The 113,687-nt window shown below is 46.0% G+C and carries 118 protein-coding genes, 4 pseudogenes and 1 other annotated feature (1 of these 123 only partly in view); of the genes and pseudogenes, 68 read left to right on the forward strand and 54 right to left on the reverse strand.

What is annotated here, in order from left to right:
• Window positions 1-55 precede the first annotated feature (55 nt).
• Together BW952_RS00310 and BW952_RS00315 are read left to right on the forward strand one after the other, a co-directional pair.
• Window positions 56-763, forward strand: a complete 708-nt coding sequence (locus BW952_RS00310; protein ID WP_045851791.1) for a cytochrome c biogenesis CcdA family protein — start codon at window positions 56-58, stop codon at window positions 761-763.
• A 32-nt stretch (window positions 764-795) separates the two neighbouring features.
• Window positions 796-1,290: a CcdC family protein gene (locus tag BW952_RS00315; protein ID WP_414735825.1), complete on the forward strand. Its 495-nt coding sequence runs from the start codon at window positions 796-798 to the stop codon at window positions 1,288-1,290.
• Window positions 1,291-1,304: 14 nt separating this feature from the next.
• On the opposite strand, the gene BW952_RS00320 is transcribed toward BW952_RS00315, so the two are convergent.
• A complete protein-coding gene (locus BW952_RS00320) occupies window positions 1,305-1,730 on the reverse strand; it encodes a DUF2621 domain-containing protein (RefSeq protein ID WP_045851790.1) in 426 nt (141 codons plus the stop codon).
• 127 nt (window positions 1,731-1,857) lie between these two features.
• Between BW952_RS00320 and BW952_RS00325 the strand changes: the two genes are divergently transcribed.
• The 5 genes from BW952_RS00325 to BW952_RS00350 all read left to right on the forward strand — a co-directional run bounded on the left by BW952_RS00325 (window position 1,858) and on the right by BW952_RS00350 (window position 8,920).
• Window positions 1,858-2,976, forward strand: a complete 1,119-nt coding sequence (locus BW952_RS00325) for an exonuclease SbcCD subunit D (protein ID WP_045851789.1) — start codon at window positions 1,858-1,860, stop codon at window positions 2,974-2,976.
• The gene (locus BW952_RS00330) at window positions 2,973-6,080 is read left to right on the forward strand and encodes an AAA family ATPase (RefSeq protein WP_045851788.1); all 3,108 of its coding nucleotides are present in this window, start codon (window positions 2,973-2,975) and stop codon (window positions 6,078-6,080) included. Before BW952_RS00325 ends, BW952_RS00330 begins: the two co-directional genes overlap by 4 nt.
• Window positions 6,081-6,184: 104 nt before the next feature.
• Window positions 6,185-6,769 carry an SCO family protein gene (locus BW952_RS00335; RefSeq protein ID WP_045851787.1) on the forward strand — a complete coding sequence of 195 codons (585 nt, stop codon included), beginning with the start codon at window positions 6,185-6,187 and terminating at the stop codon, window positions 6,767-6,769.
• A gap of 554 nt (window positions 6,770-7,323) precedes the next feature.
• Window positions 7,324-7,503: a hypothetical protein gene (locus tag BW952_RS00345; protein WP_045852432.1), complete on the forward strand. Its 180-nt coding sequence runs from the start codon at window positions 7,324-7,326 to the stop codon at window positions 7,501-7,503.
• A gap of 184 nt (window positions 7,504-7,687) precedes the next feature.
• Window positions 7,688-8,920: a PucR family transcriptional regulator gene (locus BW952_RS00350; protein ID WP_045852431.1), complete on the forward strand. Its 1,233-nt coding sequence runs from the start codon at window positions 7,688-7,690 to the stop codon at window positions 8,918-8,920.
• A 1-nt stretch (window position 8,921) separates the two neighbouring features.
• Here the strand turns inward: BW952_RS00350 and BW952_RS00355 are convergent, their stop codons facing one another.
• The 3 genes from BW952_RS00355 to BW952_RS00365 all read right to left on the reverse strand — a co-directional run bounded on the left by BW952_RS00355 (window position 8,922) and on the right by BW952_RS00365 (window position 11,561).
• Window positions 8,922-9,620 (reverse strand): L,D-transpeptidase family protein, encoded by a 699-nt coding sequence (locus BW952_RS00355; RefSeq protein WP_231581522.1) that lies wholly within the window; start codon window positions 9,618-9,620, stop codon window positions 8,922-8,924.
• A gap of 70 nt (window positions 9,621-9,690) precedes the next feature.
• Complete coding sequence (locus BW952_RS00360) at window positions 9,691-11,214, reverse strand: solute symporter family protein (protein ID WP_045852430.1); 1,524 nt, start codon at window positions 11,212-11,214, stop codon at window positions 9,691-9,693.
• Complete coding sequence (locus BW952_RS00365; RefSeq protein ID WP_045852429.1) at window positions 11,211-11,561, reverse strand: DUF485 domain-containing protein; 351 nt, start codon at window positions 11,559-11,561, stop codon at window positions 11,211-11,213. Before BW952_RS00365 ends, BW952_RS00360 begins: the two co-directional genes overlap by 4 nt.
• Window positions 11,562-11,776: 215 nt before the next feature.
• On the opposite strand from BW952_RS00365, the gene BW952_RS00370 reads away from it, so the two are divergent.
• From BW952_RS00370 to BW952_RS00385, 4 genes are all read left to right on the forward strand, one after another.
• Window positions 11,777-13,279 (forward strand): hypothetical protein, encoded by a 1,503-nt coding sequence (locus BW952_RS00370; protein WP_045852428.1) that lies wholly within the window; start codon window positions 11,777-11,779, stop codon window positions 13,277-13,279.
• Window positions 13,280-13,385: 106 nt separating this feature from the next.
• Window positions 13,386-14,897 carry a glycine betaine uptake BCCT transporter gene (locus BW952_RS00375; RefSeq protein ID WP_045852427.1) on the forward strand — a complete coding sequence of 504 codons (1,512 nt, stop codon included), beginning with the start codon at window positions 13,386-13,388 and terminating at the stop codon, window positions 14,895-14,897.
• A 110-nt stretch (window positions 14,898-15,007) separates the two neighbouring features.
• Complete coding sequence (locus BW952_RS00380) at window positions 15,008-15,607, forward strand: lytic transglycosylase domain-containing protein (protein WP_052698554.1); 600 nt, start codon at window positions 15,008-15,010, stop codon at window positions 15,605-15,607.
• Window positions 15,608-15,762: 155 nt separating this feature from the next.
• A complete protein-coding gene (locus tag BW952_RS00385; RefSeq protein WP_045852426.1) occupies window positions 15,763-16,008 on the forward strand; it encodes a WGxxGxxG family protein in 246 nt (81 codons plus the stop codon).
• Between the two features lie 291 nt (window positions 16,009-16,299).
• Here the strand turns inward: BW952_RS00385 and BW952_RS00390 are convergent, their stop codons facing one another.
• The 6 genes from BW952_RS00390 to BW952_RS00415 all read right to left on the reverse strand — a co-directional run bounded on the left by BW952_RS00390 (window position 16,300) and on the right by BW952_RS00415 (window position 18,487).
• Complete coding sequence (locus BW952_RS00390) at window positions 16,300-16,650, reverse strand: stalk domain-containing protein (protein ID WP_045852425.1); 351 nt, start codon at window positions 16,648-16,650, stop codon at window positions 16,300-16,302.
• Window positions 16,651-16,697: 47 nt separating this feature from the next.
• On the reverse strand, window positions 16,698-16,913 hold the full coding sequence (locus BW952_RS19595) for a hypothetical protein (protein WP_045852424.1): 216 nt from the start codon (window positions 16,911-16,913) through the stop codon (window positions 16,698-16,700).
• 74 nt (window positions 16,914-16,987) lie between these two features.
• Window positions 16,988-17,323: a L,D-transpeptidase gene (locus tag BW952_RS00400; protein ID WP_045852423.1), complete on the reverse strand. Its 336-nt coding sequence runs from the start codon at window positions 17,321-17,323 to the stop codon at window positions 16,988-16,990.
• Between the two features lie 15 nt (window positions 17,324-17,338).
• Window positions 17,339-17,608, reverse strand: a complete 270-nt coding sequence (locus BW952_RS00405; RefSeq protein ID WP_045852422.1) for a hypothetical protein — start codon at window positions 17,606-17,608, stop codon at window positions 17,339-17,341.
• Between the two features lie 183 nt (window positions 17,609-17,791).
• Complete coding sequence (locus BW952_RS19845) at window positions 17,792-17,947, reverse strand: YhcN/YlaJ family sporulation lipoprotein (protein WP_082084684.1); 156 nt, start codon at window positions 17,945-17,947, stop codon at window positions 17,792-17,794.
• Window positions 17,948-18,199: 252 nt separating this feature from the next.
• On the reverse strand, window positions 18,200-18,487 hold the full coding sequence (locus BW952_RS00415; protein ID WP_045852421.1) for a hypothetical protein: 288 nt from the start codon (window positions 18,485-18,487) through the stop codon (window positions 18,200-18,202).
• Window positions 18,488-18,658: 171 nt separating this feature from the next.
• On the opposite strand from BW952_RS00415, the gene BW952_RS00420 reads away from it, so the two are divergent.
• A complete protein-coding gene (locus BW952_RS00420) occupies window positions 18,659-19,600 on the forward strand; it encodes a magnesium transporter CorA family protein (RefSeq protein WP_045852420.1) in 942 nt (313 codons plus the stop codon).
• Between the two features lie 151 nt (window positions 19,601-19,751).
• The gene (acnA, locus tag BW952_RS00425) at window positions 19,752-22,478 is read left to right on the forward strand and encodes an aconitate hydratase AcnA (RefSeq protein WP_045852419.1); all 2,727 of its coding nucleotides are present in this window, start codon (window positions 19,752-19,754) and stop codon (window positions 22,476-22,478) included.
• Window positions 22,479-22,608: 130 nt separating this feature from the next.
• Here the strand turns inward: acnA and BW952_RS00430 are convergent, their stop codons facing one another.
• From BW952_RS00430 to BW952_RS00440, 3 genes are all read right to left on the reverse strand, one after another.
• Window positions 22,609-22,902 (reverse strand): hypothetical protein, encoded by a 294-nt coding sequence (locus tag BW952_RS00430; RefSeq protein ID WP_076496153.1) that lies wholly within the window; start codon window positions 22,900-22,902, stop codon window positions 22,609-22,611.
• A gap of 303 nt (window positions 22,903-23,205) precedes the next feature.
• The gene (gene ggt, locus BW952_RS00435) at window positions 23,206-24,885 is read right to left on the reverse strand and encodes a gamma-glutamyltransferase (RefSeq protein ID WP_045851133.1); all 1,680 of its coding nucleotides are present in this window, start codon (window positions 24,883-24,885) and stop codon (window positions 23,206-23,208) included.
• A 3-nt stretch (window positions 24,886-24,888) separates the two neighbouring features.
• Complete coding sequence (locus BW952_RS00440) at window positions 24,889-26,040, reverse strand: M20 family metallopeptidase (RefSeq protein WP_082084625.1); 1,152 nt, start codon at window positions 26,038-26,040, stop codon at window positions 24,889-24,891.
• A gap of 119 nt (window positions 26,041-26,159) precedes the next feature.
• Between BW952_RS00440 and BW952_RS00445 the strand changes: the two genes are divergently transcribed.
• Together BW952_RS00445 and BW952_RS00450 are read left to right on the forward strand one after the other, a co-directional pair.
• Window positions 26,160-26,582 carry an acyl-CoA thioesterase gene (locus BW952_RS00445; RefSeq protein WP_045851132.1) on the forward strand — a complete coding sequence of 141 codons (423 nt, stop codon included), beginning with the start codon at window positions 26,160-26,162 and terminating at the stop codon, window positions 26,580-26,582.
• Window positions 26,582-26,887, forward strand: coding sequence for a hypothetical protein (locus BW952_RS00450; RefSeq protein ID WP_045851131.1), 306 nt, complete (start codon window positions 26,582-26,584; stop codon window positions 26,885-26,887). Before BW952_RS00445 ends, BW952_RS00450 begins: the two co-directional genes overlap by 1 nt.
• Before the next feature lie 6 nt (window positions 26,888-26,893).
• On the opposite strand, the gene BW952_RS00455 is transcribed toward BW952_RS00450, so the two are convergent.
• On the reverse strand, window positions 26,894-27,184 hold the full coding sequence (locus BW952_RS00455; RefSeq protein ID WP_045851130.1) for a HesB/YadR/YfhF family protein: 291 nt from the start codon (window positions 27,182-27,184) through the stop codon (window positions 26,894-26,896).
• A gap of 88 nt (window positions 27,185-27,272) precedes the next feature.
• On the opposite strand from BW952_RS00455, the gene BW952_RS00460 reads away from it, so the two are divergent.
• Window positions 27,273-29,267 (forward strand): flagellar assembly protein A, encoded by a 1,995-nt coding sequence (locus BW952_RS00460; RefSeq protein WP_045851129.1) that lies wholly within the window; start codon window positions 27,273-27,275, stop codon window positions 29,265-29,267.
• Between the two features lie 18 nt (window positions 29,268-29,285).
• Window positions 29,286-30,812, forward strand: a complete 1,527-nt coding sequence (locus BW952_RS00465) for a flagellar assembly protein A (RefSeq protein ID WP_052698464.1) — start codon at window positions 29,286-29,288, stop codon at window positions 30,810-30,812.
• A gap of 13 nt (window positions 30,813-30,825) precedes the next feature.
• Here the strand turns inward: BW952_RS00465 and plsY are convergent, their stop codons facing one another.
• Entirely contained in the window at window positions 30,826-31,428 is a 603-nt protein-coding gene (gene plsY, locus BW952_RS00470) for a glycerol-3-phosphate 1-O-acyltransferase PlsY (RefSeq protein ID WP_076496184.1), read from the reverse strand.
• A 233-nt stretch (window positions 31,429-31,661) separates the two neighbouring features.
• On the opposite strand from plsY, the gene parE reads away from it, so the two are divergent.
• From parE to BW952_RS00500, 7 genes are all read left to right on the forward strand, one after another.
• Entirely contained in the window at window positions 31,662-33,638 is a 1,977-nt protein-coding gene (gene parE, locus BW952_RS00475; protein ID WP_045851127.1) for a DNA topoisomerase IV subunit B, read from the forward strand.
• Window positions 33,639-33,641: 3 nt separating this feature from the next.
• Entirely contained in the window at window positions 33,642-36,065 is a 2,424-nt protein-coding gene (gene parC / locus BW952_RS00480; RefSeq protein ID WP_045851126.1) for a DNA topoisomerase IV subunit A, read from the forward strand.
• A 128-nt stretch (window positions 36,066-36,193) separates the two neighbouring features.
• Window positions 36,194-37,606, forward strand: a complete 1,413-nt coding sequence (locus BW952_RS00485; protein WP_045851125.1) for an alanine/glycine:cation symporter family protein — start codon at window positions 36,194-36,196, stop codon at window positions 37,604-37,606.
• A gap of 292 nt (window positions 37,607-37,898) precedes the next feature.
• The gene (locus BW952_RS19740; protein WP_269430735.1) at window positions 37,899-38,030 is read left to right on the forward strand and encodes a hypothetical protein; all 132 of its coding nucleotides are present in this window, start codon (window positions 37,899-37,901) and stop codon (window positions 38,028-38,030) included.
• Between the two features lie 76 nt (window positions 38,031-38,106).
• Window positions 38,107-38,487 (forward strand): large conductance mechanosensitive channel protein MscL, encoded by a 381-nt coding sequence (gene mscL, locus BW952_RS00490; RefSeq protein WP_045851124.1) that lies wholly within the window; start codon window positions 38,107-38,109, stop codon window positions 38,485-38,487.
• 140 nt (window positions 38,488-38,627) lie between these two features.
• On the forward strand, window positions 38,628-39,500 hold the full coding sequence (locus BW952_RS00495) for a TetR/AcrR family transcriptional regulator (RefSeq protein ID WP_045851123.1): 873 nt from the start codon (window positions 38,628-38,630) through the stop codon (window positions 39,498-39,500).
• 18 nt (window positions 39,501-39,518) lie between these two features.
• Window positions 39,519-40,715 (forward strand): MFS transporter, encoded by a 1,197-nt coding sequence (locus BW952_RS00500; protein WP_045851122.1) that lies wholly within the window; start codon window positions 39,519-39,521, stop codon window positions 40,713-40,715.
• Between the two features lie 24 nt (window positions 40,716-40,739).
• Here the strand turns inward: BW952_RS00500 and BW952_RS00505 are convergent, their stop codons facing one another.
• Window positions 40,740-41,363, reverse strand: coding sequence for an HAD hydrolase-like protein (locus tag BW952_RS00505; RefSeq protein WP_045851121.1), 624 nt, complete (start codon window positions 41,361-41,363; stop codon window positions 40,740-40,742).
• Between the two features lie 156 nt (window positions 41,364-41,519).
• On the opposite strand from BW952_RS00505, the gene map reads away from it, so the two are divergent.
• The gene (map, locus tag BW952_RS00510) at window positions 41,520-42,263 is read left to right on the forward strand and encodes a type I methionyl aminopeptidase (RefSeq protein ID WP_045851120.1); all 744 of its coding nucleotides are present in this window, start codon (window positions 41,520-41,522) and stop codon (window positions 42,261-42,263) included.
• A gap of 135 nt (window positions 42,264-42,398) precedes the next feature.
• Window positions 42,399-43,436 (forward strand): metal ABC transporter solute-binding protein, Zn/Mn family, encoded by a 1,038-nt coding sequence (locus tag BW952_RS00515; protein ID WP_045851119.1) that lies wholly within the window; start codon window positions 42,399-42,401, stop codon window positions 43,434-43,436.
• Window positions 43,437-43,454: 18 nt separating this feature from the next.
• On the opposite strand, the gene BW952_RS00520 is transcribed toward BW952_RS00515, so the two are convergent.
• On the reverse strand, window positions 43,455-44,051 hold the full coding sequence (locus BW952_RS00520; protein ID WP_231581399.1) for a YitT family protein: 597 nt from the start codon (window positions 44,049-44,051) through the stop codon (window positions 43,455-43,457).
• Between the two features lie 115 nt (window positions 44,052-44,166).
• On the opposite strand from BW952_RS00520, the gene BW952_RS00525 reads away from it, so the two are divergent.
• The 4 genes from BW952_RS00525 (at window position 44,167) to BW952_RS00540 (ending at window position 46,988) form a co-directional block, all read left to right on the forward strand.
• Window positions 44,167-45,537: an aldehyde dehydrogenase gene (locus BW952_RS00525; RefSeq protein WP_045851118.1), complete on the forward strand. Its 1,371-nt coding sequence runs from the start codon at window positions 44,167-44,169 to the stop codon at window positions 45,535-45,537.
• Between the two features lie 60 nt (window positions 45,538-45,597).
• Entirely contained in the window at window positions 45,598-46,080 is a 483-nt protein-coding gene (locus BW952_RS00530; protein ID WP_045851117.1) for a hypothetical protein, read from the forward strand.
• A gap of 147 nt (window positions 46,081-46,227) precedes the next feature.
• Complete coding sequence (cspD, locus tag BW952_RS00535; RefSeq protein WP_045851116.1) at window positions 46,228-46,428, forward strand: cold-shock protein CspD; 201 nt, start codon at window positions 46,228-46,230, stop codon at window positions 46,426-46,428.
• A gap of 209 nt (window positions 46,429-46,637) precedes the next feature.
• Window positions 46,638-46,988: a hypothetical protein gene (locus BW952_RS00540; RefSeq protein ID WP_045851115.1), complete on the forward strand. Its 351-nt coding sequence runs from the start codon at window positions 46,638-46,640 to the stop codon at window positions 46,986-46,988.
• 45 nt (window positions 46,989-47,033) lie between these two features.
• Here the strand turns inward: BW952_RS00540 and sdaAB are convergent, their stop codons facing one another.
• Genes sdaAB through BW952_RS00550 form a run of 3 tightly spaced genes read right to left on the reverse strand, consistent with a single transcriptional unit; the run spans window position 47,034 to window position 49,082 of the window.
• Entirely contained in the window at window positions 47,034-47,702 is a 669-nt protein-coding gene (gene sdaAB, locus BW952_RS19270; RefSeq protein ID WP_045851114.1) for an L-serine ammonia-lyase, iron-sulfur-dependent subunit beta, read from the reverse strand.
• A gap of 6 nt (window positions 47,703-47,708) precedes the next feature.
• Window positions 47,709-48,593, reverse strand: coding sequence for an L-serine ammonia-lyase, iron-sulfur-dependent, subunit alpha (gene sdaAA / locus BW952_RS19275; protein ID WP_045851113.1), 885 nt, complete (start codon window positions 48,591-48,593; stop codon window positions 47,709-47,711).
• Between the two features lie 30 nt (window positions 48,594-48,623).
• A complete protein-coding gene (locus BW952_RS00550) occupies window positions 48,624-49,082 on the reverse strand; it encodes an Lrp/AsnC family transcriptional regulator (RefSeq protein ID WP_045851112.1) in 459 nt (152 codons plus the stop codon).
• 205 nt (window positions 49,083-49,287) lie between these two features.
• Between BW952_RS00550 and BW952_RS00555 the strand changes: the two genes are divergently transcribed.
• The 6 genes from BW952_RS00555 to BW952_RS19180 all read left to right on the forward strand — a co-directional run bounded on the left by BW952_RS00555 (window position 49,288) and on the right by BW952_RS19180 (window position 52,946).
• Window positions 49,288-49,617: an ArsR/SmtB family transcription factor gene (locus BW952_RS00555; RefSeq protein WP_045851147.1), complete on the forward strand. Its 330-nt coding sequence runs from the start codon at window positions 49,288-49,290 to the stop codon at window positions 49,615-49,617.
• Between the two features lie 15 nt (window positions 49,618-49,632).
• Window positions 49,633-50,931 carry an arsenic transporter gene (locus BW952_RS00560; protein ID WP_045851111.1) on the forward strand — a complete coding sequence of 433 codons (1,299 nt, stop codon included), beginning with the start codon at window positions 49,633-49,635 and terminating at the stop codon, window positions 50,929-50,931.
• 15 nt (window positions 50,932-50,946) lie between these two features.
• Window positions 50,947-51,366, forward strand: a complete 420-nt coding sequence (gene arsC / locus BW952_RS00565; RefSeq protein WP_045851110.1) for an arsenate reductase (thioredoxin) — start codon at window positions 50,947-50,949, stop codon at window positions 51,364-51,366.
• Window positions 51,367-51,649: 283 nt separating this feature from the next.
• Complete coding sequence (locus BW952_RS00570) at window positions 51,650-51,949, forward strand: hypothetical protein (RefSeq protein WP_052698463.1); 300 nt, start codon at window positions 51,650-51,652, stop codon at window positions 51,947-51,949.
• 62 nt (window positions 51,950-52,011) lie between these two features.
• Window positions 52,012-52,641 (forward strand): metal-dependent hydrolase, encoded by a 630-nt coding sequence (locus BW952_RS00575; RefSeq protein WP_045851109.1) that lies wholly within the window; start codon window positions 52,012-52,014, stop codon window positions 52,639-52,641.
• Between the two features lie 110 nt (window positions 52,642-52,751).
• Entirely contained in the window at window positions 52,752-52,946 is a 195-nt protein-coding gene (locus tag BW952_RS19180) for a hypothetical protein (protein WP_139325401.1), read from the forward strand.
• Here the strand turns inward: BW952_RS19180 and istB are convergent.
• Both istB and istA read right to left on the reverse strand, forming a co-directional pair.
• Window positions 52,910-53,644, reverse strand: a complete 735-nt coding sequence (gene istB / locus BW952_RS00580) for an IS21-like element helper ATPase IstB (protein WP_045851108.1) — start codon at window positions 53,642-53,644, stop codon at window positions 52,910-52,912. The genes BW952_RS19180 and istB overlap by 37 nt on opposite strands.
• A complete protein-coding gene (istA, locus tag BW952_RS00585; RefSeq protein ID WP_045851107.1) occupies window positions 53,645-55,072 on the reverse strand; it encodes an IS21 family transposase in 1,428 nt (475 codons plus the stop codon).
• A gap of 117 nt (window positions 55,073-55,189) precedes the next feature.
• Between istA and BW952_RS00590 the strand changes: the two genes are divergently transcribed.
• Window positions 55,190-55,555, forward strand: coding sequence for a sporulation protein (locus tag BW952_RS00590; RefSeq protein WP_076496155.1), 366 nt, complete (start codon window positions 55,190-55,192; stop codon window positions 55,553-55,555).
• Between the two features lie 418 nt (window positions 55,556-55,973).
• Entirely contained in the window at window positions 55,974-56,111 is a 138-nt protein-coding gene (locus BW952_RS19280) for a hypothetical protein (protein WP_169714072.1), read from the forward strand.
• Between the two features lie 89 nt (window positions 56,112-56,200).
• Here BW952_RS19280 and BW952_RS00595 read toward each other — a convergent pair whose 3' ends face one another.
• Genes BW952_RS00595 through yfkAB form a run of 3 tightly spaced genes read right to left on the reverse strand, consistent with a single transcriptional unit; the run spans window position 56,201 to window position 59,053 of the window.
• A complete protein-coding gene (locus BW952_RS00595) occupies window positions 56,201-56,482 on the reverse strand; it encodes a DUF6509 family protein (RefSeq protein WP_045851105.1) in 282 nt (93 codons plus the stop codon).
• A gap of 18 nt (window positions 56,483-56,500) precedes the next feature.
• Window positions 56,501-57,868 (reverse strand): aminotransferase-like domain-containing protein, encoded by a 1,368-nt coding sequence (locus BW952_RS00600; protein WP_231581397.1) that lies wholly within the window; start codon window positions 57,866-57,868, stop codon window positions 56,501-56,503.
• Window positions 57,869-57,928: 60 nt separating this feature from the next.
• Window positions 57,929-59,053, reverse strand: a complete 1,125-nt coding sequence (gene yfkAB / locus BW952_RS00605; protein ID WP_045851103.1) for a radical SAM/CxCxxxxC motif protein YfkAB — start codon at window positions 59,051-59,053, stop codon at window positions 57,929-57,931.
• Between the two features lie 456 nt (window positions 59,054-59,509).
• Between yfkAB and BW952_RS00610 the strand changes: the two genes are divergently transcribed.
• Window positions 59,510-60,103, forward strand: coding sequence for a hypothetical protein (locus tag BW952_RS00610; protein WP_045851102.1), 594 nt, complete (start codon window positions 59,510-59,512; stop codon window positions 60,101-60,103).
• 102 nt (window positions 60,104-60,205) lie between these two features.
• On the forward strand, window positions 60,206-60,535 hold the full coding sequence (locus BW952_RS00615; RefSeq protein ID WP_045851101.1) for a hypothetical protein: 330 nt from the start codon (window positions 60,206-60,208) through the stop codon (window positions 60,533-60,535).
• A 32-nt stretch (window positions 60,536-60,567) separates the two neighbouring features.
• Here the strand turns inward: BW952_RS00615 and BW952_RS00620 are convergent, their stop codons facing one another.
• The 3 genes from BW952_RS00620 to BW952_RS00630 form a co-directional block, all read right to left on the reverse strand.
• Window positions 60,568-61,809, reverse strand: a complete 1,242-nt coding sequence (locus tag BW952_RS00620) for a glutamate-5-semialdehyde dehydrogenase (protein ID WP_045851100.1) — start codon at window positions 61,807-61,809, stop codon at window positions 60,568-60,570.
• A complete protein-coding gene (gene proB, locus BW952_RS00625; protein WP_045851099.1) occupies window positions 61,802-62,935 on the reverse strand; it encodes a glutamate 5-kinase in 1,134 nt (377 codons plus the stop codon). The genes BW952_RS00620 and proB overlap by 8 nt, the downstream gene beginning before the upstream one ends.
• Window positions 62,936-62,980: 45 nt before the next feature.
• Window positions 62,981-63,190: a binding site (T-box leader), on the reverse strand.
• A gap of 27 nt (window positions 63,191-63,217) precedes the next feature.
• Window positions 63,218-63,853, reverse strand: a complete 636-nt coding sequence (locus BW952_RS00630; RefSeq protein WP_045851098.1) for an NUDIX hydrolase — start codon at window positions 63,851-63,853, stop codon at window positions 63,218-63,220.
• A 196-nt stretch (window positions 63,854-64,049) separates the two neighbouring features.
• On the opposite strand from BW952_RS00630, the gene BW952_RS00635 reads away from it, so the two are divergent.
• Window positions 64,050-65,129 (forward strand): branched-chain amino acid aminotransferase, encoded by a 1,080-nt coding sequence (locus tag BW952_RS00635; RefSeq protein WP_045851097.1) that lies wholly within the window; start codon window positions 64,050-64,052, stop codon window positions 65,127-65,129.
• Between the two features lie 65 nt (window positions 65,130-65,194).
• On the forward strand, window positions 65,195-66,121 hold the full coding sequence (locus BW952_RS00640) for an MBL fold metallo-hydrolase (protein ID WP_045851096.1): 927 nt from the start codon (window positions 65,195-65,197) through the stop codon (window positions 66,119-66,121).
• Window positions 66,122-66,203: 82 nt separating this feature from the next.
• Here the strand turns inward: BW952_RS00640 and BW952_RS00645 are convergent, their stop codons facing one another.
• A complete protein-coding gene (locus BW952_RS00645) occupies window positions 66,204-67,283 on the reverse strand; it encodes a tyrosine-type recombinase/integrase (RefSeq protein WP_045851095.1) in 1,080 nt (359 codons plus the stop codon).
• Window positions 67,284-67,441: 158 nt separating this feature from the next.
• Between BW952_RS00645 and uvsE the strand changes: the two genes are divergently transcribed.
• Complete coding sequence (uvsE, locus tag BW952_RS00650; protein ID WP_045851094.1) at window positions 67,442-68,320, forward strand: UV DNA damage repair endonuclease UvsE; 879 nt, start codon at window positions 67,442-67,444, stop codon at window positions 68,318-68,320.
• 65 nt (window positions 68,321-68,385) lie between these two features.
• Here uvsE and BW952_RS00655 read toward each other — a convergent pair whose 3' ends face one another.
• From BW952_RS00655 to nagA, 4 genes are read right to left on the reverse strand one after another with little or no spacing between them, the layout of a single operon-like run.
• On the reverse strand, window positions 68,386-69,129 hold the full coding sequence (locus BW952_RS00655; protein ID WP_045851093.1) for an SIS domain-containing protein: 744 nt from the start codon (window positions 69,127-69,129) through the stop codon (window positions 68,386-68,388).
• A 12-nt stretch (window positions 69,130-69,141) separates the two neighbouring features.
• Window positions 69,142-69,864 (reverse strand): GntR family transcriptional regulator, encoded by a 723-nt coding sequence (locus tag BW952_RS00660; RefSeq protein ID WP_045851092.1) that lies wholly within the window; start codon window positions 69,862-69,864, stop codon window positions 69,142-69,144.
• 14 nt (window positions 69,865-69,878) lie between these two features.
• Window positions 69,879-70,604 (reverse strand): glucosamine-6-phosphate deaminase, encoded by a 726-nt coding sequence (gene nagB, locus BW952_RS00665; RefSeq protein WP_045851091.1) that lies wholly within the window; start codon window positions 70,602-70,604, stop codon window positions 69,879-69,881.
• Window positions 70,605-71,777 (reverse strand): N-acetylglucosamine-6-phosphate deacetylase, encoded by a 1,173-nt coding sequence (gene nagA, locus BW952_RS00670; protein ID WP_045851090.1) that lies wholly within the window; start codon window positions 71,775-71,777, stop codon window positions 70,605-70,607.
• 214 nt (window positions 71,778-71,991) lie between these two features.
• Here nagA and BW952_RS00675 point away from each other — a divergent pair.
• The 5 genes and pseudogenes from BW952_RS00675 to opuFB all read left to right on the forward strand — a co-directional run.
• Window positions 71,992-72,498: pseudogene (locus BW952_RS00675) on the forward strand (PTS transporter subunit EIIC); the annotation flags it as partial.
• Between the two features lie 240 nt (window positions 72,499-72,738).
• Window positions 72,739-73,899 (forward strand): IS200/IS605 family element RNA-guided endonuclease TnpB, encoded by a 1,161-nt coding sequence (gene tnpB / locus BW952_RS00680; RefSeq protein WP_414735809.1) that lies wholly within the window; start codon window positions 72,739-72,741, stop codon window positions 73,897-73,899.
• A 68-nt stretch (window positions 73,900-73,967) separates the two neighbouring features.
• Window positions 73,968-74,327: pseudogene (locus BW952_RS00685) on the forward strand (glucose PTS transporter subunit EIIB); the annotation flags it as partial.
• A 131-nt stretch (window positions 74,328-74,458) separates the two neighbouring features.
• Window positions 74,459-75,394 carry an ABC transporter ATP-binding protein gene (locus BW952_RS00690; RefSeq protein ID WP_045851144.1) on the forward strand — a complete coding sequence of 312 codons (936 nt, stop codon included), beginning with the start codon at window positions 74,459-74,461 and terminating at the stop codon, window positions 75,392-75,394.
• Complete coding sequence (opuFB, locus tag BW952_RS00695; protein ID WP_045851087.1) at window positions 75,391-76,908, forward strand: osmoprotectant update ABC transporter permease/substrate-binding subunit OpuFB; 1,518 nt, start codon at window positions 75,391-75,393, stop codon at window positions 76,906-76,908. The genes BW952_RS00690 and opuFB overlap by 4 nt, the downstream gene beginning before the upstream one ends.
• A gap of 262 nt (window positions 76,909-77,170) precedes the next feature.
• On the opposite strand, the gene BW952_RS00700 is transcribed toward opuFB, so the two are convergent.
• Window positions 77,171-78,103 (reverse strand): CHAD domain-containing protein, encoded by a 933-nt coding sequence (locus BW952_RS00700; protein ID WP_045851086.1) that lies wholly within the window; start codon window positions 78,101-78,103, stop codon window positions 77,171-77,173.
• Window positions 78,104-78,286: 183 nt separating this feature from the next.
• Here BW952_RS00700 and purT point away from each other — a divergent pair, with 183 nt between their 5' ends.
• Window positions 78,287-79,456 (forward strand): formate-dependent phosphoribosylglycinamide formyltransferase, encoded by a 1,170-nt coding sequence (gene purT, locus BW952_RS00705; protein ID WP_045851085.1) that lies wholly within the window; start codon window positions 78,287-78,289, stop codon window positions 79,454-79,456.
• A gap of 31 nt (window positions 79,457-79,487) precedes the next feature.
• Here the strand turns inward: purT and BW952_RS00710 are convergent, their stop codons facing one another.
• On the reverse strand, window positions 79,488-79,910 hold the full coding sequence (locus BW952_RS00710) for a hypothetical protein (RefSeq protein WP_045851084.1): 423 nt from the start codon (window positions 79,908-79,910) through the stop codon (window positions 79,488-79,490).
• Between the two features lie 85 nt (window positions 79,911-79,995).
• Window positions 79,996-80,562 carry an SLOG family protein gene (locus BW952_RS00715; RefSeq protein ID WP_045851083.1) on the reverse strand — a complete coding sequence of 189 codons (567 nt, stop codon included), beginning with the start codon at window positions 80,560-80,562 and terminating at the stop codon, window positions 79,996-79,998.
• 74 nt (window positions 80,563-80,636) lie between these two features.
• Here BW952_RS00715 and BW952_RS00720 point away from each other — a divergent pair, with 74 nt between their 5' ends.
• Window positions 80,637-82,511 carry an ABC-F family ATP-binding cassette domain-containing protein gene (locus tag BW952_RS00720; protein ID WP_045851082.1) on the forward strand — a complete coding sequence of 625 codons (1,875 nt, stop codon included), beginning with the start codon at window positions 80,637-80,639 and terminating at the stop codon, window positions 82,509-82,511.
• Between the two features lie 129 nt (window positions 82,512-82,640).
• Window positions 82,641-82,853 carry a hypothetical protein gene (locus BW952_RS00725; RefSeq protein ID WP_045851081.1) on the forward strand — a complete coding sequence of 71 codons (213 nt, stop codon included), beginning with the start codon at window positions 82,641-82,643 and terminating at the stop codon, window positions 82,851-82,853.
• A 96-nt stretch (window positions 82,854-82,949) separates the two neighbouring features.
• Here BW952_RS00725 and BW952_RS00730 read toward each other — a convergent pair whose 3' ends face one another.
• Window positions 82,950-83,801 (reverse strand): STAS domain-containing protein, encoded by an 852-nt coding sequence (locus tag BW952_RS00730; RefSeq protein WP_045851143.1) that lies wholly within the window; start codon window positions 83,799-83,801, stop codon window positions 82,950-82,952.
• Between the two features lie 133 nt (window positions 83,802-83,934).
• Between BW952_RS00730 and BW952_RS00735 the strand changes: the two genes are divergently transcribed.
• The 10 genes and pseudogenes from BW952_RS00735 (at window position 83,935) to BW952_RS00775 (ending at window position 92,429) form a co-directional block, all read left to right on the forward strand.
• The gene (locus BW952_RS00735) at window positions 83,935-85,611 is read left to right on the forward strand and encodes a LytS/YhcK type 5TM receptor domain-containing protein (protein ID WP_045851080.1); all 1,677 of its coding nucleotides are present in this window, start codon (window positions 83,935-83,937) and stop codon (window positions 85,609-85,611) included.
• Entirely contained in the window at window positions 85,608-86,336 is a 729-nt protein-coding gene (locus BW952_RS00740) for a LytR/AlgR family response regulator transcription factor (protein ID WP_045851079.1), read from the forward strand. Before BW952_RS00735 ends, BW952_RS00740 begins: the two co-directional genes overlap by 4 nt.
• A gap of 129 nt (window positions 86,337-86,465) precedes the next feature.
• Window positions 86,466-87,914 (forward strand): carbon starvation CstA family protein, encoded by a 1,449-nt coding sequence (locus tag BW952_RS00745; protein ID WP_045851078.1) that lies wholly within the window; start codon window positions 86,466-86,468, stop codon window positions 87,912-87,914.
• A gap of 109 nt (window positions 87,915-88,023) precedes the next feature.
• Window positions 88,024-88,975 (forward strand): annotated as a pseudogene (locus tag BW952_RS00750) (cation diffusion facilitator family transporter).
• 118 nt (window positions 88,976-89,093) lie between these two features.
• Window positions 89,094-90,236 (forward strand): diguanylate cyclase, encoded by a 1,143-nt coding sequence (locus BW952_RS00755; RefSeq protein WP_052698462.1) that lies wholly within the window; start codon window positions 89,094-89,096, stop codon window positions 90,234-90,236.
• Between the two features lie 70 nt (window positions 90,237-90,306).
• The gene (locus tag BW952_RS00760; protein ID WP_414735808.1) at window positions 90,307-90,879 is read left to right on the forward strand and encodes a spore coat protein; all 573 of its coding nucleotides are present in this window, start codon (window positions 90,307-90,309) and stop codon (window positions 90,877-90,879) included.
• Between the two features lie 61 nt (window positions 90,880-90,940).
• Complete coding sequence (locus BW952_RS00765; RefSeq protein WP_052698461.1) at window positions 90,941-91,411, forward strand: GNAT family N-acetyltransferase; 471 nt, start codon at window positions 90,941-90,943, stop codon at window positions 91,409-91,411.
• 12 nt (window positions 91,412-91,423) lie between these two features.
• The gene (locus BW952_RS19850) at window positions 91,424-91,645 is read left to right on the forward strand and encodes an MOSC domain-containing protein (RefSeq protein ID WP_414735807.1); all 222 of its coding nucleotides are present in this window, start codon (window positions 91,424-91,426) and stop codon (window positions 91,643-91,645) included.
• The gene (locus BW952_RS00770; protein ID WP_414735806.1) at window positions 91,600-92,061 is read left to right on the forward strand and encodes an MOSC domain-containing protein; all 462 of its coding nucleotides are present in this window, start codon (window positions 91,600-91,602) and stop codon (window positions 92,059-92,061) included. Before BW952_RS19850 ends, BW952_RS00770 begins: the two co-directional genes overlap by 46 nt.
• Before the next feature lie 140 nt (window positions 92,062-92,201).
• Window positions 92,202-92,429 (forward strand): hypothetical protein, encoded by a 228-nt coding sequence (locus BW952_RS00775; protein ID WP_045851076.1) that lies wholly within the window; start codon window positions 92,202-92,204, stop codon window positions 92,427-92,429.
• 42 nt (window positions 92,430-92,471) lie between these two features.
• Here BW952_RS00775 and qoxD read toward each other — a convergent pair whose 3' ends face one another.
• Genes qoxD through BW952_RS00795 form a run of 4 tightly spaced genes read right to left on the reverse strand, consistent with a single transcriptional unit; the run spans window position 92,472 to window position 95,604 of the window.
• Window positions 92,472-92,762, reverse strand: coding sequence for a cytochrome aa3 quinol oxidase subunit IV (gene qoxD / locus BW952_RS00780; protein ID WP_045851075.1), 291 nt, complete (start codon window positions 92,760-92,762; stop codon window positions 92,472-92,474).
• Window positions 92,762-93,364 (reverse strand): cytochrome aa3 quinol oxidase subunit III, encoded by a 603-nt coding sequence (gene qoxC, locus BW952_RS00785; RefSeq protein ID WP_045851074.1) that lies wholly within the window; start codon window positions 93,362-93,364, stop codon window positions 92,762-92,764. Before qoxC ends, qoxD begins: the two co-directional genes overlap by 1 nt.
• On the reverse strand, window positions 93,361-95,313 hold the full coding sequence (gene qoxB / locus BW952_RS00790; protein ID WP_045851073.1) for a cytochrome aa3 quinol oxidase subunit I: 1,953 nt from the start codon (window positions 95,311-95,313) through the stop codon (window positions 93,361-93,363). The genes qoxC and qoxB overlap by 4 nt, the downstream gene beginning before the upstream one ends.
• A gap of 18 nt (window positions 95,314-95,331) precedes the next feature.
• Complete coding sequence (locus BW952_RS00795; RefSeq protein WP_052698460.1) at window positions 95,332-95,604, reverse strand: hypothetical protein; 273 nt, start codon at window positions 95,602-95,604, stop codon at window positions 95,332-95,334.
• A gap of 238 nt (window positions 95,605-95,842) precedes the next feature.
• Between BW952_RS00795 and BW952_RS00800 the strand changes: the two genes are divergently transcribed.
• From BW952_RS00800 to BW952_RS00810, 3 genes are read left to right on the forward strand one after another with little or no spacing between them, the layout of a single operon-like run.
• The gene (locus BW952_RS00800) at window positions 95,843-96,973 is read left to right on the forward strand and encodes a tyrosine-type recombinase/integrase (protein ID WP_045851072.1); all 1,131 of its coding nucleotides are present in this window, start codon (window positions 95,843-95,845) and stop codon (window positions 96,971-96,973) included.
• A gap of 7 nt (window positions 96,974-96,980) precedes the next feature.
• Window positions 96,981-99,080, forward strand: coding sequence for a tyrosine-type recombinase/integrase (locus BW952_RS00805; RefSeq protein WP_045851071.1), 2,100 nt, complete (start codon window positions 96,981-96,983; stop codon window positions 99,078-99,080).
• Window positions 99,067-99,447, forward strand: a complete 381-nt coding sequence (locus BW952_RS00810) for a DUF6262 family protein (RefSeq protein ID WP_045851070.1) — start codon at window positions 99,067-99,069, stop codon at window positions 99,445-99,447. Before BW952_RS00805 ends, BW952_RS00810 begins: the two co-directional genes overlap by 14 nt.
• Before the next feature lie 128 nt (window positions 99,448-99,575).
• On the opposite strand, the pseudogene BW952_RS00815 reads toward BW952_RS00810, so the two are convergent.
• A pseudogene (locus BW952_RS00815) lies at window positions 99,576-100,145 on the reverse strand (cytochrome c oxidase subunit II transmembrane domain-containing protein); the annotation flags it as partial.
• A gap of 308 nt (window positions 100,146-100,453) precedes the next feature.
• Between BW952_RS00815 and BW952_RS00820 the strand changes: the two are divergent.
• From BW952_RS00820 to BW952_RS00830, 3 genes are all read left to right on the forward strand, one after another.
• Entirely contained in the window at window positions 100,454-101,131 is a 678-nt protein-coding gene (locus BW952_RS00820; protein ID WP_045851069.1) for a type 1 glutamine amidotransferase domain-containing protein, read from the forward strand.
• Between the two features lie 98 nt (window positions 101,132-101,229).
• Complete coding sequence (locus BW952_RS00825) at window positions 101,230-102,183, forward strand: calcium/sodium antiporter (protein ID WP_045851068.1); 954 nt, start codon at window positions 101,230-101,232, stop codon at window positions 102,181-102,183.
• Between the two features lie 22 nt (window positions 102,184-102,205).
• Entirely contained in the window at window positions 102,206-102,715 is a 510-nt protein-coding gene (locus tag BW952_RS00830; RefSeq protein ID WP_052698459.1) for an SRPBCC family protein, read from the forward strand.
• A gap of 195 nt (window positions 102,716-102,910) precedes the next feature.
• Here BW952_RS00830 and BW952_RS00835 read toward each other — a convergent pair whose 3' ends face one another.
• The 12 genes from BW952_RS00835 to BW952_RS00885 all read right to left on the reverse strand — a co-directional run bounded on the left by BW952_RS00835 (window position 102,911) and on the right by BW952_RS00885 (window position 113,112).
• Entirely contained in the window at window positions 102,911-105,223 is a 2,313-nt protein-coding gene (locus tag BW952_RS00835) for a TOTE conflict system archaeo-eukaryotic primase domain-containing protein (protein ID WP_045851067.1), read from the reverse strand.
• Between the two features lie 207 nt (window positions 105,224-105,430).
• On the reverse strand, window positions 105,431-105,586 hold the full coding sequence (locus BW952_RS19745; RefSeq protein WP_269430734.1) for a putative holin-like toxin: 156 nt from the start codon (window positions 105,584-105,586) through the stop codon (window positions 105,431-105,433).
• A gap of 270 nt (window positions 105,587-105,856) precedes the next feature.
• Entirely contained in the window at window positions 105,857-106,288 is a 432-nt protein-coding gene (locus BW952_RS00840) for a hypothetical protein (RefSeq protein WP_045851066.1), read from the reverse strand.
• Between the two features lie 205 nt (window positions 106,289-106,493).
• Window positions 106,494-107,078 carry a hypothetical protein gene (locus BW952_RS00845; protein ID WP_052698458.1) on the reverse strand — a complete coding sequence of 195 codons (585 nt, stop codon included), beginning with the start codon at window positions 107,076-107,078 and terminating at the stop codon, window positions 106,494-106,496.
• A complete protein-coding gene (locus BW952_RS00850) occupies window positions 107,065-107,298 on the reverse strand; it encodes a hypothetical protein (RefSeq protein ID WP_045851065.1) in 234 nt (77 codons plus the stop codon). The genes BW952_RS00845 and BW952_RS00850 overlap by 14 nt, the downstream gene beginning before the upstream one ends.
• Window positions 107,299-107,466: 168 nt before the next feature.
• Window positions 107,467-108,369 carry a sulfite exporter TauE/SafE family protein gene (locus tag BW952_RS00855; RefSeq protein ID WP_045851064.1) on the reverse strand — a complete coding sequence of 301 codons (903 nt, stop codon included), beginning with the start codon at window positions 108,367-108,369 and terminating at the stop codon, window positions 107,467-107,469.
• Between the two features lie 18 nt (window positions 108,370-108,387).
• Window positions 108,388-109,008: a precorrin-2 dehydrogenase/sirohydrochlorin ferrochelatase family protein gene (locus BW952_RS00860; RefSeq protein ID WP_045851063.1), complete on the reverse strand. Its 621-nt coding sequence runs from the start codon at window positions 109,006-109,008 to the stop codon at window positions 108,388-108,390.
• On the reverse strand, window positions 108,989-109,744 hold the full coding sequence (locus BW952_RS00865; RefSeq protein ID WP_045851062.1) for a sirohydrochlorin chelatase: 756 nt from the start codon (window positions 109,742-109,744) through the stop codon (window positions 108,989-108,991). Before BW952_RS00865 ends, BW952_RS00860 begins: the two co-directional genes overlap by 20 nt.
• Window positions 109,741-110,505: a uroporphyrinogen-III C-methyltransferase gene (gene cobA, locus BW952_RS00870; protein ID WP_045851061.1), complete on the reverse strand. Its 765-nt coding sequence runs from the start codon at window positions 110,503-110,505 to the stop codon at window positions 109,741-109,743. Before cobA ends, BW952_RS00865 begins: the two co-directional genes overlap by 4 nt.
• Before the next feature lie 72 nt (window positions 110,506-110,577).
• The gene (gene cysC, locus BW952_RS00875) at window positions 110,578-111,174 is read right to left on the reverse strand and encodes an adenylyl-sulfate kinase (protein ID WP_045851060.1); all 597 of its coding nucleotides are present in this window, start codon (window positions 111,172-111,174) and stop codon (window positions 110,578-110,580) included.
• A gap of 14 nt (window positions 111,175-111,188) precedes the next feature.
• A complete protein-coding gene (sat, locus tag BW952_RS00880; protein ID WP_045851059.1) occupies window positions 111,189-112,328 on the reverse strand; it encodes a sulfate adenylyltransferase in 1,140 nt (379 codons plus the stop codon).
• Between the two features lie 64 nt (window positions 112,329-112,392).
• Complete coding sequence (locus tag BW952_RS00885) at window positions 112,393-113,112, reverse strand: phosphoadenylyl-sulfate reductase (RefSeq protein WP_045851058.1); 720 nt, start codon at window positions 113,110-113,112, stop codon at window positions 112,393-112,395.
• 194 nt (window positions 113,113-113,306) lie between these two features.
• Here BW952_RS00885 and BW952_RS00890 point away from each other — a divergent pair, with 194 nt between their 5' ends.
• A protein-coding gene (locus tag BW952_RS00890; RefSeq protein ID WP_045851057.1) for an ABC-F family ATP-binding cassette domain-containing protein crosses the window boundary here: on the forward strand, window positions 113,307-113,687 show its beginning. 1,242 nt of this gene lie beyond the right edge of the window; the window shows 381 of its 1,623 coding nt (coding positions 1-381); its start codon is at window positions 113,307-113,309; the stop codon falls past the right edge of the window.

Genomic DNA, 113,687 nt, shown 5'->3' on the forward strand with positions numbered 1-113,687 from the left:
AAAAAGAAAGAAGTGTTCTTTCTGTTACAATGTAAATGGAAAGGATGTTGACTTCATGAGCGATGTAAACGTATTTTTAGCATTTGGTGCGGGATTTTTAAGCTTTATCTCACCGTGCTGCCTGCCGTTATATCCGGCCTTTTTATCTTATATAACCGGAATGAGTGTAAATGAAATAAAAAATGATAAAGCGATGCTGCAAAAACGAAGCATGCTGCATACGCTTTTTTTCCTGGTTGGCTTTTCGCTTGTGTTCGTGCTGCTCGGATTCGGCACGTCCTTTATAGGTGAATTTCTAAAAGAGTGGGATGACTTGATCCGGCAGCTGGGTGCTATTTTCATGATTTTTTTCGGGCTGGTCGTGACTGGTATTTTGCAGCCGAAATTTATGATGTCGGAGAAAAAGGTTGCCTTTAAAAACCGTCCCGTCGGCTATACAGGCTCGGCTTTAATCGGGCTTGCTTTCGGTGCTGGCTGGACGCCTTGCACGGGACCTATATTGCTGGCGGTGATTTCCATGGCCGGTACTAATCCAGATTCGGCGATGCTTTATATGGTTGCGTATATTCTCGGCTTCGCTATTCCTTTTTTTGTCATGTCCTTTTTCATCGGGCGAATGAAGTGGATCCGCACCCACAGTGCAAGGATTGTAAAAATCGGGGGCTATGTTATGATGGTAATGGGAATTGTCCTGTTTTTTGACTGGATGACAAAGATTATTATGATCCTGACTCCGCTTTTCGGAGGATTTACCGGTTTTTAATTTGCATTAAAGGAATGATCAATATGGATTGGATGGTTGCGGCATCATCTGTGGCAGCTGTTTTTATGGGCATTGGCGCTCTGGTTGTCCGCATGAAGGCGGCTAAAAAACCTGCTTCTGCTAAAAAAATTATTATGCCGCCGCTTTTCATGAGCACGGGTGCACTTATGTTTTTGTTTCCCATGTTTCGCGTGACCGGAATGGAATTTCTTGAAGCCACAGCGGTAGGGCTTGTTTTTTCTATTTTGCTGATCAAAACGTCCGATTTTGAAATACGCGGCAATGACATTTTTTTAAAGCGTTCAAAAGCTTTTCCAATTATTTTACTGACCTTGTTAATTGTTCGAATCGTTGGGAAGCTGGTCCTCTCCACGTCCATTGATGTGGGAGAGCTGGGCGGTATGTTTTTCATTTTGGCTTTTGCAATGATCCTGCCATGGCGAATTGCGATGTTCAAAAAGTACAACCGGCTCAAACGAAAAATGCCCGCTCAATCAGGCATCATGACAGAAAAAACAGCCTTTTAGCGAAGGCTGTTTTTTTAAAATAAATGGCTATATGGTGAGTGATCGATGTGCATGTCATCTAATTTTTTCCGGAGAAACTTATGGTCCCGCTTTGGCGTTGCCATAATGTATCCTCGGATAATTAAGTCGATGGAGATGCGCCGTGCTTTTTCCTGCAGCGCAAGCTCGCCGATTTTTCCGGCGATTTTGTGACGGGCTACATCGCGGAACAACTCCGGGACCGGGCTGACTAATTCCTCGAGCATCAGCTTTTCTTCTTTTCCCCATAGCTTGCGTGTTTTATCCACGTAATATTCTTCCCAGTCCATATCGGACCGCCCATCCTGCTTTGGCATTTTCTTTAAAAACTTTCGGAACATAAAAAATCCGCCAATTCCAAAAAGCCCAACCAAAACAAATGTCCATAAAACGATAAAATATGAAAACCAGCCTTCAAGCATGCTGCACCCTCCTGAACTCTTCTGTTCCTCTATTATATCAAACAAGTCTCATTCTGTTGATTCTTTTCAATTGTCCCTTCATCTGCTATGATCGGAACATACATACGTATTTAAGGGAGCTGATCAAATGAAATTCATCCATACAGCAGACTGGCATTTAGGCAAAGTCGTCAATGGCGCTTCTATGGTCGAGGACCAGCGCTTTATTTTACAAAAGCTGATCACCCTGATTGAGAAGGAACAGCCGGACGCGCTTGTGATTGCGGGCGATCTGTACGACCGTTCTGTTCCACCGGCAACCGCCGTGAACCTTTTAAATGAAACGCTGTTTACGGTCAATGTTGAAATGAATATCCCCATTGTCGCCATTTCAGGTAATCACGACAGCGCAGACCGTCTGGCGTTCGGCTCCACCTGGTTTCGGCAAAACCGCCTTTTTCTGGCCGGGAAATTGGAAAAAGATATGTTTTGTCCGACCGTTGAAGGCGTTTCTTTTCATTGTCTGCCTTACACAGAGCCAGGTGTTGTCCGCCATTTATATGATGATCCGTCTGTTCATACCCACCACGATGCGATGAAGGTGTTAACAGGCCGTCTGTCGGAGCGACTGGACCCGGATCACCTGCACGTTGCTGTCGGCCACGCCTTTGTGACGGGTGGAGAAACGAGTGATTCTGAACGGATTTTATCAGTTGGCGGAACGGGTAACGTGGGGGCGGAGCTTTTTGAGCCTTTTCATTACACAGCACTCGGTCATCTTCATAACCCAAATGCTATACACCATTCAACCGTCCAATATGCAGGGTCTCCGTTGAAATATTCCTTTTCCGAAGTGAATCACCTGAAAAGTGTGGCAGTAGTAGAACTGGATTCATCTGGATTGACGTCCGTTCGCCGGGAACCGCTTGAGCCGAAAAGAGAGATGCGCATCTTAACGGGCTTTTTCGATGAACTGCTGGACCACGATCCCTCTGAGGATTACATCAAGATTCTCTTAAAGGATGAAGGAACGATTTTAGACCCAATGGCCAAGCTGAAGCATACATTCCCAAATATTCTTCATCTTGAAAAGTCGGTAGCTGCTCCGTCCCACTTTACGCCTCCGGCTGAACCGAAAAAAAAGCGGAGTGATATGGAGATGTACGAAGAGTTTTACACAGCGATCACGGGTCTCCCATTTTCAGACGAGAAACGGTCTTATATGATTTCAGTCATTGAGGAAGCGAGAAAGGAGGAAGACGAATGAAGCCCATTAAACTGACGATGACCGCATTCGGTCCTTATGCGAAAAAGCAGGAGATTGATTTTTCAAAGCTCGAAAACCGGAAAATGTTCGTGATATCCGGGAAAACAGGGGCCGGGAAAACGACTATTTTCGATGCGATCAGCTTTGCGATGTACGGAAAGCCGAGTGGTGACAACCGCAGTGCAGCCGATATGAGAAGCCAGTTTGCTGATCCGAAGCAGCCGACGGAAGTAGAGCTTTTGTTTGAACTGAAGGGCCAGTCTTATTTCATCCGCCGTGCCCCCCAGCAGCAAAAGCCGAAAGCAAGAGGCGACGGCATGACGTCAATGTCTGCATCAGCAGAATTATACGAACTGAAAGAAGATGGAAGCCAGCTGCTTTTAGCTTCGAATGTGCGGGATACAGATGAAAAGATGAACGAATTGATCGGCCTGGAAGCCAATCAATTCCGCCAGATTTTAATGATTCCTCAAGGAGACTTTCAAAAGCTGTTAACTGCCGGAAGCCAGGAAAAAGAAAAACTGCTGCAAAAATTGTTTCAAACGCACTTTTACAAACGGGTGGAGGATGTCCTCAAAGAAAAGTCCGATGCGCTCAAAAAAGAAGCAGGCAAAGCGCTGGAGCAGCAATCACTTCTGCTAAAAGGACTGCCGGCGTTTTCAAGCAGCATGAAAGACTTGCTTGAGCAGGAGGATGTTGATAAACGAGCTGTTTTTGGTCAAATGGAAACGGATTTGACAGAGATGAACAGCCAGCAGCGCGAGTGCCAGAATAAAGGAAACGAACTGGCCCTAAAGCGGGATCAGCTTGTAGCAGAAAAAGAACGGGGCATTGCAATTCATGCACAATTTGACCGGCTGGAGGCCGCCAAGCAGGAAATGGATCGTGTTCTCAAGCAGGAGCCAATCGTAAGGGAATGGCAGAAGCAAATGGACGATGCAGAGAGGGCCGAAAAATTGCTGGCTTATGACCTGCTTGAGCAGCAGGCTGTCCAGGCAGCGAATAAAGCAGAGCAGCGGTTCAAGGAAGCCGACCAGCAAAAAAAAGCGGCTGAGCAGCGAAATAATCAAGCGAGCGAGCGGCTGCTGCAGGAAAAAGAAAAACAGACGGTGCGAGATCAAGCAGCGGCATATCTTCAACAGCTGGAAGCTATGAAAGCCTCTGTTCTGGATTACCAGTCGGCCAGAGAGGAAGCAGTACGAACAAAAGAGAAAGCGGATCAAGCCGAAAAAAGGGGCAAGGAGCTGGCCGGTCAGGAAAAAAAGCTGTCTGAAGTGCTTCATCAAACGAACCAACAGCTTCAGTCTGTGCAAACAGCAAAAGAAACGTTCATGGAAGCCGCCCATCACATTGAAAAAAGCAAAGGGTTGATCGACCTTTATCGGGAATGGCAAACAGTGCAGCAAACCATCCTCACTCATGAACGAATCACCGAAGAAATAAAGGAACAGTACAAGCGAAAAGAACAAGAAGCAGAAGAAGCCCGTCAATTGGGACAAAAACGGAGAATAAACTGGTCAAGGGGGCACGCGGCCATCCTGGCTGGCCAATTACAAGACGGGCAGCCCTGTTCTGTATGCGGGTCGGCTCATCATCCAAACCCCGCCGCATCTGCGTCTGACCATGTGACGGACCAAATGCTTGAAGAAGCCGAATCCCGAGTAAACGCATTGAACCTAGAAAGCCGAAAAGTGGAGCAGAAGTGGGTAGAAGCCAAATCGTCCCTTGCACACGCGCGCGAAAATGGTGACAAGCTGCTGATGAAGCTGCCGATAGGGTTTCAAATGGATCAAGCTATGGCGGAGCTTAAGGAGCAGGAGGATCGAAAAAGCTGTGCTGCCGAAGAGATCGAATTAAAAGAAAAAACCGAAAAGACGCTGCTGGATCTGAAGGGGAAAAAAGAAATACTCATGCAGCAAATCGAGCAAAACCAGCAGCGGGAAAAAATCGAATTGGCTGCATCCTTTGAAGCCAGCAGCGTGCTGAAACAGCTTGAAAGGGCCGTTCCGGAATCGATGAGAGACACATCCTTCTTTTTGGCGCAGTGGAAGCAGGCAAAAGAAGAGGTGCAATTCCTTCAACATAACTATGAACAGGCTGCATCGGAGGCGCACGCTGCCCACACGGCTCTGCAGTCAGCTGCATCTGTCTGGCAGGAACGAATGGAAGCGCTCGAGGCAGCGGGGCAATCAAAAAAAGCTGCTGCTGATCAGTTTCAACAAAGAATACAGGAATGGGGCTTCGCCTCCATCGATGAATACCAATCGGCTAAACAGCACCTGGAACAGCTTCCTCTTTTAAAAGAAAAGGTAACAGCCTTCGAACAAAAAAAGAGAGATGCCGCTCATTTGATAAAAGAGCTTCAAGCTGCACTTCATGGGCGCAGCCGGGTTGATGTGGAAGAGCTGGATCAAAGGATTAAAGGCATAAATGAAGAGTGGGCTGCCCTTGGCGATCAGGCGGCAGCGCTTCAATCGCAAATAAATGAAACGATCCGGATTCGAAACAAGGTTGAGGAAATCAGCATCCAGATGAAAAAAGCGGAGGAGGCCTACCGGATGGCCGGTCATTTATACGATATTACACACGGGAAAAACGAACTGAAGATCACGTTTGAGCGGTACGTGCTTGCTTCTTTTTTAGAAGAAATTTTAGTAGCGGCCAACATCCGGCTTGCTGCTATGACGAACGGCAGGTTTTTACTCGAACGGCTTGCAGAACGGTCAAAAGGAAATGCGCAAAGCGGTCTGGATTTGCTTGTTTTCGATCAATATACCGGGACGAGCCGCCATGTTAAAACATTGTCCGGGGGTGAAAGCTTTAAAGCAGCACTTGCTCTGGCGCTTGGCCTGGCAGAGGTCGTTCAAAATTACGCAGGTGGTGTATCGCTTGAAACAATGTTTGTCGATGAAGGATTTGGCACGCTTGATCCGGAGTCGCTCGATCAGGCGATTGAAACGCTGATGGATATTCAAGCGGACGGACGGCTCGTCGGCGTGATTTCTCACGTGCCAGAGCTGAAGGAGCGAATTGATGCCAGACTTGAAATTCACCAGTCGGAGGAAGGAAGCACAGCCGCTTTTGTTTTTGCTGGTGAAAGCTGATCATTTGTTCATGAATAATTCATTCAAAAATGACAAAGTGCGTTGAGAAATCCGCTCGTTTCCTCTACCATATAAAGAGACTATGCCACTTGGAGGGGGATTTTTTGAAAGCATTGCGTTCTTTTTTACTAGCAGCAGCGGCTGTTTGGGTGCTGTCGGCCTGCAGCAATAGTGATTTTCAAGGGAATATGGATGTGGAAGTGCAGGCGTTTGAACATACAAATCAAGATGGAGAAAAAGTAAGCTTGTCTGATCTAGAAGGAAAGGTATGGCTGGCGAACTTTATTTTCACCAACTGTACGACGGTTTGTCCGCCGATGACAAGAAACATGAGTGAGGTGCAGGATCTGTTAAATGAAGAGGGAGTCGAAAATTACGAAATCGTCTCCTTCAGTGTCGATCCTGAGCGTGATACGCCGGATGCGTTAAAAGAATACATCTCTCATTATGAAGCAGATGAATCCAATTGGAATCTCCTAACGGGCTACTCACCTGACGACATTCAGACCTTTGCCGAAGAAAGCTTTCAGGCACTGGCTGTACCCGATCCGAATTCAGACCAGTTTATCCATGGAACAAGCTTTTATTTAATTAATAAAGAAGGCACCGTTGTAAAAAGCTACGATGGCAACATGGAAGTGCCGTTCGACGAAATTGTTTTAGATGTGAAACAGTTGTCGGAAGGATAAAGACTGTTACATTATTAATTGAATAGCGATTATTTTAAAGAATAAAACAGGGTGCCGAGAAGCAGCACCCTGTTTTATTGTGTTGAATACAAATGCGTCAAGAGAATCTTCATGCTTTTCGAGATTTTTTCCTTCTTTCATAGCATGGAATAGGCTATTTTTCTAGAAAAGAACATTCAAGGGCTCCAGGCTGCCGGCTCCGCTTTCCGGTGGGGCGAACGCTGAACCAGCCCAAAAAGCGCGGCTGTTTCAGCCTGTCCGCTCGTCCCACTGGAGCTTCACCGCCCGCCCCTCCGAACGCGCAGTCCTGCAGAAGCCGCCCGAACTGTGTTCGCGCAAGCACATTAGCTTTGAAAAGAGGAGTGGTCACCGGGTTTTGATTGACAAAGTAATTTTTCAATAGAATGAAACAGGGTGACACTTTGTGTCATCCTGTTTTACTTTCTCAGCAATTTACAATTTTTTAATAAAAATATTATTGCAAAAAAATGGCTGCTTGAGTAAAATATATTTACAGAATATATTCTGAATAATCAGTTAAGGGGTGAATGGATATGAACTACGGGATGAACAAATTCGGGTCAGCAAACCGTGTGACATGTGAATGCGGATGGGAAGGACAGCGGGCGGAACTCCGAAGCGCTTTGATTGTTCTGGAGCAGACAAAATGCGGCTCTATATTTGATGCGGAAGACGTGTATATTTGCCCGAAATGCGGTTCAAGAAAGTATTAATCCCTCCACTTACAGTACTCCACTCTCCTGACGCCACAAACTCTTATCTAAAAGATGCTCCTTCAGCCAAATGGCTATTGAATGAAAAAAAGCGGATTCCATTATGGAGTCCGCTTTTTAATGTTTGTACATCTATCCGGTCCGCCTTTATAATAAGAGGAGCTTATTTTAGCGGAGGAACGATATGTCAAACGAATATACACATTATTTTGCCCATGAATATGATTCAATCGAAATGCTTGCGGATAAAATCAGTGAAGCTCTCTCTTGTCCTATTACGATAGAAGATGCGCACCACCAAATTATTGCTTACAGCCGTCATGAGGGAGAAATCGACCCGGTCCGGATTGCGACAATCATGAGAAGAAAAGTGCCAGAGCATGTTATTAACAGCTTGTGGAAAAGTGGCGCCATCCCGACTCTTTTTGAAACAGAGGAGCCGGTGGTGATTCCAGCCATTGGACAGGTGCTGCTGGGAGAACGCGTCGCTATTTCTGTGCGCAAACAGGACAAGGTGATCGGCTTTATATGGGCGCAATCCGGTGCCCATTTTTCCGAGGAACAAAAACAGATTTTAAAAGAAGCTGCCAAAGCAGTGAAAAACCAGCTGCTTCAGCATGAAAAAAGAAAAAGAGCTGCGGAAGAAAGCCATCAGGAGTTTTTCTGGAAGCTGCTGACGGGTCATTTTACGACAAAAAGTGAAGTGGATCAGTCGAATAAAACATACGGGATCAACTTGTCAGGCAGCTTGCTTGTCGTTGTGTTTGACTTCGGGAAATCGATCAATCATGTACTGGAGCGCCAAATCGATTATTTAGTTGAAACGCTTCAGCAAATTTCACCGCTTGCCAAAACGGTTGATGGAGAACAGCTGGTTATGCTGATCCGATCTCAAAAGGACGATGAATTGGATGCGGTCAGCCGGTACATGGAGGACTTTTGCAAAAAATCTGCTGAACGTCTTAGTGTCCATCCGTCCGGAGGTGCCGGAACGCCGGTTGAAAATCCGCTTTTTGTTCAAAATAGCTATCAGGAAGCACTTCAGGTTTTGCGGATGAAGCAGCTTTTCCCTACAGTCCGTTTACCTGACCGCTTTGATAAATTAGGCATTTTCCAATCAATTGAGCAGCTTCGGACCATTCGGCAGGGGAAGCGCAATCCTGTTATTGAAGCACTTCAGGGATATGACCAATCGCACAATGCGAACATGACTGAAACGCTGTATACCTTCTTAGCACAGGACGGCAACATGAATGAAGCCGCCCGCATTATGCATGTTCATCCAAATACGCTTGCCTACCGGCTGAAGCGGATCAGTGAAATGACCGGCTTTAACAGCAAGGATATGAATGAAAAAACCATTCTTTACATCGATTTGCTGATTCGCCAAATGGATCATTCTCTTTATTCATCCTAGGCTACTGTCTGGCGGACTTTACTAAATCGGCGCGGATCGAATCCGGTGTGCCGATGACGATTTTAGGTGTTTTAGCGGGATCGAGCCATTTCATTAAAACGAGGAGATGCGATTCGCTTAAGGCAATACAGCCCGCTGTTGGTGTTGATCCGGTCCGCCACCGGTGAAGAAAAATGGCACTTCCTGCTCCTTTGACCACCGGATTTTCGTTGTACCGGACGACGACCGCGTATTTATACAATTCATGATTCAATCGTTCAAACGACTGCCATTTAAACGATGGGTTTCCCCGGTCATACATCCATTTGTTATAATCAGCAGACGCCGGATCATCTACCCAGTAGTGAAAACGATTCGTCACGGTATAACTTGTCCGAACACCGTCAGGCTTTGGCGCGTAGCCAAACATGCGCCCTATGGAATACAAGCCGGTAGGTGTCGCGCCATCGCCTTCTTTTTTTGTGAAAGACAGGCCGCTTCTTCCTGTAACTGCGGGTGAAATTCGTTTCAGCTGCCATTTGCTGCCCGTTTTTTCATATAGACGGACAGAGGCTTTTGTCGTTTTCGTTCCCCCTTCCACTACGACGACCTGACGGCTGTCCTTCACGTACGAAAGCCCGGAAACATACGGATCGGCTGCTTCAGAGGATGACGGAAGCATAGTAGTGAAAAGGATCATACATAAACCGGATATCAACATGTTACGCAATGAAAACCCTCCTCAATTGTCAAGTGAAAAAGCAGACGGGCCGTCCCGTCTGCTCCTGTTTTTATTTTAACCCGGTATTGGCTTTTACGGCTACCTCTGCATATTTGCGTTCATCTGCTTTAGCAGAAAGGACCGATCCAACATATCCTGCGATAAATCCTGCTGGCACTGAGACGATGGCTGGATTTGTCAGCGGGAATAATGCCGTTCCTGTTAAAATAGCGGTACCTTCCGGGCTCCAAATATTTGGGCTGAGGGCAACGAGAATCAAGGCGGTAAAAAGACCTGTCAGCATCGCTGCAAGAGCCCCGGTTGTGTTAAAGCGCTTCCAGTAAATCGTGTAGATAATGACCGGCAAGTTCGCACTGGCCGCGATACAAAATGCAAGGGAAACGAGAAAAGCAACGTTCATGGATTGAGCTCCAAGTGCCAAAATAATGGAAATAAGAGAAACGCCGATAGAAGCAAAACGGGCCGCTTTCATCTGCTCTTTTTCTGTTACATTTCCTTTTTTAATAATCTGTCCGTAAATATCATGCGCGAAGGCAGACGCACCGGATAGGACAAGACCTGCTACAACGGCTAAAATCGTCGCAAACGCAACAGCTGAAACGAATGACATGAGCAGGTCGCCGCCGAGTGCCTGAGCAAGAAGCGGTGCTGCCATGTTGCCGGCTGCATTAGCGGCAATAATATCACTTGACCCGACAAAGGCAGCTGCGCCAAAGCCGAGGAAAATCGTTAAAATGTAAAAGATACCGACGATCCAGGTCGCATACACAACCGAGCTACGGGCTGTTTTTGCATCCTTTACCGTAAAGAAACGCATGAGGATGTGCGGCAAGCCTGCTGTCCCGAAGACGAGCGCGATCATCATCGACATCGTATCAATGCCGTTCGTGTATTTAACGCCGGGGCTTAAAAAAGCATCTCCAGCAGGTGTCGCCGTCTTCACGTCACTAAACATTTTTAAAATATTAAAATCAAATTTCATTAAAACGAGGAAGGAGATAATAATCGTTCCGATCATGAGAAGAACGGCTTTAATGATCTGAACCCAGCTGGTTGCCGCCATGCCGCCCCATAGAACGTAGGTGGTCATCATGATGCCAACGAGCAGGACCGCAATCCAGTAGTCAATGCCAAGCAAAAGCTGTATGAGAGCACCTGCTCCAACCAGCTGGGCAATCATATAAAACAAAACAATTGTTAACGTGCTCACCGCTGCTGCTCCGCGGATTTTCTGCTGATTAAAGCGGGCGGTAATCATATCTGCAAGAGTATACTTTCCAAGATTACGCAGCGGTTCAGCGACGATGTACAGCACGACCAGATAAGCGACCAAATAGCCGATGCTGTAGAAAAAGCCATCGAAGCCATTTAACGCGATAGCGCCGGCAATACCGAGAAACGACGCGGCAGAAAGGTAGTCACCTGCAATCGCAATACCGTTCTGCCAGCCAGTCAAACCGCCGCCGGCTGTGTAAAATTCACTCGCTGAGTTGGTTCGTTTTGAAGCAAGATATGTAACAAACAAAGTTAATCCGACGATAGCAACGAAAAACAACAGACCTACAGCACTCATAAACGATCACCTTCTGACTTATGATGTTTGGTCAATACTTGATCCGCTTCTGAATCAAACTGATTGGCTTTTTTTACATACAGCATACATAAGGTCCAGGTCATCACAAATTGCGCCAGTGCAAAAATCCATACGAGCGTGATATCACCAATAACCGGCTTGTTTAGCACTGTCGAAAAGGAGGTTAAAAGCGGCAATGTAAAATAAAACAATAAGAAAAAAATAACGACTGGCAGCAAAAATCTGTTTTTCTTTCTGACTAACGATTTAAACTCGGGACTGGCAGCAATTGATTCATAATCGTGTACCGGCTGTGATCGTTCGACTCGTTCCACTTTCTGTTCCATAGAGACCTCCCCTAGGCCGTAATCAATTCTGTAATCGCTTTCAATTCAGAATTGTATCTTTATTCTAAAAAAATAAAGTCATTTTCGCAACTGTTTTTGACAAAAAAATGAATTTTTCCTTCAAAAGACCGACTAGTCAGATTAGGAGTCTATCATTTCCATTCCTTCTTTTTTCGTGTACAATCAACAAAAAGACATAAATGGAGCGGATAGACATGACAGACTTACGATCGGTTGGAAGCGCCGTCTCAAACGCACCAGAGATGAAGCTCCGCATTATTCACTCAATCTTATATTCCATTCAATCAAAAGAATTGCTGGCGCTAAAAGCAAAAAGCCGGTTTTCAAAAGAAGAAGCGGCACCTTATTTCCAGGCAATTGCAGAGGAAGCGAAAAAAAGAATAGATATGCCGGAGCAAGTGTTAAAGCTTGATGTTTTTTTAGCGCTTTCAAAGCTATTAAAGCTTCCGGCTGCCAGGCTGAATGAAAAAGGCAAGGTAGTGGCAAGAAGCGCAGAAATAGAACGGAAGTGGTTTGAGAAAGCGGCTAAAAAAGACAAAACGCTGTCTGGACGATTTGAAAAATCTCACGTAACGAGCAAATTGGAATTTATGCTTCATTATGAGTACGTGCAGCTGCTGGAACGATTTCTGAAAAATGAAAAAGTACATGCAGATAAAGAACCTTTTCAAAAATCTCTCCAGCGCTATTGGGAGCAGCTTCCGGAGTATAAAAAAGTCCAGATCCTTGAGCATCTGAAGGCTCCGCGTGAGTCCTCCTTTGACGAACTGGCAGCGGAATTCGGCACCGCGACGCTTTTATTTGAAATGGGCATCCGGACAGGCCTTCATATGTACGGAGAAATCCTGCCGCCTATCCACGAGGACGTCCCGAACCAGCTTCCGGACGAGCTATGGGTGTTGCATCCAGAGGCCCTTTTTACCGCCGACGCGGCTCTTAAAACGCTGCTGACAGGAAGCTGGTCCTTTTCTGCTGCGATGCTGCTTTTATATATGGAAGACGGCAGTGAAGCCACCGCTGATGAATCCGTTCTTTCAACGGAATGGTCAACGAGAGAATCGGCTTATTTGCTTCTTTTGCGCCAAATTAATGAATTGAAAATGGATCAGCAAAAAACAGAAGAACAAATTGCGGAAGTCCAGAAAGAGCGTGCGGGAGCTGACAGTGCACAGGCAAGAGCGCAGGCTGTGTATGAAAATTTGCGTGAACGGCTGATTGTGCTGTTAAAAACGGATGCCGCCCGGCCGTATCTTGGGGATATTAGTGTATCCAATACACGCATTCGTGAAAAACTAACCCGAATTACCACAACCATCGAGTCTAACAAAGTGAAAAGTGGTGTTTTTCGGATAGCGGGTGCCTGGCTGTCCAATGTGTATCTTCAAAATGAGAAAAACAGTCTGGAAAAAAAGCTGCAAACGTCATTTGAAAAAATGGCTGATGAAGTGATGGATAAATATCCGTATTACGAGGCAGATTTAATCGAGGAGCTGGCAGCGGCAAGAACGAATAAAAACAACTGGCAGTTTGAAAGTGAGCGTTTACGGAAAAAAGAAGCAGCACTGACAAAATTTTTATCGGACATGAGAAGTGAAGAGCTTAAACTGCGTGAGAAAGCGGCAGAATCCGCTTCCAAAACGCAAGGATTGAAGCAGCTTGGGACTGAGGATGTGCCGGATGGGAAGCCTATTACTTGATAGGCTTCTTTTCTTTTGTTACGGTATTAAAGGTGTCTAAAATGGGTATAAGACATTATAACTATTTTTATTTTGCATGATATGCATAATATGGAAGGGGAAATGTATGAAGAAAATATCATCAGTTTTTTGGTGGACTGCGGCATTAGTCCTGGCTGCCACCATATTTGGTGCGGCCGCTCCTGACTCATTTGGTGCGATGACGGCCAATGTGCAAGGATTCATTACCTCCGCGTTTGGATGGTACTACTTGATTTTAGTGTCAATCGTTGTCCTTTTTTGTCTTGTGCTTGTATTTAGTCCGATCGGCCAGATTCGTCTCGGACAGCCTGGAGAAAAACCGGAGTATTCCACCGCAACGTGGTTTGCGATGCTGTTTAGTGCCGGAATGGGAATTGGTCTTGTCTTCTGGGGAGCGGCAGAACCGCTTAGCCATTATGCGATTTCAAGCCCATTGTCTGAACCAGGAACCGATGCAGCACTTCGTGAATCAATGAGATACTCCTTTTTCCACTGGGGTCTCCATGCATGGGCCATTTATGCGGTTGTCGCGTTGTCTCTTGCTTACTCGCAATTTAGAAAAGGGGAGCCGGGCCTGATCAGCCGAACGCTGAAGCCGGTACTCGGAAAGTATGCAGAAGGATGGCTTGGTACAGTCATTGATGTTATCGCTGTTTTCGCCACAGTTGTCGGCGTTGCTACCACATTGGGCTTTGGCGCAGCGCAAATTAATGGCGGTCTTTCGTATTTGTTCGGGGTACCTGTTTCATTTTCCGTCCAACTCGTTATCATTGCAGTCGTGACGGTCTTGTTTATTATGTCTGCTTTATCCGGACTTGGAAAAGGAATTAAAATTTTAAGTAACACAAATATGGTTCTGGCTATTGCTCTTTTAGTGCTTATGCTCATTTTAGGGCCAACGATGTTTATCTTAAATATGTTTACTGATACAATTGGCTCTTACCTGCAGAACATTTTCCGGATGAGTTTTCAGGTCGCGCCGCTGGATGCGGATCATAACAGCTGGATTAACGGCTGGACGATTTTCTACTGGGCCTGGTGGATTTCCTGGGCGCCGTTCGTCGGTGTCTTTATCGCACGGGTATCACGTGGACGGACCGTAAGAGAATTTTTAATCGGCGTTTTGTTAATGCCGTCTGTTGTGAGCTTTTTCTGGTTCGCTGTGTTTGGCGCTTCCGCGATGAACCTTCAAATGGAAGGTGCGGCTGATTTAACGCAGTTTGCAACGGAAGAAGTGCTGTTTGCGGTATTTAATGAGCTTCCATGGTCACAGCTCCTGTCGGTTGTCGCGATCTTGCTTGTCTCGACGTTCTTTATTACGTCAGCTGACTCCGCTACGTTCGTGCTTGGCATGCAGACGACGCATGGATCATTAACACCGCCGAACAATGTCAAAGTAGCATGGGGTATTTTCCAGTCCCTGATTGCAGTTGTTCTTTTATACAGCGGCGGACTGCAGGCGTTGCAGAACGCAGCGATTGCTGCCGCTTTTCCATTCTCGATCATTATGATTTTAATGATGGTGTCGCTGTACAAAGCATTTTCACTTGAACGAAAAGAAATGCGGAAAAAAGACGGCCGGCGCCCGCTCACATAATCGACAAAATCCCCCCGTCAATTCTTGGCGGGGGATTTATTTTGCTTGAACTTTAAGGCGGTCTTTTCTATGATGGGTAGAGCACGTGCGATAAAGGAGTTCACATCATCATGCGAAAAAAAAGAAGAAAGCTGAAAAAGCGGGCGTACGGCTGTCTTGCGCTGCCTTTTCTAGCGGCGGCTGCATTTATATTAATCGTTTTTTCAATGACAGATCAAACGCCAAAATTTCTGCAGTCCAAGACGATTCCGGATGAATTCATTCCGATTTACAAAGCAGCCGCTGAGGAGTACGGCATCCAGTGGGAATTGCTGGCTGCCCATCATAGAGTGGAAACAAAGTTCTCCACAATGGACCCGATGATTTCACCGGTTGGCGCAGAGGGACCGATGCAGTTTATGCCGTGTACGTTCGTTGGCTGGGAGCATCCGACCTGCGGCGGGCTTGGTGAAGGAAATATACCGGATGATGAAAAAACCGACCCGGCTGTCATTGAGTATTATGGCGGCTACGGTGTAGACGGTAATGGAGACGGGAAAGCAGATCCATTCAACATAGAAGATGCCATATACAGCGCAGCCCATTATTTAAGCGAGAATGGGGCAGCAGACGGCGACGTTGAACGAGCTATTTTTGCTTATAACAAAAGTGATCAATATGTAGCAGATATTCTTTATTATGTAGATGAATTTTCAAAGCAGGAAAACTAAAAATCCGCCTGCTTCCCGGCTGATCCAGACTGTAGACAAACTCAAGACATTTGGGTTTGCCTGCAGTCTTTTTGTTTTTTACATTAAAATAATCGGAATAATACTTTTTTCTTTTGGACAAATTAGAACATGAACTTACAAAGGAGGTGTATGTTGTGTTGAAAAGAATGTTTTCCTTAGTTGCCGTTTTAACTCTTACTGTCATGCTATCCAACTTGAGCGTGAGCGCTGAAAGTATTTATGAAGATAATCATTCCGTCACCGAGATGGCTAATAATAACGTGAATGATAATACTGCCAATATGGATGACGATGATGACGACATGGAATGGGGCTGGCTTGGTCTTTTAGGTTTACTCGGACTTGCTGGCTTAAAGAGAAGAGATGACAGGAAAGATTGATCAGAAGGCACCCACCATGGTGCTTTTTTCCTTGCTCCAAAATGAAACGTTGAATTTCGGTTCCATTGATAATAAAGGGGGCTCTGGAAGACCTATGGCAAATGGGTCCGCAAATGGCTTTGGAACCAACACAACAGGGAAAATGTATCGTATACTGAAACCGATCTTGTGACCATTGCGGCCGGTACAAATGATTTTAAATTAAATGTTTTTCTCGGCTCACAAGGGCTCGCATTTGTTACGAGTTTAAATCGAAGCGCAAGTTAAATCTTTCGTCGTGATAGTTGTTGCTTACGAAAGCTGACTTTTTTTGATGACTTGTTGCTCATTATGTAATGGCATTTTTGTGATTTTTGCGCCCATTGTTTTGGAGTCATATAAAACTTCTGCGCCCAACATTTCGGCAGCATCGCGTAACGGAACATAAGTTGTTCCATCTACGTACCAAGTTGGTTTTTTTACTTGTTTTCCGTCTACTTCAAGAGAGATTCGATTTTTGTGTATTTCTTCTTTTTCTACTGTAGCAAAATCTCCACGAGGTGTTTTGTATGTCTTTACGACAGTTCCTGCGTATACCCCTGATCCAAATACGGATAAGGCTAACGTGGATATAGCTACTTTTTTCTTCATTGACTTCTTCAAAAAATCTACCCCTTTATAAATAGTAAATAGACCACGTTTCTATTTTCCTAGTATCCATAAAACCATCCCATTAATAAGCCAGCTACTAATTGGCCTCTGTGACTGATATAAACAGAAATAAGAACCCCAATGACTAGAGCAATAAATGAGACAAGCGGTTTTGGTGGTTTTAATAGCATTTTGAGTATTTGGGTCAGAACAAGGACAGAGGGAACAGCTATGACCGCGTCCCAGACGTTTGTATGTATGGTTGGAAAGTCCATAACGACTCCTTTTTTGTAAGTATTATTCCATGATTTTATTCTTTTATTCAGTGGGCCTCGTGTTAGTAGACAAATTACGGATGAATGACAACCCTCGTTCCAATGGGTACGTAGGAAGACAGATCTAAAACATCAGTGTTAAACATTCTAATGCACCCATGAGAAACATTCTGACCGATTGAGGAGGGATCATTAGTGCCGTGGATTCCATAATGAGGTTTTGATAATCCCATCCACAATACACCAAACGGTCCTCCGGGATTAATTTGTTTGTTAATGATCCTGTAGGTGCCAGCAGGTGTAGGAGTCAGCATTTTACCGACAGCAATAGGATAAGATTTGATTAAGGTACTTTCATCAAAAAGCTTTAGTTGCCGCTTTGATGTTGAGATATCAATCCATCTTGCCATAAACCTCCCCCCCCCCTAATCCCCGATTGTGTACAGCGTGTTTTTTGTTAAATCATCAATCTGCCTCTGCATATCCATTAATTGCTGCTGTAAGTCATCTGAACGGGAAGAATTCTGTGGTTCGCTAGCGGTTATAGAATCCAGTGCAATTAAAGCGGAAAGAGTAGCAATAGCATCCGCAAAGGTTGTAAGAGCAGAAGCAATAACAGCGAGTCGGGCTGCCGTTAACTCAGCAGATGGTGACGAATAATTTCCTTGCTCAACATTGTTTTGAGGCTGCTTCATCTGTATCTCCTTCCTTCTATTCAAAGAGAATGAAATCCTTTTATAGGATATGCACAAGGAAGGATCTGTCTTAATGCAGAGGACCATTTTCGGGGCATTTTAGAAGAAGAGCTGTATTTCCATGATGTTCTGAAAAAAAGAAAAAGCCCCGATCTAAGAAGGGGACTCACCATTTTTATATCATCAAGAGTTTGGAAATACTTTCCGAATGACATCGCTAAATTCATCAAAAATACCTTCCACAGGTTCCCCAGCCCTCACTCGATCCGCATAATCCTTCATTTGAGTGGTGAATTCAGGATCTTCAGAAATATATACTTTTTCAATGGAACAAGCTATTTTTTTGTTCTTTCATGAATGAATAAGTAATACAAGATACTAACTAAAGCTAAAATTACGCCGATAATTCCAATTGTGTACATTTCCGGAAAGCCCCTCACTTTTTAACACCTCCATTAAATATCTTTCCCAAAAAAATATCCCCCACTCAAGTGGGGGATATGACTGAAGCAAACAGAGCAGAAATTGACCTTAATTTATGAAACCTTGATTTAATAAGGATTTATTAACAGATCAAATATGTGTTACAAATCACTGTTCCTTCTTATTATAATAGTCAACAGCGAACTGAGCGCCTTCTTCGACCATTTTGTTATCATCAATATCATCCGGATCAGGATTTCCGGCTTTATGAACCGGGAATTTCTCGTTGGATGGGGAGGATTCGCTGTTCAGCTTTTTTTTCGCCTGGGACATCCATCCATCAAATTTTGTCCGGTTTTCTTCTTTGGAAAGCCACCATGCAGCTGCGCCGGCTCCTGCTAAAAGATAACCAAGTCCGCCGCTTTTTTGCTTTTTATTTCTCGTGTTATTATACATGAAAAAATCCTCCTTCGATTGTCGCCACAGAGGGCTCGTGCTTGAAAATAGTTTACCCGCAGGCAGAAAATTCAAAACATCGTTTTCATAAATAACGTTGTGTTTAACAAAAGGCGCTTTAGGGTAACAATGATATGCTGAGACACGAATAGCAGAGAGGAAGTGGTCATTTTGGAACATTCATTCCACTCTTCCCAATGGATATGGAAAGAATTCGATCTAAAAAGCGATGAGCAGGCAAAAGAACTCGCAAAAAAGCACCATACGTGTAAAAAATGGATAGAAGATGTGAAAACAAATAAAACCAATTCCCTTGAAATGTATACTGGGACGCCGAATGAAGAAGTAATGTGGGGCTCGCTCGTTTATCTTCAAAATGCAGAGGAAAAAAACAATCGGCACGTGTTTCATTTTTATTTAACGAGAAATGAACTGGTAACGGCCAATCTGGATTTATCCAAGCTCGATTTCGCCAATGTAAAAGCAATGAAGGAAAAAATGCACCATTCAGAGACGCCGATTGAAGGATTTCTCGTATTAATTGGAGAAATCATGGCGCATTTTTTAATGGAAATTGATAAATTTGAAGAGCGGCTTCGTGACCTGCTGTGGGAAATTAAAGAACGGAATAACACCCAGATACTGGATCAAACAGCCCGTACGGACCACGAATTGCTTATATGGAAAAACCTCATCATTCCGATGATGGAAATCCGTATGGCTGTCGAAGAAGCATTTGGCGATGATGTAATGGAAGGGAAGCAATTCAAGCGGACGAAGCGCCGAATTGAACGGGCCCGATCGATCATTCGGGAATACGAAGAAGAAATTGATGCGCTGCTCGACCTTGAGAATGTCGTTTCCACACACCGCGGAAACGAAATTATGAAAACATTGACGGTTATAACCACACTTTTTACACCGGTGATGGCTTTAGGCGCAATCTGGGGGATGAATTTCAAGCACATGCCGGAGCTGGAATGGAAATACGGCTATCTATTCTCGGGAATCGTAATTGGTTCAGCAACCTTTGCCTTATACGTATTCTTGAAGAAAAAAGGGTGGATGGGTGATATCTTAGCCGTCGGCAGCAAAAAATCCTTTTTTAAGTGATTCGTTTTTCTTATGAATAGTGATAAATTTCTTGTTATTTACTTATATAGAGGAATGTAATAAGATAAAAGGTGTGGAAAATTAGAACACTAAATAAAACTAATTTTTCAATTTATCACATTACATACTCAACTTAAGAGGGGGAACCGAAATGGCGACTAACGATGTTTTTAACGCTCGCGCAAGTTTTGACCTGAATGGTAAGCGCTATAATTATTACCGTCTGGCGGCACTTGAAGAAGCGGGTACGGCGAATGTATCACGCCTGCCATATTCGATTAAAGTTTTGCTTGAATCTGTACTCCGTCAGTTCGACGGCTATGTTATTAACAAGGATCACGTTGAAAATTTAGCAAAATGGGGCGAAGGCGCTAACGTAGAGGCGGAAGTTCCTTTTAAGCCGTCACGTGTTATTTTGCAAGACTTTACAGGGGTGCCGGTTGTCGTTGACCTGGCCTCTCTTCGTAAAGCAATGGCCGATATCGGTGGCGATCCACAGGTCATCAATCCGGAAATTCCGGTTGATCTTGTCATTGACCACTCCGTGCAGGTCGATGCATACGGGACGCCTGAAGCACTTGAGCGCAACATGGAGCTTGAGTTCGACCGTAATGCAGAACGTTATGAGTTCTTGAGCTGGGCTCAAAAAGCATTTGACAACTATCGTGCTGTACCACCGGCAACGGGAATTGTTCACCAGGTAAACCTAGAGTATTTAGCGAATGTCGTTCATGCAGTTGAAACAGAAAATGGAGAATTTAACGCATATCCAGATACATTAGTTGGAACAGACTCGCATACAACGATGATTAACGGAATCGGTGTTCTTGGCTGGGGCGTTGGCGGTATTGAAGCGGAAGCCGGCATGCTTGGTCAGCCATCCTACTTCCCAATTCCTGAAGTAGTGGGTGTTAAATTAACGGGCGAACTGCCAAACGGAGCAACAGCAACGGATTTAGCGCTTAAAGTCACACAAGTTCTACGTCAGCAAGGCGTTGTAGGCAAATTCGTCGAGTTCTTCGGAGCAGGCGTTGCGTCACTTCCGCTTGCAGACCGCGCGACAATTGCCAACATGGCACCTGAATACGGCGCAACATGCGGGTTCTTCCCGGTTGATGCTGAAGCGCTTGATTACATGCGCTTAACAGGCCGTGATGAAGCTCATATTCAAGTAGTCGAGCAGTACTTAAAAGAAAATGGCATGTTCTTCACACCGGCGAACGAAGATCCGGTTTACACAGAAGTGGTTGAATTAAACCTGGCGGATATCGAGCCGAACTTATCAGGCCCGAAACGCCCGCAGGATTTAATTCCACTTTCACAAATGCAAAAATCATTCCAGGAAGCTGTTAGCGCGCCTCAGGGCAACCATGGCTTCGGCTTAACTGCGGATGAGCTTGACCGGACAACAACGGTTGCATTTGATGATGGAACGAAAGCTGAAATGAAAACAGGGGCAATCGGCATTGCGGCGATTACGTCTTGTACAAATACATCTAATCCATACGTTCTTCTGGCAGCCGGCTTAGTGGCGAAAAAAGCCGTTGAACTTGGCCTTGAAGTGCCTGCTTACGTGAAAACCTCACTGGCACCGGGTTCAAAAGTCGTAACAGGCTACCTGCGTGATTCCGGCCTTCTTCCGTACATGGAGAAAATCGGCTTTAACGTGGTCGGCTACGGCTGTACGACATGTATCGGAAACTCCGGTCCAATGAAAGAAGAAATTGAAAAAGCAATCATCGATTCTGATCTGCTTGTCACGTCTGTTCTTTCAGGAAACCGTAACTTTGAAGGGCGTATTCACCCGCTTGTAAAAGGCAACTATTTGGCTTCACCGCCGCTTGTTGTCGCTTATGCACTAGCAGGCAATGTAAACATTGACCTTCAAAACGAGCCGATTGGCAAAGGAAAAGATGGACAGGATGTGTTCTTTAAAGACATCTGGCCGGAAACAGAAGAAGTGAAAGAAGCGGTTAAACGCACCGTAACACCTGAATTGTTCCGTAAAGAGTATGACCAGGTATTTAACAGCAACGCAAAATGGAATCAAATTCAAACGAGCAACGACGCGCTGTACAGCTGGGATGCAGATTCCACGTACATTGCAAATCCGACATTCTTTGAAAACCTGTCAACGAATCCAGAACCGATCCAGGCACTGTCTGGCCTTCGTGTAATGGGTAAATTCGGGGATTCAGTGACGACGGATCACATTTCTCCAGCAGGTGCGATCGGCAAAGATACACCGGCCGGCAAATACCTTCGTGAAAAAGGCGTTGAGCCGCGTGACTTTAACTCGTACGGTTCACGACGCGGCAACCATGAAGTAATGATGCGCGGAACGTTTGCGAACATTCGTATCCGCAATCAAATCGCACCGGGAACAGAAGGTGGATTTACGACATTCTGGCCAACGGGCGAAGTGATGCCGATTTATGATGCGTGCATGAAGTATCAGGAGCAGGGTACGGGTCTTGTCGTTCTAGCGGGCAAAGATTACGGAATGGGCTCATCGCGTGACTGGGCGGCAAAAGGCACAAACCTATTAGGCGTCAAAACTGTTATTGCAGAAAGCTATGAGCGTATTCACCGTTCAAACCTTGTGATGATGGGTGTTCTTCCGCTTCAGTTTAAACTGGGCGATAACGCTTCGACGCTTGGATTAACGGGCGAAGAAACGTTTGAAGTAGCGATTACTGACAGCGTGAAGCCACGTGAAGTCGTAAACGTGACTGCAACAAATAAAGAAGGCAAGAAAACAGAATTCCAGGCGCTCGTTCGCTTTGATTCTGAAGTAGACGTTGACTACTACCGTCACGGCGGTATTTTGCAAATGGTCCTTCGCGGCAAACTGCAAAACGTGAATGCCAACAAATAAGCATCAAAAAAGGACTCTTTCGCCACGAAAGAGTCTTTTTTCATATTGTTGAAAAACAGATGTGTTAAGAGAATCGTAACTGTTTTTTTAAGATTATTCCATTTTTCTTGGCAAGGAATAGGCTATTTTTCTAGAAAAGAACATTCAGGGGCTCCGGGCTGCCGGCTCCGCTTTTCTGCGAAGCAGGCGGTGAGCTAGTCTTTGTCGCTGACGCGCCAAAGCCGGATCTCACCTGCCCGCCAGTTTCGCGGAAGTCTGCGCCGGCAGCCCTCCGCCCGTAGCGGTTCTGATAAAACAGCAAGTTTGTAAGACAGTTGTTCCTTGAAGATGCTCTTTCAATTTCGGTATGCGTGTTCCATCCAGATTGAATCATTATTTTTTCAATATCGTGAAAAACCAAAAAGCTTTTCTTTGTCGTTTCCATTAAGAGCGATTCCTTTTTGGATGTTACAATCTGATCTTCCTCCTGACTAAGGGCGGCTGGCGCAGGACGAAGACTCCTTGGGGATAGCGGGTCAGGTGAGATCCACTTTTGACGCGGCAGCGGCAAAAGTTAGCTCACCGCCCGCCCCCAGGAACGCGAAGTCCTGCAGAAGCCGCCCGGACTGTGTTCGCGCAAGCACATTAGCATTGAAAAAGAGAAGGAGTCACAGGGCTTTCATTGAACACTCTTTTTTTAAACAGCATCAAAAAAGGACTCTTTCGCCATGAAAGAGTCCTTTTTGTATTAATTTTCTTCTTCAGAAACAGGAATGCCAGGGCGGGAGGAGTCGCTGCCGCCCATTTTTTCGTTTGTTTCGGGATTCAGTAAAATGGCTTGCACATTGCCGATAGAAAGAGCGATAGAATCGAATTGAAAGTTCATGCTTTCAAGCTTTTGCTTGGCTGCATCCGGAATGCCTTCCTCGTGCCATATGAGCGGCCCGGTTCCGTTGTAAATGCGCGGTTCCTCAATCGCATCCTTTACGTCCATTCCGTATTCCAAAATGTGGATCATCGTTTGCATAACAGACGGTGGAATCGTTGGGCCACCGGGAGATCCGAGTGTTAAAACCGGTTCGCCGTTTTTAAACACAATCGTTGGTGTTTTCATGCTGACCGGGTATTTGCCGGGTTCAACAGAGTTAATGCCAGCCGGATCCGGATCAAAATCCGTCATATCATTGTTTAATAAGAAACCATAGCCGGGTACCATAATGCCTGAACCGAAAAAATGCTCCAGCGAAGAGGTACAGGCTGCAATATTTCCCGACATATCAATGGCAATAAAGTGAGTAGTATCAGGACCGGGATCCGTCGTGCCAGCGTTTTTATGATGTGGCTGCTTGTCATCGTACTGCCACGGGTTTCCTTCTGTAATGTCTTCATTTCTAAAATCAAAATTAATCAGTTTTGCCCGCTCTTCGATGTATTGCTCGGTTAATAGACCGTCCAAAGGAATATCATAAAAAGCCGGGTCGCCCATGTAAGCCAGCTTATCAGCTGTCATGATCCGCATCACTTCGGCAAACAAATAATACTTTTCCCACGAGTGAAGATCGTACTGGCCAATGTCCGCTTTTTCCAGCAGCTTCAGCATGTAAAGAAGGGAGAAGCCGCCGCCGTTCGGTGGAGCAGGAACTGCTACAGTATAGTCTTTATATGTTCCGCTGATTGCTTCTGAAACGGTTGCTTCGTACGATGCCAGGTCCTCTTTTACCATAAAGCCGTCAAAGGACTGGACCGTTTTAATGATTTCCTCAGCAATTTCGCCTTTATAAAAAGCATCTGCGCCTTTTTCCTGCAGCAATTGGAGAGTTTTTGTCAAATTCTCATTTACGACGACTTCGCCTTCTGTTAGAGGAACACCATCCGGGTAAAAGAATTTTTTTGCTTCCTCGCCCAGCCGGTCACTAAAGCGCTCAAGACCTGTATTCCATGTGATATTCACGCGAACCCCTTGCTCGGAAAGCTTGACGGCCGGCTCCATTACTTCTTTCCACTTCATCGTGCCGAATTCATTCAAGGCTGTTTCCATTCCTTTTAAAATGCCGGGTACCGCAACGGCAGTTCCTGGAGTTGAACGCTCTAAAAAAGGAATGACATCTTGGTGTTCATCAACAAACACGTTTTTATGGGCTTTTTGAGGTGCGATGGAATGACCGTTAACTACAAATGTTTTCTTCTTTTTCGCATCGTAATAAAGGATGAATCCACTCGCAGCCAGACCTGTGTTAAAAGGTTCGGACACGGCCAGCCCAAATTGCATGGCGACAAGCGCATCCATTGCATTTCCGCCCTGCGCTAAGATCTCCTTGCCGATGCTGGATGATTCCTCTGTAGCACTTGCTGTCATGCCTTTAAAGCCGCGTGCCCGCTGGCTGTGTGAATCATCCTGTTGGTTGTTCCAAATTTCGTCCATTGTCATCGTTTATTCCTCCGTCTGTTTATGTGATAACCGTTCAATTGTTTTGGCAAGTAGGGCTGTACGCTCAACAAGTGAATCGATGACCGTATACTCATCGGTCTCACTGTGAGAAAATTCACCGATAGGGCCCATGCCATCAATGGTCGGAATACCTTCCGCTGCTGTAAAGGAGGCGTCTGAGGCACCACCCGTTGATTCCCCGTGAATGTCCAGTCCCACCTGTTTTCCTGTTTCTTTTACTTCCTTTAAAAGCGCTTTGGATTCCTCGGTTTCTTCCATAGGAGGGCGGGCGATGCGTCCATTTACTTCCGTATCCGTCCCATGGACGTCATCCTCTTCCGCAATATGATAAATATCCTTAACGACGTCATCCGCCTGCTCCTTGCTTTTCACACGCACATCAATGACTGCTTTCGCTTCTGGTGAAACCGTATTGGCAGAGGTGCCGCCTTCGATTAAGCCCACATTTACGGAAAGGCCATTTTTATGATCATTCAGCTGCTGCAGCTTAATAATTTTATGGGCAATTTCTTCAATAGCACTGCGGCCGATCTCCGGCTCTACACCTGCATGAGCACTTTTCCCCGACACACTCATCGTAAAGCGCCCGACTCCTTTGCGCGACGTGACAACTCCTTCGTTCGGACGTCCGCATTCAACGACCAGGCTGTATTTTTTCCCTTCAGCGGCTTCTTTAATAATGGACTTGGAAGAAGGAGAACCGATTTCTTCGTCACTGTTAAATAAAATCTGCACGTTGTGAAAAGCGGATGAGCCACTTTCCTTTAAGGCTTTCATCGCATAGAAAACCTGTACATGGCTTGCTTTTTCATCATTTACACCGGGACCATACATTTTATCGCCGATAATTTCAAACGGGCGGTTCTCCGATTCGCCATCGGGAAACACGGTATCCATGTGGGCAATAATTAAGATTTCCGGATGTTTGGCGTGAGCGGATGTGATACTTAAATGGTTGCCGTATTCTTTTTCTCGATGCAGCGACACATTCATTCCAAGCTCTTCAAATTTGCTTTGAAGGATGGCGCCGATTTTGTCCACGCCTTTCTTGTCGTAAGAGTTGCTGTCTGTATTCACCAGCAGCTCCAAAAGCTCGATCATATCGTTTTTTTCTTTTTTTAAATAGGTAATCAAGCGTATTCCCCCTTTTAATCATCCACTTACTGTACCCTTAAAATCGAAATTCATAAACGTGCGAAGAAAACATGGTAAAATAGAAATAGAAATTGGATAAAGTAAAAGGAGTTTTGATTTTGTTTATTTCCGAAACGCAAGTAGAGATCCGCTATGCCGAAACAGATGCGATGCAGGTTGTGTATCACGGCCAGTACGTCGTCTGGTTTGAAATTGGCCGGACAGGCTTAATTAAAGATTTAGGCTTTCATTATGCAGATATGGAAAAAGCGGGGTTTGTGTCGCCCGTGACAGATATTCAGCTGTCGTATAAGCGTCCCTTCCGCTATGGGGAAATAGCGGTCATCCGCACCTGGATTCAAGCACATACCGGCATTCGGACAACGTACGCCTATGAAATTGTGAATGAAGCAGGCGATGTTTGTGTGACTGGGTCCAGCGTTCATACAGTCGTTGACAAGGAAACGTTCCGGCTCGTCAAGTTTAAAAAGGAGTTTCCGGAATGGCATGCGGTGTATGAAAAAGAAAAGCAGGCGCTGTAATGGCGTTTGGACTGAAACGGGAGGATCTGGAAAAGTGGAAGCGTGAAATGGAACAGGGTGAAATCGCGTTTTTAACTCATTATTGGCTGGATGACCGGTTTCCGCAATGCCGTACGGTCACAAAAGCAGGCTGTATCGATTTGGAGAAGCTGGCAGAGTGGGGAGCGCAATACGGATTAAAGCCGGAATGGATTGATTTACGCAATCCATCCCGGCCGCATTTTGATTTACTGGGAGAAAAACAGCTTTTTATTTTAAAAAAAGAGCAGCTCCTTCACCATTTGGATCGATTCCGCCTTGAATAGAATAATTTATTTTATGTAATCATAGTGTGGTTCCTGCAAAGACTCATTGTAGTTTACTTGAAGATCATGTCCATCAAAGTACCAGATATCTTTTTCTTCTACAAAAAACGTAATGCCGTCCTCAACAATGGATACAGCCGGTTCTGCTGGTTCGTCTTTTGCCACACCGAGTGAAAAGCCGTCATGAAGAGGACTTGATCCGCCATAACGGACATAAAAACGGACTGCTTCTCCGCTTTTCACTTGCATTTCTTCTTTAAACCATTTCTTCGCATCTGTCGTCACAGTTATATTCATGTTTAGTCCTCCATTCTTTTTCATAAGTGTAGCATGGAAAATGTACGGACTCAAAGTAAAGGCTTTTTTATGAAAGGGGGGAATTCGAATGGAGCAGACCATTGTAATGAAGGGCGAGACTGTTCAAGAAGCGATACATAAGGCACTGACACTCATGAAAGCAGAACCTGATGAAGTGAGCATTGTCATTGTTGAAAATGGAGGAAGCCGTTTTTGGGGCCTTCGCAAGGTGGAAGCCGTTGTCCAGGTGACGAAAAAAGAACTAGTCCCTCTTCCAGACTCCAACCAATCAAACACCCCGATTAAAACCGATTCTCCTGTTCAGGAAACGGAAGCTTGTATTTGGATCAAAAGCGGTCAGGCAGTCGTTTCGTCTACAGAACAGAACAAACCATGGATTGCGCCTCACCCAAAGGCGTCCATTTACGTGAATGGGGTGCTTTTAACCGGCAAAAAGCAAGTGAAAAAAGAAGACTCGATTGCCATTAAACCGCATGAGACGATTCGGCCCTTTACGTGGAGGCTGACAGAAGCAGAAGATGGAATGTCAGCTTCTCTGTACGTACAGCCAGAGAAAAAAGTGACCATGCAGCTGCTGGATACGTCCCCGCAGCGGCATTTAAAGCTGGAGATAAAGGAAACAGCCACAGTGAATAATTCACTGACCGAACAAGCTGTGAGGGAAGCATTAACCGAAAAAATGATAACAGCCGGCATACGGGAAAGTGACATAAAAAAAGCGGTTCAAACGCTTGAACCGGGTACCTTTACCGTTGCAGAAGGGCAGCGGGCTGTTGAAGGAGTAGATGGCGCGATTGAATTTTTCGTCGAGGTAAATCGATCCTTTCAATCGCAGCTGAAGGAGCAGCCGGATGGAAAAGTGGATTATCGTGAGTCAGGCTTTATTCCTTCAGTTGAAGAAGGCACGGTTATTGCTAAAACGAGCCCGCCTTTACCCGGCACACCCGGGAAAACGATTAAAGGCGAGCCGATTCTTCCAAAGCCTGTGAAAAAAGTAATCGTTCGGATCGGCAAAGGTGTGGAAATGGTAGGCGAAAATGAAATCACTGCGTTAATGGCAGGAAGGCCATATGTAGAAAGGCGTGGCCATACAGTGAAAATTCATTTGCTCAAACAATACGAGCATCACGGGAATGTGGATTTGAAAAGCGGAAATATGTATTTTGACGGTGACCTTGTGGTTCAAGGGTCTGTAGAAGAGCTGATGAAGGTTGAGTGTAAAGGAAGCGCGCTCGTAGGCGGAACTGTTTCGGGAGCAGTGGTTCAAGCTGGGCGCTCCATTCAACTAAAAGGAAATGTTTTTTCCTCGACGATTTCTTCTGGGAAAATGAACATGATGGTCCAAGAGTTTTCACAAAACTTGCTTGAAATAACCGAGTATTTAATGCAGCTTGAAAAGTCACTTGTTTTTTTGCTGAATGAAAAAAAAGTGAAAGAATTGAGTGTTTCGCAGACGTGGGCGGTATTCCGACTCGTTGCCGGAAGAAAAAATGCCCCGATGATGGAGGAAACCAAGCAGTTTATTCAAAAAACAGCACGTTATCACACGCTGCTTGATGAAGAGTGGGAAAAGCTCGCGATGCGCTTGTATAAATTGTTTCTAACCTTGCCGCCTCAAACCAAAAACGTGGTGGATTATTTGAGAGAAACGATCAAAGCCGCGCAGCAGCTGCTCGAAGCCCATCAGGCTGAAGAAGAGGAAGAAGTTATTTTGCAGCTGCCCTACGCGTTAAAAGCGCGTCTTTTTTCCGCTGGAAGCGTAGAAGTAACAGGCTCTGGACTGTATAATTGTTTTGTCAGGTCAGGTCATACGATCACAGCTGCAGATGGCTGTATTAGAGGCGGAGAAATCTATGCGAAGCAGCGGATTCAAGTGAAATCCGTAGGTTCCGAAACAGGCGTTAAGACAGTACTTAAAACGGATGAAACGGGCGTTATTGAAATAGACGAAGCATTTGAAGGAACGGTCATCGCGATTGGGCGTCGCCGCCATTCCTTTTTTCACCGAGAATATAAGGTTAGAGCGCTACTAAATAAAGAGGGACACCTCATTATACGATAACAGGGAGCAGAGGAAGCGATGGAGCAGATGGAAAATGCAGTACAAAATGAAAACTGTATAATCGACCTTTCCGCCGATTGCATGAGTGTTGAGATGAGCTATCAGCCGGGTGGTCGTTCGCTAACAGGCGCAGACGTAGAGCAAATGCTTGAAAACATCAATGTGATATTCGGCATAGATCAAAATGCGATCGAAGAGGGGCTTTGTTCTCAAGAGGACGTAACGATTCAAATTGCAAAAGGCCAGGAGCCGAAGCCCGGAAAAAACGGTTCTCTTACGTTTTTCGTCGACTACACAGCGGGGCTAATTCCGCCAAAAATAGACTGGAGCGGCGCGGCCGATTACAGAGAAATACAAGTGATTCCTGAGATTAAAGAAGGCACACTTATTGCCCGGAAAAACAGCCCCTTGCCGGGAATCGAGGGCCGGACTGTAACAGGAAAGGCCATCGCCGTTGCGCCGGTGAAAGAAGCAGTCGTCCAGTGCGGAACGGGTGTGTATGAAAAAGGGAATCAATACTTCGCTTCGTTTTCAGGACGGCTTTCAGTGGAGAAAAGAGGCCATCAGTACGTATTGGATGTGTCAAAGCGGTTTATTCATCCAGGCAATGTCGATCTTTCGTCCGGGAATGTCCGGTTTCAGGGCGATATTGAAGTGCAGGGCAGTGTCGAAAACACAATGCGGGTCGAAGCGGCGGGTGACATTGATGTTCTCGGTCAGTTAACAGGGGCCATCATTATAGCGGGTCGTTCCGCTTCTGTTGGACAAAATGTGTTTTCCTCGACCATTTCGTCGGGAAAAGTAGTGGAATCCACGAAAGCTTTAACAGACAATCTATCAGGCTGTCTGCCGTCGATTATTGAATTTTCGCAAAAGCTTGATTCGCTGCTGTCAGAATTAAAAAACCGCGGACAGGCGGTTGACGAATACGCAGCAGCCCAGACATTAATGGAGAAAACGTGCCCGGAGCTGCCGGCAGCGATCAAGCGATTTGCTTATGAAACGTCTAAAACAGGCCAGTCTGTTCGAAAAGAATGGTCGGACCTTGCAAATAAACTATACCGCCTTTTTATTATGAAATCATCTTTCGGTATGCAAAAAGAGCTGTTAAAGGAAGCGGTTGACCAGGCGGCGCTCCTTCATTCCTTTTACCAGGCGGAGGAAGAAGACGGTGACTTGTTTGTATCAATTCCATACGCGGTCAACAGCCAGATTGTTTCGAATAAGCATATTTACATAACGGGGCAGGGAATATTTAATTCGACTATTAAAGCAGGAGGTCACGTGGAAGTGTCGGGCTGTGTAAAAGGCGGATCCGTTCAAGCAAAAACGATGATCAAAGTGAAAGAGGCGGGTTCGGAAAGCGGTGTGAAAACCACTTTTTGCATTGATGAAGAAGGCCGGGTGGAATTTTTAAAGGTTTATCCGGAGGTGACGGTGCAATTTGGACAGAAACAATACACCTTTTTTCGCGAAGAAGGACCTGTCTGTTTGTTTGTTAATGAAAACGGCTCCATTCAAAAAGAAGCAGGCTTATCGACATGATAAGCCTGCTTCGCTATTTTTTGGCAGAGCCGATTTTAGGCTCGGTTCCGTTGCGCAGCCTGGTAATGTTTGCACGATGGCGGTAGATGACAAAAAAGGCCAGTGCGGTCACAACAGCAAAAAACGGATAGTCACTTGTATAGATCGTATGAATAACCGCATAAGTAAACGCAACGACTGCGGCTGTGACAGAGGCAAGGGATACATATTTCGTCAGCAAAATCATCGAAACGAAGACCGCTGCCAGCAGGAGAAAAAACCACGGGCTATAGGCTAACAGCACACCGGCAGAGGTTGCGACAGCTTTGCCGCCTCTGAAATTGGCGAACACAGGAAACATATGTCCGATAACGGCAAAAAGTCCGGCTAAAAGCTGATGGACATGGACCTCCGGCAAAAACAGGAGGGGAATCAAAGCGGCGGCGGTTCCTTTTAAAATATCGGCAGCTGTGACAAAAGCGCCTGCTTTTTTGCCAAGCACGCGAAACGAGTTCGTCGCGCCTAAATTGCCGCTGCCATGCTCGCGGATATCGATGCCGAAAAACACCTTTCCTGCAATGAGACCGGACGGGATTGAGCCTAGAAGATAGGCGATGATTAAAATAAATGCTGGAATCAAGTTCTCATACTCCCTTTTTTTAATGTATAATCTTGTGCATGACGTTCTCATTCATTTTACCATGAGGATGAAACCCTTAGGGAAATAATTTCGATTGATTCTTTTAGAAAAGTAACGTACGCTTTAAAGCGGAATTCGTAAACGTATTGGAGTGCAAGGGCTTTTTGTGATATGATAGTTAGGAACATACGTTTTATGTACGGGTGTTGGAAAGAGAGGGGACTAAGTTCATGGCGGGTAGTGTGAAAAAGCCAGAGTACAATGATGACTCCATTCAGGTGCTTGAGGGTCTAGAAGCCGTTCGAAAGCGCCCTGGAATGTATATAGGATCAACGGATGGCCGCGGGCTGCATCATTTAGTGTATGAAATCGTTGACAATTCAGTTGATGAAGCACTAGGCGGCCACGGAAGCGAGATCCGTGTGGTGATCCATGAGGACAATTCAATTAGTGTTCGGGACTTCGGGCGTGGCATGCCGACGGGAATGCACCGGACCGGAAAGCCGACAACGGAAGTGATTTTAACCGTCCTTCATGCTGGCGGGAAATTTGGCCAGGGAGGCTATAAAACAAGCGGCGGCTTGCACGGTGTAGGGGCTTCGGTCGTGAACGCGCTGTCCGAATCGTTAACTGTGACCATTTGGCGCGACGGTTTTCAATATGAGCAGCGCTTTGAAAAAGGCGGTCTGCCGGTGACGACGCTTGAGAAAAAAGGCAAAGCCAAAACAACCGGTACCGAGATTCATTTCAAGCCGGATGAAACGATTTTTTCAACGACTGTTTTTCAATTTGATACGTTAAGCGAAAGGCTTCGGGAATCCGCTTTTTTGCTGAAAGGGCTGAAAATTACGCTTGAAGACAAGCGGAAAGACCGCGAGCAAAAAGAAGAGTACTTTTTTGAAAACGGTATTGAAGAGTTTGTGAAATATTTAAATGAAGAAAAGGACGCTCTTCATCCGGTCGCTTCATTTGAAGGCATTCAAAATGACATTGAAGCTGAGTTTGCGTTTCAGTTTAACGATGGTTTTTCGGAAAACGTCCTGTCCTTTGTAAACAACGTCCGGACGAAAGACGGCGGCACACACGAAGCCGGTGCACGGGCAGCCATGACGCGGACATTCAATGAATATGCCCGGAAAAGCGGCATAATTAAAGAAAAAGATAAGAATTTAGAAGGAACGGATATCCGTGAAGGGTTGACCGCGATCGTTTCAGTTCGTGTGCCGGAGCATTTGCTTCAGTTCGAAGGCCAGACAAAGGGAAAGCTTGGAACAGGCGAGGCTCGTTCCGCTGTCGATCAGGTGATTTCCGAAAAGCTTCTTTATTTTCTGGAAGAGAATCCGGATGTAAGTGCGCTGCTGATCAAAAAAGCGGTGAAAGCAGCCCAGGCACGGGAAGCAGCACGGAGAGCACGGGAGGACGCACGGAACGGCAAAAAACGAAAAAAAGGCGAATCGATTCTTTCAGGCAAGCTGACGCCTGCGCAGTCGCGCAATCCGGAGCGGAATGAATTATACCTGGTGGAGGGTGACTCAGCCGGCGGCTCAGCGAAACAAGGCCGTGACCGGAAGTTTCAGGCAGTGCTGCCGCTTCGGGGGAAGGTCATCAATACGGAAAAAGCGAAGCTTGCGGATATTTTTAAAAACGAAGAAATCAACACGATTATTCATGCAATTGGCGCAGGTGTAGGGCCTGATTTTGCTGTGGATGATGCCAATTACGACAAGGTCATTATCATGACAGACGCGGATACAGATGGCGCTCATATTCAAGTTCTTCTATTGACGTTCTTTTACCGTTACATGAAGCCGCTTATTGACAGTGGCAAAGTATATATCGCGATGCCGCCCCTGTTTAAAGTCTCAAAAGGAACAGGAAAAAAAGAAATAGCGGAGTATGTCTGGACAGAGCGGGAGCTGGATGCATTGTTGAAAAAAATGGGCAAAGGCTCGGTTATTCAGCGCTACAAAGGTCTTGGAGAGATGAATGCAGACCAGTTATGGGAAACGACCATGAACCCGGAAACAAGAACGCTGATTCGTGTTACGATTGACGATGCCGCTCGTGCAGAACGCCGCGTGACGGTGTTAATGGGTGATAAGGTTGAGCCGCGCCGAAAATGGATTGAATCCAATGTGGCGTTTGGTCTTGAAGAAGAAGCGGCGCTTTTAGAGAACGAGCAGTTGGCTGGCAGCAGGGAGGAATAATCAGTGGTAAAAGAACATATTCAGGATTTGCCGCTTGAGGACGTCATTGGCGACCGATTCGGCCGATACAGTAAATACATTATTCAAGAGCGAGCGCTTCCGGACGCACGAGATGGACTCAAGCCGGTTCAGCGCCGCATTTTATTTTCTATGCATACAGAAGGAAACACACATCAAAAACCGTTTCGTAAAGCGGCGAAAACGGTCGGGAATGTTATCGGTAACTATCATCCGCACGGGGATTCCTCTGTGTATGATGCGATGGTACGTTTAAGCCAGGATTGGAAAATGCGGACGCCGCTTATTGAAATGCACGGCAACAATGGCTCAGTGGACGGTGATCCGCCTGCCGCTATGCGTTACACAGAAACAAGGCTGTCTGCGATTGCGGGAGAGCTGTTAACCGATATTGAAAAAAGAACCGTCGATTTTATTCCAAACTTTGATGAAACAACAAATGAGCCTGTTGTCCTGCCAGCAAGGTTTCCAAACTTGCTCGTGAATGGGTCAACAGGTATTTCAGCTGGTTATGCGACGGAAATTCCGCCTCACCGTCTTGATGAAGTGATTGACGCCGTGATTATGAGAATGGAAAAGCCGGAGTGCACGGTCGAGGAATTAATGACAGTGCTGCCCGGTCCTGATTTTCCAACAGGCGGCATCATTCAAGGGGTAGACGGAATTGAAAAAGCCTATAAAACCGGCAAAGGGAAAATTGTGATCCGCGGCCAGGCGGATATTGAAGACGTGCGTGGAGGCCGCCAGCGCATCGTCATTACAGAAATTCCATACGAAATTAATAAAGCATCTCTTGTGAAAAAAATGGACGAGCTACGGATCGACCGCAAGCTCGATGGCATTGCAGAAGTACGGGATGAAACGGACCGCACAGGGCTGCGGATCGTTATTGACTTGAAAAAGGATGCCGATGCTGCTCTTCTATTGAATTACTTGTATAAAGCGACTGATTTGCAGGTAGCCTATAACTTTAACATGGTCGCCATTTATAATAAGCGTCCTGTTCTTATGGGGCTTCACCGCTTGCTTGATGCGTATATTGAGCATCGAAAGGAAGTCGTGACAAACCGGTCTGTTTATGACCTGGAGCGGGCAAAAGCGCGCCATCATATTGTTGCGGGTCTGATGAAAGCCTTGTCGATTCTCGATGAAGTTATTGCCTGCATTCGCGCCTCGAAAGACAAGCAAGATGCGAAAAACCGGCTTATTGAGCAGTTTCAATTTACAGAGGCGCAGGCGGAAGCGATTGTCACTTTGCAGCTTTACCGCCTGACGAACACAGATATTACAGCGCTTGAAAAAGAATCAGCGGAGCTTGAAAAGCTGATTGGGCAGCTGCAGGCTATTTTGGACAGTGCTAAAAAGCTCGAATCTGTGATTAAGCGTGAGCTGAAGGACATGAAGAAAACATACGCCACCGAACGCCGGACAGTCATTGAAGCAGAAATACAGGAAATAAAAATCGACCAAAAGGCGATGATTCCGAGCGAGGATGTTATCGTTTCGGTTACGCGTGAAGGTTACATTAAACGGACAGGGCTCAGATCGTATTCAGCTTCCGGCGGCCTGCCTGCCATGAAGGAATCGGACGGCTTGCTGTTCAAGCAGGAAATGAATACAACCGATGTTCTGCTTGTGTTCACAAACAAAGGAAGCTACTTGTACTTGCCTGTACATGAGCTGCCGGACATCCGCTGGAAGGATGCCGGACAGCATGCTTCCGGTGTGGTCAACGGCTTCAAGGAAGAGTCCATCGTCGCTGCTTTTTCAGTTCGGGACTTTGCCGCGCCTCAGTTCGTTCTGTTGGCCACAAAAAGCGGGATGATCAAGCGGACAGAGCTTGCGCAATTCAACGTGCAGCGATATTCAAGGCCATTAATGGCCATGAATGTAAAAGGGGACGACGAAGTGATATCCGCCGCTGTAACAGAAGGGAACAGCACAATCCTGATGGTGACTCACTTCGGCTACGGCCTTCGTTTTCCAGAGGAGGAGGTCCCCGTTGTCGGACCGCGTGCCGCCGGGGTGAAGGGAAACAGCTTAAAAGACGGCGACCATACAGTGGCGGTTATTGCTTCCTCTCAAGGGGAAAAAGCGCAGTTTATCGCTGTAACGAGCCGTGGTTCCGCCAAGCGCGGTTCATTCGACCAGTTTGAAGAAACGACGCGTGCAAAGCGTGGGGTTGTCATGCTGCGTGAATTAAAAGCGAATCCGCATCGAATAGCAGGTGCTGCTCTAGCAGCGGACGACCGTGACTATTACATTCGAATGAAAAAAGGCGCAGATCTTAAGCTGGACATTACGATGTTGAAAAAAGTGGACCGGTATTCCAACGGCTCATTCGTAGTAGATGAAAAAGAGCAGGGAGCGGTTCAAGGGCTACTCCTCACTGAAAAAGCGAGTGAATAAGAAAAAAAGCTTCGCGTTCTATATGACGCGGAGCTTTTTTTATGATAAATTGGGTTTTGTGCTGTTTTCTGACAGGGTAAGAGCCTTGTAAGCGGCAACATTCAAAATAGAAAAAGGAGAGTGAACAAATGGCTGCATTAGACGGATTCATTTCAATGCTGAATAACTGGATGTATTCCTACATTATGATTGCGATGCTCATTGTTTTAGGCTTATTTTTTACATTTAGGACCGGTTTCGTTCAGTTTAAAATGATCCCGGAAATGTTTCGGGTCATTTTCGAAAAATCAACTATTTCTGCTGATGGCAAAAAGGGGATCTCCTCTTTTCAGGCTTTTACCATTAGTGCGGCATCAAGAATTGGAACAGGGAACCTTGCAGGTGTTGCGACCGCAATCGCACTTGGCGGTCCGGGAGCTGTTTTTTGGATGTGGATTATTGCACTCATCGGGGCGGGCTCGTCTTTTGTCGAAAGTACACTTGCGCAAGTGTATAAAGTAAAGGACGGGGACGTATTCCGTGGCGGACCCGCTTATTACATGGAAAAAGGATTGAACAAGCGGTGGATGGGCATTGTGTTTGCCGTTGCCATTACGCTTTCATTCGGCTTAGTGTTTAACGCGGTGCAGTCGAATACGATTGCCATCGCCATGAATGAAGGCTTTGGTGTTTCTCGTTACGTAACAGCGGTTGTATTGGCGATCTTAACGGGCTTTATCGTATTTGGTGGATTAAAGAGAATCGTACACGTCACTCAAATTCTCGTTCCGGTTATGGCGGTTGTATATGTTCTTCTTGCGGTTGTCGTGCTCGCGATGAACATAACGGAAATTCCAGCCATGTTTATGCTGATCGTGAATTCAGCTTTTGGCTTGCAGGAAGCAGCAGGCGGGGCGCTTGGAGCGGCGTTAATGAACGGAATTAAACGCGGCCTGTTCTCGAATGAAGCCGGAATGGGGTCGGCGCCGAATGCAGCTGCTACAGCAGCCGTCAGCCATCCTGTAAAGCAGGGGCTTATTCAAACACTCGGTGTGTTTATTGATACGATTGTCATTTGTTCAGCCACAGCGTTTATTATCCTGCTGAGCGGTGAGTACCTGCGTGCAGATGCACAATCGATTAACCTGACGCAGTCGGCGCTATCTGTTCATATCGGGGATTGGGCGGTTATTTTCCTCGCTGTTGCTATTTTTATGTTTGCGTTCAGCTCGGTCGTAGGAAACTACTATTATGGGGAAACAAACATTGAATTCATTAAAGAATCCAAGCCGGCTTTGCTTGTTTATCGCCTGGCGGTGATGGGCATGGTCTTCTTCGGATCAATCGCGAAAATCAGCCTCGTCTGGAACATGGCCGATTTGTTTATGGCGATCATGGCCTTCATCAACCTGATTGCCATTGCGATGCTGTCGAAAATCGCTGTGAAAGTATTGGCTGATTATAGTCAGCAGCGAAAAGAAGGCAAAGAGCCCGTGTTTTATTCCGATTCGATTGATGGAATCGGAGAAGTAGAATGCTGGGAACGAAATCGAGAAGAGTAAAAGAGACCAGGACCTAACAATGAGGGCAGCCGTTGAATCTGAACAATCAAGTTGCTCGTTCATCTTTACATTTCTCAGAAGAGCCCAACGATTGTATACAATCGTTGGGCTCTGTCTACTATATAAACCGTTTTTGTCACCAGTTCTTCGTATTTTTAAGTAAGAATTCATCAATATCTAGTCCATATTCTATTCGTATGAAGATATTTATAACAAAAACACAATGTGCAAAATTCAAATTACTTTAATTTATTCAAAGAATTCATTATAATGGAAAAAAGGAGGCGAAAGCATGCAGTGGGTGGTCGGGTTGTTGTATTTGTTTATTTGCGCCGTTCCCTTGTTTTTCATTACGCTGTTCATTCGTTTGTTTAAATCTGAGCAAAACTGGCACCGCCGTATGAAAGGACGCAACAAATCGTAATCCAATCCAAAAATGGATGTTTTCGGCTGTTTAATTAGTGATATAGTGAAAGTAACGAATGAAAAGAGGTGAAAGCATGTTAAAGGAATTTAAAGAGTTTGCGATGCGCGGCAATGTCATTGATTTAGCTGTCGGGGTCATTCTAGGCGCCGCATTTGGCAAGATTGTTTCTTCATTAGTGGCGGATATCATTACGCCATTGATCGGGTTGCTGGTTGGCGGCGTTGATTTCAGCGGCTTATCGTTTACATTCGGAGAAGCCAAGCTCATGTACGGAAACTTTATTCAAACGGTGATTGATTTCGTTATTATCGCTTTTTCTATTTTCTTATTTATTAAGCTGTTCAACAAAGTGTATAACCGTGAGAAAAAGGTCGAAGAAGCACCGCCATCCTTAACGAAGGAAGAAGAGCTGCTGACAGAAATCCGTGACTTGTTGAAATCGAACAAATTGTAAAAACGAAAGACCGGCCATTGAGCCGGCTTTTTTTACTTCTTATATTTCGCCTAACGAAACATTTTTCGTGCGTTTCGTTTTTGTTTATGTTAGTATTGACTCTGTAGTCAAAATGAGAACTGTTTGGTTGGTGTATTGAAATGAATGAAAAGAAACGAACAATATTGCTGGCGGCGATGAAGCTGTTTTCCAAGACGAGCTTTCATCAAACATCGATGCAGCAAATTGCGGAAGTGTGCGGCATTTCAAAAGGCTCTCTTTACACACACTTTAAATCAAAGGAAGAGCTGCTGGCCGACATCTTCACGTACTATTATCAAATGCTGCACGACCAGATTGCGGCTGCAACAGAGGGCGCAAACAATCCAAAAGATGATTTTATTCAAGAAGTCGCCATTCGCACGCGTCATTATTGCGCATTTCAAGAGTTTTTTATGATGCAGCTAAAGGAAATTAGAGGGCTTGAAGATCCTTCTCTAAACACGTTCGTTCGGCAGGAAAATCAGTATTTAATGCAGCGGACGGAAAAAGGCATTATCGCCATTTACGGTGATCAGATCGCCCCGTATGCGGCCGACTTAACCGCGTCATTAAAAGGGTTTATGATTTCTTATTTGAGGGAGATTACAGAAAAAGAAGCCCGTCAGGATTTCGATCAGCTGGCCCGTTATTTGTTCAGCCAGATGGATGCGGCGGCGAACTGGATGCTGGCTTCCAGGCCTGCTCCCTTTTTTCAGTCTTACTTATCGGAAGAAAACGCTCAACAGCAGGACCGGGCCGTTCATCCGCTGCATCTCATCAAAAAAGTAAAAGAAGCCGCTGCTGAAGAACAGGCGTCTGATATGATTTTGGATTCCATTGTGATTTTAGAAAAAGAATTGCTGGAGGTAAAACCGAGACAAGCGGTTTTGCACGGAATGATGGCCAATTTAGCGACACAATCGGCGCTTCAGCCGCTGATAGAGGAATTAAAGCAGGCTGTAATGAAAATGCCTGAAACGCTCCACTTATAAATTGAAAGAAGGATTTACATGACAAGAAAAAACATACAACAGTTTCCGCTTCTTATCTTAATGCTTAATATGTTTATCGTAATGACTGGCATCGGATTGGTGATTCCGATTATGCCAACTATTATTCATGACTTTGGCGCCGGTGGAAAAACATTCGGCTTTTTGATCGCAACATTTGCATTTGCTCAATTTTTATTTTCACCGCTGGCAGGGGATTTATCAGACCGGTACGGCCGGAAAAAGTCGATTGTCTTCGGCTTAATTTTGTTTTCGTCAGCCCAGTTTTTATTCGCGTTTTCAAATCACCTGGCGCTTTTATACGTGTCACGGCTGATTGGCGGCATTGGCGGCGCTTTTTTAATCCCGTCGATTATGGCATTTGTGGCAGATATTACGACAGTTGAAACACGGGCAAAGGGAATGGGTCGACTCGGTGCAGCGATGTCATTCGGCTTTGTCGTCGGACCGGGAGCAGGCGGTTTTCTGGCCGCATTCGGGCTGCGTGCTCCTTTTATCATTGCCGGAACCGTTGCGGCATTGGCGGCGCTGCTGTCGATCTTCTTCCTGAAGGAGCCAGTGAAGGAAGCGGTACAGTCTGCAACGAAACAGCGCGAGTCCTTGCTGAAGCAGCTGACGCTGTCTATTAAAAAGCCTTACTTTATTTTGCTCGTGATGATGTTTACGCTGTCGTTCGGTTTATCCAATTATCAGTCGACGATCAGCTTGTTTACCGATGAGAAATTCGGCTTCAGCCCATCAGATATATCCATTTTGATGGTGACGGGAGGACTAGTTGGTGTTATTGTGCAGGCGTTTGTGCTAAACCGGGTGCTTGAGCGGTTTGGTGAAGTGCGCATTATGAATACGATGCTCGTTGTGGCAGCCATTTCGATGGTCGGCATTTTGTTTGCGACCGGCTTCGTTTCGGTTCTCGCTATTTCAGCGGTCTTTTTCACAGCCGCTTCCTTGCTTCGTCCGTCCATTAACACAACCATTTCGAAAATGGCTGGCAATGAACAAGGCTTTGCGGCCGGGATGAACAATGCGTATATGAGCATTGGGAACATGATTGGCCCGGCGCTTGCTGGAACACTGTTTGATATTAACATGGGGCTTCCTTACGTGTTCGGTGCGGTGATTATCGGCGTGACGCTTTTCATTTGCATCCGCTGGGCACGCGGCAAAAGACATCAAGTAGCAAGCTCTGTCCATTAAAAAAAAGCGCCGGGGCGCTTTTTTTTATGCTTTCAGAGCAAAATCAACGATATCGTCTGGAACGGCTGCTTTTGTCGTTTCACCAGAGATAAGCGATTCATGGTCATATCCCCACGACGCCCAGACAGCACGCAAGCCTGTTTTGTTGCACGCATCAATGTCGCGCTGCTCGTCCCCAACATAAAACACATCGGATGGACCGTAATTGTATTGCTTCAGCAGCTTTTTAATCATTTTATCCTTGCTGAAAATGTACTTGGACGATAGAATGTCGTGAACATAATCGACACCGTTTGACTTCAGGCAATGCTCGATAATATCTGAAGCGTTTGAAGAGATAATAGCTACCTGAATGCCACGGCTGTTTAATTCGTCCAGCATTTGTTTAATGCCGGGGAAAAGCGGAAGGTCGGCTTTGGATTCACGCACAAAACGGTAAAGCTTCGGAGCAGCAAACGGAATGCTGCGCATGGGGAAGTTTAAATGGCGGCATCGTTCCGGGATGCTCATTTTCTTCAAGTCTTCGAGGTCCTCGAGGGCAACCTGGTTATAGCCTTCCTTTTCAGCAAGAAGATTGTAGGCCTTGATAAATATTTGAATGGAATCTGAAATGGTGCCGTCAAAATCAAATATGACACATTTAGTCATATACATCACTCCTTCAATCGGGACAGCATTGTCCGCATATACTATTAGTTTATCACCCCGAAGCCCGCTCAAACATGGAAAATACTTAATTTCAACATAAACTTAACATTCTGCTATAATGAATAATGGAAAATTTAAAGCGAAGGAATGGATTTTATGATCGTAAAAACAGATGAAGAGTTAACCGCGTTAAAAAAAATAGGCAAAATTGTTGCTGTCATTCGGGATGAAATGCGTGCCTTTACGAAGCCGGGCGTGACAACGAAAGAAATCGATGAGCTGGGCGGCCGGCTATTCGAAGAGCACGGAGCGGTATCGGGACCAAAAGGGGAATATGACTTTCCTGGCTATACATGCATTAGTGTAAATGACGAGGTTGCACATGGAATTCCAGGCAGCCGTGTGATTCAAGAAGGAGATCTTGTCAATATCGACGTTTCCGGCTCATGCGGAGGGTACTTTGCCGATACGGGCATTTCGTTTGTTGTAGGAGAAGGGGAGCCGGTTCTATCCAAGCTGTGTGAAGCAGCGGAGCAGGCATTTGAGCGCGGTCTCTTAAAAATAAAAGCAGGAACAAAGCAAAACCAGATTGGCAAAGCGGTTGCCAATGAAGCGCGCCGCCACGGCTTTTCCGTGATCAAAAATTTAACCGGCCATGGCGTGGGCAAGTCGCTTCATGAAGCGCCGGATCATATTTTAAACTATTTTGATCCGTGGGATAACGCCTTGTTGAAGGACGGAATGGTCATTGCCTTTGAACCGTTTGTGTCTGAAAAAGCGGATATGATCAAGGAATCAGGCGACGGGTGGACATTTAAAACACCGGATGGCAGCCGTGTTGCCCAGATTGAGCATACGATTGTTGTCACAAGAGACGAGCCGATTATTTTAACAAAGTAAGCTGTTCGATTCATTATGGATTCGGAAAACGTTCGCCGTATGGCGGGCGTTTTTTCAAATCGGAACTATTACTGTTTACAAATCGGAATGATTACTATATTATAATAGACACAATCAATTTTGGGGGACGAAAACGTGAAAAAATGGACAATCGCATTGGCAAGTCTGTCACTGGCACTTGCGGCATGCGGCAATGAAGAAGCAGAAACGGCAAATGAAACAACAGGATCAGGTGATGAAACGGTAACGGTTTACACAACCATTTATCCACTTCAATATTTTGCCGAGCAAATTGGCGGAGAAACGGTGGAAGTGGAAAGCATGCTGCCTGCTGGTGCGGATGAGCATACGTATGAGCCGACTTCACAGACGATGCTTGATCTGGCCGGAGCCGACTTGTTTTTGTATAACGGTTTAGGACTTGAGCCGTTTGCGGAAAAAGTGACCGAGACGCTTTCAGCAGAAGATGTCAAATCGGTGAATATCGGCGAACAGGTATCAATTGAAGATGCCCACAACCATGAGGAAGAACATGGAGAAAGTGAGCATGCCGAAGAAGAAGAGCGCGCTGAAGAAGAAGTGCATACGGAAGACGAGCATTCTGAAGAAGCACATGCCGAAGAAGAAGAAGGCGGACATGATCACGGAGGAGTAGATCCGCACATTTGGATTGATCCGCTGCTGGCCGCACAAATGGCAGAAGCAGTGAAAGAAGAGCTAACAGCACTTAATCCAGAAGAGGAAGCTCTTTACAATGAGAATTTCGAGCGTCTTCAAACAGAGCTAGAAGCGCTGGATGAAGAATTTCACACGATGGCAGAACAAGCTGCCCAAAAAGAGATTCTCGTTTCTCATGCGGCATACGGCTACTGGGAATCATCCTATGGAATTGAGCAGCTAAGCGTGGCCGGATTGTCGCCAACGGATGAGCCGTCTCAAAAGGAATTAAAGGAATTGGCTGATACAGCAACGGAGCATGGTATTCGATACGTTTTGTTTGAACAGAACGTTACACCGAAAATTGCAGAAGTCGTTCAAAAGGAAATTGGCGCTGAGGCCCTCCGCCTGCATAACCTGGCCACGTTAACGGAAGAGGATATAGAAGCGGATGCCGATTATATGTCGATCATGCGTGAAAACATTCAAACACTTCAAACAGCAATGAACGAATAAGAAAAGCCGCTTCCAGCATTACTGCTTTGGAAGCGGCTTTTTGCGTATGGCATCGAACGAAACGGTTTGCACAAAGTCAATCACCTGAGAAGCGATCCATTGGCAGATGATGGCATATAAAATGGTTTTCACATCTACAACAAGCCCTGTTGCAATTAAAATGGCGGTATTAATGTAGAAAAGCGAACGCCCCGGCGGCCAATTGCGCCACTTCGACAAAATAAGCGCGGCGATATCCATTCCGCCTGAAGACGCACCATATTTAAACAAAAGGCCAAGACCGATGCCGAACAGCGCTGCTCCGACTGGAAGGTCTGTCCAGATCGTACCAGGAGGCTCCTCGAAGTAGGGAGTGAGCCAGTGAATCACTGCTGCAGCGATTGAGACACAATACAGCGTTCCGACGGCTGTTCTAAAGCCGAGCCAGCGAACCGCCAGCACAATCATGATGGCGTTCACGCCCCAGATAGATGCCGCGTAAGGCGTATGAAACAAGTGGTTCATCATAATGCTGATGCCGGCCGCACCACCGGATGAAATCGCATGCGGGAATAAAAAAATTGACATCGCCGCTGCCTGAATGCCGGCACCGGCCGTCCAAAACAATCCTTTCACGAACGTCACCTCTGTCTGCCATCATATCGTATTTCACGTGGAAATTAAAGGGGACATTTTTGACGGTCTACAGAGGGGCTGTTAAACTGAAGGAAAGAGAGTGGAGCTGATACGAATGAACGTGAAGGATATGATGGATGCACAAAAGGCCTTTTTTGATTCCGGAAAAACACGAAACGTTGAATGGCGTATGGAGCAGCTAGCAAAATTAAAGCAAGCCATAAAAGGCGCTGAGGATCAAATCATTGAAGCGCTGTATAAGGATTTAAGAAAAAGCAAATTTGAAGCGTATACAACCGAGATCGGCTTTATTTATGAAAGCATCCGGTTTATGACACGGCATTTGCCTGATTGGGCGGCGGCTGAAAAAGTGCCGACGCCGATTCACCAGCAGCCGGCCCAAAGCTTTATTGTTCCGGAGCCATACGGAAGCGTTCTTATTATCGGTCCGTTTAACTACCCATTTCAGCTTGTGATCGAACCGCTTATCGGCGCCATCGCAGCGGGCAATACGGCTGTTGTCAAGCCGTCCGAAAGTACTCCCCAAACGTCTTCTTTAGTAAAAAAGCTGATTGAACAAACCTTTGACCCTGCTTTTATCGGTGTCCAGGAAGGCGGAAAAGAAGTAGTCAGTGACTTGCTCGCCGCACCATTTAATTACATTTTCTTCACAGGAAGCGCTCCGACAGCAAAAGTGGTCATGGGAGAAGCGGCCAAGCAGTTAATTCCAGTGACACTTGAACTCGGTGGAAAAAGTCCTGCGTTTGTCGACTATGCCGCAGACGTTAAACAAGCCGCCCGGCGAATTGCCTGGGGTAAATTAACAAATGCTGGACAAACGTGCATTGCGCCTGATTACGTGCTCGTTCATCAAAATGTGAAAGAGTTGTTTATAAAGGAGTTAACTTTGGCTGCGTTTGATTTTTACGGGAGCGAGCCGCAAAAAAGCCCTGACTTTGGGCGGATCGTGAATGAGCGCCAGTTTGACCGTCTACAGGATATGCTAGACCGGACAAAAGGATCTATATTGTATGGAGGCAAAACGGATCGGTCTGATTTGTTTGTCGCTCCGACGATCGTAGAGGCAGAATGGGATGACGCCTTAATGGAAGAAGAAATCTTCGGGCCTATTTTGCCTGTTTTAACGTATAATGAACTGGATGAGGCGATTAAAAAAGTGAAAAAGCAGCCAACACCGCTTGCTTTATACGTCTTTACAAAAGAGCTGTCCGTTGAAGAAAAAGTGATTTCGTCCATTCCGTTTGGAGGAGCGAGCATTAACGACACACTCGTTCATGTTTCCAGTCCCCACCTTCCCTTTGGCGGGGTCGGCACATCCGGAATGAACGCCTATCACGGAAAAGCAAGCTTCGATTTGTTTTCTCATAAAAAAAGCATTATGCGAAAACAGGCGTCGCTTCCTGCTGATTTTTTGTATCCTCCTTATAAAGAGCGAGTCGATATTGTCCGTAAAGTATTAAAATAGGCAGGGATATTGCCTGATGAAGTGGAATGTATAGAAAAAGAAGAACGGGAGGGAACCAGTGTGCCAATCAGTCTTGACCGGTTGAAAATACCAGATGAATTTGTGTTAACACAGGAAGATGTAATGGAGGAGGTCGAGCGATACTTTATCCAAAACGGCTGGTCGGTCCAGCTGGAAGCAGCAGCCGGAGGCCACGACCTTGTCGCTGAAAAAGAAGTGTGGACGGCGTATATAAAGTGCAAAGGCTCCCGCGGAAAAAGGCAGCAGGAAGGCATGGTATATGATAATACACAACTGCGCGGCAATGCAGGAGACCAGATTGAAAAGCTGATTCGTGTACAAGGCGAAGCGGAAAATCCAAGCTTTTTTATTATGGCGAATCCCGGTCTTGACCGGATGAAATGGGTCGTTTCAAAGCTTGAAACGGGACTGGATAAACTGGATATTATCCGCATGTGGATCTACCCGGATCACACGATTAAATGGGATATTCCAGCGCATCTCGTCCACCTGGCAAGGACGCTTCAAATGGAGAAAAATTGAAAGATTGCGGTTGCACCGCAAAAAAAAAGATGATATAGTAAAAGCAGTTGTTCGCTCGTTTCAATCGGAATCACACGACGTGCTTCATCTTGAAATAGCAGCAAACAGCAAGAAATGATTTGCGCATTAGCGCGAGGAGGACATAACATGCTAGAAGGTAAAGTAAAATGGTTTAATGCAGAAAAAGGCTTCGGTTTCATCGAAGTTGAAGGACAGGACGATGTATTCGTTCATTTCTCAGCTATTCAAGGTGAAGGCTACAAATCACTTGAAGAAGGCCAAAGCGTAACATTTGAAGTGGTTGAAGGACCACGTGGCCCACAAGCTGCTAACGTTGAAAAACACTAATTCTGATTAAAACCATAACAGGTGGAGCTGACGCTTCACCTGTTTTCATTTGCTTCTTTTTTGAAAACCCATACTTTGCAACCGCTGTCAATAGAAAAAACTCATCTTGTCACAAAAATGTTTTATTTTACACCGAAAATCGGGTGTTTTTTTCTTTAAAACGAGTAAAATAAGTGAAGGTTGAATGAAGAACGATCAGGAGGATGAGAATGTTTTATATTGCAGCTGCATTGATTGCCGTTGTTGTCGGTTTGTTCGTAGGGGTTCGTGTATTATCCAGCTATAAAGTAGAAGAAGGCGTGCTCGTTGTGAAAGCGGGTGACTCTGAAACCGCCATCCCGATGAATGACATTGTAGAAGTATTCGAGATGGATCAAAAAAAGGAAGATGCATCTTTTTTTCAAAAATATATTATCAGACCGTACGTGAAAAAAGAGCGGGTTGCGGTTTACACACGTTCAAACGTATCGTATTTCTTTATTTTGCGAAACCCGGGCCGGCTGGTTAAGTCTGTCAAGGCGCAAAATCCAAGTGTGTTTATAAAAGCGAAAGTTATTTAACGGTAAAAAAGTGCATCTGCCCAGGATGCACTTTTTTTGTATTGGTTAAACAGTTTGAACAAAGCGGATTTCTTGTAAGCCGGGCATGGTGTGTTTGAGTTCCTGGACGACTTCTTGCCGAACGATTTCATCGACTTCACAAATCGTCATCGCGGAACCGCCTTTTTTCTTCCGTTCAAGAGCCAGGCGCGCAATGTTGTACCCGTTTTGGTTGAGGATGCGGGAGACCGCTGCTAAAAAGCCTTTTTCGTCGGTGTGAGAAAAAATAAGCGTTGGTTTCTCTCCTGTAAAGGTGACAGGAAAATCATCGAGCTCCTGTACCTCTGCTTTGCCCCCTCCGAGGGAACTGGCTAAAAGCTTGACAGAGCGAGTGGCTCCCTCTGCCAGAATGAGTACCGTATTCGGGTGATGGGTGCCGGCGCTGCCTTTTGTGAAGGTGTAGGCAACGCCTTGATCCATCGCTGCTTTATCCGCGTTGGGAACGTCAGAACTGTCTGTTGTCATGCCCAGTATGCCGGCAAGCAGCGCCAGGTCTGTTCCGTGCCCCTGATACGTCTCCGCAAACGAGCCTATCAGCTGAAATGTCACTTGTATCGGCTGTTCACCTAAAAGCTGACGCGCCATCGAGCCAATGCGAACGGCACCGGCTGTGTGAGAGCTTGAAGGGCCTACCATAATCGGACCAATAATTTCAAAAGCACTCGTGTACTTCATCGCCGTTCACCCCTTGCCTTTATTGAAAATCTGCTCCCGCAGCGCTTTTCCGGTTGGTGTTCCCGCCAGTCCGCCGATCCCTGTTTCGCGGAGGGAAGCAGGCATTTCGGTTCCTACTTCATGCATCACACGGACAACTTCATCGGGTGGGATGACACTTTTTACACCGGCAAGCGCCATGTCAGCGGCTGCTAGTGCCGTCATCGAGTGAAGTCCATTCCGAATAATACAAGGAATCTCCACAAGGCCTCCAACCGGATCACAGACAAGCCCCAGCGAATTTTTTAATGCAAGTCCAACGGCATGGCCGACCTGTTCAGGTGTGCCCCCGCCAATTTCCACAAGGGTGCCGGCCGCCATCGCCGTAGCCGAGCCGATCTCAGCCTGGCAGCCTCCAGCGGCGCCGGAAATAGATGCGGAGTTTGCGATGACCAGTCCAAGCGCTGCTGCGGTCATCATCGATAAAATGATCGCATCGCGGCTGTAGCGGCCGCTTTCCAATGCATAAACGAGCACGCTCGGAAGAATGCCGGCGGAGCCCGCTGTCGGTGTCGCAACAATTCGGCCCATTCCCGCATTCACTTCTGAAACAGAAAGAGCATAGGCCATCGTCTGAAGGGTGCCCGGATGGATAAACGATTGTCCGTTTTTAATGTATTCATTCAGCCGAAACGCATCGCCGCCTGTTAATCCGCTCCGGGACATAATAGGTTGCTCGGTTCCTTTGCGCACCGCTTCCTCCATTACCTTGAACTGTGCTTCCATTTGAGCTAATATTTCTTCTTCGGACCGTCCTGTCTGCTCCTGCTCGATCTTCAGCATCACTTGTCCAATCGATATATGCTGGTTTTCAGCAAGTGCTATTAATTCATGTAAATGAGTAAAAGCCATAGCGATGACTTCCTTTCTTCAAAAAATAAATTAGTCTGACTCTGTCAATGGAATGTTGTGCGTTTCTTTAACAGTGCTGAGTATGATGGTCGTTCGCGTTTTAAACACGCCGGGCAGCTGTCTTAATTCCTCACTGATGATCCGGTCTAAATCCTTTGTTCCGCGGCAGCGTACCTTTAGGAGATAATCGTCTTCTCCAGCGGCATGATGGCATTCCTGCACTTCTGCCAGCTCGGCCACTTTCGCTAAAAACAGCGCGCGGTGCTCCATGCGGTCGATTGAGATGGAAATAAATGCGGTCATGCCGTAGCCGAGCGTTTCAGAATCAAGCAAAGCGGAGTAGCCTTTTATGATCCCTTGCTCTTCTAATCTTCGAACCCGGTCAGCGATAGCTGGAGCTGACATTTGAAGGTTCGAAGCCAGCTCAGACCAGGTGGAACGGCCGTTGTCCACCAAAGAACTTATTATTTTGTAATCCAATGAATCCATTCGTTATCACCTAATTTAAATAGTTTATTTTATTATATAATTTTGTTTTATAAAGTCAATTAAGTTTATTTATTAATAAAAAAATCTTATTCATTCATTATATAAGAAAGAAAAGCTCAAGCAGAAATTAGAGTTGCGTATATAATCATATCGTTATATAATCATTTTCGAACAGGAGGGATTAAGTTTGGAGACTAAACCGGCAATGGATATTCAAAAATCAGCATTGCTCTTGAAGCTGCTCGGTGATAAAACCCGTTTAACGATGATGAAGCTGCTTCAGTCACATGAATGCTGTGTATGTGAGTTTACGGCTATATTTGAGGCGAGCCAGCCAGCCATCAGCCAGCATTTACGAAAGCTGAAGGATGCGGGGCTTGTGCAGGAAACACGGCGCGGGCAGTGGATCTTTTATTCCATCAGACGGGATCATGAGTACGCGCCGTTTGTCGAAGACGTATTGAATCACTTCCCGGATCAAAACGAACGGTTAACGAATTTAGAAAAGCAAGGCTTGCGCATTTCGTGTGAGTAGGAGAGGGGTCATCCATTGTTTTCAGTTGTAGCAGCAGCACTTATTTTTTTCGTGACACTTTTTTTCGTTATCTGGCAGCCGAGAGGGTTGTCGATTGGCTGGTCGGCCTGCGCCGGGGCTGCCGTTGCACTGCTTGTTGGAGTCGTTGATTTTGGTGATGTAATCGACGTGACTTCAATTGTTTGGAATGCGACACTGACGTTTGTCGCCCTTATTTTAATTTCGCTTATTTTAGATGAAATTGGCTTTTTTGAATGGGCAGCCTTACATATGGCCAGAGCAGCCGGTGGAAATGGCGTGAGAATGTTTGTGTATGTCATTTTGCTCGGGGCGGTTGTGGCGGCGCTTTTTGCAAATGACGGGGCAGCTCTTATTTTAACGCCGATTGTACTGGCAATGGTTCGTCATTTGAAGTTTGAAGAAAAAATGATTTTTCCGTTTATTATGGCGAGCGGTTTTATCGCCGATACAACATCGCTGCCACTCGTTGTCAGCAACCTCGTCAATATTGTCTCAGCGGACTTTTTCGGGATCGGGTTTATCGAATATGCCTCACGTATGATTGTCCCGAACTTTTTCGCATTAGGCGCAAGCATCCTCGTGCTGTACTTGTTTTTCCGGAAGAGCATTCCGAAAAATTACAGCGTATCTGCTTTAAAGGAGCCTGCGGAAGCAATTAAGGACTTGAAGATGTTTTATTTGTCCTGGTATGTTCTAGCGGTTCTCTTGATCGGCTATTTTACGAGCGAGCCACTCGGCATTCCGGTATCTATTATCGCCGGTATAGTTGCTCTGTTCTTTTTGGCCATGGCGCGTAAAAGCCCGGCTGTACGGACGAAAGCGGTCGTCAAAGGCGCACCTTGGGCGATTGTGTTTTTCTCGATTGGCATGTACGTTGTCGTATATGGGCTGCGAAATGCCGGATTGACAGCTGTTTTAACTGATGTGATCCAAGCTGTATCCGATCAAGGCTTATTTGCTGCGACGATCGGCATGGGCTTTATCGCAGCGATCCTGTCCTCGGTCATGAACAATATGCCGACTGTGATGATCGATGCGCTGGCCATTGCTGATACAAATACAACGGGCACCATTCGGGAAGCCCTTATTTATGCGAACGTCATTGGATCGGATTTAGGACCGAAAATCACACCAATCGGTTCACTGGCTACGCTCCTGTGGCTCCACGTGTTACGCTTAAAAGGCGTGACCATTTCGTGGGGGACATATTTTAAAACAGGCATTATTTTGACCATTCCGACGCTGTTTATTACATTGCTCGGCTTGTATATATGGCTGCTTATTATCTCATAAAAGGAGTTTGACATAATGACGAAAAAAACCATTTATTTTTTATGCACAGGAAACTCATGCCGGAGCCAGATGGCGGAAGGCTGGGCGAAAAAACATTTAGGTGATGAGTGGATCGTAAAAAGCGCGGGCATTGAAGCACACGGCCTAAATCCAAACGCGGTTAAAGCAATGAAGGAAATAGGTATCGATATTTCCGGACAAACATCGGATATGATTGACCCGGCCATTTTAAACAGCGCTGCGCTGGCTGTGACGTTATGCGGAGATGCAGCAGATAAATGCCCGATGACGCCGCCAGCTGTCCGTCGAGAGCATTGGGGCTTTGATGATCCGGCAAAAGCGCAAGGAACAGACGAAGAAAAGTGGTCGGTTTTCCAGCGTGTTCGTGACGAAATCGGTGAACGGATTGAACGATTTGCGAAAACAGGCGAATAAGCACTGTAGAAAATACAAAAGGTTCTAGATAGAAGCGAAAGCCGGACGATCATTGTATCGTTCGGCTGTATGTGCTTTTCCAAGAAAAAAGAAAAATCTAGGCTTTCAACTGCTGGATCATTCGGATTCAAGTGCCAATCACATTGTTAAGTCCCACCCTCTTTTGGTTTTTAAGAGAACGATAAAAATATTATGTTAACTTATAATGATTTCGTTGTTTACAAATGACAGAGAAGCTGTTATTTTGTAGTAGGTACGTCGAACAAAAAAGGGGTTATCAACTATGATGACAATATTTACAGATGGACAAGCAGAAGCTGAAATTACAGAATCTTCCTACTGCTGGAAAAAAAACAGCGTGAAGGTTGAGGATGGGTACTTGAAAAGCACGGGAATGGTGACCCATACGCGAATTCCACTTAAGCACATTGATACCGTCGTGTATTCATACAATCCTAAAAAGCCAGCGATTGTTCCGGTGTTAAAGATCATTGGCAAAGGAACCGTTTTATGTGAAATGGAAATTTCCGCTGAACACATTGAAGCCGTGCAGGATTGGATGTTAAACGTTATTGAATCATAAATAATAGGATAAAAGCTGCCTCCTAAAAGGCGGTTTTTTTTGTAAAGAAAGGGTGAAGGAAGTTGAAAGGTTCCTCTCATGCGGTTATCGGTGCTGCAACCGGCGTTGGAACCGCCGTCTGGCTGCAGTCTGCACCGATTGAAACCGCTTTGTTTGCCTGCGTGGGCGCGGTTGCGGCATTGGTTCCGGATTTAGATGTAAACGGCAAGCTTGCGAACAAAATAACCGTCGAAAAAAAATGGCTTATTTTATTTTTCACTGCGGCAGGGTTGCTTCTTGCTCTTTACAGCTACTTTATGCTGTTTGGCCTTAAGCAGGCGACGGGCTTTATGATCAGCCTCGGTCTTCTTCTGCTGCCGAGACTGTTTATTAAGCAGCGCATGATGCTTTTTTTAACAGGTCTTCTGGTCATGTATGCAGGTTGGTATATAAATGAAACATGGGTCCTGTATGCAGGGTTGTTTATTTTATTTTCTTCACTTGTTTCTCATCGAACGTGGACGCATTCCATTATCGGCATCCTGTTTTTTTACCTGGTCGCTGTTGAAATTGCACGAGCTTATCCAGTTCCAGGCTTGCTGGCTGTTTTAGTATTAAGCTACGTTTCCCACTTAGTGGCAGATATGAAAATGCTTCCAGTGAATAAAAAAGGCACTAAGTTCTTTTATCCCATTTGGAAAAAGGAGTTTTAATTTATAATTACACTATGTGCAAAATTCAAATTGAAATTTTATTTAAAAAAGAAGATTAAACATAAGAAAACAGGCAATGAAAATAAAAAGACTTAAGGAGGATGTCGTCTATGTGGAAAGATTTTTTCTCAAGTATTGGTATTGACAGCGTAAAAGTGGATACAAAACTCAAGAAACGTTCAGCAGCACCCGGCGTGTGTTTTGCAAGAAAAATATGCATAAAAATGCAAAGTTTTTTACATAGTCAGTCACCGATTGAAATTTCCAATTATTTTGTTCGTGACAGGGCATTCGTCAGCCGGTAACTTTCACCGACGTAGCTTATGACATGAGCGTGGTGGATCAGGCGATCCACCAGTGCGGCTGTTAATCGACTGTCTGAAAAAATCCGATTCCATTGACTAAATTCCAGGTTCGATGTAACGATTAAACTCTTTTGCTCATAAAAATCGGTAATGAGCTGGAATAAAATCTCTGCTCCTTCTTTGCTGAATGGAACATAGCCCATTTCGTCTAAAATTAACAGGTCCACAGATTCAAACTTTTTCCGGTAAGCAGTGATGCGGCCGTTCCGATAGGCAGCTTCTAACTCTTCAACCAGATGGGCCACACGATAGAAGCGAACCTCATACCCTTTCTCGCAAGCGCGGTGCCCTAATGCCGATGCCAAATGGGTTTTACCGGTCCCAGGTGCGCCAACCAACACAAGGTTCTGGCGATTTTTAATGAATTCTAATTCTTCAAGTGCTGAGCGATTGGTTGTTTCAGGGAGCCGAATGGCATGGTTCCACTGGTAGGTTTCCAGATGTTTTTCTTCAAGAAAACGTGCTTTTTTTAAGTTGCGTTCAATTCTGGCTGTTTCGCGAAGTTCCAGTTCTTTAAGCAATACTTGTTTCAAATACTGCTCGGGCTTTTCAGCTTCCACCTCAATGCTACTAAAAATATCTGCGACATAGGCGAGCCGGAGGCTTTTACAGATTGTACGTAAATCCTGCTCATTCATTTACAGGTCCCCCTGTCGTGTCAGTTGATCATATTGTCCCCAATTAACATCATACGGATGATCTTTTTCATTCTCCGAATGCTGATACTCTGAGGCCAACTCATAAAAGCGGTCATTGATCTCTTGCATCGAATGTGTTGAAATCAAAGAGAGTATGAAAGAAATGCGCTCTCTTCGAACAGGCAGGGAACTAATCGTTAAATAATCATTGAGACGGCCAGGTAAATATCTTCGATACCTTGAATACTCGACAACTCGTGGCTTCTCCATCCACCCGTGTAACACTTCTTTCCAAGGAAGTGCACGTCGTTTGTTCATATAGGGGCGTAGGCCCGAGGAAATGACTTCACTGTCGCGTGTGACTACTTTGTATTCGTTCCAGGTTAGGACCAAGAACAACTGAACATGATTTTTTGCTTTCGGCACATGAACGAGGACATTATCGATTTTTATTTCGTTGTAAGGATTCGGCTTGACCATTTTTTCTTTTCTCGCTGTAAAATCATTTTCAGGGAAAGCCAGTAATGTCGCGCCCTCTTGTTTCCAAAGCGTTTTGATGTCTACTTCTTTTTCATAATGTAGACGCTGCTGATCTGATGCGGAAAATTCATCAAGCATTTTTGATAAGTCTTCTAGGCTTCCGATCACAGGGGGCACACTGAAAAGGGTATAGCGCACATATCCAACTTTCCCTTCGACATGCCCTTTTTCATTTCCTTTAGCCACATTGCATACTTGCGTATGAAATCCATAATGAAGCTGAAACCGAAGGAATTCATCTGTCAAAGCAGCTTCTTCTGTTTTGCTTCTCGTTGCTTTGACGGCTGTTGTCATGTTATCAATTCGTATTGCTCTCGGCACGCCACCTGCTTTCCTAAAGAGCTTTTTCATGCCTTCCAACAAGCACTCTTGATTTTCCGAAGGAAGAGGCTCATAAAAAGCCGTGTTGCTGGCAGGAAAGGACAAGATTAACAAGTGAATGTCACGCAGTTGCCCTTCTTCAACAGCCTCCATAACCCCGAAATCGAGCTGGGCCTCCCCTTCCGGGTGTGACAGCCTTTCTGTTCCTTTGTCCGGCAATTCTTCACTATGTGTTGCCCGCCACTCGGCAATGAAATTGCACACAGTCCGGTAAGAACCATCGAAGCCATGTGATTGTAGTTCTTGGAATAACTGCTTATTTGTCCGACGCTGTTTTTTCTTTTCTCTTCCATCCTCCAGCAGCCAGTCAGAAATAATCGTTCCCCATTTCTCTTTATACATCATGCCGTTTTTCTTCTTGATGATTGTTGTGTCCGGAAGGTCACCATCGGCATACTTCTTAGCTGACCTCCAGTCGATCCCAAGTGTGGTTGCAATCTTATTGATCGACATCCCTTTTTCATTCCGTAAGTTTTTGATACAATGAATATCGGACATTGCTAGCATCCTTTCTTACCTCCAACCGTTATTAGTTCGCACTTTAACAGTAGAGGGGACTTGGGTGACTAGCAAGTCCTTTTTTTATTTCCAGCAAATCATGCTGCAAAACTATGTATAAATTCCTTGCAATGTTCTGCATATTTATTCTGCACTAAACACGGCGAAACGATTCATGGAGAAGTGTTTGTCACAGGGGGGCAGGCAGAGGAGCCGATTGAGAAAATTCAGGTGCTACTTTACATGCAATATGAAGAGGTCAAAGAAGACAGCGACTTTTCCTGGCATGACAAGCATATTGAAGAGGTCACCATTGATTTTCAGCGGAATATTAAAACGGACGAGGAAATTAATGTGCCTTTTTCCGTTACACTTCCCGAAGACAGCCATTTCACAGATGATAAACATAAGTGGTTTATCCGAACGAAGGTCTTTGTCGACCAGGCTGTTGATCCGGAAGATGAGGATGAAATTTTTGTTCGTACAACTTAAAAGATTGACAGTAAAAAAAGCAGATTCATTTCTGCTTTTTTTTCATGCTGTTGAAAAAAGAATGTGCAGTGAAAAGAGGTGACATTTTTTCTTTTTCAAAGCTAATGCGCTTGCGCGAACACTGTCCGGGCGGCTTCTGCAGGACTTCGCGTTCGGAGGGGCGGGCGGTGAGCTAACTTTTGTCGCTTTGCTCCAAGCATGTTCTTTTCTAGAAAAATAGCCTATTTTTTACTAAGAAAAAAGGAAACAATCCCGAAAAAACATCCGTTCTCTCTTGACCAGTTGTTTTTCAACACTATACAAAAAAAGCAGATTCATTTCTGTTTTTTTTAAAAAAATATAATTGACAACTCGAATCATCTGTTATATATTAATTTTAATAAAAATAAATTGTTATATAACAGAAGGGATGGTTGAGATGGAAATGTATCGTGAAGCATATGAGTATTATAATGAAATGTGTGAATCATTTGGAATGAAACAAATTCCGTTTTACCGATTTATGCATAACTTAACTGAAGAACAAATTGAATTGTACATTCGAAAAGCCATTTAATATTGAAGGGAATGATTGATACGAAGCCAGCTGTTGAAGAAGACGTATAGAACCCCCGTCAGCAGAAACGAAGCCGGCGGGGGTTTTTATTATTTCAAGTGTTTCTGGCAGTAATCCTTAATCATGTCGAGCTCATCGTCCTCAAGCTCAAAATCAAGGACGCTATCGTCTGAGCGGTTGTGAAGAAACATTCCAGCTATTTTTTGTTCAGTTTCAGTTACGACGTACAGCACGCGGATATACATGCCTTCTGGCGAATACAGCTCATCGTCTTCATCCACCTGCGCGAATAAATAGTATTCGTACCGTTCTCCTTCTAAAATGCCAAATGGATCGTCCATTTTCTCTAATGTGTGGTCTGTAATGTTCATGTTTGTGTTCCTCCTTTTTTATTTAGACAGGGCAATAATCCATTTTTTCATCCGTTTAATGCCTTCTTCAAACTGATCAGGGCTTGCGTATCCAAACGAAAGCCGAATGGCGCGGGAAGACCCCTCTGTATAAATACTGCCCGGATGAAATAAAATACCTTCATTTAATGATTCTGTGTACAATTCTTTTAACGAAATCGGCTGATTCAAGCGAAGCCAGATGAAAAAGCCGCCTTTTGGAATGGTCCATTCCGCCAGGTCTGATAAATATCTTTGCAGAGAATGAGAAGCCGCCAGCCTGCGTTTTCGCAGCTCATTCCGGACAAATTGAAGATGATGCTCATAAAGACCTTCACCGAGCCATTCAGCTGCGACTCTTTGTGACAGAGAGCTCGTTCCATAATCCGCCTGCATTTTCACATTGGATAGCCGCTCGATGACGGCCTCGGAGCCCGCAATCCAGCCAATCCGGAGTCCCGGACTTAATGTTTTGGACAAGCTGCTGATGTACAGAACATTTCCCGCAGCATCCATCGATTTAAGAGAAGGAGGGGGCGGAGAATCAAGCCATAGATCCCGATAAATATCATCCTCTATAATCGGCAGCTTATGCGAGCTGCCAAAGGAAAGAATGTCTTTTCTTCTCTCCAGGCTCATGAGCGTGCCGGTCGGGTTGTGAAAGGAGGGAATCGTGTACAGGGCTCCCTTTTGACCGGAAGTCCAGGCAGACTGCAAGGAAGACAAAAGCAGCCCCTCCTCGTCCATCTGAATCCCTTTTAACGACATGCCTAATGATTGAAAGGTATGAATCGAATACAAATAAGACGGCTCCTCAAGCAAAATCGAAGAGCCCGCTTCAAGCAAGCCGGATGCAATCAGCTGAAAGCCCTGCATCGCACCGGAAACGATTAATATCGAAGACGGCGATACAGGCGTCCCCTGCCTGGCCATGTACCCGGCAACGGCTTCACGAAGAGGCTCATAGCCGCCTCGTTCCTCGTAGCCGAGCGTTTGGATTTTCCCGGAAAGGCGGCTGAGAACATCATTTAAATAATTTTCTGGAAACACATCTTCGGCCAGCTCGCCCCTGCTTAAATCAATGATGCCGGCATGTGCCGATGGAGTCATATCACGATCAGGAGAGGGCAGGGAAGCGAGAAGGGACCAGGTGTTGTTTGCTACAAGGGTGCCTTTCCCCATAACTCCTTCAATGATGCCTTCTGCTTTTAATTGATCCAGTGCAGCAACAACCGTGCTGCGGTTCACGGATAAATCTTCTGCAAGCACCCGCTGGCTCGGAATCTTCATGCCGACCGCCCATTTGCCCGCTGCAATCTGTTCCTTAATCCAGCCCGCAACAAAGTCAGATTTAATGCTTTTCTTCATCGCAGCTCCAGTAAGCATGGTTTACCCAAGTGCGAAAAGGTCCGCTTGCAATGATCGGTTTCATTGATAGACCTCCTTGCCTGAATGAGCGGTTCTTTGGGTGAAATCGACATCGGGATAATACGCTTTTTTAACGAGAAGATTAGGACCGAGACAGCGGACTGACGCACAATGGCAATCAATTTCTTTCGATAAAGCAGAACTGGACCAGGTCTGATACGCTTGCTGCAATGCGTTTTCTTGAATATTGCCAAGCGAAGGCGCATCCGCAAAATCCGTTACAATAATGTCTCCGGTGAAAATGTTGACGTTCAGTCTCGACCGTCCGTCCGGATCATTTCGGACGGTGACAAGCGGTTCCTGTTGAAGACGTTCAATAAGTGCCCGGTCCCGTTCATCTGGGCTGCAGGCAAAAAACGGGAGAGTCCCGAACAGCATCCAAACGTCCTCGCGGCGAACGTCAAGCAACTGATGAATGGCATCACGCGTTTCATCCAATGACAAAGACTCAAGCGCACTCGCAAAATCGCTCGGATACATTGGATGCAATTCGTGACGGGCACAGTTCATTTCATCCGTTATTTGACGGTGAATATGAGCCATATGTGGAAGCGTCCGCTTGTTCAGCATCGTTTCGGCTGATACCATAACTCCCGCACCGGACAAAATCCGGCTATTTTCGATCATACGGGTGAATAATGTTTCCCGCTGGCTGTAGGAGGGCTTTCGCTCCATATTGGCAAATCCAGCTTCCACAAAATCATCCACGGTGCCCCAATTGTGAGAGATGTGCAGCACATCCAAATAAGGAGCGATTTTTTCGTACCGTCCGGCATCAATCGTTAAATTGGAGTTCATTTGAGTATAAATGCCACGTTCGTGAGCATAGCGAAGCAACGGCTCTACATAGTGCTCAACCGACTTTTTTGACAGCATTGGCTCCCCGCCGGTAATGCTTAATGAACGGAGCTCGGGTATTTCATCCAGCCTTTTAAGGATCAAAGACAGCGGAAGCGCCTCCGGGTCCTTTGTTTGCAGTGTGTAGCCGACCGCACAATGCTCGCATCGCATATTGCAAAGAGTAGTCGTCGTCAATTCAATATTAGATAACCGAGCAGCTCCTGTCAGGTCAATATCCAGGTAGCTTTCCCACGGATCAAACTCAGGCGAGATTTTTTGTTTCATTTTAACACCTCATTTTTCTTTCAACATACTATTATACCGCTTTTTAGCCAAAATGAAAAAGAAAGCAGTATTTACAATTCTATAGAAAATATTCACATATTCTTCATAATGATATCGTATGATAAATAAAGGAAAGGTCATTCCTTAAAAACATGGAAGAGGTGTTTGAATGGTCAAAAAAGAAGCAACCGTCTTGATTCGCAAAACGGACCGCATAAAGGTACGAATAAGTAAGGTGCAAACGAAAATGCGATTGACCCCGTGCAGGTATCAAAGACCGATTGACTCCCTTTTTGCTCCATTTTCTAAAACATACCGCCCGAATCCGCCTTGACTGGCAGGACCTTCGAAATAGTGAAATTCATTCATTTATTACGTGTTTTTGCCATATTGCTTTTCTTCAAAAGGAAAAACAAGTATGATGTGTGGTAACAACATGTAAGGAGGACATACATAATGAAAAAGGTAACAGGCTTCATGGGGGCTGCATTGCTTGCGGGAGGAGTGCTCGCTGGCTGTTCTGCTGATTCCGAAAATGCGGCACCAGAAGAAGAAACAGTGGAAGAAACTACCGTACCGGCTGAAACAGAGGAAACCGAACCTGCTGTTGGAGAAGAAACGGTTGAAGATACGGGTGCTGGCGCATCAGATACATCTGAAAATGTAGTGGAAGAAGCGGAGCAAGCCGCACAGGATGCACAGGACAGCCTTGGCGAAGCAGCCGATTCCATTGAAGAAGAAGCAGCTGATATCGGAGAAACGGTTGAAGAAGAAGCGGCCGATGTTCAGGAAAATGTAGAGAATGCAACCGAGGAAGAGCAGGAGCCTGCAGAGGAACCAGCGGTTGAAGGAACGGAAGCAACTGGTACGTATAATGGACAAGCAGATCCGCATACCGTCGAAATTGAAGTGGACGGTGTGCCAAATGCGTATCAGGTAGAGGCTGGCAGTGAAACGATGGCGAAGTTTGAAGCGATGAACGAAGGAGACAGTGTTACGTTCGTTTATGTTGAAAATGGGGAACAGCTCGTCATTAATGAAGTAAAATAAAGTTTAAAAGCACATCTCGAAGCGGGTGTGCTTTTTTGTTTAAAAAATGTTGAATTGGGGAACAAGCCCTATATGAAAAGGGTTTATAGGGGGAAGCACGTTATGAATACATCGGGAATGCTGCGAGGATACTTAGCTAGAGTCATGGATCAGGAAAGCTTCTTTTTCCATGTGATCAATTGTATGGAAAAACAGCTGTCGGACTGGGGAAGCGATACGATGCTTCTGTTCAATTGGGCAAATGAATCTGAAAACGTATCCGGATTCTTCATTATTGACGGGTTTTCTTATTCGTTTCATTTTGATAAACAGTCGTTAAAAGAGCTGCAAGGACGATCTCCTTATGCACTCGACCGTGTTCTATGGGAAGCGCTTATACAGGACGGATTTATTTTAAAAGAAAGCGGTTATATAGATAAAGCATTCATGTAAAAAAGCACCGGCAAAAAAATGCCGGTGCTTTTTTAGTGGCGAATTTGCCCAGAACCCCGTACAAGGGATTTAACCGTTGTGATCGCTTTAAGGCCCATTGGACCGCGCGCATGAAGCTTTTGAGTGCTAATGCCGATTTCTGCGCCGTAGCCAAATTGTTCGCCGTCTGTAAAGCGAGTGGATGCGTTGCGATATAAAACGGCTGCATCAATTCCACGGAAAAACAACTCGGCGTTCGCGTCGCTGTCGGTCACGATGGCTTCAGAATGCTTTGTGCCATAACGGTTGATGTGGGAAACAGCTTCTTCTGTGCTGCCGACAAGCTTTGCGGACAATGTCATTGCTAAAAACTCCTGCCCCCAGTCTTTTTCAGTAGCGGCGATGACGTGATCATACTGGCTCGCTAATCCTTCATCCCCGCGTACTTCCACACCGGCTTGGTGCAGGGCAGCGAGTAACTCCTGCTGATGCGGCCAATTTTTGTGGATCAATACGCTTTCGGCTGCATTGCAGACAGACGGACGGTGCGTTTTGGCATTTAACGCAATGTCGATGGCCATCTGTTTTTCGGCAGATTCGTCGATGAAAATATGACAGTTGCCCACACCGGTTTCAAGAACCGGTACGGTTGACTGCTCAATGACGGTTTGAATTAAGCCGGCGCCGCCGCGTGGGATCAGCACATCTAAATAATCGTTCAGTTTAAACATTCTGGCTGCTGTTTCACGGCTCGTATCTTCAAGCAGCTGAAGAGCATCTGATGGCAGCGGAGACTGTTCAAGCGCTTGCTTCATTACAGCCGTCAGGGCTTTATTTGAATGAAGGGCAGACGTACTGCCGCGAAGCAAAACGGCATTTCCTGCTTTTAAGCATAACGTGGCCGCGTCTACCGTTACATTGGGACGAGCCTCATACACCATGCCGACAACGCCAAGAGGTACACGAATGGTTTCAATCTCAAGTCCGTGCTCGGTTGTCCATGATTCAACAACCTCGCCAATTGGATCTTCCAGCTTGGTCAGCTGGCGAACTGCTTCAGCAATGGCCGTAATCCGGTCTTCTGTCAGCTGCAGCCGGTCAAGCAAGGAATCCGCGAACCCGGCCTGGCGTCCCGCTTCCATGTCCTGCTCATTCGCCGCTAAAATCGCCGGTGTCTGCTTTATAAGCGCGTCGGCAATCAGCAAAAGCGCCTCGTTTTTTTCATCGGTCGTTTTCATCGCCATGTTAAAAGAAGACTGCTTTAATAAGGATGCTTTTTGAATTAATTCATTCATTTTTTCCACTCCTCGCTTCATTTTTTAATGCCACCCAGTTGTCGCGGTGAATCACTTCTGCCCGTTCATTGATCGAATACGCTTTTGCTTCAGGTCCGGGCAGCCCTTTTACTTTTTGAAGATCAACCGATGAATAAAAAACCTGTCCGCGTCCGAGCAGCTGGCCGTGTTGATTGCATACGTCCACCACATCCAGCGCATCGAATAAGCCATCAATGGAAAGAATACCGACAGGCAGGAGGCTTTTTCCGCCTTTGACGATGGCTTTTTCCGCTCCGTCATCCACCTTTACAACACCGGACGGTTTGGCATGATGGGCGAGCCATTGTTTTTTTCGCTGCATATGGGGGTTCATCGGTGAACCAATGTACGTGCCATCGCCTTTTCCTTCCATAATATCAAGAAGCTTGCGCTCGCCTGATCCATTGCCAATAAAGACAGAGACGCCAAGAGACTGTGCTTTATCAGCAGCGAGCAGCTTTGATTTCATTCCGCCTGTGCCGACGGATGATCCACTGCCGCCTGCTGCTTCTAAAAGCTCAGGTGAAATCTCCGGTACAAAATTAAACCGCTTGGCACCAGCATTCGTTTTTGGGTTGCTGTCATATAAACCGTTTATATCGGTTAAAATGACCAGGCCGTCTGCCTGCAAAAACCCGCTCACAAGAGCTGAGAGCATATCGTTATCTCCATATGTCAGCTCTTCAATGGAAATGGAGTCATTTTCATTAATAATCGGAACGGCTCCGCGGCTCAGAAGCTCTGTCATCGCTGTATAAAAGTTTTGAAACCGTCCTTTTGAGTAAAAGTCACCCTTTGTCAAAAGCATTTGAGCGGCCGTAATGCCCTTTGGCGTTAAATGTGAAATATAGCGCTGAATAAGAAGGCTTTGTCCAACGGCGGCAGAAGCCTGGCGGGCCGCCATTACCTTTGGACGTACCGGATAACCAAGCGCCCGGAAGCCGGCTGCCACTGCTCCGGATGACACGACAATCACATCATGTCCCTGCTCCTTCATGGCAGCAATCGCCGACGTATGGTCAGCAATTTTTTCTTCGACAATGTTTCCGCTCTCATCTGTTAATGAACTGCTGCCAATTTTCACGACAATTCGTTGTTTTTTCATCTGTCAACTCATCCTTTACAATAAAAAAAGCACACCGAATCGTCCATAAAGGACGGGTATGCTTTCCGTGGTACCACCTTTTTTGACGCGAAAATGCGCCCACTTAAGATCCATAACGGAGAAAACCGGCTTATGTTTTCATAAGCAATGTATCACAGGGCAGGTTCAACGTTTGTATCCGCAGGAGCTTTTCAGCCTGGAGCTCCCTCTCTTATGCGGCAGTGATCCGTTTACTGATCCCATCATCTTCGCTCTATTTCTTACTATTATCGTCAATTCTGACTATTTGTCAAGCGTAGGAGGAGCAGAACGAACGATATCGAGAAAATGCTTTAACACCTTGGCGGTCAGTCCCCAGATAATTCGATTCTCGTAAAAATAAAAATATTCTTCCATCATTTTCGTCTGCCAGTTATACTCTTTGCCGCTTGCAATTAAATGATACGGAAACCCTTCCTCCGGCTCAGGACGAAGCTGAATGTAATGCAGATCGGGTTTTGTGTTCAGCAGAAAATCAAGCGGCACGGTAAACACTTCCCCAACCTCCGCTTCATTTAAGTGAAGAGAGGTCGTATCCACAACACCGGCATAGCTGTAAATAATCGTGCCGAAAGGAGTAAGCATGTAGTCGAGTGGAAACAAAAGAGCAATACGGTCAAGAGGGACCCCTAATTCTTCATGTGTTTCGCGGACAGCGGCTTGTTCGGGGCTTGCATCCTCGGGGTCGATACGGCCGCCGGGAAAACAAATTTCTCCAGGCTGCCGGCGCATCGACATGGAACGGACCTCGAACAAAACGTGAAGCCCGTCTTTTTTTTGAACGAGCGGCAGGAGAATGGAGAACTTGGCCAGATTCTCACTGCCGAGAATCTCAGGTGACCGGTTTGAAAAAAGGTTCTTCAACGCATCGACATTCATCAAAACCATCTCCAAGTCTTAAGGTCCGCAGCAGGCGGACAGTGAAAAAATTGATTCATTCTATTATAATAGAAAAATGAAGAGAATGAAAAAAATTGATTTTATAGTGTGAAAATATTCAAAAAAATTGTATGATAGAAGAAGTACATACATCAGCAGCTGCTGACGAATTTTTACAAATGAGGAGTCCTGAAAGATGACACAAGAATTAACCGTACAATTAGCTGGCACGAAAAGAGAAAAGCCTGATCAGGCAAATTTGGGGTTCGGCCGAATTTTTACTGATCATATGTTTATGATGGACTATACGGAAGGGCAGGGCTGGCACGATGCCCGAATTGTTCCTTATCAGCCTATCGCGCTTGATCCGTCGGCTATGGTGTTCCATTACGGACAGACGGTATTCGAAGGGATGAAAGCGTATTTGACGAAAGAAGGCCGGGTCTTTTTATTCCGTCCGGAAAAAAACATGGAGCGCTTGAACCGGTCAAACGAACGGCTTTGCATCCCGCAAATTGATGGAGATTATGCTATCGAAGGGTTGAAAAAGCTCATTGACATCGACCGTGAATGGATTCCCACTGCAGAAGGCACATCGCTATACGTTCGCCCGTTCATCATTGCAACGGAGCCGTTCCTTGGCGTTGCACCTGCGAAAAACTACACCTTTATGATCATCATGTCGCCAGTCGGTCTTTATTATAAAGAAGGCATCGCGCCAGTGAAGATTTTAGTTGAAAACGATTTTGTTCGTGCGGTAAAAGGCGGCACGGGTGAAGCGAAAACAGGCGGAAACTATGCGGCGAGCTTAAAAGGCCAGGAAATCGCTTCTGAAAAGAATTATTCCCAGGTGCTCTGGCTCGATGGTGTTGAGCGTAAATACATCGAAGAAGTCGGCAGCATGAACGTGTTCTTTAAAATTGATGGAGAAGTGATTACGCCTGAGCTGAACGGCAGCATTTTGCACGGCGTCACGCGTGATTCTGTTATTCAACTGCTGAAGCACTGGAACATTCCGGTAGCTGAACGCCGCATTTCAATGGATGAAGTAGCGGAAGCCTACCGGAATGGGAAGCTTGAGGAAGCGTTCGGCACGGGCACAGCGGCCATCATTTCGCCGATTGGTGAGTTTTTATGGAACGATGAAAAAATGGTCCTAAATGGCGGCAAAACAGGTGAGCTGTCAAAACGCATTTATGACACGATTACGTCCATTCAAAAAGGGGCGCAAAAAGACGAGTTCGGCTGGATTACGGAAGTCCCTGTTTCAAAATAAAAGAAAAAAGAGGCTTTCTGACTTCATTTTGTTCAGAAAGCCGTTCTTTTTAATGGGGTGGATACATGGAAGTGGCATCGCTTGGGTTTGATTTATCACTAATTGATTTACATGACTCTGGATTTACGAAACGGACGGGCTCCTACGTCTTCCATGAAGCCAAAAAAGCCATCATTGAAACAAGTGCCAGCCCATCTGTTCCGTTTTTACTCGATGGGCTTCGTGCGCTGGAAATAAAACCGGAAGAAATCGAATACGTCATCGTCACGCATATTCACTTGGATCATGCCGGTGGAGCTGGCCTGTTTTTACAGTCATGTCCGAATGCCAAGCTGATCGTTCATCCAAAAGGAGTGCGTCATTTGGAAAACCCGAGTCGACTGATTGAAAGCGCAAAAATGGTGTATGGGGATTTATTTGATCCGTTATTTGACCCGATTATCCCTGTACCTGCAGATCGAATCATTCAAATGAATGATGGAGATACGCTCGATCTTGGAAATCGGATTTTAACGTTTTTTCATACACCGGGCCATGCGAATCATCATTTTTCCATATATGATAATAAGTCAAACGGTGTATTTACCGGTGATACAGCGGGCATTCAATATGCGCAGCTGACAGATGGTGGAATCCCTTTTTACATGCCGACCACGTCGCCGAATCAATTTGATCCAAATGCGATGAAGCAGTCAATGGACCGAATCATGAAATTCAGTCCAGATCGATTGTACTTCGGCCATTTCGGTATGACCGACCAGCCCGAACAGGCAATTACCATGGTTCAGTATTGGCTGGATGTTTATATGGAGGAGCTTGGAAAACATAAAACGGTGGACGGGCTCAAAGAGGCTTTAATGGAAAAGGTTGCGGCCTATTTGGATGGAAAAGGTATTCCGTCCGATCATTCTGTATTTGACCTGCTGGAAATTGATTTGAACGTAAGCGCGCAAGGAATGATTCATTTTAAATCAAAAAAGCACTCGATATGAGTGCTTTTTTTATTTGCATCGAGGTCGGTAAGTACCGGTAAACTGATTTCTCGATGCGCGAGAGAGCGAATCTCAAGCACCACTAAAATTTTACATTTTTAAGGTGGTCATGCATTCTGTCTTCTTGAATTCGTTCTAAATACAGGTTGGTTGTGGAAATATCTGCATGTCCGGCTAAATCTTTCACAACGGCCAGCGGTACGTCCTGCTCAAGCAAATTTGTTACGAATGTGTGCCGAAACCAGTGAGGACTGACATCAGGTCTTGTTCCGGCAATCCGAACGGCGTCTTTTACCAGCTTGTAAAGAGCGGCATAAGAAAGTCGTTTTTTATTTGCCGTTACATCCTTCTTGTTGTACATCGAGAAGAAAAGAGGTTCAGTTGATTCGGCCTGAAACGTACTTGATTCGCCGCAAAGGGACCGGTAGTGAAATAAAAACTGTTCGGTTTCCTTTAAAACCGGCAGCGTTCGCTGTTTGCCGCCTTTCCCGAGCACATCCACGACCACATCGCCCTGACGGCTGCGGCGAAAACTCCCCCAATTCAACTGGATGAGCTCGGAGGACCGAATGCCAAGCGTAAGCAGCATCATCCCGATTAAGCGGTTGCGTGCTTCTAACGGCGCCCGGTTTCGATCGGCTTGAACGACCGTGGCAAAGCAGTCGATGATTTGCCTCGCTTCATAGGAGGATAATTCCCGCAGGCTGGTCCGATTTTCTCCAGACTCCGCCACATGTCCTTTTTGAATAAGCGGCTTTTGAATCCAGACAGCCAGGCGTGTGGCGTAAAAATGAGTGTTGAAGCCAAACTCCAAAAAACGCCGGAAAAACTCTAATTTACGCGCTGCACTTTTTGGCTTGTATTGCGCGGTGATAAAGCGGTTAAATGCTTTGACTTCCGGAAATCCAATCGACCGAAAATCAAGCCCGTATTCGGCTAAATAAGCGAGAAGTGTTTTAGCATCGCTCCGGTACGCCTTTAATGTATGAGGTGAAAAGGTTCTGTTTTCCTTTAAGATGCCAATGGCGAAAAAATATTCTAAAAATTCTTCGTCCGTGCAATTCGCCAGCGACAGGTTTCGCGTATCATCAAGCAAATGCTGACGGGACTGGAGCTGCTGTAAAAACGCGTCGTGAGAAGACAAAAGAGCCGGTACATTCATGAAAATCCCTCATTTACAGTAATCAGATTATGTATAGTCAAGATAATATAGAGTTATCTTTACTTCTAATCCTATCATTTTTCTTACTGATTGAAAAGGATTCATGACCCTTTGGATAGGGAACTAGAATAAAACAATGCGTTGAAAGGAAGAAAAAAATGAGAATTGGGTATGCTTGCATTAATATGACGATGCCGTCAAAATTTAAAACGTGCCGCTTAAAAACAGTGGAGCTTGAAGGGATGGAAAAAGTAAAAGAGCTCGCCCTTCATAATTTAAATGAAACACTGCGTGTGATCGAATGGAATATTGCGCATGATCTTTATTTCTACCGAATGAGCAGCGACTTAATTCCGTTTGCGACACATCCGGTTATGACGTGGGACTGGGCGGAGGATGCGGACGTCCAGGAAGTAACGAAGAAAATCAAACAGCTTCAGCAGCAGCACAATCTCCGCCTTTCGGTTCATCCCGGTCAGTATACGCTTATTAATTCACCGAACGCAGAAGTGGTTCGAAAAGCGATTCTGGATTTACGTTATCACGCGAAGCTGCTTACACTGACGGGCGGAACCGATATGATTCTGCATGTGGGCGGTGTATACGGAGACAAGGAAGCAGCGAAAAGCCGGTTTATTTCGGCGTATGGTAAGCTGCCGGCTGACGTGCGTTCTTATTTGCGCATTGAAAACGACGATAAATTATTTACGATCGACGATGTGCTGGAAATTTGCGAAACGACCGGAGCGGCCGCTTGTTTTGATATTCACCATCATGCGTGTCATCATGAGGAAGGGAGCACGGTTGCGGAGGCAATGGAAAAAGCGTTTCACACGTGGATTCCTTTAGGGATTCCACCTAAAATGCACATTAGCTCAGGGAAAACGAGTAAAACCGACCGCGCGCACCACACGTTTATTTTCGAAGACGACTGGCGCTATTTGATCGATCATCTTCCAACTTCCTCGGTGGATGTCATGGTAGAAGCGAAGATGAAGGAGCAGGCAGCCTTTGAGATTATCAATCGTTTTCTGTGAGAAAAAAATAAAAAGCCGGGAGACTATGACATCGTCACAGTCTCCCGGCTTTTGTGTGTGGTATTCTAGCTTTCGAAGCGAAGCAAGGGAATGCGCTGCGCATACTGCTTGATCAGCTTTTCGTTATGCGCGTCAGCACCCGAACGATTGCCGCTTAAAAACACAGGGGGCGTGAAGCCGGTTTGATTCAATCGTTCAATGGCGGCAGCGATTACTCCATTTAACAAAGCGGCGCCCATGACGGTGGAAACAGGTGCAAACGGCGCGGGTATGCCCGGGCTGCTGACGATGGCATCTCCGTATGGTGCACCGTTGTCGATCACAAGATCCGATACGTCCGAAAGCTTTAAGCCATCTTTATGTCTGGACACTGCTTTTTCTGAATAGGAAAGAGACGTAAGGGCAATTGTTTTAGCCCCTTTTTCTTTACTGAGCAGCTGCACGTCAATCGGCACCGGATTAATGCCGGATGTTGAAACGACGATCATAACATCTTCAGCTCGAATATCGACTTTATCGATAAAGGAATGAGCGAAACCGTTTTGCCGTTCCAAGAGAGAAGAGCGAACAGCCCCTTTATGGAGCATGATGTCCTCGATTAAAACCGGATTGATACAGGCGAGTCCACCAGCCCGGTAAAATAGCTCCTCGGCTAAAAGATGGGAATGGCCGCAACCAAACACGTGGATGACGCCGCCCTGCGCAATGCTGTCCGTTAAAAAGCGGGCGGCTTTTTCGGTTATCTCTGTTTGTGCTTGAGCGGTTTTCACAAGCATATCGGCTGTTTGATTCACATAATGTAAAAACATCGGACACCTCCTTTACCGGTTAATGTCAATCGTGAATTTGTAGCGGTCGGCCCGGTAGGAGGACTTCACGTATTCAAGCGGTGTGCCGTCTTTTAAAAAGGTGTTTCGCTCAATTAATAATACTGGCGCGCCTTTTTGCACTAAAAGGTGGGCTCGTTCCTGTTCATTGACGATAGCCGCTTCCATCGACTGAACAGCATGGCCGATTTGGAGTCCAAGATCTTCTTCAATATACCGGTATAAAGAAGAGGCCGTTATTGCTTCCGTCAGTCCCTTGACCAGGTTTGCAGAAATATAAACCGTCTCAAGCGCCATCGGTACGTCATCCGCGAGACGAATACGCTTGATTTCATAGACGGGTGTGTGCTGCTTCAGGTGAAGCCGTTCAGCCACTTTTGTTTCGGCGGGTACAAGTTCAAAGGAGAGCAGCGTGTTGGCTGGATTCATGCCGCGCACCTTCATGTCCTCAGTGAAGCTGGTTAAGCCGGACAGCTTTTGTTCAAGCTTTTGTTCCGCCACGAACGTGCCGCGCCCTTTTTGTCTCGTCAAAAGTCCTTCGTTGACAAGGTTGGTAATCGCCTGCCGGACGGTCATTCGGCTAATGTCCAGTTGTTCGGCATATTCCCGTTCAGACGGCAAAAGGTCACCGGGTTTTAATGTATTGTTTTCGATTTGGCTGCGCAGCGACCGCTCCAGCTGGAAATAAATCGGCATCGGGGACTGTTTATCAATCATCGTCTTTCTTCCTTTCACGTAACAGTGGAAAGCGCTTCTTCATCTGCTAGTATTGTAACATGCGGGTGGCGGTGCAGCACAGAAGCAGGGAAATCCTCTCCTGTTTCACCGGACATCAGCCGCTCGATGGCAGCCGCTTTCCGCCGGCCGGACGCCATCAGTAAAATCTCGCGGCTTTTCATGATCGAGGCAATGCCCATCGTAATGGCTTGCTGGGGAACGGCCTCGATTGAAGGGAAAAAGCGGGCGTTCGCCTGGCGTGTGGACTCAGCGAGTGTGGTCATATGAGTCGTTTGCCCGAATGAAGTGCCAGGCTCATTAAAGCCGATATGCCCGTTTTCCCCGATGCCGAGAAGCTGCAGGTCGATGCCGAGGTGATCGATCAAGGCTTCATACCGACTGCATTCAGCTGGTAAATCCGCTGCCTCTCCGTTTGGAAGGTGTGTATTCGCGAGCGGAATGTCGATGTGGCGGAACAGCTGCGTATTCATAAAGGAATGATAGCTGTTTTCGTCGTCTGCGGGCAGTCCAATGTATTCGTCCAAATTAATGGTCCGGATCTGCCGGTAAGATACATTTCGCTTTTGGTGCTCAATGATCAGTTGTTCATACAATCCGGCCGGCGTAGAGCCAGTGGCCAGGCCGAGAACGGCATCGGGTTTTTCCGATAGCTTGCGCAGCACGTATTCCGCTGCTTTTTTGCTCATGTCTTCATAATTGGAAGCGCGAACTATGTTCATTTACGATTCTCCTTTTTCATATGCGATTTTTCCACGGCAAATGGTTTTTTGAAGCTCCAGCTGGTCGTTATAGATCACAATGTCTGCGTCTTTGCCGACTGTGATGCTGCCTTTCTGGTCAAAAAGGCGCGCTTGACGGGCGGGATTTTCAGCCGTCATCTTCACCAGATCCTGAATGCTGCACCCTGTCCACGCACGCATATTTTGCATTGCTTTTTGCATGGCCAGCGTGCTGCCGGCCAGCGTACCGTCCGGAAGAACCGCTTTTCCATTCGTTACACGGACTGCCTGCCCGCCGAGATCGTATTCTCCGTCTGGAAGCCCTTTTGCGCGCATGGAATCCGTTATGAGCACAATACGATGGGCTGTTTTTTGTTCAAAAGCGATCCGGACCATCTGAGGGTGTATGTGAATGCCGTCGACGATCATTTCAGTATAAAGCTCTTTCGTTAAAAGAGCTGCGCCCGCAGTTCCCGGCTCGCGGTGATGCATCCCGCGCATGCCGTTAAATAAGTGGGTCACGTGCGTCAATCCAGCTTCTGCCGCTTGCGTCAGCTGATCAAAGGTGGCATCAGTATGACCGGCGGAAGCGGTAATGTCCGATTGAACAAGATGCGAGAGGAGCGCCAGTCCATTTGATTCCTCTGGCGCCAGCGTGACCAGCCGGATACGCCGGCCGGATAAACGGTGCCACTCGTCAAATAAAGAGCAATCCGGTGCCAGAATCGCATCTGCCGGCTGGGCACCGGGATGCTTTTTCGAAATAAATGGTCCTTCTAAATGAATGCCAGCCAGCTCCGCCGTACGATCCGTCTGGTCAAAAGAAGCAATACAATGTAATGCCTGCTCGATCGCTTCCTGCTCCTGTGTCATCGTCGTTGCCAAAAAGGAGGTGGTGCCTTCAGATGGCAGAAAAGCCGCCATTTTGTTTAAAGATGAACCCGTCCCATCCATTACATCGGCTCCATCCGCTCCGTGAATATGGAGATCAACGGCGCCAGGAAGAATGTGTGTGTGCTCCGGCACGCGAATGTCTAATGAGGACGGTTCATCCGGTTTTTGTTCAAGTGGTCCGACAGCCGCAATCTGCCCATCCACAATGCGGACGAATCCGGGTGCAAAAATCTTCTCTTCTGCATAAACAGTGCCGCCGCACACGGTGTAATTGTTCATTCCAACACGTCCTGTTCTTTTTTTGATTACCCTTAGTGTATCGGATAAAAAACTAGTTGTCTATACCAATTAAAGTGTGGATTTAAACAATTTACGGGTTTTTATTTTGAATTATCATTAAATTGGTATAGACAACTATACTTTGATCGTGATAAAGTGCAGGTAGTGAAAGCGTTCTCTTTTTAGTGAAACAAATACGGGAGGAATGATTTGGATGATGAAGTATTTGCAAAACATTGGCCGCTCCTTGATGCTGCCGGTAGCGGTCTTGCCGGCCGCCGCGATTTTAATGGGGATTGGCTACTGGATTGATCCTGTTGGCTGGGGAGTAGATAATGCCGCGGCCGCCTTTTTAATTAAAGCGGGTTCGTCTATTATTGACAACATGGCGATTTTATTTGCGGTCGGGGTGGCGCTCGGCATGTCAAAGGATCGAGACGGATCGGCGGCGCTCAGCGGGCTTGTTGCTTATCTTGTCGTGACGACACTGTTGTCAACAGATTCCGTTGCCATGCTGCAAGGGACCGACCCGGAAAACGTGAACGCCGCCTTTGAGAAAATCGGAAATCAGTTTATCGGTATTTTATCCGGGATTGTCGCATCCATTATGTATAACCGCTTTAGTCACGTCCAGCTGCATGACGCTCTTGCGTTCTTCAGCGGAAAACGACTTGTGTCGATTATTACGACCATTGCCATGCTTGTGATTTCCGGTCTTTTATCATCTTTGGCGAGAAGACTCCCTCCTCAAAGTGGTTTTCTTAGGGGGGGGAGATGAATCGCTGCTTTTGACTTTACAAACACACGTTCTGTTTGCTATACTGAGTGCAACAGGAAGAGAATGCAGAATGAAAACGAATGAGGCAGCTGCAGCCTGTTCGTATCCGCAAATGTGGATTCATTAGAGCCGTCACCAGCCGATCTCTTTCCATCGAATGATAAGAAGGTGGTGAGTGATTTGATTATTCATCGAGCCTATAAATTCCGTCTCTATCCAAACAAAGAACAAGAAATCCTCATCGCTAAAACCATCGGCTGTTCCCGTTTTGTGTTTAACCGCTTTTTAGCGCTATGGAATGAGTCCTTCAAGGAAACAGGGAAAGGCTTGACGTACGGCACCTGTTCTTCGCAGCTTCCTGCGTTAAAACAAGAATATGAATGGCTCAAAGAAGTGGACAGCATTGCGATTCAATCGTCTGTCAAACACTTAGCGGATGCCTTTTCACGCTTTTTCAAGAAACAAAATCAGGCTCCACGATTCAAATCCAAGAAAAACCCGGTACAGTCGTACACAACCAAATGCACAAACAACAACATCGCCGTTGAAGGAAACCGGCTCAAACTGCCAAAGCTCGGTTTTGTTCGATTCGCCAAAAGTCGTGAAGTGGAAGGGCGTATTTTATCCGCTACCGTAAGACGCAACCCAACTGGAAAATATTTCGTGTCGATTCTCACGGAAACAGCTGTACAGCCGCTGCCGAAAACTGGTTCTTCGGTCGGAGTAGATGTCGGCCTCAAAGATTTCGCCATTTTGTCCGACGGCACCGTGTTTAAAAACCCGAAATTTTTCCGTTCCCTTGAACAAAAACTAGCGAAAGAGCAGCGCATTCTCGCACGCCGCAAACAAGGGGCGATCCAGCGGAAGCAGCCCCTGCTAGAAGCGAAGAACTACCAGAAACAAAAGCGAAAAGTGGCGCGCATTCATGAAAAAATCGCCAACGCACGTGCGGATTACTTGCATAAAATTTCAAACGATCTTGTCAAAAACCACGACATCATCGGCATTGAAGATTTGCAGGTAGTGAACATGCTCAAAAACCGCCGCCTCGCGAAAGCCATCAGCGAAGTGAGCTGGGCGCAGTTTCGAACGATGCTGGAGTACAAAGCAGCCTGGTACGGAAAGCAGGTGGTAGTTGTGTCCAAAACCTTCGCCTCAAGCCAGCTTTGTTCCAGCTGTGGCCATCAACATAAAGACGTAAAGAATCTCGCGCTGCGTGAATGGACCTGCCCACAGTGCGGCATCCATCATGACCGGGATCTTAACGCAGGACTGAATTTGAAACAAGAAGCAGAACGCCTCATCGCTTCTTCAACCGCTGGGACGGCGGGGCTAGCCTACTAAACAACGGGCGGTTACGCTTGTGATCGTAGGAATCCCCCACTTCAAGGAGCGTTAGCGAGTAAGTGGGGGTAGTTCAATATGTGTTATTCCGCTTTTTAATCGTAAAGTTTGATTTGAAAACACCGGGAAGAGAAGAGGAAACGCTCAATAGCAATGTGAGTGCCGCTCCTTCCGGCAATGAATTTGAACAAATGGCCGCGATTATTTATGATGGGCTGGGCGGCGATCAAAATGTCACGTCTGTCGACAATTGCGTGACACGCCTGAGAATGGAAGTGAAGGATATGGACGCTGTTGATCAAGCGAAAATCAAATCAACCGGTGTTCCTGGCATCAATATTGTCGGTCCCAACAGCATTCAGGTCATTGTCGGAACGAAAGTCCAATTTGTAGCAGATGAAATAAAACGGATGCGCAAAAACCAATAACGAAAAATGCCGGATGACTCCACAAACAGTCATTCGGCTTTTTCCTGTCATCTTTTTTTCGTAAAAACACCGACAATCTGCATAGGAGAGAAGCATTATGGGTATGAAGGAGAAGAATGGAGTGTGATGACATGATCCAATTTGAACAAGTGGAGAAAAAATATCCCGACGGAACACATGCGGTACAAGAATTGAACTTGACCATTGACAAAGGTGAGTTTTTTGTGCTGATCGGGCCGAGTGGCTGCGGGAAAACGACCACACTAAAAATGATTAACCGGCTCATACCGATCTCAGGCGGCACTGTGCGAATTGACGGCAAAAAAATCAGTGAATTCGATATTCATGAACTGCGCTGGAATATTGGCTACGTGCTGCAGCAAATCGCGCTTTTTCCTCACATGACCATTGCGGAAAACATCGCGGTCGTGCCGGAAATGCGCGGATGGAGTGCGGAGAAAATTAATCATCGTGTGGATGAATTGCTCGACATGGTTGGCCTTGAGCCTTCAATTTACCGCAGCCGGAAGCCATCAGAGCTTTCCGGCGGCCAGCAGCAGCGAATCGGCGTGATACGGGCTCTCGCTGCTGATCCTGACATTATCTTAATGGATGAGCCGTTTAGCGCACTGGACCCGATCAGCCGCGAAAAATTACAGGATGACCTGCTGAGCCTGCAGCGCCAGATTCAAAAAACAATTGTGTTTGTCACTCATGATATGAAAGAAGCGGTGAAGCTCGGGGACCGTTTATGCTTAATGAAGGACGGCCGGATTGTGCAAACCGGGACGCCAGAAGATATTCTTCAGCATCCGGCAAATGCCTTTGTGGAAAGCTTTATCGGTGTTCATCAGGAAAAAGAACACACGCGGGTGAAAGAGGTCGTTCGAGCGTACCCAGCCAACGAATCAGCGGGCGGCCGCATAGGGGGAGATGCAACCGTTGCACAGGCGATGCAGCTGCTGGCGCAAACAGAAGCGTTAACCGTATATGAAAACGGCAAACCGATCGGCATTGTCACACGACAAACGATGATTCAGTTTCTTGCCGGGGAGGTGACGGCATGAACCAGATGACCCGTGTTTTTTCCGATCGAAAGGAAGAGCTGCTCGCTGCTTTACTGGAGCACATTCAACTCTCATTTATTGCCCTCTTTTTTGCGGTATTAATTGCCATTCCGCTTGGCATTTACTTAACAAGAAAACAAAAAGCAGCCGAGGGGATTATAGGGATATCAGCGGTCATGCAGACGATTCCTTCTCTTGCCCTTCTCGGCCTCCTCATCCCGCTGTTTGGCATCGGCAAAATACCGGCGATTATTGCCCTCGTTGTGTACGCCCTTTTGCCCATTTTGCGCAATACATATACCGGGATTAAAGAAGTTGATCCTTCTTTACTGGAAGCAGCCAGAGGGATGGGCATGAATCAGAAACGCCGATTGATGAAGGTGGAGCTGCCGCTGGCGATGCCTGTCATTATGGCAGGGATCCGGACAGCGATGGTGCTCATTGTCGGAACGGCGACACTGGCAGCCCTCATCGGTGCCGGCGGACTGGGAGATATCATCCTGCTTGGCATCGACCGGAACAATACAGCGCTGATCATTTTAGGCGCGATTCCTGCTGCGCTGCTGGCGATTGTGTTCGATGTTTTGCTGCGCCGTTTTGAACGGATGTCCTTTAAAAAAGCAGGCATCATGATCGGAGCCCTGCTGGCGATTGCGCTGCTTGTGATCGTTGTGCCGCTTATTAGCCGGCAGGACAAGGAAATTGTCATTGGGGCTAAGCTCGGGGCCGAGCCTGAAATTTTAATTAATATGTATAAACTTCTTATTGAACAGGATACCGATCTTACGGTTGAATTAAAGCCGGGGCTTGGTAAAACGTCGTTCGTTTTTAACGCACTTGATTCGGGCAGCATTGACGTCTATCCGGAATTCACCGGCACCGCTATTTCCGAATTTTTAAAAGAAACGGCCGAAAGCACAGATGCTGTGAAAGTATACGAACAGGCAAGAGACGGCATGAATGAGCAGTTCGACATGACGCTGCTTGAGCCGATGCAATACAACAACACGTATGCACTGGCGATTCCATCGGCACTGGCGAAACAAAACAATATTCAGACCATTACTGATGTGAAGCAGATTGAAAGCGAGATAAGAGCAGGCTTTACGCTGGAGTTTTCCGACCGTGAGGATGGTTACCTTGGCATTCAAGAGCTGTACGGCATTGATTTTCCGTCCGTTGTGACGATGGAGCCGAAGCTGCGTTATCAAGCGCTGCAAAACGGAGAAATCAATTTGATCGATGCGTATTCTACAGACAGTGAACTTCAAGTATATGAGTTAACGGTGCTAGAGGACGACCAGAATCTCTTCCCGCCTTACCAGGGTGCACCGCTCCTTACAAATGAAACAGCCGAGGAATATCCGGAGCTCGTTGATTCCTTGAATAAGCTTGCCGGTCATATTACCGACGATGAAATGCGGGCGATGAACTACGAGGTGAATGTCAATAATCAGTCCGCTGAAGAAACCGCCCGCGCTTTTTTAACAGAAAAAGGATTGCTTAACGAATAAGATAAAACAGATGGAGACCATAGTGTTTGCACAGTCAAAACCGAACGACGCTCATGTCGTTCGGTTTTTCACGCTGTAAAAAAATTTTGTCAATGAACAGCAAGGGACCCATCCATTTTGACCGATAAAATAAAAGGAGTGGCTGATAAACACGCTGATCTGACCGGAAAAGGCTTTTTATCGGTCAGAAGATGACGGATACCGGTCACTCCTGCCACGATCTGCACCAGAGTTCTTTTTTTCAGCTTATATAAATGACAGTTCACGCGGATTGATTCGGTTGTTTTGTCTCTTCGCTCTTCAGGCTGACCTTTTCCACTTTTTCTGCAAGGCGTTTCTTCAATTTCTTCACTGCTTTTTTGGTTTCGTTTCGAGGCGTGTTGATTTTCTTCTTATATTGCTTTAGCTTTTTCAAGCCGTCCTGAAGATCGTTGATGTCGCCGAACTGGCTTTGAATCGCTTTGAAATACGCTTCTTCTTCGGAAAAATCACGGCTCGTCCGCTCGGCAAGATCTCCGTACATATAGCGAAGCGCTTTCGAGCGGATTCTCACTTTATGGAGCGCTTCAATTGAAATGTCAGCCTGTTTCCCGTGTGCGTCAGCCGTCTGATGATAATGTGCCACTCGCTCACGGAAATCCTGCTCAAACGACTGGACTCGAGCGCGCTGCCGAATACGAAGAGCATAGGAAGGAAGCTCGTTTTGCATAAAAGATGGCCACTCAACCATCTTCAGCTTTTCTACCAAGTCAGGAAGCTGCTTTTGGAGTTTTTTCTTGTGCTTGTAACGGTCCTGCTCCACGTAGTCTGACACTTCTTGAAAAACGGTCTGTTTCCGTCTGGAAAAGGCGTTTAAAAAAACATCGGCTTCCCGGATCGGGTTGAGCAGCGAATGAATCTTTTTGATTGTTTTTAAAAGCGGATGCTTTTTAGGTACGTTTAAAAATTCCAGAAGAGACCGAAGCTTGCGTCCATTTACCCGTGCCTGGTGAATTGGCTCCGGTTCGTCCGCTGTTTTGCTTTTACTGCAGGAAGAAACGTACACGTCAAATTGCTTTTGCAGCTGCTGCTGCCACTGATCCAGCACCGCTTCGGCCGACTGCGCAGCACACTCTTCGCAAATAAATCCGTTCGGTAAGGAAAGAAGGACATCCTTCCGCTGACAAATGGAACACGTTTTTTTCTTCTTTGCCATTTTTCATCACCTCAGATGTGATCGTTTCCAGTTCTTTTCCCGCTTTTTCCCGCCTCCTAACAAGTGGCGAATAATCATATCGGATTTTGATTTTATGTTCGTCCTTTTCGTGATATAATGGGATCGAATTGTAAGAGTAAGCAAAAAAGATAGGAAATAACGGATAATAAGGAGAATGTGTACATGACTGGATTCCAATCAAAAACGATTATGATGCTTGGCTCAGGTGAGCTTGGCAAGGAAGTGGTTCTCGAAGCGCAGCGGCTTGGTGTGAAAACGATCGCAGTGGATCGGTACGAGAATGCGCCGGCAATGCAGGTGGCTCACGCATCTCACGTGATCAATATGCTCGACGGGGCAGCGCTGCGAGCCCTTATTGAGCAGGAAAAACCCGATTATATTATTCCGGAAATCGAAGCCATTGCAACAGAAACGTTAATGGAGCTTGAGCAGGATGGATTTACCGTTGTTCCGACGGCCAAAGCAGCTAATTTGACGATGGACCGGGAAGGCATTCGGCGCTTGGCCAGTGAGACACTGGGGCTGCCGACGGCCAAATACGAGTTTGCCAATACATTAGAAGAATTAAAGGAAGCCGTTGGGAAAATCGGCACGCCGTGTGTCATTAAACCGATTATGAGCTCATCTGGAAAAGGCCAGAGTGTCTGCCGGTCAGAAAGGGATATTGAAGCATGCTGGACAGCAGCGATGGAAGGCGGCCGTGCGAAAAAAACACGCGTCATTGTGGAAGAATTTATTGCATTTGAATCAGAAATTACCCTTTTAACCGTACGTTCTGTTTCGGGGACGGCTTTCTGTGCGCCGATCGGCCACATTCAGCAGGATGGGGACTATATTGAATCGTGGCAGCCTCATGTGATGTCAGAAACACACATTGCTGAAGCGGAAGAGATCGCGAAAAAAATAACCGATGCGCTCGGCGGCTATGGTCTGTTTGGTGTTGAACTGTTTATTACGGCAGACGGCATTTACTTCAGTGAAGTGTCTCCGCGTCCGCATGATACAGGCATGGTGACGATGGTGACGCAAGATGTATCGGAATTTGCTATCCACATCCGGGCCGTTTTAGGCTATCCGATCCCGGCGATCCGCCTGCTTTCTCCTGGCGCCAGCCGGACCGTCAAGGCTTGGGAAGAAAAAACAGACTACGCGGTAAATGGAGTGGGCGAGGCGCTTGCACTGCCGGATACGCAGGTGCGCGTTTTCGGAAAGCCGGAAACAAAAGTCGGCCGCCGGATGGCTGTTGTGTTGACAATAGCTGACGAGGTGGAGGAGGCGAGACAAAAAGCGGAGCAGGCCGCATCCTTACTCTCTGTTGACTATCAATCATGAAAGAAACGGTCTGCCAAGCAGACCGTTTCTTTCATGATGCGTCCGAGGTGAGGGAGGATAAAATAGCTTTTGTTTCCGCAATTTTGTCCGCATTTCCCTGCTGGATATAATCGTGAAGCTCACTTAAATAATAATCGAGCTCCTGGTAGCGGACTTCCCTGGAACGGGCTTGTTTGTTTTTTTCGTGCTGCTCGGTTCGGGTAGTGAATTGAATGGCTTTATTTAAACGAATGAGCACATCTTCATCGACAATTTTGGCGTAAATCAGCTCCATCGAGTCACGGTGACGGCGGAAGGCAAATTGATTATTGGCTGCGGCATGATACACATTTAAAATCATCGTTCCCCGGTCGAATCCCCAAAAGATCAAGTAGTGCTGCTGGGCTAGCTCGTGAACAATGCTTTTTAACTGCTCCTTTGACATGTGAAGAGACAGGTTTTTGTGTTCAATCATCTTCGGAGCCCCCTTCAGTTTAAGTAAGCGTTTTCAATATCTACATTATATGATAAAAGAGTAGGTTCGTTCAAGTAGCCGGACTTCACAAAAAGTCCGGCCGCTCTTTTTCGTCGAGTTCCTCAGCAGCGACTTGAAGATCATGCATCGAGATGGATAAAATAAAATAATCCCCTTTTTCCACCCGCTGTTCCGCCGCCGCTTTTAAAAATTTAGGCGACCCTTCCTGATCCTCGTCATACACAAGAAGCAGCGCATCAGTGTTGTCCAATGAAAATTCATCACGGGCTTTGAATTGCCACGGGGCGATATACGGCTTTTTTGAGACTGCATCAACAAAATCAGCCTGGCCGATCACGCTTTTGTAATAATCCTGGCGCTCTTCCTTCCAATTCTTCTCCTGTTCCAAAAAAGGCGTGAGCACACCAACCTTAATGTCTGGAAACTCTTTTTTTAGTGAAAAAACAACCTCCGCTCCCCATAGCTCAATGCCAGGCTGACCGCCGATAATGACCCATTCGAGCCCTTCGTCAATCAAGGTGCGAAAGCGCTGCTCAAGGGCATATTTAATAACCGCGATTCCTGGATTTTTTTGATCCCAAATGCCAAGCTCGTGGCTTTTATAGCCGGAAAGCAAAATCGTTTTGACCAATTCAACCACCTCGCGTCCATTATACAGCGTAAAATGGTAAAATGAAAAAAGATCAGCGAAAAAAGGAGACCAACATGAACGTTTTGACAATGGAAGGCTTAACGAAAACAATCGGTGAAAAAACACTTTTTAATGATATTTCATTTTCAATCACAGAAGGCGATAAAATTGGGGTGCTCGGTATTAACGGCACCGGGAAATCCACGCTGTTAAATGTGATTGCCGGCATCGACGATTACGACAAAGGGCAAAAGGATCATCCGAATGATTACTCCATTTCGTATTTGTCGCAAAATCCGCACTTTGATGAATCGCTGTCCATTCTTGATTATATGTACGCGAGCCAGTCCGCCACCTTTACAGCCATTAAAGAGTATGAATATGCGCTGCTGCGCCTGCAGGAAAATCCGACGGACGAAGCGGTGCAGCAGGCGCTCATGAAGCAGCAGCAGCGAATGGATGACGTAAACGCCTGGGATACAAGCGCCGAAGCCAAAACGATCTTAACTAAGCTCGGACTGCCCGATCCCACCCGCAAGCTGTCGGAGCTGTCCGGCGGGCAGAAAAAGCGGGCAGCCCTTGCGAAAACATTGATCGAAACACCGGATTTGCTTATTTTAGACGAGCCGACGAACCATCTGGATTACGACAGCATTAAGTGGCTTCAGGACTATTTAAAAAAAACGAAACGAGCCGTGTTATTCGTGACACATGACCGGTATTTCCTTGATGAAGTGACAGATAAGATCTGGGAGCTAGAACGCGGGAAGCTGTATGAATACAAAGGAAGCTACACGGATTTTCTGGAGGCGAAGGCCATTCGGGAAGAAAATGAATCGCTTGAGCAAAGCAAAAAGGAAAGCTTGTTTAAAAAAGAGCTGGCCTGGATGCGAAAAGGCGCCAAAGCCCGGACGACAAAACAAAAAGCCCGGATTCAGCGATTCGAAACACTGGATGCAGATGTGAAAAACAAAACAGAAAAAACATCGCTTGAAATGGACCTGGGCGGGGCGCGGCTTGGCAAAAAGGTACTGGAATTAAAGCAGATTAACAAGTCCTTCAGCGGCCAGGTGATCCTGAATGATTTCTCCTTCCTGTTTAAGCGGGGCGACCGGATTGGCATCGTCGGCCGAAACGGCAGCGGGAAATCGACCCTTTTACATATTTTAGCGGGACGGGAGCAGGTGGACAGCGGAGAGCTGGATCTCGGACAGACGGTGAAAATCGGCTACTACACGCAGGAAAACGAAGATATGGACGAAAGCAAGCGAATGATTGAATACATCCGGGAAACGGCCGAATCCATTCAATTAAAAGACGGCAGCTTCATTACCGCTGCGCAAATGCTGGAGAAGTTTTTATTTCCGGCCCATGCGCACGGCACCTTGATCCGAAAGCTGTCCGGCGGCGAAAAACGCCGATTGTATTTATTGAATATTTTAATGGCCGCGCCGAACGTTTTGCTGCTTGATGAGCCGACCAACGATCTGGATACGCAAACCCTCACCATTTTAGAAGAGTATTTAGAGTCTTTCCCTGGTGTGATTGTCACCGTGTCCCATGACCGGTTCTTTCTTGATAAAGCGTGCCATCAGCTGCTTGTGTTTAAAGGCAGCGGTGTGCTTGATTTTTATTACGGCAGCTATTCTGATTTTCTGGAAGAAGCGCCAGAACCGGCTCCGATTGAGGAGAAGCCGAAATCGCCTGCAGCACCACCTCGTCCTGAACGGAAAAAGAAAATGTCCTATGCCGAAACACGTGAATGGGAAACAATTGAAGAGGATATGGAAGCGGCAGAACAGCGTATAAAGGATATTGCAGCTGAAATGGGCACCGCCGGCAGTGACTTCGAAAAGCTAAATAGCCTGATGGCAGAAGAAGAAGCCTTAAAAGAAAAGCTTGATTACATGCTGGAGCGGTGGGAGTACCTCGCTGAAAAAGCAGAATAAATAGAAGAAGGCTTCAAACAGGGAGCCTCTTTTTGTTTCGACAAAACCTGTCAAAAAATTCAGGTACCGTTTGACAGCCTTCTCTTTTTTAGCGCGGTATGATAAAAGAAAAAAGGTGAGTGAAAAACAATGAACCGAACAATTAACTGGTGCTGCAGCGCCTGCCAAAAACCGATTCTAGCGAATGATTTAATTGCCTGGACAAAGAAAGAAACGCTCGTTCATTTGATTTGCGACGCATCGAAGCTTGAGCAGGGTGTCTATTATATCGGCCGTGCAAATCACGTCATGAATGAGCATGAGATGAATCAGCAGGATGATGCTCCTTATTCCTTTTTATAACTGCTGGTGAATTAACAGCTGATTAACTCCGGTCCGAATAAAACGATTTGTGTATCCGCTTACAATAAACAGGACTGCCGAAAAGGGCAGTCCTGTTTATTGTTTTAATTCAAAGCCAATATGATTTAAAGCCTGTTCTAAATTCGTCACAATCAATATATCCTTAATTTCTGCGTTCATCTGAACGGCTTTCATTGCCAAGTCAGGCCGGAAACCGGTTAAAATCGGCGCCACCCCAATAAGCTTTAAGATCGTCGCAATTTTCAATAGGGAAGCAATAACGGTTTCGTTAACGTACATGATGCCGGATAAATCAATGATTAAGTAATCCAGTGCCAGCTCCTGGCTTTTAAATAAAGCGGTTTCGATAATGCTTTCTGCCCGTCGCCCGTCAATGTCACCGACGATTGGCAGAATCGCCAGTCCGCTTGTGATCGGCACAACAGGTGCAGCAGATTGATACAGCTGCTGATGCGTATAATCGAGTTCAAGCACGTACGTCAACAGAGAAGACATCGTTTCAAACAGGTTGATTTGTTCGTCGGTAAACGTTTGTTTTTTTGTATCGAGACCACAAATGGTGCCATAGTTTTCCCCATCCTCGTAATTAATGGGAATGGCAATAAAGGTCCCGCCGCCAAGATTACTGGTGACATTCATGTCTTTTGTTCCGTCATGAGCATTTAAGTCAGGAATAATCAGAATACGATCTCCATGCTCGACACTTAAGCTGCAATAGCTTTCATAAAAAGGAAGCTCTTCTCCTTCCGTGACCAGCGTTTCTTCTTTGTTGTATACTTTCACCATCCGGTTGGTCTTTCCATCATTGCGAGCAACAAATAGCGTGTTTAAATCAATGAATTCAGCCATTAATTGAAGAACACGGACGGCCGCTTCTTCAAAATCGCGAAACTGGGTATTGCTTTGTCGTATGCTGGTCGTACTCATATAAACATTCACGCTTCTTTCCTCGGCAATTTCAATTCTATTTGCCTATCATATCATGACAGGAGAGTTCGCAAAAATAATTTAATCGTGAAAATTAAGGAAGCGGTATAATAGAACGGTGGAGGTGATCGATATGGTAGAACTGCTGCTGACAATGCTTGAACGCCTCGGCATCCTCGTCATGATTGCATTTGTGCTGACAAGACTGTCCTTTTTCCGGGATATGATTTACCGTGATCATTTAAACAACGACCAGCGTTTCAAAGCGATTTTGTTTTTCAGCTTCTTTGGCATCATTGGCACGTATTCAGGCGTTGCGTTTCATTCCGCGTCCGGAACGTACAACGTGTGGGCGTTTGATCTGGCAAATGAAGAAGCCATTGCCAATTCGCGGGTCATTGGGGTCGTGATGGCTGGCTTGTTTGGCGGCTGGAAAGTAGGGCTTGCCACAGGCTTTCTGGCGGGTGCCCACCGTTACACGCTGGGCGGCTTTACCGATTTTGCCTGTGGAGCGGCTTCGGTTATGGCCGGCTTGATCGCAGCTTGTTTTTATCAATCCAAAAAAGAGATCACGCTCAAAACGGCTTTTGCCGCTGGAGCGCTGAGTGAATGTGTGCAAATGGGCATGATCCTGCTGCTGGCGAAGCCATTCGACCGCGCTCTGTTTTTAGTCCAGCAAATTGGTTTGCCGATGATTATCGCGAACGGACTTGGTGCAGCGCTCTTTTTGCTGATCATTAAAAGCGTAGTGAAAGAAGAAGAAAAAGCGGCTGCGCTGCAGGCCCAGAAAACATTGCGAATGGCAAGCAGAACGATTCCGCATTTGCGCAATGGACTTGATGCTGTGTCCGCCTCTGTCATTTGTGAGATTGTGCTGAAGGAAGTTCATGCTAACGCGGTCTCCATTAATCAGCAAAATGAAGTGCTTGCTTTTAAAGGAACAGGAACGGCTCAGCCTCATTTGTCTGTCCAGAGAAGCCCGTACATAGAAACGTCGATTGGCTCAGACACGATTTTAGCAGCGCCAATCCATCAGGGCGAAAAACAGGTTGGAACGCTGCTGTTTTATTTCCGCGCGGGGCAAAAAATATCCGAATTAGCGGTTGAATCCGTGCTTGGCATCAGTTCGTTAATTGGGAATCAGCTTCAAAATGCTGAGGTGGAACGTACGTATACGCTGGCAAAGGAAGCAGAAGTCAAAGCACTCCAAGCACAAATCAGCCCTCATTTTTTGTTTAATTCGTTAAACACGATTGTGTCACTCACTCGGATTGAGCCGGATCAAGCCCGAAGACTGCTCATCGATCTGGCCCGCTTTTTACGAAAAAACCTGTCTGCCACCACAGCCGAATGGACGAGTCTTTCAGAAGAGCTGGATCATGTACGAGCGTACTTATCCATTGAGCAGACACGATTTGAAAACAGACTGTCTGTGCATTATGAGATTAATGAATCGGTTCTGCATGCCCCTGTTCCTCCGCTTACCCTGCAGCCCATTGTTGAAAATGCGGTAAAGTACAGCATGCAGGGGGTCGGGGACCATGAAGTACATATCCGGATCCATCCGCAAAACGGGGGTGTAGCCGTTTCGATTTCAGATGATGGCCCGGGCGTAGAGGCATCCAGGCAAAAAGAGCTCGGTCAAAAAGCGGTTTCCTCCCAAAAAGGCAGCGGGATTGCCTTAGTTAATGTGAACCGCCGTTTGAAGATGCTAGTAGGTGAAGAAGCGGGTCTGACGTTTTCATCCAGTCAAAAGGGTGGTCTCCTCGTTTCATTTAACATTCCAATTAAAGTAGGTGATCACGTATGATAAAGCCTATTCGGACACTGGTTGTCGATGACGAGCCATACAGCCGGAAGGAGCTCATTCATTTATTGAAGGAGCATCCGGCCATTCAAATTGCAGGAGAAGCCGATTCAGGCGAGCAGGCGGTTGTCAAATGCACCCAACTGCAGCCGGATGTGGTCTTTTTGGATATTGAGATGCCCGGCATGAATGGCCTTGAAGCCGCCCGGGCGCTCCAGCAGCTTAAGAAAGTGCCGGATATTGTCTTTGCCACAGCGTATCCGGAGTTTGCTGCTGAAGCATTCCGGTATGAAGCGGTTCACTATCTGTTAAAGCCATTTGAGGAGGGGGACATTGCTGTGACCGTTTCAAGGCTTGAAAAAGCCTTGAAATCGTTTCCTGAAGCCGCCATCAAGCATTCCGGCAAACTGGCTGTCGAGCACGAAGGAGACATTTTTTACCTGGACCCGAACGATATTTTGTACGTAACCCGTGAAGAAAAAACAAGTAAAATTGTGACGATGGAGCATGAATATGAAGTGAAAACACCGATGAAGGAGCTAGAAGCCCGGTTTAGTGAGTTTCCGTTTTTCCGCATTCACAAAAGCTTTCTCGTGCATTTGGATTATATTAATAAACTAACGCCCTGGTTCAACGGCGCTTATCAGCTGGAATTAAAGGGCCGGAAAGAAGTGCTTCCGGTCAGCCGTAATTACGTAAAAGAGCTTCGGCAGCAGCTTGAGCTGTAGCATGTTATCACTTTATTTAGACACGATATCCTCTCGTTTCAACATGTGAATCCGTTTTCCGTCTTTTCATGACGGAACCCATTATACTATTTGTAAGCGATTACAAATGTGAAGGGGAGGAAATATCATATGGTTACATTTATTGGGGCACTTGTTTTGCTCGTTGTTGGTTATTTTACGTATGGAAAATTCATCGAGCGGATGTTTGGTGTAAAAGAAGAACGGTCAACACCCGCTTTTACCCACCAGGACGGTGTGGACTATCTGCCGATGAACGAAAAGAAAAATTCATTAATCCAGCTGTTAAATATCGCAGGTGTCGGGCCGATCTTCGGGCCCATTATGGGAGCTCTGTACGGACCTGTCGCGTTCATTTGGATCGTCGTCGGCTGTATTTTTGCCGGAGCGGTTCACGATTACCTGACAGGCATGATTTCCATCCGCAATAGAGGCGCTCATTTGCCGGAGCTTGCGGGTAAGTTTTTGGGCAAAGCGATGAAACATGTGGTCAATGCCTTTGCGATTTTGCTGCTTGTCCTCGTGGGCACCGTTTTTGTCACATCGCCAGCCGACCTATTGTTTAACTTAATGGATGGCTGGATGGGGATCAGCTTGATCGTCGGTTTCATTTTCGCGTATTATATTTTAGCGACCCTTCTGCCGATCGACAAAATTATCGGGCGGTTTTATCCGATTTTCGGCGCCCTGCTAATTATTAGTGCTGTTGGTGTCGGCGTGTCGCTCGTTGTGACGGGCGCACCGATTCCAGAGTTGACACTATCCAATATGCATCCGGATAACCTGCCTATTTTCCCATTATTGTTTTTAACGATTTCCTGCGGGGCGCTGTCCGGGTTTCATGCCACTCAGACGCCGATTATTTCACGGACAACGCAAAATGAAAAACAAGGCCGGAGAATTTTTTACGGCATGATGATTGCAGAAGGCATGATTGCGATGATCTGGGCTGCGGCTGCGATGAGCTTGTTCCAGGGACCCGTCGGCTTAAATGAGCTGCTTGCAAATGGCGGACCGGCAGCAGTGGTCAGCGAAGCGTCTATCCTGTCATTAGGGGCGATTGGCGGAACGCTTGCGATTTTAGGCGTTATCGTATTGCCTATCACATCCGGTGATACAGCTTTCCGGAGTGCGCGGATGATTATTGCGGATTACTTGAACATTGGACAGGCGAAGCTGTCGAGCCGCCTTTGGATTGCTCTGCCGCTGTTTGTTATTTCCTTTGCCTTAACGAAAATTGATTTTAACCTGCTGTGGCGGTATTTTTCATGGGCAAACCAGTCGACGGCCGTGATTGCTCTTTGGGTCGCTGCTGTTTACTTATTCATTGCCGGCAAACACTATTTTGTGGCGATGATCCCGGCTGTTTTCATGACGATGGCGACAACAACCTATATTTTGAATGCCCAAATCGGGTTCCGGCTGCCGCTTGAAACGTCTTACTATATTGCTGCCGTTGTGACAGCTGTCATTATCGGGCTGTTTTACAAGCGGGCGATTCGGGCGAAAAAAGACAATATTCCGCTTGAAGAAGATATTTCGGGACGTCCGGCTGCATAAAAAGAACAAAAAAGAGGCAATCTTTTCATAATTGCCTCTTTTTTGTGTGTGAAAAGAATCGCAAAGGGGTATAGAACCGTATCTTTACATAGAGGGGGCCGCCAGTGGCATGATTGAATTATTAAAAAAAGGAAATACGTCCTCCGGCATTGCCGCGCTTGGCAATACGGTGCTGGCCATTCTGAAGTTTTTCGCAGCCGCCTTTAGCGGCAGCGGCACGATGTTCGCCTCTGCGATGCATTCCCTTGCGGATGCGATTAATCAGGGATTCGTTTATTTTGGCAGCTCACTCGCTGAAATGAAGCCGTCAAAACGATTCCCGAGCGGCTTCGGACGGCTCGTCAATATTTTTTGTATGATTGCTGTGATCGTTGTCTCCATCATGGCCTACGAAACGATTTTTAAAAGGGTGGAAGCTGCTTCAGTATCCTGAAGAATCAACGGACTTTTTATTAAATGCCGCCGTTCTCCTGGCCGCTTTTATTATCGACGGATTTATTCTTTATAAAGCAATGAAGGAAATTCTGCATGAAGCACGCGTAGAGAAAAACGGAAACATCATCTCCCAGGCGTTTAAAAATGTTGGCAAAGCTTCGCCGGCTACACGTCTTGTTTTTTACGAGGATCTTGTCGCTACGTCCGGTGCCGTTCTTGCCTTTATTGGCATTAGCCTTGCTCAAATAGGTGTGTTAGCAGCTGATGGCGCGATTACCATTCTCATCGGCCTGCTGATGGTGTTTGTTGCGTTCCGTGTCGGCTACGATAACATGGTCGGGCTGATTGGTGTTGCGGCTCCTGTGGAAGTGGAAACAAAGGTTGCACAAGCCATTTTGGATGATCCCGATGCTGTGGATATTCATTCTCTGCGGATTTTGCAGGAAGGCCGCACGTATCACGTTGACGGCATCATCGAGCTTCGTCAGGGCATGACGCTGGCAGACGCGGACGACAGCAAATTCCGGGTGAAAAACCGTCTGTTGGAAGAGCCGGAGATCAGTGACGTCACCCTCGGTATTATTGAGGATGACCGTACTCCTACGTGGAACAACAAACCGAAATAATAACGAGGCCGGATGCAATGTGCTCATCCGGCTTTTTTCTATGCGAATCCTATAGTTTTCCTGAGCGTGGCATAGTATGATGAAAAAAATATCCTTTATGTAGAATGGTGACAAGATGATGAATACGTTTCGATTAAACTTGATCCTAATTGTGATTATTGCGCTGTTGATCATCTCCAGTATTTGGAGCTATACGGCATTTTTAGAGATGGAAGATGCGAGCGACCGGATTGTAGAGGATGCCGTTCCTGTCTCAAATGCGGCAAATGATCTGTTGACGCAGCTCGTAAACCAGGATACAGCGGTACGAGGCTTTATTATTACGGAGGAGAGCCGCTATTTAGATCCTTACTATGACGGAAAAGCGGCTCTTCTTGAAAATTTGGCTATTATAGATCGGTATGAGGAGCAGCATCCGATTATGAAAGACATTATCGAAGAAGAAGCATTGCCGAAAATCAACAACATGCGGGTTTATTTTGAACGGCAAATAAACCTTGTCAAGTCCGGACAAATGGAACAGGCAAGGGAGCAAATCAATGACGGAAAATCAACGATGGACTCCTTCCGGGAAACCGATCTTAAAATCGACCAGGATAACAATAAAATTATTAATGACGCATGGGAAGCAAGCAATAGAGCAGGTGCAAGAGCAAAAAATATGATTATTTTCAGTGGAGCAGCGGCTCTTACGGCAGTTGGAGCACTTATTTATTCCTTTATGTCGAACCGGAAGCTGACGGCTCTTTCCTCTTTTGATGGGCTGACGAAGCTGTATAACCGGAGAATGTTCGACAAGTTTATGAAAGAAGCCTGGGAAGAAGCGGCGGACACACAGCAATCACTGGCGGTAATGCTCATGGATGTGGATCATTTCAAGCTGTACAACGATACATATGGCCATGTTGAGGGAGACCGCTGTTTAAAAACCATCGCTTCGATTCTGGCCGAAAACGCCGGATCGCCCTTTATTCCGGCACGATACGGCGGAGAGGAATTTGTTGTCATTATGCCTAATACAACAGCAGAGGAAGCAAACGCAGCAGCAGAACGCATTCGTCACAAAGTGGAAAGTGCCTCTTTGCCGCATATCGCCTCTCTTTCAAACCGCATCGTGACGATCAGTGCCGGAGCGGCAGCGTTTGTGCCGGACACCTCTTTATCCCCATCAGACCTTATTGAAATGGCGGATGAAGCTTTATATGAAGCAAAGCAAGGAGGCCGCAACCGCGTTTCGGTCAGCCGTCAGAGCGTCTCATAAGAGAATGAATAAAATTGCTTTCCTGCCGCACACTAAAAGGGCAACACATTTTATTCAGGAGGCGATGACGGTGACTTCACCACAATTCAACCACGGGGCACATGAGTTATTCGATGTTCATGAAGTCCTTTCGACAACACTTGGAGCGTTAAACAAAATGACGCTTGTCCGCGATCATATCCAGGACCCGGAGCTGCTGGATATATTGGACCGACAGCATGCATTTATGCTTCAGGAGTATAACACAACGGTTGACTGCTTTCAGTCCGGCCAGGATCCGGCTGTTCCGACAAAAAGCTATATGATGAAGCAAAACAATACGTTTACATTTGGCATTGAACCAAAAGCGCCATCGAAGCCAATGCAGCAGGCGTCTGAAATCAACGATGAAGTCATCTCAGGCTTTATGCTCGGCGCAGCGAAATCCATTGCGACGGCAAAGACCTCTGCCGCGCTGGAAACGACAAATCCCGTTGTTCGCCGCGTGATAGCTGATTCCATCCCGAACTGTATTGAAATGGCGTATGAAACCTCGATTTATCAAAACAAGCACCGCTACTATCAAGTGCCGCAGCTGCCGGTAGCGGATATGCAGATGATTTTGCAGTCGTATGCATCCGCGCCTCAGGCTGTCACTCAATAAAAAATGGAACCGTCCCTTGCACACAGGGGCGGTTTTTTTGTACGATAGGGGAAAAGTGAGGATGATTCAGATGATGCTTAGAGAGGCATGGCCGGAAGAACGGCCGCTGCTGTATGAATGGGGTCACCGTGAGTGGCCGAAAAACCGGACGCTTGCACAATACATAGAAGACAACCAAAAGGAAGAAGCATATGGTACACGCTTTGTTCTTGTGGCGGACGATGGGGAAGTGGCTGCGTCTCTTATGCTGCTGAAGCATCGTCCGCACTTATATGGCCTCGGGTCCATTGTCGTCGCTCCTGCTGCGCGTGGCCGAGGCGTCGGCACACAGCTGCTGACAGAATGCCTGCAAATGCACAAGGAAGCCGCGTTCATGCTGTACAGTGAAATTGGAACGCCGTATTATGAACGCTTTGGCTTCACAGCACTGCCGGACGAATACCAGCGCTATCCGCAAGGGATTTGTATGGTTAAAGCGCATCTGCAGCAGCGTGAGCAGATTATGCAGGAACCGATCCCGGATTACTTTTAAGGAGTGAGCAACGTGCAGATCGTATCGTTAAATATCGGAAAACCGAAAGACCTTCCATACAATAGAAAAACCATTCAATCAGGGATTTTAAAAGCCTCTGCGACTCATGCGGTGTTTTTAACGAAAACCGGCTTTAATGGAGATGGGCAAGCGGATCTTGTTCATCATGGCGGCGTGGATAAAGCAGTATGTGTGTACGCGCAGGAGCATTTTTCCTACTGGCAGGAAAACTGAACCGACCGTTTCAGGCAGCCGCTTTTGGAGAAAATATTACGTCAGAAGGGCTTCTTGAATCAAGCGTGCATATCGGCGATACGTTTCAACTAGGCGAAGCTGTTGTACAGGTGAGCCAGCCAAGACAGCCATGCTTTAAGCTTGCGGCTTTGTACGAAGAACCTAAAATGCCCCTTTTCGTCAAACAATCGGGATACACGGGTTTTTATTTCCGTGTTTTGCAGGAGGGAAAGGCTGCAAGAGGGATGGAAATCATTCCGTCAACAACCCACAGCGCACGGGTCACTGTTCAAGAAGCAAACCGGATCATGAATGATTCAGCCCGGACGGAAGAAGACAGAATGAAGCTGCTTCAATTGGAGGAACTTGCTGAGAGCTGGAAGGAACCGCTTCGCCGCCAGGCAGAAAAGCTATAAAGCAGGGGGATTTCACATCCTCCTGCTTTATTTTGTGATCAAATTATGAATAAATATTGTCGGGATTATGAAATAAGTTTGACAAATTTGTGAATAGGGGTAAAATAAAGATATAAACAAACAACAAAGGAGTGGCCAATATGACTGCAGAACAAAAGAAAGTGTTAGTATTCATTAAATATTTTTCAGGTGCGGGTGTCATCATTGGAGCAGGCATTTTTCTGATCAGTTTATTTGCAACCGGTTACAATGATGGGTTTATGATGTCTATCGTCGGTGCAACGATCCTGGTCAGCTCAATGTGGGTATTTGGCATTGGCTTAATGTTTGTCCTTATCGAAAACCTCGGCAAACGACCGACCTCTTAACGCAAAAAACCGGAGCAGGCTTTCTGCTCCGGTTTTGCTTGTTTATCGTATTTGATAGCCCCAAATCATGGTGAACAATGTACCGAGGATCGTGACAACGCCGACAAACAAGGCATAGCCGATATTCGTATACAGCGTTCTGCGATCCTCTGATTCACCAATGTGCATGAACAGAAGAAGCTGAACGCTTGCCTGAGCAAGTGCTGTGACAAGAAGAATGCCCATGCCCATCTTATAGGACATATCGAACGTGATGACCGCCAGTGCCACGACAGACAGGGCCAGGGAGAAGATAAAGCCCATGACGTGCTGTTTCGGAAACAGTTGCTTCATCATAGTACCATCAGTCCTTTCAAGTAAACGAAGCTGAAAATAAAGATCCAGACAACGTCTAGGAAATGCCAGTAAAGAGAGAAGATAAACGATTTGTTAGCTGTTTCAGGCGTCAGGCCCCGTTTTCTCACTTGAAGCAAGATCGCTGTTCCCCAGAACAAGCCGAACGTGACATGCAGTCCGTGCGTGCCGAGCAGCGTCATTAAGCTCGATAAAAACGCGCTTGTTTGAATTGTTGCGCCTTCGTTTACATACGTCACAAATTCATAAATCTCTACCCCGAGGAAGCCAAGACCGAGCACAAGCGTAATGACAAAGAATGCCATCATCGCTTTTTTCAAGCCGAGGCGCATTGCGTGAATGCCAAGCCCAATCGTAAAGCTGCTCGTCAGAAGCAAAATCGTTTCAATCATAACAGGCGGCATGTGGAAGATTTCCTGTGCGCTCGGGCCGGTCCCGAAGCGGTTTTCAAGTGTAAAGTAAACGGCAAACAGCGTCGAGAACAGCGCGATCTCAGCGCCTAAAAAGATCCAAAAGCCGAGAATTTTCAGCTGATTTTCCTCTGTACTGTATTCTAACGGCAATGTTTCATCTACTTTCATTCTTTGTCACCTCCAAGTTCGCGTTCTGTCCGTTCAACCTCTTCAACAGAGATGTAATAGCCGTGGTCCTGCTCGAATGACCGAAGGCCCATAAAGACAAAGATCAGCAGCGTGAACACAATCGCTGGAATCCACCAGCTGAACACGGCACAGAAGCCTGCCGCGAAAAACGCACCGCTCATGAGGAACGGCATGCCGCTGTTGGATGGCATATGGATTTTTTCATATGGTTCATCATTCAGTGATTCATTGTTTTTCTTCGCAAACCAGAACGCGTCCAGTTCATTGATTTTCGGCACTTTCGCAAAGTTGTACACCGGTACCGGGCTGTGTGTCGCCCATTCCAGTGAACGTGCATCCCATGGATCGCCTGATTCATCGCGCGGACTGTAGCGAATGCTCCAGTACAAGTTGTACACGAGGATGATAAAGCCGATCCCGAGGCCAACTGCTCCGATAAACGAAAGCATGTTCAATGGGCCGTAGCCAGTGCTTTCAGAGTACGTGTACATGCGGCGTGTCATTCCGTTTAAGCCAAGAATGAACAGCGGGAAAAACGCAACATTAAAGCTGATTGTAATAAACCAGAATCCGAGTTTTCCAAGCTTTTCATTTAAGCGGAAGCCGAATACTTTCGGGAACCAGAAATGGAAGCCGGCAATAACGGCGAATACGGTACCTGGAATTAAGACATAGTGAAAATGCGCGACCAGGAACATGGTGTTGTGGTACTGGTAATCCGCACTGGCCATGGCAAGCATAACGCCTGTTACACCACCGATGGTGAAAATCGGGATAAATGCCAGTGAATACAGCATCGGCGTCGTAAAGGAAATCTTCCCTTTATGCAAGGTGAGAAGCCAGTTGAATATTTTGACCCCGGTCGGAACGGCAATGAGCATCGTTGTAATCGAGAAGACGCTGTTGACCATGACGCCGTGGCCCATTGTGTAGAAATGGTGCGCCCATACGACGAAAGAAAGCAGGGAGATCGCGACCATACTAATAACCATTGATTTGTAGCCGTACAGGTTTTTCCGTGCAAACGTGGAAATAATCTCACTGTAAATCCCGAATGCCGGAAGAATGACGATATATACTTCAGGATGTCCCCAAACCCAGAACAGGTTGGCCCAGAGCATGTCCATTCCGCCGTCCTGCATCGCAAAGAATTTCGTGCCAAACTGGCGGTCCATCGTCATCAAGGCCAGCGCCACTGTCAGAACAGGGAACGCAAAAACGATAATGACGTTTGTAATCAAAACCGACCACGTAAACATCGGCATCTTCATTAATGTCATGCCAGGGGCACGCATTTTCAAAATCGTCACGACGAAGTTAATCCCCGTCATTAACGTACCAAGACCTGCAATCTGAAGCGACAGCGCGTAATAGTTGTTTCCAACCGTCGGGCTGAATTCAAGGCTTGCAAGCGGGAAGTACGCGGACCAGCCGGCATCCGGCGAGCCGCCGATAATGAACGAGATGTTAAACAGTCCCGCTCCAGCCGCAAACAGCCAGAAGCTGACGGAGTTCAAGCGCGGGAACGCCACGTCACGCGCACCGATTTGCAGCGGTGTCACAACGTTCATTAACCCGATAATAAACGGCATCGCCATAAACAGGATCATGATGACGCCGTGAGTGGTGAAGATTTCATTGTAATGCTGGGCATCTAACAGCCCGTTTTCCGGCATAGCGGTCTGGCCACGCATAAGCAAGGCATCGACGCCTCCACGGAAAAGCATAATGAGCGCCACGAGAATATACATCACACCGATTTTTTTATGGTCAACGGTCGTAATCCATTCACGCCAGAGGTATCCCCACTTTTTAAAATAGGTTAGCCCGATGAAGATGGACAGTCCGCCGACAACAATGCTGATCATTGCAGCGAGAATCATCGGTTCATTTAAAATTAAAAACTGCTGTTCATGATGAGTATCCATGCTGTGTTTCTCCTTTCATCATTCTTCTGCCTCCTGGTGATGGAAATGGTCGGTATCAGAAGAAGGAGCGGTTTCCATGTCTTCCTCGTCTGAAGCTGGTGCACCATGGTGCTCGCCTTCTGGTGCTGGGCTGAATTCAAGATGTGTGGACGAGAACGATTCACGGCCGACAAAATCCGTTTCAAGCAGCTCGTCGAATTCAGCTTCCGTTAGTTCAGGCGCTGTTGTTTTCACATCGTTTACCCATTCATCAAAATCAGCAGCCGTCATCGCCTGTGCTTCAAATTCCATTTGCGCATAACCCTGACCGTTAAAGTTCGAGTTACGTCCCATATAAGAGCCCGGAACATCTGCTGCCAGGTTGATTTTTGTTATTAACCAAACTACAATAATTAGAGAACAAAATGTCCAATATAATCGCTTTAACCCTCCTTTTTAAATAAAGTAAACTTGTTATGTTGATATGAAAAACTATGTTTATTATGTAAAATATAATTGTTAACCTGGATGGGAATAGAGGTGTAGATTGTTGAAAGTACAAGAGGTTATTTTAGATAATTTCCAAAAGAGATACATATTAGTAAATGGGGATGGCTCTCCAGTTCTCCCCGTGATGAAATACTTAAAATATCTCGACAGCACAGGCAAAAGCTACAATACACAGAAGACATACTGTTATGCATTGAAGCACTATTTCACTTACCTATTGGACATGAAAAGAGATTACAAGAATATTAGACTAGAAGATTTGGTGCATTTTGTATCATGGCTGCAAAATCCCTTTGAAAGTGCAACTATCGCATCCATGCAGCCTGTAAAAGCCTCGAAGACGGCAGCAACAATTAACCTTACGGTTACGGCAGTCACAAACTTTTATGACTATTTGTACAGGACTGAGGCAATTGAAACAAATGTGGTCAACCTGATCAATAAACAGGTATTCACAGGAGGAAAAACAAAATATAAGAGTTTTCTCTATCATGTAGCCAATAAAGAATCATCTCACCACCACATTTTAAAAGTAAAGGCACCAAAAAGAGTCTTGCAAATTTTATCGAAAGATAAAATTCAAATGTTATTAGAAGCCACAACCAACACACGTGACAGGCTGCTTATTCACCTTCTCTTTGAAACAGGACTCCGAATTGGTGAGGCACTTTCCCTTTTCATTGAAGACTTTAAACTAGATCATAAACATGGGCATCGAATTCGTTTGGTGGACCGGGGGGAATTAAAAAACGGGGCAAAGCTTAAAACGGGAGAACGGGAGATTTACATATCACAGAGGCTCCTAGATCTGTATGATGACTACCTGTATGAGGTTTTAGATGATCTGCATATAGACACCAATTTTTTATTCGTTAAACTTCGTGGGCTTAATACTGGAGAACCGATGAATTACCAAGACGTATCAGCATTGTTTAAACGCCTAAAAAAGAAAACCGGCATACATGTTCATCCCCACCTATTGCGCCATACGCATGCCACTATGTATTACAAGCAGACAAAAGACATAAAACAGGTGCAGGAAAGGCTAGGGCATGCCCAAATACAAACAACGATGAATTTCTACCTTCATCTTTCCGATGAAGAAATCCGTGAAAACTGGGAAAAAGCTCAGGTAGCGTTCGATGAAGTCACCAAGAAAGGAAAGAGGTAGATCAAGAATGGAAAATAGACAGCAAAAAGAAAGGCTGGGCTTTCACAAACAGTTACAAAAGGAATTGTCTACTTATACAGAAAAACACATTGATAAAAAAGACGGAACGATCATAACCAAGACCATTATGGACCCGTACTTCTTACAAAACAATGTGTGGAACATGGATGACCTGCTAAAAATCGAGAATTTCAGCGGGAATCCTCCCCGCCACCAAACTCGCAAGAACTTAAAATTTGAAATTAAAAATCCCAATGTGAATTTGGAAATTAAATACGTCTGGTACCATCGGTTATTTAGAGACCAATGGTCTCTCTCAACGATTTTTGGAATTGGTGCATCCCACCTGTCAAAATTGACTGCATTTTTGAATGAGCAGTTAGGCACCGTCCACTCGTTACTTGACGTGGATGTTGAAAGAACAGAACGTGATTGGGTAGCCTGGCTATCAAAAAAAGGCTATAAAACAAAAAAGATGGGTTCTTATTTCTACAAGGAGTACGTATGCCAGTCACCAATAGCTGCATTTTTCCGATTAGTACATAAAAACCTCTTTCTATTAACAGATTTCCGGCCAGAATGGGAAAAAGACCGCTGGGATATAAGGATTTTACATGCTCAATATGGGGTGAACTACAACAAAAGTGCCGCTGCCTATTATCTTGATTTTTCTGGCATCAAGGCATCTCCTTTCAGGGAACTAGTGAAACATTATGTGAAACAGTGGCTGCTTAATCAGCATTCCTTTACAGCAGCCACTGATTTTATTAAACATGTTGCACTCTTTATTAATTATCTTTTGTCTGAAGAACCTTCCTGGAAAAACCTTAATTCCCTAAAACGCCGTCACGTTGAAAACTATATAGGCTGGATCAGGCATTATTCCATGAACAACAAAAAAATCAAGCATTTTGAGAGCCATATTGCGACGAACCTACATTGTGTCGGGAAATTCTTGGAGCATCTTTACCGATATGAAAGTACCGAAGGCCCAGAAGCTCATCCAAGCTTCCTGCTTTTCCCTGAAGACCGGCCGAAACGAAAAAAGAAATCCCACGACCAAATAAACTATATTCCTGATACCGTGCTTGAACAGCTGTTTACCTATATTCAAGACCTTCCTAAAGAGGCACAACCTGTCGTATGGGTAGCATTTAAAACGGGAATGAGAATTTCAGATGTTTTAGGCCTCACCCAGGATTGCTTAATCAAATTGAACGGAAAATATTATATAGAGACGGACATTGAAAAAACGTTCGTTATTGGCCACCGTGTTCCAATCGATGACGATTTAGCCAGTATTATCGCAGCAAATATTAACGATTCCAAAGTTCTGAGCAATGATGACAATAACCCTGATAAGTATATTTTTGTCCGTTATAGCGGAGCGAGAAAAGGAAAGCCTTACACCCCGGAATGGATCCGGGTCAAACTGAATGAGCTGGCAATAGCAAAAAATATCACGGATGAAAACGGAAATCTGTTTCACTTCAAGACCCATCAGTTTCGTCACACCTATGCCGTTAAAATGTTAAATAGCGGAGTTGACCTCGTAACGGTGCAGGAACTTTTAGCGCACGCTTCTCCAGAAATGACTTTGCGGTACGCTAAGCTGCTCGACAATACAAAACGCAAAGCATTTGAGGAGGCGATGAAGCAAGGAGTATTCAGTTTCGATCTCAACGGTGAAGTACAGGAAGTAAAGGCAAATGAAGATATTCCATCGGATATTTTAACAACGTTATGGCAGGACCATAAATTAAATGCCATAGACAATCCTTACGGATCTTGTCACGCACGATTGAACGGAAACTGTCCTTATTCTGAAGAACCCCCTTGCCTAACGTGCAATGGAGGAAGTCCATGTAAGGATTTGGCGATAGGGTTTTCTGACTTGGATACCCAAAAATATGAGTTATTAGTAAAGACAACGCTTAAGATGATCGATTCCCTGAAACAAGTGGGAAGGCATGAGATCGCTGAGAAGAACAAAAAAAATCTAAACCGGTATGAAAATATACTAAAGACGATAAAAGAGGGCAATATTATCTTTGGCCGGCTAGAACGGGTAAACAGAAAGCTAGGTGTTCAAAATGGCTCGCTATAACCGCACTGATCATATGAAATCGATCCATTCGTCCAGAAAAGCCCAAACTCAGCGGAAAGTGGATGAAGCCATCCAAAAGCTCGTAAGAGCGAAGGGAAAGATAAACTTTAACAGTGTTGCAAGTCTCGCGGGTGTGGCGAAAGCTACCCTTTACAATCATTCCGACATTCGTGAGCGCATTGAAACATTGCGTGACCAGCAAGCTAATGTCTCTCATCCAGAAATGCTTAAATATAAGATGGACCAAAACAACAAGGACGCGATTATTGCATCGTTACAGCGAAAAATTAAGAAGATAGAAAAGGAAAACAAGGAATTGCGCGAGCAATTAAAAATGGCATATGGGGAGATTTATAAGAAAATTTAAATTTGTGGTCGTTATTTGTGAAATAAAAGAAAAGTTTAATTACGGAGCAGCAGAAGATTATATTATACATAGCTAATATACAAGGGACTTTATGTTTAAGCCATTTATAAATATTTGGTCTTGATAAAAGTGACGTGCGCACTCATGGCGTACTTTTGTCCGGCGAGCTGCGGAATCCAGAAGCTGGTGATCGGACCGTATGAATATAAGCGGAACTCAACCGGCCGGTCAACAGGAAGATTCACATAGTTTACTGTTTCTACTCCTTCTTCCGGATAGCTGAAGTGCCATTTCCAGTTGGAGGATGCAGCATAGATCACTAGCGGCTCTTGATCCTCGTAGCCGACAGGTGTGCTTTCCACTTTGCTTGTACTTTGCACCGTAATGACGGATAAAAACACAACAATAATAAGCGGAATTGCCGTCCAAATAATTTCAAGCTTCGTACTGCCTTCTACGTGCGGAGGCTCGTAATCCTTTCCCATTTTTGACGCGCGGTATTTAATGAGCATAAACGCATACAACACGTAAACGACCAATAAAATGCCTGCCATCACAAGGATGGACAAAATAATGGTGTCAGACAGTGTCTTTGCTTGTGGTCCCTTTGGATCGAGCACCATGAGTGGATTCTCACATCCTGCAAGCACCGTGGCAATAGTGATAACTGCTGACAATAACAGCCATTTCTTTTTCATGCTGTACCCCTTTCTTATGTAATAGCCTAGTAGAAAGCGAAAAGATTGTTAATATATTCACAATTGAACAGTTTAAGGTAGGTAAACAAGAATTGCAACGATCTTTTCGCCTTCCCCTATGCTAAGCCTATTAATAGGAAAAAACAATTGGTTAATGGGCAGTGTCACAAAAAATTCAACAGTTTGCATGGATCCTTCCGGAAAAGGAAAATTGCGGCTGGACAGTTTTCAGCAAACATGTCCTCGTGATTAAGAGCCGAAAAACGGGGTAGTTTAAAGAAAGAGATTGAAAAAGAGGAGTGGTAACGATGGCAAAAGTGATTGCTGTTTTATCAAGTGGACATAAAGACGAGCAAAATAACTACGAAACCGGCTGGTGGGCAGAAGAGCTGTTTGCACCTCTTGAGCGTTTAGAAGGAGCGGGCCATACAGTAGACCTTGCTTCACCGCTTGGCGGCAAGCCGGTGCTTGACCAGGTCAGCCTGCAAAGCGATTATGATCCGGATGGAAAATACAAAGCAATGTACGAATCCGGACGCGCGGACAGCACGGTCAAATTAGCGGATGTACATGCTCGCGAATACGATGCGCTGCTGATTGTCGGCGGCCACGGAGCAATGTACGACCTTGCGAAAGACAGCCATCTGCATTCACTTATTAATGACATGTATGACCAGGGAAGCATCGTCGCAGCGGAATGTCACGGCCCCGCACCGCTCATCTGGGCTACTCGTCCGGACGGAAAAAGCATTATCGAAGGAAAAACGGTCACAGGCTATCCGAATGAAATTGAGCCAGAGGGACTGCTTGATATTCTGCCATTCAGCCTGGAGGATGAATTAACGAAAACAGCCCGGTACGACAAAGGGAGTCTTGAGAAAAAAGCACATGCGGTCTGGGCAGACGATCAGATTGTGACGAGCCGAGATCCCTTTTCTTCAGAATTAATGGGCGAAGAGCTGGTAAAGGCATTAAAAAATAAGTAATAAGCAGACAAAAAGCTTTCTTTATTGGAACACTTTCACTAAAATCAAGTGGAAGTGTTCTTTTTTTTGACTATATAGAATGGGAAAGAGGGGTAAGAATGGCGTACATATTATTAATTGTCGGGTTTGCTTTATTAATCAAAGGAGCGGATTGGTTTGTCGAAGGAGCATCCAATATTGCCGGCTTGCTTCGTGTACCGCCGATTTTAGTCGGCTTGACGATCGTCGCCTTTGGAACGAGCTCTCCTGAAGCGACCGTCAGTATCATCGCGGCGCTTGAGGGCAGTGCAGATGTGGCACTTGGAAATGTGATCGGAAGCAATATCTTTAACATTACACTCGTTGTCGGCATCACCGCCATGCTGAATCCGCTCAAGGTGGAAAGTGAAACAATCCGGAAGGAAATCCCGTTTACGCTGCTTGCGAGTGCGGCGCTGCTCGTTCTGATGAGCGATATGGCTCTGCAAGGATTCAGCAGCAACCTGATTACACGCAGCGACGGACTGATCTTTTTATTGTTTTTCGCTGTGTTCATGTATTACGTGTTTGAAATCGCCCGGAAAAGCCGGAACAATGGCGGAGAAGCAGAGCAGCCGGTAAATACAACATGGGGGAAAAACACGCTGTTCACGCTGCTGGGGCTGGCCGCCATTATCTTTGGAGGCGATCTCGTTGTCAGCAATAGTACCGAAATCGCATACGCGCTTGGCATGAGTGAAACACTCGTCGGCTTAACCATCGTCGCAATCGGAACGTCGCTTCCCGAGCTGGTCACATCCATTACAGCTGCTTTGAAAAAACAAAGTGAAATTGCACTCGGCAACATTGTCGGAAGCAACATCTTTAACATTTTATTCGTTCTCGGTACATCGTCCGTTATTTCACCACTTGCCGTCAACAGCAAAGTATTTACAGATGTGGTGATCATGATTGTGTTAACGATCCTGCTGCTCGTGTTTTCCAGAACCCATTCGAAAGTCGGCAAAGGGGAAGGAGCGGTTCTTGCCGCTATGTATATTGCCTATTTGGTTTATGTTATTTTGCGTAACTAACCGGATCAATAGTGGAGTCTAAATGAAAAGAAAGTTGGAACAAACACAAGTGAAAGAGCTACTTATTGCCCAATATGATTTTCTCGTCGATGCGCCAACCGAATATGTATTCAAATGCGTCAATGACGATGAAATGATTTTGCAGTGGAATGATCACTTAGTGGAAAATGTATATGAAAGCCCGGAAGATCAATTGAATCCAAAAGCAGGCTCTCGGTTTAAATCGGTCCAGCTTATTGAAAAAAAGAAGTTCACGGTGGATGCTGTTTTGACCGTGTATGAACCGCCGTACCGCGTGGATGTATCCGCCGAAACGAAAGAAGGGACATCCACCACAAGCTATCAGCTAAGCCGCGAAGGCGGGTATACGCGGCTGATGATTGAAGTCACCATGATCCCGTCCAACTGGTTTTACCGGATGAACGCGCGCCTGTTTGGCTGGGCCGCCCGCATGATGTATCTTGAACAATTCGAAAAGCTGGAGAAATTTTGTGAGGAAAACTATACGCATAACTGGGATTCTTCGCAATAAATCGAAATGTGGTACACTGTTTATATACAAAAAAACCGGGTGGTGAGACACCCGGTTGGTACAGCTGACATACCGCTAAAAGAGCGGTTGGCCAGTAAAGCAAAATCTAGGTGTTGCAAAATAACCACCCTGCTTACTTGGTCGTTAGCGGAGGGTGGTTATTTTTTCTGTTGTAAAACGAGTAATGCATGCCCATTAAAACAATTTCATTTGTTTTGACTCGGCGACACTTGCTGCTTCATCTTCTACAGAATAGCCCATTGAAGTATATCCTTTTAAGCGTTTCTCATACATGGTTTTTAAGATCGGTACTTTTTTGTCTACATAATCATAGACCTGTACTTCTTGTTTGCCATTATAGACTCTATGAATGCGGCCGACATACTGCTGAAGAGTTCCTTTCCACGAAATCGGCATGGCTAAGAAAAGTGTATCTAGACGAGGGTCATCAAATCCTTCACCGATAAACTTACCTGTTGCAATAACAAGGCGTTCTTCAGAAGAGGGAAGGTGAGCAAGATGTTCCATCGCTTTTTGTACTTCTTTTTTCTTCAGATTTCCCGCCAGTACTATAATATTTTTCGCAAAGTTCCTAAATCGTTTTGCAAGAATCTCGACGTGCTGCACCCGTTCAGTCAGTATAAGGGGTGTTCTCCCGCTATCAAGCGCTTTCAAAACATCATCGAAAAGAAGATTGTTTCGTTCTTCATTTATAGTCAACTCACCATAGATTAATGCCATATTGGTGCTTGAAGTCAAGAAATCAGTTTGTCTCACGAGGAGCTTGTGCCCAAAAGGCCGGATTTGTGCCTGCTTTTTCAGGTTTGTCTTGTAACGAATCGGACCGCATTGCATAAATAAAATCGGATGCAGGCCATCTTTCCGAGAAGGTGTGGCTGTTAGTCCATAAATGTGCTTAGCGCGCAAATACTGTAAAACTTTTTCAAAGCTAATGGCGGGAATATGATGGCATTCGTCAATAATGACCTGTCCATATTGAGTAATCAATGATTTAATTTCACCACGATAATTTAAACTTTGAACGGTTGCGATATCGATAACACCTGTGACAGAATTATTTCCACTACCAATTTTTCCAACATCGACACCTAAAAAAGAAGAAAGCTGCCCAGCCCACTGGTCCATTAATTGCTTTCGATGAACAATGATGAGTGTGTTTGTTTTCCTTGCTCCAATGAGAGCTGCTGCTGTGACTGTTTTCCCAAATCCTGTGGCGGCACACAAAATACCATTTTCCTTTTCGAGTAGAGCTTGTAATGCTTCTTCTTGTTGTGGCAACAGAGTACCATCAAAAGAACAATCGATTTCATCACCAGCAAACAGCTGATCACTAATATCGATTTCAATACCTAGTCTTTTTAATAAGGCTTGAAGCTGTTCTAGGCATCCCCTTGGCAAAATTAACTCGTCTGCGATAATTTGAGAACAGTTTATTACTCTTGGTATTTGGTGTGTAGAGAGACGATTTTTTTGTGCTTTGTAAAATGCCGGATTATGAAACACGGCCAGCTCCATCATCTTTGTAATAAGAGAAGAGGGGACCTGTTCTTTTTTTATGTGTATACCATTTTTAAGTGACACTTCTATTCTTTTTGGCAAAGGCCCATCCAACTGATTTTCGGTCCTTTTTTCTTCAATGAGGCGTAACACTTCCAGTTTCGTTAACTTCTTCACGGAAGACAAATACATCCACTGATCTTTATAAGGTGTGAAATTTTCATCAACAAATACACTGTTTCCCTTTAAACGAGCCTGTTTTTGCAACGGTAGAGCAATAAGGTTTCCAAACCCGCCTTTTGGAAGAGTATCCTGGTTAGGAAACATGCGATCATACGAATCTAACCCAACCTCATGACGTTTTTCCAGTGTCTTTGCTAAAATGACCACTCCCAGCTTTCTTGCTAAAGAAGCAGGGATGCTTTCTGAATAAAAGATCCATACATGCGCGCCTTTTCCTGAACGAGAGCGCTCTATGCTGTACGGAATACCCATCTGCTTGCACGTTTCTGTAAAGGCTCTCACATCTTGCATCCAGTCTTTTTTATCAAAATCAACAGCTAAAAAAGAGCATGTTTCATCTATTTGAAGAGGATACAGCCCTACAGTACAAGCTCCGCTGAGATGTTGAAAAATGATTTGGTCCGTTAAGGGTAAAAGAGAGCGGTGCTTGCATTCAGAACATTTAATTTCAGGTTTTTTACATATGGGAGCTTTCCATTCATGTTCACAAGCAGGGACGTAGCCAGACCTCCCGTTTCTGGCTTCCCAACGTAAAGCATAGACATCATCTCTGCCTTGAAATAAACTTTTGAACAATTGGATTTTTTCTTCTGGTCGGGATTGACTTGTCAAAATTTTCAGTTCTTCATTTGCAGACTCGGCAGATGTCTTTGTTAACTGTGACACAAGCTTTTTTAAATAGTCATTTTCCTTTTTTAAACGATCACACTCAGCTAGAGCTTCTTCGAGTTTATGATATATATTCATATGTCACCATCAAATTTGTTTGTTTTTTTAATAGTATACATTGTTCAAATGGAAAGGTCATTAATAGATCTAAAATCATTAGGATGCATAAAAAAATGAAAATGTGGTACACTGTTTATATACAAAAAAAGACCGGGTGGTGAGACACCCGGTCGCTGCAGCTGACATACCGCCTAAAGAGTGGTTGGCCAGTTGAAGAATGTTTACCTAAAAAAGTAACCACCCTGCATACTTGCTGGTAAGCGGAGGGTGGTTACTTTTTTTATTGGTGTAAAGAGCCATTATCGCAACCACAGTCGTTACTATTGCCGCGAGAAACATGCCAAATTGAAAGAGCATGTTCATTGCTTCATACGTTACCATTATTATAACACCCTCTTTCTAAAGGGAGTGCCAACCGCCCGTCCGCTTTATGTCGCTGCTGAAGGTAGTTTACCATTGTTCCGAACAAAAAGCGATTGGTTGGTAGAATCAAAATTCAGCATTTTTCTGAAGTGGTATTTGAAAATGATGACCGTGATAATAGTTCTCGTCAGTCTCGAAATTACTATTCTGAAAAAAATAATTGAATTATAAAAACCCGTAATTTTTCTCATTTTATCCAATTAAAGATATTCTGAAATATCAATTCCATCAATTTTTCTTGGAAAAATGATGTCTCTGAAGAATAAGAAAGGTGATTCCTGCAAGAAAAACGAGGCTGCCCCAAAACAGCGGGTTGGTAACAAGGTTCATTGGATGAAACGGTGCTTTGTGAACATATACCGCCCTGACCCACACATCCATATCTTTTACCGCAATTGCAGCGGTAGGAGAGACGCCTTGTATTTCAGCATATGGCGTGCCGATTTCATAAAAGTTAGAGGCGTTGCCGTAATGATCACCGGTCATATTATCCGGCTTCGTTTCAACTGCACCGATTTCTTTCCCTATATTTTGATCATCGAGCGGCTCATTTTGTTTCACTTCATACACGCTGCCATCCCAGACGACAAACGGATAAGCCCATGACAGCGCTTGAACATTTGACGAGAAGAACAAGATGGAAAGAAGAAAAGTCAGCATAAGGTGTTAAAGCCTCCGATCGTTTCTACATGCTTTAAAAGCGTAGAAAAGGTACTAATTATATAATAAGCACGATGGAAGGGCGTAAAAAAGCCCGAAAAGCAAGTTTATTTTTTTGAAGTTAACATAATATTTATTATAGAAAGTTGAATATCTTTTTTCTCATTAACCAAGTATACTTGTTATATTGAGAAAAAAGAAAATTTTATTGTTCCGCCAGCTGCCAGTTTTCGATCCATTTGTCTGTACCGGATTTAACAGCTTCAGCTCGTAAATACGCGTGATCGATTAAATCATCCCGATGAAGCAAAAACATTCGGTACGCCCACTGATAATCCTCATGGTCTTCAGGAAATAAAACGTTGGATACGAGGACAGATTCGAGCCGGTGAATAATGATATCTTCTACAGAAATGACAAAAATGCTGCGGCCGCTTTTTAATTCGATTTCCACGACTTTTTCTTCGTTTCCTTCTAAATGACTCGCTGGGATTTCAATCGCGATTTCCAGGTCTTCATGGTACCATTCACGCGCTGTTCGGCTAAAGCCAAGCTCCTTCGTCAGCAGCTGATCGAATTTCTCCCATCCGCTGGAAATGAAATCAATATCATGTGTTGTATAGTGGTTTAGTGTATACAGTTCAACGGCTAGTCCCCCGACAACCACAGGCTTAATGTGCTGGGTAGCCATATATTCGGTGATCAGTCCGGCAAATTCAAACATGCGCTCGCGAATAGGAAGCTGCATAAGGGATAATAGCTCTCTGTTGAGCCGGTCAATAGGCGTCAAAATAGATCTTCCCTGCGCTTTTAATGATAAAGGTCCCTTCCTGTAACGCACGCCGTTTTTTGGCTAATACTAGAGCAGTTAAGGCTTCTGACTCGCCGGATGAACGAATTCTCGAGCGTCTGAAGGCCGCACCGCCGGTTTTTGTCTGGTACAACTTCTTATTTACGGCTGGGCGTTTGGATTCAATGGATGATTGCAAGGCATCAAACTGGATTTTCATATACAATCTCCTCCTCGTTCCTTTTAGTATACCCGATTTTGCAGCATTCGCGACAAAAGAAATTCGAAACAATCTATTATGGGCGTGGTTTGACAGTTGTTAGTAGAAAGCACGCCCATAATGATACACCAAAAAGTCCGAACGGCGATTCGCCCGGACTTTTTTTGGTTAAGACGTTTTTTCCACTGAATGCAGCTGCTGCTTTTCTTTTTCGGCTATTCGTTTTTCTTTACGGATCATGTAGCCTGTCAGCGGGATCCATATAATAACGAGTGCGATAAAAATAGCTGTTTTGACGCTGCTTGTGATGCTTGTGTAGCCAAGTACCGCGTTCAGATTGGTCATGATGAGCATACCGCTGACGATCACGGCTAATACGCGGGTTGGCAGACTTTTGACGATCCAGGCCGCGAATGGCGCGGCGATCACACCGCCGAGCATGATGGCGCCCGCCCACGTCCAATTGATTTTATCCGGACCGAGGGAAATGAAAAAGCCGATCGTGGCTGCTGTTGCGACAGCAAATTCACTGGCTGCAACTGTGCCAATGACGATGCGCGGCTGCATGCCTTTTTGAGAAAGCAAAGCAGGTGTCGCAATAGGACCCCAGCCCCCTCCGCCGCTTGCGTCAAAAAAACCGCCAATAAAGCCTAAAGGAATAAAAAAACGATTGGTCGGTGGTTTTGGCTTTTGCTTGCGTGCATCCTTTAAAAAGAGAAAGCGTCCAAGAATAAACAGGCCAAGACAAAGCAGGAACCCGGAAATGTAAAGGCGTACGAAATCTCCTGTTAAATTGCTTAAAAACGTTGCTCCGGCAAAGGCACCAATCGCGCCGGGGACAATCAGTTTTCTGAGCATCGCCTTGTCAACATTGCCAAACTGCCGGTGGCTGATGCCAGAAGCTGCGGTTGTAACGACTTCTGCCATATGGACAGAAGCGGACGCAATGGCGGGCGCGATCCCTGCTGTCAACAGCAATGTCGTCGATGTGAGGCCGTAGCCCATTCCGAGCGACCCGTCAACAAGCTGGGCAGCGAGCCCGACGAGCGCCAGAATTAAAAAACGTTCCATATCGGTTCCTCCTGTTGTCTACAAAGCGGGATAGCGAGAATAAAGGTCCGCCATATAGTGCTCCCGCTCGTCTGGATAATCTAGGTAGCGGGCTTCCACCGCTTTCTTCAGCCAGTGCCTTCGCTCTGGCCGCTCTTGTACGTGCTTTTTTATATACTGTCTTGCTTCAAATAAAAAGTCGACATACTCTTCATAGCGTTCATCGAATTCTTCCTCAAGGCGGTTGCGTATGTGCGTTGAGAGCGATGGGCTGGCCCCGCTCGTCGACACGCTGATCAACAGCCGGCCGCGCTTTAGAACGGCGGGAATCTGTGCATTGCCAAGATCGGTTTGCTCTGCATGCACGACGATTTTCTGCTGGGCACGTGCTCGTTCCGCCATGGTTCGGTTGACGTCAGGATTGTCCGTAACCAGCATGATAATAAAGGCATCTGCTAGGTCCGCCCATTCCACCGGCTTTTGATGGACAACAGCCAGCCCTCGTTCAGCAAGTGCCCAAATAGCAGGATGAATGTCGGGTGCAATCACGTCCGGCACGATGCCGAACCGGTTTAAATTCTCCACTTTATGAAGCGCAATCGGCCCGCCGCCGACGATCGCGATTTTTTGGTCCGCTGCATCAACCATGATCGGAAACATGAAAAACCTCCGATTCAGCTGCTTCACGGACCCGGTCAGCGAGAATAGCACTGACGGTTTCGTCATAGCCGATCTGGGCGCATAAATGAACATCGCCGCCTGTATCAAGGTCTTTTATCGCCCGGCCCATTGTTTTCATGAGCACACCGCTGAATAAAATGTAAGGGAGAATAAAAAGCTGCTTCGGGCGCAAGGCAGCGAGCCGCCTTAATTCTTCTTCAAACGGCGGATCACATGCGGCCATGTAGCTAACGTGCACGTCCTCGAGACCCGTTTTTTGCTTAAACAACGACAGGATCTCCGCAAAGTCCTGCTTGGTCAGCGGATCGGAGCTGCCGCGTCCAACAAGCAGCACCGTCGCATCGGGCTGTGCATCCGCCGCGCGATTCATCCGGTCCATTAACACATCGATCATTTGCGGGTGAACGCCGAGTGGCCGGCCATACCGGACCGTTAGAGCTGGATAAGGAGCGACCGCCCTGGCGAGGTCCTGTGGAATGTCAACCTTTGCATGACCTGCTGTCAGCAGCAAAAATGGCACTGCGATAATCTCTGTTGCGCCGCGCTCTACACATGCACGTACGCCTTCTTCGATCGACGGCTCTGACAGCTCCAGGTAGCAGATCTCTTGAATATCCACTTTCACAAGCGGCATCGTGCGTGCAATAAAATCAGCGGCTTGTTTAGCACCCGCTTTTAAACGAGTCCCGTGACAGATGTATAAAACAGCTCTCACTGTTTCTTCACCTCCACCGGGATCTCCTTGAACCAGGTTAACTCATCCCGCATCCGGACCACTTCTCCAATGACGATCATACTTGGATTGGTGATGCCGGCTGACTGCGCTACATCATAAATGGTTTCAAGCGTCCCGGTAACGGTTTGCTGCTTATTGGTCGTTCCCCAGTGAATCAAGGCAGCCGGTGTGGTTTTGGGCTTGCCGTACTGAATAAGCTTTTCTTGAATGTGCGGCAGGTTCTTCACACCCATGTAAACGGCAATGGTGTCAATGCCTTTTGCGAGAGACGCCCACTTCAGCTCTTCATCGGCGCCTTCCTTCCGGTGTCCCGTCACGATGGCGAATGAAGCGCCAAGATCTCGGTGCGTTACCGGAATGCCCGCATAAGCGGGCGCCGCAATGCCGGACGTAATGCCGGGGACCACTTCGAATTCAATGCCGTTTTGTACGGCCGCCGCTGCTTCCTCACCGCCTCGGCCGAAGACAAACGGATCGCCGCCTTTTAAGCGCACTACCTGTTTGCCCTGCCTGGCGTGGTCAACCAGAAGCTCATTAATGTTTTCCTGCTGTACAAAATGCCGGTCTGGCAGCTTTCCGCAGAAAATCAGCTCCGTTCCTTCCTTCGCATGCTCGAGAAGCTCCATGCTGATCAACCGGTCATATAAAATGACGTCCGCTTTTTGAATGGCTTTTAACCCCTTTACCGTAATTAAATCCGGGTCGCCCGGACCTGCACCGACAAGCCATATTTTGCCCATCGTGCCACCTCCATTTTCTCTTTTTTCTTATTGTAGCACAGGCAAAATGGGGTGATGCCGCGCAATAAAGGGTTACAGCATATTCTTTTGCTTTAAATACTCAACAATCTGGTCCACGCATTCGTCTACGGAGTACGTATCTGTATTCACGACAAGCTCAGGAGTCTCAGGTGCTTCATACGGAGACGAGATGCCAGTGAATTCTGGAATTTCCCCTGCACGTGCTTTTTTATATAAGCCTTTCGGGTCGCGCTCTTCGCATTTCTCGATCGGGCATTCTACAAACACTTCGATAAATTCATCTGCATTAAGCAGTGCACGAACGGTGTCGCGGTCTTCGCGGAACGGTGAGATAAACGCGGTGAACACAAGCTGGCCGCCGTCAACAAACAGCTTTGCCACTTCTCCGATGCGACGGATGTTTTCCTTGCGCGCTTCATCGGAAAAGCCGAGATCTTTATTTAAGCCGTGGCGAACGTTATCGCCATCTAATACATATGTGCTCACGTTTTGATCGAACAAGCGCCGTGCCGCTGCGTTGGCGACCGTTGACTTGCCGGAACCCGACAACCCGGTGAACCATAAAACCGCGCTATGGTGTCCGTTTTTCTTGCGTCGTTCTTCTTTTGTTAACGACTGGTCATGCCAGACGATGTTATTGTTTGTCATTTGGATTCTCCCCCTCAGGCGTTCGCCGTTTCTTTCATGCCGCGGATCAAGACTTCTACAACTTCCTTGCGGCTGAATTCTGCCGGTGGAATGTCGCCTGCACGCAGCATTTCACGCACCTTTGTACCGGATAAAATCACATGATCTTCTTTTGTATGCGGGCATGTTTTCGATGACGCCATGTTTCCGCATTTTTTGCAGAAAAAGCTGTGTTCAAAGAATAAAAGCGTGATGCCAATTTCCTCTGCTGTGAAGTTGGAGAAGATCTCCTGTGCCTCGTATGTGCCATAATAATCGCCTACACCCGCATGATCGCGTCCGACGATAAAATGCGTGCAGCCGTAGTTTTTGCGGACAAGTGCGTGGAAAATCGCCTCGCGTGGTCCAGCGTAGCGCATCGCTGCCGGGAATACCGCTAATTTCACACGGTCTGCCGGGTAATAGTCACGGAGCAGCACCTGGTAGCTTTCCATGCGGATATCAGCCGGGATATCATCTGATTTCGTTTCACCGACAAGCGGATTTAACAGAAGTGCATCGACAATTTCAAGCGCTGATTTTTGAATGTATTCGTGCGCACGGTGAACCGGATTCCGCGTTTGGAAGCCGACGATTTTGTTCCAGCCGTTTTCATTAAAAATACGGCGTGTTTCAGACGGATCAAAATAAAATTCAGCAAACTGCTCGCGTTCAATGCGTTTTACAAGTGTGATCGGTCCGCCAAGGTAAACCGGTCCGCGGCTGTATACTTTCTTTACGCCTGGATGAGCATCTTCCGTTGTTTTGTAGACATTTTGTGCTTCAAGCTGCTGATCCGGCTCATAGATGTCTTCAATTGTTAGAACGCCGTAAACCGTCCCGTTTTGCTTTAATAAAACCGTTTCGCCTTTTTCATAGCCAGATGCGTCATGAACCGGCAATGTGATCGGAATGCTCCAAACCGTTCCGTCCGCCAGACGCATGTTTTTCACAACGCTATGATAATCTGCTTCCGTTAAAAAGCCAGTTAGCGGGCTGAAGGCACCCGTTGCAATTAATTCAAGGTCGCTGAGCGCTGTGGCATCCAGCTCCACTTCTTTTGTGAAAGAAGAATAGTCTAGCTCCGGGTTGTACTGGTTAATGAGTTGGCCTCCATGGGCAGCAATGTTTGTCATAGTCAATTACCTCCGATAGTATTAAAATCACATCTATATACTTGGTATTACAGTTGAAAAAAAATTAAGGATTCGTTGTATGAAGTCCGCATTCGGTTTTGCCTGAACCGCTCCAGCGTCCGGCCCGGATATCGTCCATCGAAAAAGCAGGCTTTGTGCAAGGTGCACAGCCGATGCTCGGGTAACCCTGATCATGCAGCACATTGTAGTCGAGCTCATGCTTCGTTACGTAGCGCCATACTTCCTTCCACGTCCAGTGGATAAGCGGGCACACTTTGATTTTTTCAAAGCGCTTGTCGAGATTTAAATAATTGGTGTTCGCCCGCGATTCGGATTGCTCACGGCGCAGCCCGGAAATCCAGGCGGTTGACGGTGCCAGCGCTTTTTGAAGCGGAATGATTTTGCGGATCTCACAGCACTTATTCGGGTTGGACGCAAACAGGTCGGCGCCAAACTCGGCTGCCTGCTCCTCAATCGTCATTTCCGGCTGCTGCATCCGAATGTTCAGCTCCGGGTAGCGCGCTTTTACTTTCTCAATCGTTTCATATGTTTCTTTAAAGTGATAATGCGTGTCAAGAAAGACAATCTCTGCATCCGGCTTTACTTTTGAAATCAAATCGATTAAGACAATTCCCTCGATTCCGAAACTGCAGGCATACACTAATTTCTCTCCATATGTGTCATATGCCCATTGCAATGTTTCGAGTGCCCCTTTTGTTTCTGAATCCGCTGGAAAATCAGGAACCTGATCTTGAAGCTCGTTCCACGATTCAAACGTAATCATTAATGCCCACCTCTCTTATCGGTATTCTTTATGAATGAATTCAGTTTATCAGAAAATACCGCAAAGTCAATCCTATTTACTCACTCGGAATTAAAAAAACAGTTGGTTTCGCTTTCAATTGTCTGTCTGTTCTTTTTTTAGCCCGGGAATGGTATAATCAAATGCGATGAATTCATTTTGGGAGGAAAACACATTTGATTACAGTACAAGATGTCAGCCTGCGTTTTGGCGACAAGAAATTGTTTGAAGATATTAATTTAAAATTTACGCCGGGCAATTGCTACGGACTCATTGGCGCAAACGGTGCCGGAAAATCGACGTTTGTTAAAATTTTGGCGGGCGACTTGGAGCCGCAAACGGGCCACGTGTCGATGCCGAAGGATGCCCGTCTCGCTGTTTTAAAGCAGAATCACTTTGAATATGAAGAGTTCAGCGTCATGGAAACGGTGATTATGGGCCATGCCCGTCTTTACGAAGTGATGAAGGAAAAAGATGCGATCTACATGAAAGCAGATTTCACAGATGAAGACGGCATGCGCGCGGCCGAGCTTGAAGGTGAATTCGCGGAAATGAAC

Origin of the sequence: Domibacillus enclensis (assembly GCF_900156125.1) — a bacterium.
Lineage (GTDB): Bacteria > Bacillota > Bacilli > Bacillales > Domibacillaceae > Domibacillus > Domibacillus enclensis.

Excerpts from the sequence above, each read along its gene's own strand:
- BW952_RS00360 (WP_045852430.1), bottom strand. The coding sequence starts at position 11,214 with ATGAGTGCTGTAGGTCTGTTGTTTTTCGTTGCTATCGTCGGATTAACT.
- BW952_RS00485 (WP_045851125.1), top strand. The coding sequence starts at position 36,194 with ATGGCTGCATTAGACGGATTCATTTCAATGCTGAATAACTGGATGTAT.
- sdaAA (WP_045851113.1), bottom strand. The coding sequence starts at position 48,593 with ATGGCTTTTACTCATTTACATGAATTAATAGCACTTGCTGAAAACCAG.
- BW952_RS00645 (WP_045851095.1), bottom strand. The coding sequence starts at position 67,283 with ATGAATGTACCGGCTCTTTTGTCTTCTCACGACGCGTTTTTACAGCAG.
- BW952_RS00690 (WP_045851144.1), top strand. The coding sequence starts at position 74,459 with ATGATCCAATTTGAACAAGTGGAGAAAAAATATCCCGACGGAACACAT.
- cysC (WP_045851060.1), bottom strand. The coding sequence starts at position 111,174 with ATGACAAACAATAACATCGTCTGGCATGACCAGTCGTTAACAAAAGAA.
- BW952_RS00320 (WP_045851790.1), bottom strand. The coding sequence starts at position 1,730 with ATGCTTGAAGGCTGGTTTTCATATTTTATCGTTTTATGGACATTTGTT.
- BW952_RS00825 (WP_045851068.1), top strand. The coding sequence starts at position 101,230 with ATGGCGTACATATTATTAATTGTCGGGTTTGCTTTATTAATCAAAGGA.
- BW952_RS00380 (WP_052698554.1), top strand. The coding sequence starts at position 15,008 with ATGCGAAAAAAAAGAAGAAAGCTGAAAAAGCGGGCGTACGGCTGTCTT.
- BW952_RS00615 (WP_045851101.1), top strand. The coding sequence starts at position 60,206 with ATGAATACATCGGGAATGCTGCGAGGATACTTAGCTAGAGTCATGGAT.
- qoxB (WP_045851073.1), bottom strand. The coding sequence starts at position 95,313 with ATGGATACTCATCATGAACAGCAGTTTTTAATTTTAAATGAACCGATG.
- BW952_RS00835 (WP_045851067.1), bottom strand. The coding sequence starts at position 105,223 with ATGAATATATATCATAAACTCGAAGAAGCTCTAGCTGAGTGTGATCGT.
- BW952_RS00850 (WP_045851065.1), bottom strand. The coding sequence starts at position 107,298 with ATGAAAATCCAGTTTGATGCCTTGCAATCATCCATTGAATCCAAACGC.
- BW952_RS00655 (WP_045851093.1), bottom strand. The coding sequence starts at position 69,129 with ATGTTTTTACATTATGTGAATCAAACAGCCGATATGCTTGTGAAAACC.
- BW952_RS00450 (WP_045851131.1), top strand. The coding sequence starts at position 26,582 with ATGGCGTTTGGACTGAAACGGGAGGATCTGGAAAAGTGGAAGCGTGAA.
- BW952_RS00635 (WP_045851097.1), top strand. The coding sequence starts at position 64,050 with ATGACACAAGAATTAACCGTACAATTAGCTGGCACGAAAAGAGAAAAG.
- BW952_RS00375 (WP_045852427.1), top strand. The coding sequence starts at position 13,386 with ATGAAGAAAATATCATCAGTTTTTTGGTGGACTGCGGCATTAGTCCTG.
- purT (WP_045851085.1), top strand. The coding sequence starts at position 78,287 with ATGACTGGATTCCAATCAAAAACGATTATGATGCTTGGCTCAGGTGAG.
- istB (WP_045851108.1), bottom strand. The coding sequence starts at position 53,644 with ATGAATGAGCAGGATTTACGTACAATCTGTAAAAGCCTCCGGCTCGCC.
- BW952_RS00595 (WP_045851105.1), bottom strand. The coding sequence starts at position 56,482 with ATGAACATTACAGACCACACATTAGAGAAAATGGACGATCCATTTGGC.
- sat (WP_045851059.1), bottom strand. The coding sequence starts at position 112,328 with ATGACAAACATTGCTGCCCATGGAGGCCAACTCATTAACCAGTACAAC.
- BW952_RS19280 (WP_169714072.1), top strand. The coding sequence starts at position 55,974 with ATGGAAATGTATCGTGAAGCATATGAGTATTATAATGAAATGTGTGAA.
- qoxC (WP_045851074.1), bottom strand. The coding sequence starts at position 93,364 with ATGAAAGTAGATGAAACATTGCCGTTAGAATACAGTACAGAGGAAAAT.
- BW952_RS00860 (WP_045851063.1), bottom strand. The coding sequence starts at position 109,008 with ATGTTTCCGATCATGGTTGATGCAGCGGACCAAAAAATCGCGATCGTC.
- BW952_RS00405 (WP_045852422.1), bottom strand. The coding sequence starts at position 17,608 with ATGAAGCAGCCTCAAAACAATGTTGAGCAAGGAAATTATTCGTCACCA.
- BW952_RS00725 (WP_045851081.1), top strand. The coding sequence starts at position 82,641 with ATGAACCGAACAATTAACTGGTGCTGCAGCGCCTGCCAAAAACCGATT.
- map (WP_045851120.1), top strand. The coding sequence starts at position 41,520 with ATGATCGTAAAAACAGATGAAGAGTTAACCGCGTTAAAAAAAATAGGC.
- BW952_RS00745 (WP_045851078.1), top strand. The coding sequence starts at position 86,466 with ATGGTTACATTTATTGGGGCACTTGTTTTGCTCGTTGTTGGTTATTTT.
- BW952_RS00830 (WP_052698459.1), top strand. The coding sequence starts at position 102,206 with ATGAAAAGAAAGTTGGAACAAACACAAGTGAAAGAGCTACTTATTGCC.
- BW952_RS00550 (WP_045851112.1), bottom strand. The coding sequence starts at position 49,082 with ATGGATTCATTGGATTACAAAATAATAAGTTCTTTGGTGGACAACGGC.
- ggt (WP_045851133.1), bottom strand. The coding sequence starts at position 24,885 with ATGACAATGGACGAAATTTGGAACAACCAACAGGATGATTCACACAGC.
- nagB (WP_045851091.1), bottom strand. The coding sequence starts at position 70,604 with ATGAACATAGTTCGCGCTTCCAATTATGAAGACATGAGCAAAAAAGCA.
- BW952_RS19740 (WP_269430735.1), top strand. The coding sequence starts at position 37,899 with ATGCAGTGGGTGGTCGGGTTGTTGTATTTGTTTATTTGCGCCGTTCCC.
- BW952_RS00820 (WP_045851069.1), top strand. The coding sequence starts at position 100,454 with ATGGCAAAAGTGATTGCTGTTTTATCAAGTGGACATAAAGACGAGCAA.
- BW952_RS00770 (WP_414735806.1), top strand. The coding sequence starts at position 91,600 with ATGTGTGTACGCGCAGGAGCATTTTTCCTACTGGCAGGAAAACTGAAC.
- yfkAB (WP_045851103.1), bottom strand. The coding sequence starts at position 59,053 with ATGAAACAAAAAATCTCGCCTGAGTTTGATCCGTGGGAAAGCTACCTG.
- qoxD (WP_045851075.1), bottom strand. The coding sequence starts at position 92,762 with ATGAAGCAACTGTTTCCGAAACAGCACGTCATGGGCTTTATCTTCTCC.
- BW952_RS00840 (WP_045851066.1), bottom strand. The coding sequence starts at position 106,288 with ATGCTGACTTTTCTTCTTTCCATCTTGTTCTTCTCGTCAAATGTTCAA.
- BW952_RS00620 (WP_045851100.1), bottom strand. The coding sequence starts at position 61,809 with ATGAATGAATTAATTCAAAAAGCATCCTTATTAAAGCAGTCTTCTTTT.
- BW952_RS00855 (WP_045851064.1), bottom strand. The coding sequence starts at position 108,369 with ATGGAACGTTTTTTAATTCTGGCGCTCGTCGGGCTCGCTGCCCAGCTT.
- BW952_RS00350 (WP_045852431.1), top strand. The coding sequence starts at position 7,688 with ATGTCAAACGAATATACACATTATTTTGCCCATGAATATGATTCAATC.
- BW952_RS00700 (WP_045851086.1), bottom strand. The coding sequence starts at position 78,103 with ATGGCAAAGAAGAAAAAAACGTGTTCCATTTGTCAGCGGAAGGATGTC.
- BW952_RS00505 (WP_045851121.1), bottom strand. The coding sequence starts at position 41,363 with ATGACTAAATGTGTCATATTTGATTTTGACGGCACCATTTCAGATTCC.
- BW952_RS00570 (WP_052698463.1), top strand. The coding sequence starts at position 51,650 with ATGATGACAATATTTACAGATGGACAAGCAGAAGCTGAAATTACAGAA.
- BW952_RS00710 (WP_045851084.1), bottom strand. The coding sequence starts at position 79,910 with ATGATTGAACACAAAAACCTGTCTCTTCACATGTCAAAGGAGCAGTTA.
- BW952_RS00795 (WP_052698460.1), bottom strand. The coding sequence starts at position 95,604 with ATGGAATTTGAAGCACAGGCGATGACGGCTGCTGATTTTGATGAATGG.
- BW952_RS00720 (WP_045851082.1), top strand. The coding sequence starts at position 80,637 with ATGAACGTTTTGACAATGGAAGGCTTAACGAAAACAATCGGTGAAAAA.
- uvsE (WP_045851094.1), top strand. The coding sequence starts at position 67,442 with ATGAGAATTGGGTATGCTTGCATTAATATGACGATGCCGTCAAAATTT.
- BW952_RS00355 (WP_231581522.1), bottom strand. The coding sequence starts at position 9,620 with ATGTTGATATCCGGTTTATGTATGATCCTTTTCACTACTATGCTTCCG.
- BW952_RS00365 (WP_045852429.1), bottom strand. The coding sequence starts at position 11,561 with ATGGAACAGAAAGTGGAACGAGTCGAACGATCACAGCCGGTACACGAT.
- BW952_RS00345 (WP_045852432.1), top strand. The coding sequence starts at position 7,324 with ATGAACTACGGGATGAACAAATTCGGGTCAGCAAACCGTGTGACATGT.
- BW952_RS00610 (WP_045851102.1), top strand. The coding sequence starts at position 59,510 with ATGAAAAAGGTAACAGGCTTCATGGGGGCTGCATTGCTTGCGGGAGGA.
- BW952_RS00460 (WP_045851129.1), top strand. The coding sequence starts at position 27,273 with ATGGAGCAGACCATTGTAATGAAGGGCGAGACTGTTCAAGAAGCGATA.
- BW952_RS00775 (WP_045851076.1), top strand. The coding sequence starts at position 92,202 with ATGACTGCAGAACAAAAGAAAGTGTTAGTATTCATTAAATATTTTTCA.
- BW952_RS00630 (WP_045851098.1), bottom strand. The coding sequence starts at position 63,853 with ATGAATGTCGATGCGTTGAAGAACCTTTTTTCAAACCGGTCACCTGAG.
- BW952_RS00500 (WP_045851122.1), top strand. The coding sequence starts at position 39,519 with ATGACAAGAAAAAACATACAACAGTTTCCGCTTCTTATCTTAATGCTT.
- BW952_RS00330 (WP_045851788.1), top strand. The coding sequence starts at position 2,973 with ATGAAGCCCATTAAACTGACGATGACCGCATTCGGTCCTTATGCGAAA.
- BW952_RS00660 (WP_045851092.1), bottom strand. The coding sequence starts at position 69,864 with ATGATTGATAAACAGTCCCCGATGCCGATTTATTTCCAGCTGGAGCGG.
- BW952_RS19595 (WP_045852424.1), bottom strand. The coding sequence starts at position 16,913 with ATGGACTTTCCAACCATACATACAAACGTCTGGGACGCGGTCATAGCT.
- sdaAB (WP_045851114.1), bottom strand. The coding sequence starts at position 47,702 with ATGAAGTACACGAGTGCTTTTGAAATTATTGGTCCGATTATGGTAGGC.
- BW952_RS00400 (WP_045852423.1), bottom strand. The coding sequence starts at position 17,323 with ATGGCAAGATGGATTGATATCTCAACATCAAAGCGGCAACTAAAGCTT.
- mscL (WP_045851124.1), top strand. The coding sequence starts at position 38,107 with ATGTTAAAGGAATTTAAAGAGTTTGCGATGCGCGGCAATGTCATTGAT.
- BW952_RS00640 (WP_045851096.1), top strand. The coding sequence starts at position 65,195 with ATGGAAGTGGCATCGCTTGGGTTTGATTTATCACTAATTGATTTACAT.
- BW952_RS00310 (WP_045851791.1), top strand. The coding sequence starts at position 56 with ATGAGCGATGTAAACGTATTTTTAGCATTTGGTGCGGGATTTTTAAGC.
- BW952_RS00315 (WP_414735825.1), top strand. The coding sequence starts at position 796 with ATGGTTGCGGCATCATCTGTGGCAGCTGTTTTTATGGGCATTGGCGCT.
- BW952_RS00455 (WP_045851130.1), bottom strand. The coding sequence starts at position 27,184 with ATGAATATAACTGTGACGACAGATGCGAAGAAATGGTTTAAAGAAGAA.
- BW952_RS00755 (WP_052698462.1), top strand. The coding sequence starts at position 89,094 with ATGAATACGTTTCGATTAAACTTGATCCTAATTGTGATTATTGCGCTG.
- cspD (WP_045851116.1), top strand. The coding sequence starts at position 46,228 with ATGCTAGAAGGTAAAGTAAAATGGTTTAATGCAGAAAAAGGCTTCGGT.
- BW952_RS00600 (WP_231581397.1), bottom strand. The coding sequence starts at position 57,868 with ATGAAGAAAAGCATTAAATCTGACTTTGTTGCGGGCTGGATTAAGGAA.
- BW952_RS00325 (WP_045851789.1), top strand. The coding sequence starts at position 1,858 with ATGAAATTCATCCATACAGCAGACTGGCATTTAGGCAAAGTCGTCAAT.
- istA (WP_045851107.1), bottom strand. The coding sequence starts at position 55,072 with ATGCTAGCAATGTCCGATATTCATTGTATCAAAAACTTACGGAATGAA.
- BW952_RS00740 (WP_045851079.1), top strand. The coding sequence starts at position 85,608 with ATGATAAAGCCTATTCGGACACTGGTTGTCGATGACGAGCCATACAGC.
- BW952_RS00540 (WP_045851115.1), top strand. The coding sequence starts at position 46,638 with ATGTTTTATATTGCAGCTGCATTGATTGCCGTTGTTGTCGGTTTGTTC.
- BW952_RS00810 (WP_045851070.1), top strand. The coding sequence starts at position 99,067 with ATGGCTCGCTATAACCGCACTGATCATATGAAATCGATCCATTCGTCC.
- BW952_RS00495 (WP_045851123.1), top strand. The coding sequence starts at position 38,628 with ATGAATGAAAAGAAACGAACAATATTGCTGGCGGCGATGAAGCTGTTT.
- proB (WP_045851099.1), bottom strand. The coding sequence starts at position 62,935 with ATGAAAAAACAACGAATTGTCGTGAAAATTGGCAGCAGTTCATTAACA.
- BW952_RS00730 (WP_045851143.1), bottom strand. The coding sequence starts at position 83,801 with ATGAGTACGACCAGCATACGACAAAGCAATACCCAGTTTCGCGATTTT.
- nagA (WP_045851090.1), bottom strand. The coding sequence starts at position 71,777 with ATGAACAATTACACCGTGTGCGGCGGCACTGTTTATGCAGAAGAGAAG.
- BW952_RS00415 (WP_045852421.1), bottom strand. The coding sequence starts at position 18,487 with ATGTATAATAACACGAGAAATAAAAAGCAAAAAAGCGGCGGACTTGGT.
- opuFB (WP_045851087.1), top strand. The coding sequence starts at position 75,391 with ATGAACCAGATGACCCGTGTTTTTTCCGATCGAAAGGAAGAGCTGCTC.
- BW952_RS00370 (WP_045852428.1), top strand. The coding sequence starts at position 11,777 with ATGACAGACTTACGATCGGTTGGAAGCGCCGTCTCAAACGCACCAGAG.
- cobA (WP_045851061.1), bottom strand. The coding sequence starts at position 110,505 with ATGGGCAAAATATGGCTTGTCGGTGCAGGTCCGGGCGACCCGGATTTA.
- BW952_RS00430 (WP_076496153.1), bottom strand. The coding sequence starts at position 22,902 with ATGGAAACGACAAAGAAAAGCTTTTTGGTTTTTCACGATATTGAAAAA.
- arsC (WP_045851110.1), top strand. The coding sequence starts at position 50,947 with ATGACGAAAAAAACCATTTATTTTTTATGCACAGGAAACTCATGCCGG.
- BW952_RS00805 (WP_045851071.1), top strand. The coding sequence starts at position 96,981 with ATGGAAAATAGACAGCAAAAAGAAAGGCTGGGCTTTCACAAACAGTTA.
- acnA (WP_045852419.1), top strand. The coding sequence starts at position 19,752 with ATGGCGACTAACGATGTTTTTAACGCTCGCGCAAGTTTTGACCTGAAT.
- BW952_RS00885 (WP_045851058.1), bottom strand. The coding sequence starts at position 113,112 with ATGATTACGTTTGAATCGTGGAACGAGCTTCAAGATCAGGTTCCTGAT.
- BW952_RS00735 (WP_045851080.1), top strand. The coding sequence starts at position 83,935 with ATGGTAGAACTGCTGCTGACAATGCTTGAACGCCTCGGCATCCTCGTC.
- BW952_RS00465 (WP_052698464.1), top strand. The coding sequence starts at position 29,286 with ATGGAGCAGATGGAAAATGCAGTACAAAATGAAAACTGTATAATCGAC.
- BW952_RS00765 (WP_052698461.1), top strand. The coding sequence starts at position 90,941 with ATGATTCAGATGATGCTTAGAGAGGCATGGCCGGAAGAACGGCCGCTG.
- parE (WP_045851127.1), top strand. The coding sequence starts at position 31,662 with ATGGCGGGTAGTGTGAAAAAGCCAGAGTACAATGATGACTCCATTCAG.
- BW952_RS19745 (WP_269430734.1), bottom strand. The coding sequence starts at position 105,586 with ATGGTAACGTATGAAGCAATGAACATGCTCTTTCAATTTGGCATGTTT.
- BW952_RS00525 (WP_045851118.1), top strand. The coding sequence starts at position 44,167 with ATGAACGTGAAGGATATGATGGATGCACAAAAGGCCTTTTTTGATTCC.
- BW952_RS19180 (WP_139325401.1), top strand. The coding sequence starts at position 52,752 with ATGTGGAAAGATTTTTTCTCAAGTATTGGTATTGACAGCGTAAAAGTG.
- BW952_RS00555 (WP_045851147.1), top strand. The coding sequence starts at position 49,288 with ATGGATATTCAAAAATCAGCATTGCTCTTGAAGCTGCTCGGTGATAAA.